We start from the raw sequence: 113,296 nt of genomic DNA on the forward strand, positions 1-113,296 counted from the left end.
GCGATGATATCCATGGTCACCCTTCCTTGCCTAATCGGGCTTCGCACTTTGCGGCCCAGGCGACTGTTCGGGTTCAATGGACTAACGGACGGGGCACCTCTCTCACCCACGGCCTGCAACGACCTGGGGGTTTGCGGGCTCCCGTCCGTCACCGCAACGTCTACAATAGCTGACCTGCGGCGCTTCGACTTACAAGGGGTATCTCTCCGCGCGTCATTCTCTTTCGCGTACGTGGAGAAAGACCCCTCATCCGGCGCTTCGCGCCACCTACTCCCACAAGGGGAGAAGGAAGAAAGCGCGGCCTACTCCGACATCGGCTTGTCGGAGATGTCCCAGTCCTTGCCGCTGAAGGTGGAGATGAAGAGCGTCTTCATCGGCGTGTAGTCCTCCGGCGTGTAGCTGTAGGTGACGCCGTCGAGGAAATAGGGCGAGTGGAAGCCTGCGAGCGTGGACGCCTGCTTCAGCACGTTGGCGCGGGTGAGATCGTCGCCGCAGCGGCGCAGGATCTCGCCCATGGTCACGGCCTGGCCGTAACCGGCATAGGCGATGGTGTTGTCTTGATCGATCGCCGGCGTGTATTTCTTGCGCAGCTCCTCGAACGCCATCACGTCGGGGTCCTTCTCCCATTTGGGCAGGCCGACTTCCTTGTTGTAGCGGATGGCGACGATGCCGGTGGCGTTCTCCAGCCCCGCGGCATTGAGGATCGAGCGTCCGGTCGAGCCGGCCGACAACAATTGCAGCGGCTTCCAGCCGAGCTCGGCCACTTTGCGGATCGACTGCGACGACGCCTTGCCGGTGGAAATGTTGTAGAAGACGTCGGCACCCGACTTCGAGAGGTTGATGAGCTGGGAATCGACGGTCGGATCGGTGAGATCATAGGTCTGCTCCATGATCACCTGCGCGGTGCCGCCGGCATCGGCCAGCACCTTCTTGAACGGACCGAGGAAGTCGCGGCCGAAATCGTCGTTCTGGTAGAGAATACCGACCTTGGCATTCGGCTTCACGCTGACGACGTGCCGCGCCAGGATGCGCGCTTCGGTCGGATAGAGCGGCAGGCCCGCCATCGTCCATTTGAACTCTTTCGGATTGTTCCACTTGGACGCGCCGGTGTTGAGCAGGAGCTGCGGCACGCCCTTGGAATTAAGATACTTGTGTACGGCAGTCTGCGGCGCGGTGCCGAGCGAGCCGTAGAGCGCCAGCACTTCCTCCTGCTCGACCAGCCGCCGTGTCGCCTCGACGCATTTCGGCGCGCTGTAGGCGTCGTCCATGGTGAGGAACTTGACCTTGCGGCCGTTGATGCCGCCCTTCTCGTTCAGCATCTGGAAATAGGCCTCGCCGATGCGCCCCAACACGCCGTACAGCGAGCCGGGGCCGGAATGCGGCACGGTCTGGCCGATCTTGATCTCGGTGTCGCTGGCGCCCGCATCGTATTTCTTCTCCGCGGCCCAGACATACGGCGCAGGCAAGGTCGATGCAGCGATGGTGGCGAGCGCGCCGGCGTTGAAATCGCGCCGCGTTGGATTCTTGGTCATTATTTGTTTCTCCCTAGTGCGCGCATTGTGCTGGCAACGCAGCACGGCTCGCAAGTAGGAAGACGCCGCTTTGCGACGCAATGACGCTTAAATCGCGAGGTGTTTAGCGCCTAAACTCAAGTTTTCTCGGCAACGACGACGAGGCCGCGCACCGGCTCGTTGTTCTCGATGCGCGGCGAGGCCGGCTCTAGCGTCAGCAGCTTGAGACCGGCCTTCGCCATCGCGCCACGCACATATTCCGCCGAATGGGCATAACGCAGGCCTTCGCCGAGCACGATGCCGCTGCCGTCATGCGTCTCCAGCGTGAAAGCGAGCACGCCGCCGGATACAAGCACGCGCTGCGCTTCCGTGAGTACCGGCGCGAGATCGGAGAGATAGACGAACGCATCCGCGGCGACGACGAGGTTCGCGCTCGCATCGCCCTTGGTGCGCAGGCCTTCTATCATGTCGGCGACCTCGAGCTCCGCATAGAGCTCGGTGGCGCGCGCCTCCTTGATCATGCCGAGCGACAGATCGATGCCGATGAAATGATCGACCTGCTTGGCGAACGCAGCGGCCGCAAGCCCGGTGCCGCAGCCGAGATCGATGGTACGCTTGAAGAAGGCCGGCTTCTTCGCGGCGACGCGCGCGGCCAGCACCGCCTTGAAGATCAGCGACGGCGCGCGGTAGCCGAGGTCGTTGATCAGCGCATGCTCGAAGCGCGGCGCGTACTGGTCGAACAGCGCCTGCACATAGGCCTTTGGCATCTCCGCCATCTGCGCGTCGCCAAGCCGCATCAGATGCAGGCCGGCGCCGTGCTGGTCCTCGGGGTCGCAGTCGCATGCCTTCCGGAACGCCGCAATCGCCTTGTCGCGCTCGCCGAGCTGCTGGCGGATCTCGCCAAGCGTGAACCAGGCCGAGGTGAAGTCAGGCGCGAGCTCGATCGCCTGCTCGATGAGGTAGGCGGCGGCGGACAGATCGCCCTTGAGCTGGAGGTCGCACGCGAACTCGAAACGGCGGTCGGCCATGAGATCGCCGGAGGAATGGAACAGGCGCAGGGGCATAGGAACTCGGCTCGTCATCGCCGGGCTCGACCCGGCAATCCATCAAAAAGGGAACTGTTTAAAAGGATGGAGGCGCGGGTCCCGCCTCCGCCAATTGGCTTCGGCGGGCTTTTACACCGCCGGGCCGGCGAAGCCTAGCGGAGACGGCAAGCCCGCGAAGACGGGTTCATTTGGGGTGGCCGCTCCCTATATGACGCACATGCGTCCGCAAGACATCCTGCTGCCAACTGCTGACGGCCTGTGCTGCAAGCCCGGCAACTTCCACATCGACCCTGTCCGCCCGGTCGAGCGGGCCGTGATCACCCACGGCCATTCCGACCATGCCCGCGCCGGCCATGGCGCGGTGCTGGCGACGCAGGAAACGCTGGACATGATGCGGCTGCGCTATGGCGAGAACTTCGCCGGCTCGACGCAGGTTATCAGCTATGGCGAGGAAATCCGGCTCGGCGACGTCAAGGTCAAGTTTCACCCGGCTGGCCATGTGCTGGGCTCGGCGCAGATCGCCGTCACCTGCAAGGATACCTGCATCGTCGCCTCCGGCGACTACAAGGATGCGCCTGACCCGACCTGCACGCCGTTCGAGCTCGTCCCCTGCGACGTCTTCATCACTGAAGCCACCTTTGGCCTGCCGGTGTTTCGCCATGGCGATGCCGCCGACGAGGTGAGGAAACTGCTGGCCTCCGTTGCGTTGTTTCCCGAACGGGCGCATCTGGTCGGCGCCTATTCGCTCGGCAAGGCGCAGCGCGTGATCGCGCTGCTGCGGCAGGCCGGCTATGACGCGCCGATCTACCTGCACGGCGCGATGGAGAAGATCGCCGAGTATTATCAGAGCCGCGGGATCAATCTCGGCGAGCTCAAGCCGGTGATGGGCGTGAAGAAGGCGGCGCTCGCCGGCACCATCACGCTGGCGCCGCCGTCGGCCACCTCGGACCTCTGGACGCGGCGCTTTCCCGACCCCGTCACCGCCTTTGCCTCGGGGTGGATGCGGGTGCGTGCCCGCGCACGGCAGCGTGGCATCGAGCTGCCGCTGGTGATCTCCGACCATGCCGATTGGGACGGCCTCACCGCGACCATCGCGGCGACCGGCGCCGGCGAGATCTGGGTGACGCACGGCCAGGAAGACGCGCTGGTGCATTGGTGCAAGTCGCAAGGTCTTCGCGCGCAGCCGCTCGATCTCGTCGGCTACGGCGACGAGGAGGAGAGCGAGACGCCGCTTCAAGATGAGGCCGAAGCATGAACCGCTTCGCCGAACTGCTGGACCGCCTCGCCTACGAGCCCGGCCGCAACAACAAGCTGCGGCTGATCACCGGCTATTTCCGCGAAGTCGGCGATCCCGACCGCGGCTACGCCCTGGCCGCGCTGACCGGCGCGCTGAGCTTCAAGCATGCCAAGCCCGCGCTGATCCGCGATTTGATCGCGGCGCGCACGGATGAGGTGCTGTTCGGGTTGTCCTACGATTACGTTGGCGATCTCTCGGAGACGGTGGCACTGATGTGGCCGAAAGCGGCCATGGCAGCCCACAACAACCCACCTCCCCCAACCCTCACGGACGTCGTCACCACGCTGCGCACGCTCGGCAAGACCGAGCTGCCAAAGCAGCTCGAGCGCTGGCTCGACGAGCTCGATGAGACCGGCCGCTGGGCGCTCTTGAAGCTCGTCACCGGTGCGCTGCGCATCGGCATTTCCGCGCGCCTCGCCAAGACTGCAGCCGCTGCCCTCGGCGACAAGGACCCGCATGAGGTCGAGCTGATCTGGCCGGGGCTCAGCCCTCCCTATCTCGACCTGTTCGCCTGGCTCGAAGGCCGCGGCGAAAAGCCGGTCAATCGCGATCCCGCGCCGTTCCGCCCGGTGATGCTCGCGCACGCGATCGAGGACACGGATTTCGCCACACTCGATCCCGCCGACTACATCGCCGAATGGAAATGGGACGGCATCCGCGTGCAGGCGGTGGCTGGCCGCGATGAGCGCGGGCAGATCACGGCGCGGCTCTATTCGCGCACCGGCGAGGACATCACGGGGAGCTTTCCGGATCTCGTGCCGTCGCTGCGGCTCGCAGGCGCAATCGACGGCGAGCTTCTGATTCTGCGCGAAGGCCGCGTGCAGAGTTTCAATGTTCTGCAACAGCGCCTCAACCGCAAGGTCGTTTCGCCGAAGCTGATCAAGGAGTTTCCGATCCATTTGCGCGCCTACGATTTGCTCGGCGACGACAGGAACGATCTGCGCGAGCTGCCCTTCGCTGAGCGGCGCGAACGGTTGGAGACGTTCGTCGGCAAGCTCGACGATCCCCGCATCGACCTGTCGCCCACCGTGCCCTTCGCAAGCTGGCAGGCGCTGACCGCGGCGCGCGCCGATCCCGCGAGTGCCGGCGCGGGCGAAGATGCCGACGCCGTCGAGGGCGTCATGCTGAAGCGGCGCGATGCGCCTTACCTGCCGGGGCGCCCAAAAGGGCAGTGGTGGAAGTGGAAGCGCGATCCGCACATCATCGATGCCGTGCTGATGTATGCGCAGCGCGGCCACGGCAAGCGCTCGTCCTACTACTCCGACTACACCTTTGGCGTCTGGACCGAGGGCGAAGCCGGCGACGAGCTGGTGCCGGTCGGAAAAGCCTATTTCGGCTTCACCGACGAGGAGCTCTTGCAGATCGACCGCTTCGTCCGCCGGAACACCACCGAGAAATTCGGCCCCGTGCGCCACGTCGTGCACGAGCGCGACAAGGGGTTGGTGCTGGAGGTGGCGTTCGAGGGGCTGCAGCGTTCCCCGCGGCACAAATCCGGCGTCGCCATGCGCTTTCCCCGCATCAGCCGGCTGCGCTGGGACAAGCCGCCGCGCGAGGCCGACCGGCTGGAAACGCTGGAAAAGATGCTGAAGGCTGACGAATCCCTACCAACAATTAAGGTTGCGGCGTCCGCCGACAGCCATTGACGAGGGAATGCGGGTTCCCCATGTGCCCCGCCGTGACCTATAATGGGGTCGAATCCCCGCGAGGAGTTTGAGATGGTCCAAGACGTCAGAGATTTGCCGGCCGGCCGCAGCGATGGGCTGAACCGCTTTCTCGGCGGCTCGCCACTGGCGGTCGCGTTTCGCCTGGTCCTGCTCTCGATCCTGGTCGGCGTCGTGCTCGCCGCGATCGGCTTCGATCCCTGGAACATCATCTACAGCATCCGCCTGCTATTCCAGCGTCTGTGGGATCTCGGCTTCGACGCGGTGAACTGGCTGTGGCGCTACTTCCTGCTCGGCGCCGTCATCGTGATCCCGATTTGGCTGCTGTCGCGCGTGTTCGGCGCGCCGCGCAACAGGTAAGGATTTGGGAGCCCGCAGCCGATGCAATTGCGCTTTATCGGCTGCGGCGACGCGTTCGGCTCGGGCGGCAGGCTCAACACCTGCTTCCACGTCTCGGGGCGCGCGGCCAACTTCCTGATCGATTGCGGCGCGTCGGCTCTGCCGGCGTTGAAGCGACTCGAGATCGACCGTGATGAGATCGACCTGATCCTGATCACGCATTTCCACGGCGACCATTTTGCCGGGCTGCCGTTTGTCCTGCTCGATGCGCAATTCTCGCGGCGGGCCCGGCCGCTGACGATCGCGGGCCCGCAAGGCCTCGAGACGCGGCTCGGCCAGGTGATGGAGGCGCTGTTCGAGCACTCCTCGAAGACCAGGCAGCGCTTCGAGCTGAACCTCATCGAACTCGCGCCCGGGCGAAGCCAAAGCTTCGGCGCGGTGAATGTGACGCCCTACCCGGTGGTGCACGGCGAATCCGGCGGGCCGTTCTTGGCCTACCGCGTCGAGGTTGAAGGCCGCACGCTCGCCTACAGCGCCGACACCGAATGGACGGAGGCGCTCATTCCGCTGGCGCATGGCGCGGACCTTTTCATTGCGGAAGCCTATATGTACGAGAAGGTGGTCAAGAACCATCTCAGCCTGAAGACCTTGGAACAGCACCTCCCCGCCATCGGCGCCAAGCGGCTTGTCCTCACCCATATGAGCGACGACGTGCTGTCGCGCCTGGACGACGTCCCGCATCTCGCCGCCGAAGACGGCATGGTGCTCGTGTTCTGACATGCACGCGCCCGTTCACTTAGGGATAGGCTCCCGCCAGGTGTTCGCCATCGCCGGTCCCGCGATGGTCGCGAACCTCACCACGCCGCTGATCGGCGTGGTCTCGACCACCGCGATCGGGCGACTCGACGATGCCGCGCTGCTTGGCGGCGTCGCGATGGCCTCCGTCATCTTCGACTGCCTGTTCTGGCTGTTCGGCTTCCTGCGCATGAGCACACTCGCCTTCACGGCGCAGGCGATGGGCGCGGGCGAAACGCGCGAGCAGACCGTGATCCTGGTGCGCGGCTTCATTGTCGCGGGCCTGATCGGCGCCGCACTGATCGTGCTGCAATTGCCGCTGGCCGCCGCACTGTTCGACCTGATGGGCGGCAGCGAAGGCGTCACGCGCGCGGCAAAGACCTATTTCATGATCCGGATCTGGTCGTCGCCGTTCGCCTTCGCCAACTACGTCATTCTCGGCTGGCTGGTGGGACAGGCGCGCGCCAATCCGGCGCTGCTGCTGCAGGTCGTCATCAACCTCATCAACATGGCGGCGACGATCTTGCTGGTGCTGGTCTACGACACCGGCATCGCGGGCGCGGCGATCGCCGCACTGCTCTCGGAGACGATTGGCTTCGTGCTCGGCGTGATCGTCTGCCGGCGCTATGCCAATGGCGGCTTTGCGGTGCCCGTTGCTACGCTGTTGGACCGGGCAAAGCTGATGCGGCTACTGGCGGTGAACTCCGACATCATGATCCGCACCGCGGCGCTGATCGCCGTGTTCCTGTTCTTCACCGCCAAGGGCGCGCGCGCCGGCGACGTCACGCTGGCGGCGAATTCCGTGCTGAACAATTTCCTGCTGGTCAGCGCCTCGATGGTCTTGCGAACGCGGCCCAGCAGCTCTGCGGGCGCACTTTTGGCGCACGCGATGCAAAAGGCTTTGCGGACTCGACCCGGCTGGTGCTGCTGTGGGGCCTCGGCTTCGCGCTGGTCGTCGCGGTGCTGTTCGCGCTGTTCGGGCCGAACCTGATCAAAGTCATGACAGCGAGCGAGGATGTCCGCCGCGCCGCGCGCGAATTCCTGCCGTTCATCGTGCTTGCGCCGATCCCCGGCGTGTTCGCGTTCGGCTTCGACGGCATCTATGTCGGCGCGACCTGGGCGCGCGAGATGCGCAATCTGATGCTGTTATCGTTCACGATCTCTATCGGCGCCTGGTGGGCGCTGCAATCGTTCGGCAATGCCGGGCTGTGGAGCGCGCTGATCGCGTTCTACGTCGCCCGCGGCGGATTGCAGGGCGCAAGGTATCCTGCGTTGTATCGGGCGACGTTTCCGAAATCGTAGATTCGTAGCCCGGATGGAGCGCAGCGAAATCCGGGGTCTTCGTGCTCGCGGAAAGATTCCCGGATTGCGCTGCGCTCCATCCGGGCTACTGGACGGTGGTTACATCCCCGGCCAGTCTTCCGCCGTCAGCGTCGCCGCATCGGCACCGACGATCTCCGACAGCGAATCCCGCCCTGTCCGCAGCAGCGTCGAGGTGAGATCACGCTTGATCTCGTCGACCAGGCCGAGGCCCTTGTAGACCAGCGACGAATAGAGCTGGATCAGGCTCGCGCCGGCGCGGATCTTGGTCAGCGCGGCGCCGCCGGAGTCGACACCGCCGACGCCGATCAAGGGGAACGCGCCCTCGACGCGCACATAGGTCTCCGCGACCATGCGCGTCGACAGGCGGAACAGCGGCCGGCCGGACAGGCCACCCTGCTCCTTGGCGCGCATCTCCTCGCGCAGCGTGCTCGGCCGCGCGATCGTCGTGTTCGACACGATCATGCCGTCGACCCGGCGCGAGCGCGCGACCTGGACGACATCGTCGAGCTGGGCGAGGCTGAGGTCCGGCGCGATCTTGAGCAGCACCGGCGTGTCGCCGGCCTTCTGCCGTACCCGCTCCCGCGCGTCGATCACGCGTCCGAGGAGATCGTCGAGCAACGCGCCTTCCTGCAAATTGCGCAGGCCCGGCGTGTTCGGCGAGGAGACGTTGACCGTGAAATAGCTCGCGACCGGCGCAAAGGTCTCGATCAGCTTGACGTAATCGCCGACGCGATCCGGCGAATCCTTGTTGGCGCCGACATTGACCCCGACGATGCCGCCATTCTGTGCGCGCGCGGCGAGCCGGCGCAGCGCGACTTCAGCGCCGTCATTGTTGAAGCCCATGCGGTTGATCACGGCCTCGTCGCGCTCGAGGCGAAACAGCCGCGGCCGCGGATTGCCGCTTTGCGGCTTCGGCGTCACCGAACCGATCTCGACGAAGCCGAAGCCGAGCCGCAACAGCGCATCCGGGACCTCGGCGCTCTTGTCGAAGCCCGCGGCCATGCCGATCGGATTGGGGAAGTTGAGCCCGAAGGCACGCACCGCGAGCTTGGGATCGTCAGGCCGCGGCTTGACCGGCGGCAGGAAGCGCAGGCCCTGGATCGCGAGGCGATGCGCATCCTCCGGATCGAGCCAACGCAGCACCGGCAGCGAAAAGGCGTCGAAGGCGCGGATCACGGGTTAAGCTCCGGAACGTCGTGGCCGCCATCGGAGCGCATGTTGAGATTCATCACCGACAGCACAGCGCCGAGATCGAGCTCGCCATAGAGGTGCGGAAACAGCTCCTCATTGCGCGAGCGCTCCCAGCGCAATGCGCTGCCGAGCGCGTCGCCGTCGACCTCGACCAGGAACAGCGCGCGCTGTCCGAAATAGTGCTTGCGCAAGGTCTCGGGAACCTGGGGCGCGGTCGAGAAATGGATGAAACCGTCGCGCGAATCGTCCGCGCTGCCCTGGTAGACACCCTGCCGTTCCGCCTCGCGCCAGGCCGAGGCCGGACAGATTTTGTAGATCTTGACCACCGCTCACGCAGCCCTGTTTGCTCTTTGAGTCTTTTGGGTTTTTTCGTCTCGTGCGGGTTCTCAAAACCCGGGCGCGACCGTAATGGCCGCCCCCTCCGAACTCAAGGCTTAGAGCCATTCCCGCTCCGATGAAATCGGAACGGGGCTTCAAATTCATGTTTTGACGCGTTTTCTTGACACGAACCGGTATCCGCTTCGCTTGAAAATGCTTCCCCCGCCACCCCTTGCGCGAAAAACGGAAAACCGGTTGATTTGAGGATAGTTTTCCTGAGTTGCGACGGGCTGGACCTTCCATGGTCAGACAGGCCAAAGCGCAGAGGATACTGACTCACGACCAGATCTGGGGAGCGCTGGATCGGCTGGCGGAGCGTGCCGGCCTGTCGCCGTCCGGCCTCGCCAAGCGGGCCGGGCTCGATCCCACCACCTTCAACAAGTCCAAGCGCGTCACCCCCGACGGGCGTGAGCGCTGGCCATCCACCGAATCGATCGCGAAAGCGCTGGCGGCGGCCGGCTCCTCGATGGACACCTTTGCCGGGTTGATCGGTGACAACGCCAGCGACGGCTGCTCGGTGCCGCTGCTCGGCCTCGCGCTGGCCGGCGCGAGCGGCGCTTTCGACGAGTCCGGCTTTCCATCCGGCAAGGGCTGGACCGAGCTTGCGCTTCCCACCGCCGAGGACAGTCGCGCTTTTGCGCTGGAGATTTCCGGCGATGCGCTTGCCCCGGCCTATCGCGACGGCGACGTCATCCTGATCTCTCCCCGCGCGCCGATCCGCAGAGGCGATCGCGTGGTGGTGAAGACCAAGACGGGCGAGGTGACGGTCGCGACGCTGAAGCGCCGCACGGCAAAGGCACTGGAATTGCAGCCCCTCGATGCATCGCAGGCCGAGCACACGTTGGCGCCGAGCGACGTCGGCTGGATCGCGCGAATCGTGTGGGCGAGCCAGTGATTGCGTCGTCGGCCACCGACGTCGCCGCGTTCGCAAAGCTCTATCCGATGAACGCGCGCCCGGTGCAGAAGGACAACCGGCGCTTCGTGCTGCGCTCGATCTGAGGCGCGAGACCCGTCGAGACCCGTAGCCTGGATGGAGCGCAGCGCAATCCGGGACTACTGGGGCTGCTCGTAAAGACCCCGGATTTCGCTTCGCTCCATCCGGGCTACGCGCCCCTCACGCGCTTCGCGCCAGCGCGCCGTCGATCATGTTCACCGCGTTCTTCACGCCGTAGACCGCAACGAAGGAGCCGAAGCGCGGGCCCTTCTCCTGGCCGAGCAGCACCTGGTAGAGCATGTTGAACCAGTCGAGCGTCACGCCTGGACGGCCGTCCTTGCCCTTCTTGACCTGGTCGAGGAACGGCTCGCGGCGGCCGATCTCGTAGACAACGTTCTGGATGTCCTCGGCCGAGGATTCCTGCGGAAGCTGCGACAGGGCATCGCGCAGATCCTGCAACGCGGCGCGCTCAACCTCGGTCGGCTCGCGGAACTGCTTCGTCGGCGCCACGAAGTCACGATAGTAGTTGATGGCATAGCCGACCATCGCATCGAGCTTCGGATGCGTCTGCGGGCTCACGCCGGGACGATAGCGACCGATGAAGCCCCAAAGCGTCTCGGCATTCTCCGCATTCGACGACGACACCAGCGTCAAGAGGAGCTGGAACGTGACGGGCATGTCGCCCTTCGGCGGATGGCCGTTGTGGATGTGCCAGACCGGATTGCCGAGCTGCTGCTTGCCATCCTGCTTCGCAAAGCCGTCGATGAACTGCTGGTAGTCGTCGACATTGCGCGGGATGACATCGAAATACAGCCGCTTGGCCGCCTTCGGCTCGCGATACATGAACAGCGACAGCGATTCCGGCGAAGCGTAGCGCAGCCATTCGTCGATGGTGAGGCCGTTGCCCTTCGACTTCGAGATCTTCTGGCCCTTCTCGTCGAGGAAAAGCTCGTAGTTGAAACCTTCGGGCGGCGTGGCGCCGAGCGCCTTGGCGATCGCGCCTGACAGCTTCACAGAGTCGATCAGATCCTTGCCGGCCATCTCGTAGTCGACACCGAGCGCGACCCAGCGCATCGCCCAGTCGGCCTTCCACTGGCACTTGACGTTGCCACCGGTGACGGGCGTCTCGACTTCCTGGTTCGTGTCCGGATCGACATAGGTCACGGTGCCCGCCGCGACGTCGCGCCGGATCATCGGAACCTGGAGCACGCCCCCCGTCGTCTTGCTGATCGGCAGGAACGGCGAATAGGTCGCGCGGCGATCGGGGCCGAGCGTCGGCAGGATGATCGCCATCACCTTGTCGTAGGCGGCGAGCATCTTCAGCAGCGTCGCGTCGAAGCGGCCGGACGTATAGTAGTCGGTCGAGCTCGCGAACTCGTAGTCGAAGCCGAAATGATCGAGGAAGGCGCGCAGACGCGCGTTGTTGTGGTGCCCGAACGACGGGTACTCGTTGGAGAACGGATCCGGCACCCGCGTCAGCGGCTTGCCGAGATGCGCGGCCAGCATCTCCTTGTTGGGGACGTTGTCGGGCACTTTCCGAAACCCGTCCATGTCGTCGGAGAAGGCGAGCAGGCGCGTCTTGATCTTGTCCTCGGTCAGCACGCGGAAGGCATGGCGCACCATCGAGGTGCGCGCGACCTCACCGAACGTGCCGATATGCGGCAGGCCGGACGGGCCGTAACCGGTCTCGAACAGCACCTCGTCCTTCGGGCTTTTCTTCAGCCGCGCGACAATGGCCTTCGCCTGCTCGAACGGCCAGGCGTTGGATTGTTCGGCGAGCGCACGCAGGTCGCTCGGGTTCGCGGCAAGATCGATGACAGACATTCAGGGGCCTCCGGGCCGCGGAAAATAGCGATTTCCGGGCAGAATGCAATTTTGTGGGGTGATCGCCGCGCTTGCTCCCTCTCCCCGTTCCTACGGGGCTGCTTCCGCGATCACGGTGAGAGTTGGACTCGCGGAGAGTCCCCCTCACCCGGAATCCAAGCTGCGCTTGAATTCCGACCTCTCCCCGCAAGCGGGGCGAGGTGAAGAGCTCAGAACGGGCTCACCGAAAAATACCGCAGCCACAGATCGGTGTAGCGGCCCTTCTCCCAGACGCGGAACAGGGCCCAGTTCAGGGCCTGGCGCAGCACGTCGTTGCCCTTGCGGACGGCGATGCCGATGCCCTCGCCGAAGAAGCGGCTCTCGACGAAGGGGCCGCCGGAGAAGGCGCAGCAATCGCCGGAATCCGTGCCGTTGATCCAGAACGCGAGCGAGATGGCGTCGCCGAAGATGAAGTCGACCTCGCCCTTGCGCAAGGCGGCGCGCATCGCGTCGTCGTTGGGATAGGGATGCAGCTCGGCGTCGGTGAACATCGCCTTGAGATACGCTTCGTGCGCGGAGCCGGTGATGACGCCGACTTTCTTGCCCTCGAGATATTCGGGCCGGATCTCCGGCATCACCGCATCCTTGCGCGAGGCGAAGCGCGCCGGCACGCGGTAATAGGGATCGGTGAAATCGACGCGGACGCGGAGCTGCGGACTCACCGCCATCGAGGCAATGATGGCATCGCCCCGGTTGGAGGAGAGCGCGTCGACCAGGGTCTCGAAACGGCGCATCTGCACCGTGCAGGTGACCTTGATCTCCTCGCACAGCGCGCGGGCGAGATCGACGTTGAAACCGGCCGGATTGCCGTCGGCGCCGGTGTAGTTGAACGGCGGATAGTCGGTCTCGGTCAGGAAGCGGATCACGGTCAGGCGCGACAGGTCGGGCCGCTCCGGCCGCCGCCGCGGGTCCCAGAAGCCGGGCACGGCCTGGGGGGCCGCTTGAGGGGCGACCTGCGGCGTGGCCTGGGGTGCCGCCGGGGGCTGCTTGGCGGGCGCCTGCGCCTTTGCGGCGGGCAGGCCTGCGAGGAGGCAAGCACCGACGACCAGCCCGGTCAGGACGCGCCGCACGGTTTTGGACGATTTTGCCTGTCGCGACGGGGCCATCGGCGGGAAATGAACGAATTTCGTTGGGATCGGAGGGCATTATAGACCATCCCGCCGGGAACGCGAGTGCCGATTGCGGGCTGGGCAAGGTCTCTCAGCCGTCATGCCCGGGCTCGTCCCGGGCATCCACGGACTTTCTCGCCCGCCCAAGAACGTGGATGGCCGGGACAAGCCCGGCCATGACGATGTGGAAGGGACTGCACCCAAACAGGGTCCTCAGAGATACCGCTTCAGATCCGCCGCGGCCTCTTCCGGCGTCCGCTTCATGTTGAACGGCGATACGAACCGCCCGTCGCGGTCCATCAGGTAGATCAGCGCGGTGTGGTCCATGGTGTAGTCGCCGTCCTTGGTCGGGACCTTCTTGGCATAGACCCGGTAGGAGGTGATCACCTTGGCGGTCTCGGCGGGGTCGCCACTGAGCCCTTCGAGGTGCGGGTCGAAGCTCGACAGATAGTCCTTCATCGTCGCCGGCGTATCGCGCTCTGGATCGACCGAGATGAAGACGGCATTGACCTTGTCGGCATCCTTGCCCATCGCGCGCAGCACCTCCGAAATCTCGAACAGCGAGGTCGGGCAAACGTCGGGGCAATGGGTGTAGCCGAAGAAGATCAATGTCGGCTTGCCCTTCAGGTTCTTGTCGGTGACGGCCTTGCCATGCTGGTCGGTGAGCTGGAACGGGCCGCCGATCGCGGCGGGCTGCGCCACCTTGCTGACCCCGCCCATCGCCCAGAACACGATCAGCAGTCCGACGACGAGGCTTGCAGCGAAGGCGGTCGCGATCACCAGCGGACGGGCGGTGGAGCTCATGAGCGGAAAACTTCCTGTCGCAGATCAGAAGCAGGCGGCAAAGCCGGTCCTGATCATTTCGAAGAACACCTGGCTGCCGTAGTGGAACCAGAGCGCCAGCGCGCCGAGCACGACCAGACCGCCGATCCCCGCGCCAGCCAACAGCAGCACGAACGGCAGCCGGTCGGCAGTGGGCGAATTGTCCTGTAGCGGTTGGGCCGGGTGCAGCGGTTGAGCCATCACAACGATCGGGGCGAAGGCCCCGGTTCCCTTGCCATTCAAAATAGGCGTTGGCCCGGGCTCGGGCAAGCGCCGCGGGTGTTCCAAGGAATACTTCCCGGAATCAGATCGCGCCGATGACGTCAGCGAAGCAGCTGGCCCCGAGCGGACTCCAGCTCTTCCGCTTGCGGGAGAGCCCGGCGCAGGGGTCGGTTGGTCGAGGCCTGCGCGTCGAGGTAGCAGGGCTTGTACATGGCCTGGAGCTGCTTGCCCCTCAGGAACAGCATGTGCGGGGTGAGGCCGCCGCGCTGGTTGATCCAGCGCTTCACCTGCGAGGGATACATCGCATAGAGCATCTGGGTCGCTTCGGGATTGGTGACGGCGCGGCCGTTGGTGCCGAAATCCCAGGCGGCGTGGAAGCCGAGGGTCGCGTGCGAGGTCACACAGATGCGGTCGCGCGGAATGGCGCCGAGGACGATGGTGCAGGCCGAGGCACAGAGGCCGTCGATGATGACGGTGTCGCCTGACTGGCGCAGGTCCTGGTATCTGTCGACGTAGGTTCCGATCCGGCCACCGCGGTCATCCGCAATCCGAACCACTGCGTGAGAAGCCCCCATGCCCGCGATCAGGAGAACCGCCGCGAGCAACCCCGTCAGAAACTTCATTGTCCCCCGCCCCAGTCGAATTCGAATCTGCGTGTCAGGTGGTGATGTGTTGCTAGCGTCCGTCGTAACCGTGGTTTTGTCTAGGCACGCCGGCTGGCTCAAAACAAATTCAAATCCAGTGTTGCGCCCGCGCTGCACCAGGCCCGACTCGGTCCCAAACCGGAACAAGTTAACGATGCCTTATGCGCCACACCCTTGATCTCAGCTGCGACCGCTGGCTTCAATCCCGGGTAACTACAGGGGGGAACCTATGGCTGAAGAGACAGACGTCATCGTCGTCGGTGCGGGACTATCGGGACTGGTGGCCGCAACCGAGATTGCCGACGCCGGCAAGCGCGTGATCGTGGTCGACCAGGAGGGTGAGCAGTCGCTCGGCGGCCAGGCATTCTGGTCGTTCGGCGGCCTGTTCCTGGTCAACTCTCCCGAGCAGCGCCGGCTCGGCATCAAGGACTCCTTCGACCTCGCCATGCAGGACTGGCTCGGCACCGCCGGCTTTGACCGCGACGAGGATTTCTGGCCGCGCCAGTGGGCCGAGGCCTATGTGGCGTTTGCGGCGGGCGAGAAACGCGACTGGCTGCGCGCGATGGGGCATCGCATCTTCCCGGTGGTCGGCTGGGCCGAGCGCGGCGGCTATGACGCGATGGGCCACGGCAATTCGGTGCCGCGCTTCCACGTCACCTGGGGAACCGGCCCCGGCATCGTCGAGCCGTTCGAGCGCCGCGCGCGCGAGGCCATGAAGAGCGGCCGGCTGACCTTCAGGTTCCGCCATCGCGTCGACGCGCTCTCCATCACCAACGGCACGGTGGACGGCATCAGCGGCGCCGTGCTCGCCCCTGACAATGTCGAGCGTGGCAAGAGCTCGTCGCGCAACGTGGTCGGCGAGTTCGCGCTGGAGGCGCCGGCCGTGATCGTGGCGTCCGGCGGCATCGGCGGCAATCACGAGCTGGTGCGGCAGAACTGGCCGAAGCGGCTTGGCGAGCCGCCGAAGTTCATGATCTCCGGCGTGCCCGAGCATGTCGACGGCCGCATGATCGGCATCACCGAGAAATCGGGCGCGCGGCTGATCAACCGCGACCGCATGTGGCATTATGTCGAAGGCATCCAGAACTGGAATCCGATCTGGCCGCGCCACGGCATCCGCATCCTGCCCGGCCCGTCCTCGATGTGGTTCGACGCAACAGGCACGCGGCTGCCGGCGCCGCTGTTTCCCGGCTCCGACACGCTCGGCCAGCTCCAGTACATCATGTCCACCGGCTATGATTATTCCTGGTTCATCCTGACCCAGAGCATCATCAAGAAGGAATTTGCGCTGTCGGGCTCGGAGCAGAATCCTGATCTGACCGGCAAGAGCTGGCGGATGACCCTGCGCCGCGCCACCAACAAAGGCGCGCCGGCGCCGGTGGAGGCATTCAAAAGCCATGGTGTCGACTTCATCGTACGCGACAAGATCGAGGATCTCGTCGCGGCCATGAACAAGCTCGCCGGCAGCGACCTCCTCAAGCTCGAGCACGTCAGGATGCAGATCGAGGCGCGCGACCGCGAGATCGCCAATCCCTACGTCAAGGATGCGCAGGTGATGAACATCCACAATGCGCGGCGCTATATCGGCGACAAGCTGATCCGCACCGCCTCTCCGCACCGCATCCTCGATCCCGCGCAGGGACCGCTGATCGCGGTCAAGCTCAACATCCTCACCCGCAAGACGCTCGGCGGCTTCGAGACCGATCTCGACTCGCGCGTGTTCGGCAGCGAGGGCAGCGTCATTCCCGGCCTCTATGCGGTCGGCGAAGCCGCCGGCTTCGGCGGCGGCGGCGTGCACGGCTATCGCTCGCTGGAAGGCACCTTCCTCGGCGGCTGCCTGTTCTCGGGCCGCAATGCCGGCCGCGCCGCGGCGAAGGCCGTGGGCTAGATCATGCGGAAGTGGACGCAGATCGGGGTGCTTCTTGCGGCATCGGCCGCAGCTTCTGCTGCATCCGCCGAGACAATCGACGTCAACGGCGGGAAGCGATCCTACACCGCGCAACTGCCGGCAAAGCGGCTGGTGCCGCTCGTGGTCGTGTTGCACGGCAAGACCCAGCGCGGCGCCGACATGGTCGCGCGAACGGCGTGGCCGCAGGTCGCGAAGCGCGAAGGTTTTGCCGTGGTCTTTCCCGATGGCCTCAACCATGCCTGGGCCGATGCGCGGACGAAGGCGGGACCGGCGCTGCGTGGCCCGCCCGAGGGCACCGACGACGTCGCCTTCATCGCAAAGCTGGTCGAGACGCTGGTGACGAACGGCACGGCAGACCCGAAGCGTGTCTATGTCGCCGGCATCTCCAATGGCGGCGCCATGGCGATGACGCTGGTTTGCGCGCGCGCCGATCTGTTTGCGGCGGGCGCGAGCGTGATCATGAATCTCACGGATGAGGCCGCAGTCACCTGCCATCCATCGCGGCCGTTGCCGATGCTGCTCATCAACGGCACGGCCGATCCGCTGGTCCCCTACGAGGGCGGACGCGGATCGAGCTATTATGCCGCAGACGGGTTCTGGTCCACCGAAGAGACGCTGGCCTTCTGGCGCAAGCTCAATGGCTGCGAGACCGACGACGCCGAGGTGACCGATTTGCCCGAGAAGGCACCCGCGGATCAGTCTACGGTCACACGGATCTCCTCACGCTGTCCCAAAGGGCACGACGTCGTGCTCTATCGCATCAACCATGGCGGCCACCGCATGCCCGGCTTCGCTCCGGATGCCCGCTTCCCGAAGGTTGCAACCAGCCTGCTCGGGCCGCAGAACCGCGACATCGACGGCGCCGAGACGATCTGGTCGTTTTTCAGTCAGTTTCCGTGAACGACGCTTGCGTCAGCGGGCAACGCAAGCGTGCCTGGCAACGCATGCGTGCCCGGCAACGCATGCGTGCCCGGGGTGGCATACAGTAGAGCGCTGGGTTAGACAGGGCCGCCATTCCCACCAGGAGATCCCCCAATGAGCATCCAGCGTTTCGAAACCGGCCCTCGCATGAGCCAGGTCGTCGTGCACGGCAACACCGTCTATCTCGCCGGCGTCGTCGCCAACAAGGCCGCCGGTGAAAGCGTCACGAAGCAGACCCAGGACATCCTGGCGACCATCGACAGCCATCTCGCCAAGGCCGGCACCGACAAGTCGAAGCTGCTCTCGGCCACGATCTACATCACCGACATGAAGACCTTTGCCGAGATGAACGCGGTGTGGGACGCCTGGGTCTCGCCCGGCAACACCCCGGCTCGCGCCACCGTCGAAGCCAAGCTCGCGGCGGCTCAGTACACCGTCGAGATCATGGTCACCGCGGCGAAGTAAATTCGCGCTGACATTGTTGCGAACGTCCGAAGCGCGATGAGAGCATCATCGCGCTTCTTTTCTGCGCACGCATGACCTCCGAGGTAATCGATCTGCGCGTGCGAACCTTCGATAGTCGAGACAGCCGAACACGGCGCAATCGAAGGAGAGCACCATGACCGACCCCGTCACCATCGCCCGCCGCTACATCGAGCTCTGGAACGAACGCGCCGCAGGCCGCCGTCGCGAACTGCTCAGCGAAAACTGGACGGCGGATGCGAGCTATGTCGATCCCCTGATGAAGGGCGACGGCCGGGACGGCATCGACGCGCTGATCGCGGGCGTGCAGCAGCGTTTCCCCGACTTCAAGTTCACGCTGATCGGCGAGCCCAACGGCTACGGCGAGCATGTCCGCTTTTCGTGGGGCCTCGGTCCCGACGGTGTCGACAGCCCGATCAAGGGGACGGATTTCGCCGTACTGAAGGACGGGCGCATCAGGAGCATCACGGGATTTCTGGACCAGGTGCCCGCGGGCGCGTGACGTCTCTTACCCGTTGCTGTGCCCTCTCCCCTTGCGGGAGAGGGCATCTCCGCTCGTAGACGCAGGCTCACTGGGGTGAGGGGTATCTCTCCACGCGAGAATCTTGAGAGTTGAGTTCGCTGAGGCATACCTCTCATCCGGCGCCATAGCCGAAGCTTCGCTTCGGCGTTCCTAAGAACGGCGGCCGAAGGCCGTCTATGCCACCTTCTCCCACAAGGGGAGAAGGAAGAAAGCAGCGCGCATCGACTGCAATCAAGCCAACCGATACGCAGCCTTCGCGTTCACCCCGAACGCTTTTTCCCGCACCTGCGGCCCAAGCTTCGTCAGGCACGCGTCCAGCGCCCCCTTGATCTCGCCGTAACTCCCAGCAAGCAGACACACCGGCCAGTCCGAGCCGAAGATCAGGCGATCCTCGCCAAAACATGTTGCGGCATGTTCGACGAACGGAAACAGCCGCTCGGCGTGCCAGTCACTCCACACCGCTTCCGTCGCGAGGCCCGAAATCTTGCACCAGACATTACTACAGGCCGCGAGAGCCGCGATGCGATCGGCCCATTCGGCGCTTCCGCCATCGGCGATCGGCGGTTTTGCGGCGTGGTCGAGCACGAAACGCCCTTGCGGAAAGGCCTGCGCGGTTGCAATCGCGGCGGGCAATTCGCGGGTGCGGACGAGGAAATCGTAGGCGAGATTGCGGGCGAATGTTGCGGTGAGGCCGCGTTGAACGTCCTCGCGCAGCAACCAGTCCGGATCGGCCTCGTCATGCACCTGGTGACGAATGCCGACCAGCCTGTCGCCGCCGGGCGAAGCCCGCAGGCGGTCGAGCGTATCGCCAAGCGCACCGTCCGTCAGATCGGCCCAGCCGACAACGCCAATCACCGAGGGCGCCGCATGCGCGACCCGCAAGAATTCCTCGGTCTCCTCCAGCGCGGAGCGGCACTGAACCAATATGCTCGCGTCGATGCCATTTGCTTTCAACAGCGGCGCGAGATCGGCGGGGCCGAAGGCACGGCGGATCGAGGCCAATTCCGGCGCGTCCATCCAGGGATAGTCGGCGCGCGACGGATCCCAGAAATGCTGATGACCGTCGATGATCATGCCCTCACGCTCCGCCCGGCAACGGCGCGCGTGCGTCGACGAGCTTGCGCGCACGCAGCTCCTGCCAGAAGGCTTGTGGCACCGCCTTCTCCGACATCGCGATGTTGTCGGACACTTCCGCGGCGTTGCGCGCGCCCAGCACGGCAATTGTGACCGCCGGATGGGCCATGCAGAACTGGAGCGCGGCGGCCTTCAGCTCGGTCCCGTGCTTGCGGCAGAGCTCGTCGAGCTCGAGCGCACGCGCGATCAGCGCCGCGTCGGCGTCCTGATAGTTGAACTTCGCGCCAGGATGCGGATTGGCCAGAATGCCGCTGTTGTAGATGCCGCCGAGCAGGATGCCGATGTTCTTCTCGCGGCAGACCGGAAGCAGCGCATCCAGCGCGCCCTGGTCGAGCAGCGTGTAGCGGCCCGCGAGCAGGAAGCAGTCAACCGGAACGGCCTGGGCAAAACGGACCAACATTTCCGACTGGTTCATGCCGGCACCGATCGCCTTGACCGTGCCGTCGGCGCGCAGGCGCTGGAGCGCGCGGAAGGCGCCGGCCACGGCGTCGTCATAGTGATCGTCGGGATCATGCACGAGCAGGACATCGATACGGTCGAGCCCAAGGCGCGTCAGGCTCTCCTCCACCGAACGCATCACGCCGTCATGGGAGAAGTCGAACACCGGCCGCTCGCGCGACGTGCCCTTGTAGTGCGCGTCCTCGGCGGCCGCGCCATCCGGCGCGCGCAGCAGACGACCGACCTTGGTCGAGATGACGTAGGAGTCGCGCGGCTGCTGCCGCAGGAAAGCGCCGATCCGCCGTTCGGCGAGGCCAAAGCCGTAGAGCGGCGCGGTATCGTAGAAGCGGATGCCGGCCGACCAGGCGCGCTCGATCGTGGCGAGCGCATCGGTATCGCTGACGGCGGTGAACAATCCGCCGAGCGGGGCCGAACCTAGACCGATTGAGGTGACGTCGAGGGAGCCGAGCCGCGATCGTTTCATTCCCATTGCCTTCCAAAAGTCTGCCTCTTAACCGTCCAAATCATCTCTCCCGCTTACGGAAACCGCAAGCGGGAGAGGATCGCAGGAGCACGGGGCTGGCGGCGCTCCTACTTCAACATCTGCGCAACGTTGTCTTTGGTCACGAGATCGAGGCCGGTATAGACGATCTCGGGCACCTTCTCGCCCTTCTTGATGGCGAGCAGCGTATCCATCGCCTTCTCGCCCATCTCGAACGGACGCTGGCCGACCAGCGCATTGGCGTAACCGTCGCGCAGCAGTTCGAGCTGCATCTTCAGCGTATCGGCGACAACCAGCGTGAACTTGCCGGAGTCGATGTCCTTCTTGTTCCTGGAGGCGAAGGCCTTGAAGCCTTCGGGGGCGAACATCGGCCAGCCGCCGATGGGAACGATCGAGGCGAGGTCGGGCGTGGCGGTGCGCATGTCCGTCATCTGCTGGACCGCCAGCGCCGGATCGTCGTTGCAGAAGGTCGGCGAGCCCGCGACCTCGGTCCATTTCGAGCCCTTCAGCGCCTCGCGGACGCCGTCGACGCGTTCGGCGAGATTCTTGGCGCCCGGACCGCCCGAGACCATCGCGTATTTGCCGCCATCGGGCCGCAGCTTCAAGAGCTCCTTGCCGAGCGCGACGCCGAACTCCTTGTTGTTGGTGCCGATATAGGCGATCCGCTTGGAACCAGGCGCATCGGCATCGAAGGTGATGACGGGGATGCCGGCCGCGGTCGCCGCCTCGATCGACTTGGTCATGGCCGCAACGTCGGCGACCGAGATGGCGAGGCCGTCGACCTTCTGGGTGACGAAGTCCTGGATGATCTGCGCCTGCGTCGCCGGCTCATGCTCCACCGGCCCCTTGTAGATGCACTCGATGTTACCGAGCTCCTTGGCACGCTTCAGGCAGCCGTCGCGCGCGAAGTCGAAGAACGGATTGTTCATCGCCTTGGGCACGATCACGAAACGGTAGTTCGCGGCAAGCGCCGGCGTCGCCATCATCGCGACGGCGATGCCGGCAAGAAGAAGTTTCCTCATTGTTTCCTCCACCCTTCTCTGGCGCCCATCCTCTTAGGATCGTCCGGGGAGCGGACAGGCGACATTTTCGTTGCCCTCCCGGAACGACGTCATTTCAGATTATCCGCGAGCGGATGCGGTCGACCAGCACGGCCAGGATGATGATCACGCCGACCAGCGTCTGCTGCCAGTAGGAGCTGACCTGTGCCAGCACGAGGCCGTTGCGGATCACTTCCAGCAGCACGCAGCCGACGATGGCCCCCAACGGACCGCCGATGCCGCCGGCGAGGTTGGCACCGCCGATGACGGCCGCCGCGATCACGTTGAGCTCGTAGGACGTCGCCATGTTGGCGGGCGCGGATCCGAGCCAGCCGGAGATGATGACGCCCTGGAGCCCTGCAGCAAGCGCGCAGATTACATAGACCTCGATCTTCACCCGCACGACCGGTATGCCCGTGAGTTCGGCGGCCTTCTCGTTGCCTCCGAGCGCGAACACGTGGCGGCCGAACGAGCTGTGGTGCAGGACCACGGCCATCGCCAGCGCGAGGATCACGAGGTAGATGAAGGGCACCGGCACGCCGAGCACGTCGCCCGAGGTGAGCGCGTAGAAGTAATCAGCGTCCGGCCCGCCAGGAAAACTGCCGCGGCCGTTGGAGACGACATAGCCGAGCCCACGCACGATCGAGAGCATGCCGAGCGTCGTGACGAAGGGCGACAGGCCGAGCACGGCGATACAGAAACCGTTGACGAGGCCCGCGATCAGCGCGACGCCGAGCCCCGCGAGGATCGAGATCAGCAGGATCAGACCCGGCACGTTGGCCAGCACGGTCTTGCCGTCAGCGGCCATATGCACGAACAGCGAGCCTGCGGGCGAGCCGGGCGCCGACAGCTCGGTCATGACCATCGAGGTGATCATGGCGGAGAAGCACATCATCGAGCCGACCGACAGATCGATACCGCCGGTGATGATCACGAAGGTGACGCCGAGGGTGGCGATGGCGATGAAGGAGAAATTCTTCGCCACGTTCTGCATGTTGCCTTCGGTGAAGAAATAGGGGCTGGCGAAATGCATCACCACCAGCAGCATCGCCAGCGCGAGCAGGACATAGCCGGTCTGGGAGGCGAAGATGCCGCGCTGCCACCATCTGATCCGGCCGACATTGGTGAAGCTGATCGGAGATTCCAAGGGCATGGCCATCACGCCGCCTCCTTCGCGCCGGTGATCAGGGCGGTGACTTCCTCGGGCGACGTCTGGTGGATCGGCTTGTCGGCCCGCTTTTCGCCGCGGCGCATGACGATCACGCGGTCGCACACCGAGAACACGTCGGGCATGCGGTGCGAGATCAGCATGACGGCGACGCCCTGCTCCTTCAGCCGGTGGATCAGGCCGAGCACCTGCTCGACCTGGCGCACCGAGATCGCGGCGGTCGGCTCGTCCATCATGACCAGCCGCGCGTTGGAGAGGCGCGTCCGCGCGATCGCAACCGCCTGGCGCTGGCCGCCAGACATCTGCTTGACGAGATCGTCGGGGCGCGTCTCCGAGCGCAATTCGCCGAACAGCTCCAGCGCACGCGCCGCCATCGCCTTGTGGTCGAGCAATGCGAGCGGACCGAACCTGCGCTTCAGCTCGCGGCCGAGGAAGACGTTGGCAGCAGCCGTCAGATTGTCGGCAAGCGCGAGGTCCTGGTAGACGACCTCGATGCCGACGCCGCGGGCATCGACGGGCCGGTTGAAATGGACCGCGTTGCCGGCAAAACGGATCTCGCCATGGCTGGGACGGAAATTGCCGGCGATGATCTTGACCAGCGTGGATTTGCCCGCGCCGTTGTCGCCCATCAGGCCTACGACCTCGCCAGGCTGGACCTGCAGGTCGACGCCGTGTAGCGCGCGGATTGCGCCGAACTCCTTGCCGATGCCGGTCAGCTCGAGGACCGGTGTCGCTTCAGCCTTTGTCATCAGCGGCCTTCCTCAGACGTAACGGTTGACCAGGGATTCCAGATATTCCTGCCGTCCCGAGCGCGGCCGCGGGTCGAAGCCGGGGCTGAGCGCACGGTCGGCAAGTTCGGCGAGCGAGCGCTGGCCGCCGAGAATGGCCCGGCCTTCGGGTGCCGCCCATCCCTCGTAGCGCTGCGCGAGCGGTGCGGTGAGTGCGCCGGCATCGAGCATGTCGGCGGCGGCGAGGAATGCGCGCGCGCAGGCATCCATCGAGCCGACATGGGCATGGATCAGATCGTCGGGGTCGATCGACTGCCGCCTGATCTTGGCGTCGAAATTGAGCCCGCCCGAGGTGAAGCCGCCGCGATTCAGGATCTCGTGGAACACCATTGCCAGCTCCGGCACGTTCATCGCGAACTGGTCGGTGTCCCAGCCGAGCAGATCGTCGCCGCGATTGACGTCGAGCGAGCCGAAGATTCCGAGCGCCTCGGCGAGCGCGACCTCGTGATGAAAGGAGTGGCCGGCGAGGATGGCGTGGTTCTGCTCGATGTTGAGCTTGACGTCGTTCAGGAGATCGTAGCGTTCCAGGAAGCCGTAGCAGGTGGCGACGTCGAAATCATATTGATGCTTGGTCGGTTCCTTCGGCTTCGGCTCGATCAGGATCGGGCCCTTGAAGCCGATCTTGTGCTTGTGCTCGACGACCAGCGAGATGAAGCGGCCGAGCTGGTCGAGCTCGCGCTTGAGATCGGTGTTGAGCAGCGTCTCGTAGCCCTCGCGGCCGCCCCACAGCACGTAGTTCTGGCCGCCGAGCCGGTGCGTCACCTCCAGCGCGGCGCGAACCTGGCCGGCGGCATAGGTGAAAATCTCGGGGTCCGGATTGGTCGCGGCACCCGCCATGTAGCGGCGATGCGTGAACAAATTGGCGGTGCCCCAGAGCAAGCGGACTTTTGCGGAGGCCATCTTCGCTTCGAACAGATCGGCGATCGCGTTGAGATTGGCGACGGACTCGCTGAGCGAAGTGCCTTCCGGCGCCGCATCGACGTCGTGAAAGGTGAAGAAGGGCACGTCCAGCAGGCGGAACAGCTCGAAGGCGACGTCGGCCTTGGCGCGTGCCTGCGCCATCGCATCAGCACCTTGATGCCAGGGGCGCAGAAAGGTCTCGCCGCCGAAGGGATCGCCGCCCGGCCAGCAGAACGAATGCCAGTAGCAGACCGCAAAGCGCAAATGATCCTCGAGCCTGCGGCCATGCACGAGGCGGTCCTTGTCGTACCAGCGGAAGGCGGGCGTGTTTCCCGCATCCTTGCCGCCGAAGGCGACAGGGGCGCTTGCATCGAAGAATTTGGCTGATGCGTTCACTTAAGGCTCTCCTTCAACGCAGGATAAAGTTCGCGCCACCGCCGATAGGCCTCGTCATAGGCCGCAGCGACGGATGCGCGGGGCGCAAAGCTCGCGAGCCGCCGCGGGCGCTTGCACACTTCCGCGGGATCTTCGCCGGTGGCGGCGAGCCGGCCGAGCCGTGCGGCGCCGAGCGCCGCCCCGACCTCGCCCTCCTCGACGCGGTGGACGGGAATGCCGAGCACATCGGCGCAGATCTGCGCCCACAGGGGCGAGCGCGAACCGCCGCCGACGAGATCGACCTGCACGATCGGCCCGCTGGCCACGCTCAGCGCCGCGAGGTTGTCGCGCGCGGCGAAGGCGACGCCTTCCAGCACGGCCTGCACGATCTGGCTGCGCCCGGTCGCACCGCGCAAGCCGACGAAGGCGCCGCTGGCGGCGGCATCGTTGTGCGGCGTGCGCTCGCCGTCGAGATAGGGCAGGAATTTTATGGAGCTCGGTCCGTCGACACGCTCGCCGAGCGGCGCCAGGAGCGCGGCGGCCGGCGTCTCCATCACGCCCGCGAGCCAGGCCAGCGAAGCCGCGGCCGACAGCATCACGCCCATCTGATGCCAGAGGCCGGGCAGCGCATGGCAGAACGCATGCACGGCCGACGCCGGCGCCGGTGCAAACCGGTCGGTGACGCGGAACAACACGCCGGATGTGCCGAGCGACAGGAATGCATCGCCCGGCGCGATCGCGCCGAGCCCGATGGCGCTCGCGGCATTGTCGCCGGCACCGCCGGCGATCACGACATCATTGGCCATGCCCCAGCGCCGCGCGAATGCCGGCGCGAGCACTGCACTGACCTTGCTGCCCTCGACGAGGCGCGGCATGTGGTGGAGATCGAGCCCGACGGCATGCAGCAGCAGCGCCGACCAGCGGCGCAGACCGACGTCGAGCCACAGCGTGCCCGCGGCGTCGGACATGTCCTCGACCATCTCGCCGGTGAGGCGATAACGCACATAGGCCTTCGGCAGCAACACCTTCGCCACGCGCTCGAAGATCTGCGGCTCGTGCCGCGCGACCCAGAGCAGCTTTGGCGCGGTGAAGCCGGGCATCGCCAGATTGCCGGCGATCGTGTGCAGCGACGGGCAGCGCCGCTCGAGCGCGACGCATTCGGCGTGCGAACGGCCGTCGTTCCACAGAATAGCGGGGCGCAGCGGCCGTCCATCCTCGTCCAGCAGCGTCGCACCATGCATTTGGCCGGACAGCCCGATGCCGCGCACCTGCGCGACCTCGCGCGGATGGCGGGCGGCGAGATCGTCGACGGCGCCAACCGCCGCGTCGACCCAGGCGTCGGGATCCTGCTCGGACCACAGCGGCGCGGGATGCGACAGCGCAAGCTCGCGCGCGGCCGTCGCGACAATCGCGCCGGTTTCGCTCACGAGCACCGCTTTCACACCGGATGTGCCGATGTCGATACCGAGATACACGCTGTCCTCCCTTTCGCCTGTTGCGGTGCGCGATCTCAGAGTCGCCCTTCCCGCAACGGACCGTTTCGAAATCCACCCGCCCCTAGGGCAAATTGTCCCGCATCACGATGTCGATCCTGATCTTCTCCTGTTCGCGCAAGATCGGCTCGCCGCGCGCAAGCGCGAGCAACACGCGCACGGCGGCGCGCGCTTCATGCCCGGGGTTCTGCGAGATCGCGGCATCCATCATGCCCTGCAACAGCAGCCGGCGCGTCAGTGCGGTGACGTCGTGTCCGACGAACACCACCTGCTTGCCGCGGCCGGCATCGCTCAACGCTTTGGCGACGCCTTGCGTGCCGGCGCCGACGTTATAAAGGCCGACAATGTCAGCATGCCTGCCGAGCAGCTGCGCCAGAACCTGTTCCGAACGGCCGTCTTCGTCGCGCCCTTCCAGCACCGGCAGCACGCTGAGATCGGGGAATTCCGACGCCATCACCTGGCTGAAGCCGAAGATGCGTTCGGAATGGTCGCGCAGGCCCTGCGAGCCCGCGACGATCGCGACCCTGCCGGACTGTTGGCCGACCAGCCGACCGACCAGCGCGCCGGCGGTGCGTCCCGCCGCGATGTTGTCGATGCCGACATAATGGTGGCGACGCGAGGACGGCACGTCCGAGACCAGCGTCACGACCCTGGTCCCGGCGTCGACGAGATCGTTGATCGCGGCGCGGACCCCGGGATGGTCCAGCGCCACCACGGCGACGCCGTCGTAATCGCCGGACAGCGTCTCCAGCGAGGCCGCGAGCACGGACGGGTCGAACACATCCGTGGCGACCACCTCGACGCCGAGACGGCGGGCTGAGAGCCAGGCCGACATCTCGCCGAGATAGGCCTCGATCTGCTGCATGAAGGGGTTCGGCCCCGCCGGCATGACGAAGGCAAAGCGGCGGGCACGGCTGCGGGCGAGCTCGGCGGCGGCGACGTGCGGCTGGAAGGCGTTGCGCTCGATCGCCGCCTTGACGCGCCGGACCGTATCCGGCCGCACGCCCGGGCGGTTGTGCAGGACGCGGTCGACGGTCGCGAGGCTGACGCCCGCCTCGCGGGCGATGTCCTTCAGCGTCAGCGCGGTCGCGGTGAGAGTATCGGCCATGGCTGAAGGTTATCGAGGTGTTTTGAGGTGCGCAACTCATTTTGAGGCGCACGACGATGTTTTCGGGTCCGGGTCACACCGCGCGGCCTCAGCCGCCCAAAAGGTCGCGCGTCAGGAACAGGCTGTTGGGATCCTCGACATAGCCCTCGAACGGGCCGCAGAGCACAAAACCGTGCGCCTGGTAGAGCGCATGCGCGGGCTTAAATAATCCCAGGAGCCGGTCTCGAGGCTGAGCCGCTTCAAGCCACGCGCGCGGGCCTCAGCGATGATGTGGCGGAGCATCCGGCCGCCGAAGCCGCGCCTCCGCGTGGTTTGCAGCGTGTGCATCGACCTCACCTCGCCATGGTCGGCCGAGAGCATCTTCAGCGCGCCGGTGGCGACCAGCGTCTCGCCGTCCCAGCCGGTCCAGAACGCGACGTCGCTCGCGCGTAGCCCAGCGAGATCCAGCGCATGGGCGCTGCCCGGCGCGGTCTGCGCCCGCGCAGCCGCGACGTGATGGTCGAGCATCGCAATGACGCGGGGATCAAAGGTGTCGCCAGTGCGGACCTGCATCGTCACGGCCTCACCCCACTTGAAAGCCGCTTCTGCATGAGAACCATATCGAGCCAGCGGCCAAACTTGCAGCCGACCTCTGGCATGCGGCCAACCTCGGCAAAGCCGAACGACGCGTGCAGCCCGGTCGAGGCGGAATTCGAGGCCTCGATCGCGGCGACCATCGTGTGCTTGTTGAGCGCGATAGCGCGCTCGATCAGCGCGGCCATCAGGCTGCGGCCGACGCCGAGCCGATGATGTTGCTCGCCGACATAGACCGAATTCTCGACCGTGTGGCGATAGCCGGGCCAGGGGCGGAAATCGCCGAATGATGCGAAGCCTACGACGTCCCTGCCCTTCATTGCGACCAGCACGGGATAGCCGGCCGCTTGCCGTGCGCGCATCCACTCGCGCCGCGAATCCAGATCGGCCGGTCCGTCGGTCCACACCGCCGTGGTGTTGATCGCGGCGAAATTGTAGATGGCCAGAATATCTTCGGCATCCTCCAGCGTGGCGTCCCGCACGATCAGCGACATCACATTTTCCCGTACGATGTGCCGCGCCGCGTGATGATGACGTAGCGCGCATCCTGTTTGGTTTCGTTCTCGAAGGCCACCGCCCGCATCACGTCGAAGTCGAGACAATCGCCGTCGCGCAGCCGCACGGTCTTGGCGTCGATATGCACGCAGACCGCCCCCTCCAGCATCAGCAGCTGCTGGGTGAACGCGTTGCGGCCCCAGGGGCTGTAGGAGACACGCGCGCCGGCCGGCAGATCGACGACGATGATCTCGATGCCGCTCGCCGCATCCGGCGGCGAGGAGTGCCGCCGACGGTAACCGCTGTCGGGATCGCGCCAAAGCGGCTGGTCGGCAAGCCGCATCAGCCGCTCCGGCGGCTTCTCCGCGAGCGCGACGACATCGCTGAGGGTGACATCGAGCGCCGCGCAGAGCTTGTTGAGCAGCGCAGCGGTGGCGCTGCTCTGCGCCCGCTCCACCCGCCCGATCATGGCCCGGCTGACACCGGAGCGCGTCGCGAGTTCGTTCAACGTCATGCCCGCCTGCGTCCTCAACGTCTTCAAGCGACGACCGATCGCACGGTCGAGTTTCTGCTGGTCCATCTCTTTGCAGGTCCTGGTCTTCATCCGAACATTGCCCGACACGAGGACCGCACCCATCAGGGCGAGCGGAGCTTAGGCCGGGCGGGGCGCGCGTGCCGGGAGCGAGGAGCTAATATATTAGAATCTTTGCGCGGCAAATTCTCCGGCGCCTTGCCACAGGCGCCGGGAAATGGCGGGTTCGACCGGGCTTCCCGTGGAAATTCGCTAGACAAGAAAATCCGGCGCCGCGCCATGGGCTTGCGGGATCAAGGATCCAGGCGCGAGGTGAAGCGTCATCGCATGATGATCCGCATCGGTCAGTGTCAAAATACCGGTCTGAGCGTCAAATGCCGCGTTCACCTTGGTGTCGAAGCCATCCAGCACCAACGTTGTGCCTGGCGTATAGTTTGAGATGACGCCGGATGTTTGTTTGGCATCGGGTCCGAAGACAAATGAGTCCGCACCCGTCAGAACGACATTGCTGCTTAGATTGCCAGTGACCACCAATGTCCCGTTGTTGACGTTGACAGCGCCAGTCCCGCTTAAATTATCGACCTTGAGCATGCCACTATCCAGGACAGTGCCGTTGTTGACGAGGTTGCCCGAAACATCCACCTCACTGCCGGTGTGCACATTGACGATGCCGCCATTGGTCAATCCATTCTTGAAGGCGATCGTGCCGGCCTGATCGGCGGTGATCGTTCCAACGGCGTTGAAAACGGCGTCGTCGAAATCGAGCGAGCCGTGCACGGCTTCGATCAGGCCACTGCTGGTGACGGAATTGCCGGTGTTCACCGCAAGCGGCTGGGACCCGTTCGCCTCGAGCGTGCCGGAGAAGCCGATATCCAAAGTGAGGCTGTGATCTCCGTTTCCGATGGTGCCGGCGCCGTCGATCGTGCCGCCTTCAAGGTCGAGCGTGTGATGCCCACCGCTGTTCAGGATCGAGGAGCCCGGATCGAGCTTGATCTCGCCATTGCCGATGACCGTGGTGTCGCCGGTCAGGATGGCTTTCGCGAAATTGAAGAACTCGATCTTGCCGCCATTGTTCAGCGTGCCGCTGACATTCAGAGCGCTGGCGGCACTGTCGTCAAACACGGCGCCAGCCTTGAGTGTCACGTTGTTGAAGCTGTTGGCGCTGCCCGCAACGGATTCGATGAGTCCGCCTGATATCGCATCCAGCGACGTCCCGTCCAGATGCACGTTGTCGAAGGTGATGGTGCCGCCATTGGCGACGATCGCACCGAGGGAACCGCCGGCGATCGTATCGTTCACGAACGCGAGCATCGCCTGGGCTTCGCTCAGTGAACCGAGATTGTTGATCGTGCTGTTGCTGATCACACCAGCGCTGCCGGTCTCGTGCAAATTGCCGGTCACGCTGATATTGATCGTGGCCCGGTCAATCGACGTGAAGCCGGTCGAGCCGGTGACCGTCAGAACGCCACCGCCGCCGCTGGTGTCATTCACGTCAGTGACCGTGATCGCGACGTTCTTTGTCGCGATCTCTGTCCCGTCGCTGACCGCGACGGTGACGTCATAGACGTTGTCGTGGTTCGCGTCTTTCGGCGCCTCGAAGTCGGGCGCGGACTTGAACGTCACATCGCCCGTCGCCGACACGTCGAACAGAGCCGCGTCAGTGCCGGACAGCGAATAGGTCAGCGCGGGACTGTCCACATCGGTCGCCGCGACGTGGTAGGCGACGCCAGAGCCATTCTCCGCGAAGCTTGCCGTCGTGCCCGAGCTGATCACGGGCGCATCATCGATTCCCGTCAGCGTCACGGTGATGCCCTGTGTCCCGTAGAAGCCGTCGAGGACCAAGATGAAGATGTCGGTATGGGTCTGTCCGGCCGCGAGCGGAGCGATGTTGGCATGAGAGACATCATAGCTCCACGTCACCTTGCCATCGGCAACGTCGATGGTGGCCGTGAGTGTGCCGAGATTGCCGTCTTGCGGTGCCACCGCGACCGTGTGGGCACCGGCAAAGAAACCCGCCTGCGATGTCGAAACATGGGCAGCGCCATTGTCCGTCAGCTTCGCTGCGGTGAAGGAAGGCGTAGTAAGATCTCTTACAAAGATGTCGTAGGTATGGTTGGTATCGCCCGGCACCAGAATGCTGGATAAAGACTCGAATGCCACCTTGGTGCCATCAGGCGAGAACACGGGAAGCCGGCTGCCGCCTCCGAATTCCCACGGCCTGCCCCCATTGGTCGAGACGGCCGTGATGGCACCTGTGGCCAGGTCCTTCACATAGACGACCTGATCGGCATTGACACCCGGCACGAGATTGGTGGCACTGGAATAGAACGCAATCTTGGTGCCATCAGGCGAGAACACGGGTTTCTGGGCTTCGCCGTTGTTCTGCGGGACTCCGTCGGCATCGGTCGATACCAGCGTGACCGCGCCTGTCGTCAGATCCTTAATGACGATGTTGCCGATTAGGTTGTTGGAACTACCCGGCACAAGATTGTCGGCAAAGGTATAGAACGCCACCTTGGTGCCATCTGGCGAGAACACCGGGTCGAAGCTGCCGCGATCCCCACGAGCGCCGCTGGCGCTCTCCGACACCAGTGTGGTGGCCCCGGTGGAAAGGTCCTTGATGTAGATCTCTGGTGTCGCCGCGCACTGTGGCCGACCCGAACACGATTTTGGTGCCATCGGGCGAGAACGAGGGGGGAAGGTAAAGCCATTCTCAAGCCCGCCGCCGCCGGGTCCTCCGTTGTATGGACTGGGCGCTATGAGCGTTATCGCGCCAGTGGTCAGGTCCTTCACGAAGATGTCGCGCACGTGGTCGGTATCATCAGGCACGAGATTGTCGGCATCGGAATAGAACGCAACCTTGGTGCCATCAGGCGAGAATATCGGGTTGGTGGTCGATAAGCCGTCCGCCTGCTCCCCACTGGCACTCGTCGATACGCGCGTGAGGGCACCGGTGGCCAGGTCCTTCACGAAGATGTCGGCGCCCGTTGCGAACGCCAGCTTGGTGCCATCGGGCGAAAAAATCGGCTGGTAGCCACCCAGCTGAACCCCGCTGGCATCGGTCGACACGAGCGTGATCGCCCCGGTCGAAAGGTCCTTCACGAAGACGTCGGGTGCACCGTTGGTATCGCCGGGCACCAGATTGTCGGCATAGGATGCGAACGCCACTTTCGTGCCGTCGGGCGAGAACGCTGCCTGGACACTCGCGCCATCCGCCTGCGCCCCGGTTGCGCTGGTCGACACGCGCGTGAACGCATCGTCGCTGCCACCGCCAGCGGTGAAAACAGGTGCTGAATTCGTCATCAATGCCTCCGTTTGCCCGGCAACAGGCCGGGTCCGAATGTTTTGCACGACAATCAGAAACAGAAACGCGGCACCAATGAGTCCCTGCTGTCCAAGGCAAGTTTAGTGCCCTAGATGACGAACGCTTGATGCAGCCGCGAAGGATCAGATGAAGGATCAGATTGAGCGTCGTTGGCTGCGCCGCTGCACGACAGGCAATCAAAACTGCGCCAGCAGTCTTTCACGATACGCAGCCGCGCCGAACTGCGAGAGCGCATAGCATCCCTCAGGGTGATCTCGTGTCGTCGGGATGAATAAGCCGCTCCATTCTGAAATGCAGCGCGAGCGGTGATCCGTTACATCACCAAGAATTGCCATCGCCAAAAATTGGCCACTTTAACCGACGCTGGGGAGACCGACGCCATTTGGCGGATCTTTGGCCCCTTCATGCTTCCGGATACGCTAAAATGAACTTGGCCATGGGTCGGAGAAACATCCAACACGCTAAATCAGCGGCCATCAATTTTTGAATGGAGCGGGCGAAGGGAATCGAACCCTCGTATGCAGCTTGGGAAGCTGCCGTTCTACCATTGAACTACGCCCGCGAATGCGCGTCTCACGCCAACCCTGATTAGCCGAGACGGCGCCCGTCGCCAAGCGCTTTGGCGCGGCCGGCCGGAGGGTTGTTAACGTCCTGGCAAGATTTTGGGTGCGCCGGATTGTGGCGGTGTTATGATCGCGCGTCTGGGGAGAGACGTGCACTGAGTGGGGCGTGTGCATGGTGGGGCGTGGCTACGCGATATTCAACACGGCCATAGGACGCTGCGGCATCGTCTGGAGCAGCACCGGCGTGGTCGCCGTGCAATTGCCGGAGGCTCGGGAGATCGATACCCGGCGCCGGATTTTTGCGGTCCATCCCGAGGCGCGCGAGCAGCAGCCCCCGCTGAATGCCGAGCTTGCGATCGAAGGCATCGCAGGCTTGCTGCAGGGCGGCGACCCTGATTTTTCCGAGGTCAGCCTGGACGCCGGCGGCGTCCCCGGCTTCCACCGGCGCGTTTATGAAGCCGCCTGCGCCATTCCGCGCGGGGAGACGCGCACCTATCACGAGATCGCCAAGGCGCTGGGCGCCTCCGGCGCTGCGCATTCGGTGGCGCAGGCGATCGCCAAGAATCCCTACATGCTGATCGTGCCCTGCCACCGGGTGCTGGAGGCCGGCAATTACGCCGACCGGCTCTCGCCTTACGGCGGGGTGATCTCCAAGCGGCGGCTGCTGGCGCTCGAGGGCGCCCATCCGGTCGCGAGCAAGACGCTGTTCGAGGTGTTGCTGCCCGTTGCTCCCCCGAGACCCAGCTAAGGCGCGATCGCAATCGCACCTTAGCTTTGTTTTTTGGGCATGATCTTGTCGGACAACCGCTACACACTTGTCCGGATCATGCCTAGATAGGTGGCATGGATGCGACCACGCTGCTGACGACACGCTCGATCACGGTCTCCGAGTTTCGCTGCGATGCGGGACCGGACGACAAGCCGTTCGCTGAGTGCCGCACCGGGCATTCCATTGCCTATGTCCGCTCGGGCAGCTTCGGCTGCCAGTGCCGCGCCGGCTTCTTCGAACTGGTGGCGGGCTCGATGCTGGTCGGCGCTCCCCGCGAGGAATACACCTGCACGCATGAGCATGTCAGCGGCGACGTCTGCCTGGGCTTCTTCTTCAGCGAAGACCTGGTCGATGCCCTCGGGGGACGGCGCGAGATCTGGCAGGTTGGCGCGACACCGCCGCTACCTGAGCTGATGGTGCTGGGCGAGCTCGCCCAGACGGCGGCAGATGGCAACAGCGACCTCGGTCTCGACGAGGTCGGTCAAATTCTGGCCGGCCGCTTCATCGATGTCGTCTCGGGCAAGGCGCGCAAGCCGGCCACGCCCACCGCACGCGACCGCCGCCGCGCAGTCGAAGCCGCACTGTGGATCGACGCCAACTCGCATGCCGAGGTCGATCTCGAACAGGCGGCGCGGCAGGCGGGCCTCAGCCCGTTCCATTTCCTGCGGCTGTTCTCAGCCGTGCTCGGCGTCACCCCGCATCAATATCTGGTGCGCTCGCGGCTACGCCATGCGGCGCGTCTGCTGACGGATGATGACATCGCGGTCACCGACATCGCCTATGACGTCGGCTTCGGCGATCTCTCCAATTTCGTCCGCACCTTCCATCGCGCCGCCGGCGTGTCGCCGACGAAGTTCCGGCAGGCGTCGAAGGGCGAGCGCAAGATTCTCCAAGAGCGCGCGACCCTCAACTGAATAGGGTCGTCTCCGGCGCGCGCCAGTTGCGGCGCGCTTTGCAATGGAGACGATCATGTACGACCACATCGGACTGCGTGTTGCCGACCTCGACGCCGCCACGCGCTTCTACACCGCGGCGCTGGCCCCGCTCGGCTACGCCCTGTGCTCCAGCGGCGACGGCTATGCGGGCTTCGGGCCGAAGGGTGAGCCGGCGCTCTGGCTGCACCTGAACAAGGGACGCAAGGCCGACGGCGCGCATATCGCGTTTCGCGCCAAGGACCATGACGCGGTCAAGGCATTCCACAGCGAGGGCCTGAAGAGCGGCGGCCGCGACAATGGCGGCGCCGGCCCGCGCAAGGACTATAGCCCGACCTACTATGCGGCGTTCCTGATTGATCCCGATGGCAACAACATCGAGGCGGTTTGCGTGTGAGCGCGGTCGCCATCGCCTCACACGCTGTCATGCCCCGGCCTTGACCGGGGCATCCAGTACGCCGCGGCTTCTCGATTCAATCACAGCGGCCTCTGGAATACTGGATCGCCCGATCCCGTCTCCGCCAAGGCTTCGCCGGGCCAAGAACTCACTTGGCCGCCGAAGCCTTAGCGAAGGCGGCAAGTCGGGCGATGACACCTGAGATAATGGCTCGCTCGTTTCTCCAAATGATAGGAATCAACTATGGCCTCCATCCACAACGACATCCCCCTCCCCGTCCCGGCCCGCGACGTCTGGGACGCCGTACGCGATTTCGGCGCGTTGCCGCAGCGGCTGGCACCGGGCTTCGTCACCGCCTGCACGCTCGACGGCGATGCACGCATCGTCACCTTCGCCAATGGATCAGTAGCACGCGAGGTGCTGGTCGATTGCGACGATGCGCGGCAGCGGCTGGTCTACGCCATCAACAACGAGCGGCTCAGGCATTACAGCGCCTCGGTGCAGGTGATCGCCGAGGGCGAGGCGAGCTGCCGCCTTGTCTGGATCATCGACATGCTGCCGAACGAGCTTGCGGCTTACGTCCAGGGGCAGACCAGGGACGCCGTCGCCGCGATACACCGGGCGTTCCCGGCCGTGGCTGCGTGATCTTTCTCACAGAGCCCTGCCCTCGCCCGCCCTAACCATGGCCGCGTGCGTCCGGTTGGCTCCGCTCTCCCGGCGGAGCCACGCACGCGAGGAGCAGGCCATGAGAGGTGCGGACAAGGTGATCTGTCAGGCAGCCGCCGTGCTGCTGCTGTTTTCGATCTCGAGCGCGCCGGCAAAGGCGCAGTTCCTCGGCGGCGGAGGCGCCGGCGGCGAGGACATGATGACCCAGATGGCGCCGATGCTGGAGATGATGAAGGCGAAGATGGGCAAGCGCCGCTTCGCCATGCTGATGCAGACGATGGGTCCGATGATGAGCCGCATGATGGAGAACGGCGGCGGCGGCCTGGGTAGCCTCGGCGGCGGCTTTGGCGCGCCGAACTACGGCGGCTACACGCCGATGGGCGCAGGCGGCACCATGCCGATGGGGCTCGGCGGCATGGGCGGCGGCGATATCATGGGCATGCTCGGCGGCACCAGTGGCGGCGACATGATGGCGATGATCCCGCAATTGATGCGGCTCGCCAATGTCGGCGGTGGCGGCCATCGCCGCCACAGGCATCGCTAGTCGGCAGCCGACAGAGCCGGCCTGATCGCAGGCTTGCTCTCGCGCGGCCCCCAGCGTGTCAGCACCACGCTGGAGCACGAGAGCAGGCCGAGCACGACCATCGAGCTGGCGGCCAGCCAGAAGAAGCTCTGTGCGGTGGCGTCATGCGTCGACAGCCACCAGCCGATCGCCGCGATGTAGATCAGGCGCGCGGTCTGCGCCAGCACCGGCCCGATCACCTTGGCCGCGCCGTGGGACGAGAAATACATCGTCGAAGCAAGCCCGATGAAGGCGTAGAACGGCGCCACCGTCGACAGATATTCATGGCTGGTCGCGCGCACCGTTGCGCTGTCGGTGAAGATGTTGACCCAGAGATCCGGGAAGGTCGCGACCAGGCACGCCGGCGCGCCGACGGCAATGAATGCGCTCGCGCCGGCGATCCAGGCGATGCGCCGCGCGCGGGCGATGCGGCCGGCGCCGACCGCCATGCCGATCATCGGCACCGAGGCGATGCCGAACGAGAACGCGATCGAGGTCAGCAGGAATTCGAGCCGCGCGCCGATGCCGTAACCGGCGAGAATCGCGGTGCCGAACTTCGCCAGCATGTGGGTGAAGATCGAGATCGTCAGCACCGATTGCAGCGGCGAGAAGCAGGCAATGGCGCCGACCTTCAGGATATCGAAGAACATCGCCCATTGGACACGCAGGCCGCGCAGTCTTGGCACGACACGGGCGCGGCCGGAGAACAGGTACCAGCCCATCACGCAGATGTTCATCGAATAGGCGATCAGCGCGCCGGCGGCGACGCCGCGCATGCCGAGCTGCGGCACCGGGCCGAGCCCGAGGCCCAGCGTGCCGCCGAGCACGACCTGCCAGACCGCGGAGTTGAGGATCAGCAGCGACGGCAGCTTCATGTTGCCGGTGCCGCGCAACACGCCGGCCATGGTGTTGAGCAGCCACGGCAGCACGGCGCCGCCGAAAAACACCTGCGTGTAGGCGATCGCATGCGTCAGCACATCCCCGCGTCCGCCGAGCATTTCCAGAACGCGCGGCCCGAAGATCAGCATGCCCAGCATGAAGACGAGGCCGAAGGTGATGCCGATCAAGAGCGCATGCGCGGCGAGCGTGCCGGCGCGCTCGCGATCGCCCGCGCCGAGCGCCCGCGCGATGGCCGACGCCACCGCGCCGCCCATGGCCCCGCCGGACATCGTCATGGTCAGGATCACTGTCGGAAACACCAGCGCCATTGCCGCCAGCGCCTCGACGCCGAGCCGGCCGATATAGGAGGTCTCCGCGATCACCACACAGGTGCCGGCCGACAGCGCAGCCACGTTCGGCCAGGCGAGGCCGAGCAGCGTGCGCAGAATCGGCCCGTCCATTAGCGCGCTTCGCACCGGCCGCGGAGGCAGCGACAGCGGCCGCTCTTGTTCATCGACCGGAATTTCGGCGATGTCGGACATGTCCTCTCCCGGGCACAGGCCATTTGCGGCGCGGCAATGCGTAGGTGTGCCAATAAATTTCTTCGCGCGGAAGGCGCGGCGACAGGCTTAGCACGGCAATTGCCGATTCCTCCTGCGCCGGATGCAGGCGTGCCCTGCGGCAGCGCATTTCAGCAGGTGGAATTGGTTCTTCTCCCTCTCCCCGCTTGCGGGGAGAGGGGCGGGGTGAGGGGGAGTCTCCGCGAGGACGGTGAGATCTGGACTCGCGGAGAGCCCCCCTCACCCGCCGCGCTTCGCGCGTCGGCCTCTCCCGCACGCGGGGGAAACGCGAAGTGTGCGGCGCTGCCGCGATCTACTCTATCGTCCACACCAGCGGCGGCCGACCGCCCGCTGTCGGGCGCAGGTGCACGCCGATGTGCCGCCCGCATCCGGCAGCGAGCCCCTCGAACAACCCTTCCAGCACCTTGGTGCAGCCGCGATGATAGTCGGCGACGTCATCCATCAGCTTCCAGCTCTGCTGGCGAAATTCAAACGTGCCGTCTGATGCCGTTGTCTCTGCAGAGTCATCCTGCGCGGCAAACAGAGCGTTCAGGAACGCTGCGAACTCGCTGGCTCCACCACGGCTCATAGACAGCGCCGCCGCGACCTCGTCAAAATACTGCATCCCGATCAGTTTGCCGGTGAGGTGCAGGAGATAGCCGGCGTCTTCCGGGCCGAACAATTGCACCATCACGGGCAAGGCGGTGCGCACATATTCCATCGCGTAGTTGCGGTAGGCTTTTTCCAGCCGCGGCCTCGGCCAGCTCGCGACGGGCAAGGCAGGCGCGGTCTTGGCGTCGAACAACGGCGCTTCCAGATGGCGCGCGAACACCAGGCGCTGGTCCAGCTCGAGCGAGTGGTCGTATTGATAATAATAGCCTTCGAGCCCGTCCTGACCGTCGACGCTCTGCTTGGTGCAGACGAAGCCCAGCCTGAGATCGCCGAGCGCGACGCCATTGTTGGCGTGCCAGCCGCGCAGCATCGCGCGCGAGACCTCACCCGGCACGCCGCAGATCGCGGTGCCCTTCCAGATCCAGCGCGGCGGCGGATAGCGGATCCAGGCTTTGCGGTCGCTCTCATACATGTACTCGACATGCACGCCGCCGATCCAGTTGGAGAGATAATGATATTGCGCGGCGGCCACCGCTGGCGGCAGATGACTGAGACCGAGCTTTTCGAGCCCCGGCAGGAAGCGCTCCTGCTGCTGGCGACGGAACACACGGAAGACGAATTCGGCGGCATCCGTCGTGCCGCGCCGTGTGACGACGGTGAGGATGAGGCCGGTGAAGTAGGCGTGATAGAGGTCGGCGACCGCACGCCAGCGTTTCCATTGCGCTTCCTGTGCTGCGTCTGATGTGGCGGTCATGTTCGCTCCCGATCGTTGTTTTGATCGAGTGTGTCACTGCGCTCGGTACGAGGCAACCTGACGCTCAGGCAGAGCGCCCTGCACGCCAGCCCGTCAATTCCGCATCACGAATTTTGCGCAAGTCTGGCCGCGCGCTCGCGCTCGACGCGTTCGGTGACGTCGCGCGCCATCGCGACCGATCCGACCACGGCACCACCGGCATCGCGCACAAGCGCGAAGGTCATCTCGATGTAGAGCTTGCGTCCGCTCTGGTGCAGCGCGCGGGTCAGCGTCGGCCTGCCCGCAAGCTTCATCGACCCGCTGGCAAGCGCAGCTTCGAAGCCCTTCCAGTGCGCGGCGCGCAGATGTTCGGGAATGATCAGATCGAGGTTATGGCCGAGCGCCTCGCCGGCGGAGAAGCCGAACAAGGCGGTCGATGCACGATTCCAGCGCGTGATGGTGCCGGCGCGATCCGAATAGATCAGCGCGTCCGCGACGTCGTCGAGGATCCTTGCGTCGAGTTCGGATTGAACACTCATCTCGCCACCTCGCATGCCGCCCGGATTTCAGCTTGCATCCCGACACACATTCGGTGTCCTTGCCCGAGGCGATCCAGTATTCCGAGACGGCAAGTAGTCAATCGAGAGGCTGCGGCGTACTGGATGCCCCGGTCAAGCCGGGGCATGACAGTAGGGTGTGTAGCTACACCCGAAAATGCTTCGATAGTTTGAGCCCCTGCGCCTGGTAGTTCGAGCCGATGCGCTGGCCGTACATCGCGTCGGGCCGCGCCAGCATCTTCTCGTAGACGAGGCGGCCGACGATCTGGCCGTGCTCGAGGATGAACGGCACCTCGCGCGAGCGCACTTCGAGCACGGCGCGCGATCCCTGCCCGCCGGCGCCGGCATAGCCGAAGCCGGGATCGAAGAAGCCGGCATAGTGCACGCGGAACTCGCCGACCAGGGGATCGAACGGCACCATCTCCGCGGCGTAATCGGGCGGCACCTGCACGGCTTCCTTGGAGGCGAGGATGTAGAACTCGCCGGGATCGAGGATCAGGCTGCCGTCGGGACGTGCCGAGATCGGCTCCCAGAAATCCTCCACCGCATAGCCGGAGCGGCGGTCGACGTCGACGACGCCGGTGTGGCGCTTGGCGCGATAGCCGACGAAGCCGTTGGCCTTCTCGCCGGAGAGATCGACGGAGACGGCGACGCCGCCGGTGAGATCGGCATCGTCGAGATCGACGAGACGCTCGGTCGCATGCAGCGCCTCGAGCTCGTCGATGTTGAGGATGGCATCTCCGGTGCGGAAGCGCACCTGGCTCAGGCGCGAGCCCTCGCTGACCAGCACCGGAAACGTCTTCGGGCTGATCTCGGCGTAGAGCGGGCCGTGATAGCCGGCGCCGATCATGTCGAAGCGGCGGGTGCCGTCGGCGATGACGCGGGTGAAGACATCGAGCCGGCCGGTCGAGCTTTTCGGGTTGGCGGCCGCGACGATCTCCGGCGGCAGCGCCAGGCTTTCCAGAAGCGGCACGATATAGACGCAGTTGGTCTCCAGCACCGCGCCATCGGCGAGGCTGAACTCGTGCAGCTTCAACTCGTCGATGCGCTCGGCGACGGTCGCGCCGGGACCCGGCAGAAAGCTGGCGCGAACGCGATACGCGATGTCGCCGAGGCGGAGGTCGAGGCTCGCCGGCTGGATCTGGCTCTCGACGAAATCGTAGGCAGGCAGGATCAGCCCCGCTTCCGCCATCGCCGCGATCATGCGGTCGGGCAGGATACCATTGGCGTCGGCGGCAACTGTGAAGCTCAACCGGGGGTCCTCGTCAGGGGTCAAACGCATCCGGACATGCGGGAAATACTAGCCTTTTACGGCTATCCGATGGACGCCTTGACGGAAAGGCCATTGCGGAATATGAGCATCACTTATCCCGTGGTGATTTGAGCCGGCCGGCTTGCAGCCACGTTAAATAAGTCGCTAAACAGGCCGGGGACCTCTGTGATCCCGGCCCGTGGATATATCCAGGCCGGTTTTTTTGTGACCGTTTTCGACGAGACGGTCATGTCGGAGGTACCTATGTCGAAGTCGACCGCCAACTACCGTCCCGAAACCCGCCTGGTCCATTCCGGCACCCTGCGCTCGCAATATGGCGAGACGTCGGAGGCGCTGTTCCTGACCCAGGGCTACGTCTACAACAGCGCCGAGGAGTGCGAGGCGCGGTTCAAGGGCGAGGACCCCGGCTTCATCTATTCGCGCTATTCCAACCCGACCATCTCGATGTTCGAGCGCCGCATGATCGAGCTCGAAGGCGCCGAAGCCGCCCGTTCGGCCGCTACCGGCATGGCCGCGGTGACGACCGCGATCCTGGCGCCGCTCAAGGCCGGCGATCACGTGGTGGCCTCGCGCGCCCTGTTCGGTTCCTGTCTCTACGTCATTCAGGATCTCTTGCCGCGCTACGGCATCGAGACCACGCTGGTCGACGGCCTCGATCTCGACCAGTGGCAGCGCGCCTTGCGGCCGAACACCAAGACGTTCTTCCTGGAGAGCCCGACCAACCCGACGCTCGACGTGCTCGACATTCCAGGGATCGCCGAGATCGCGCACAGCGGCGGCGCGCGGCTCGTCGTCGACAACGTGTTCGCGACGCCGATCTGGCAGAGCCCGCTCGCGCTAGGAGCCGACGTCGTGGTCTATTCCGCGACCAAGCACATCGACGGCCAGGGCCGTTGTCTCGGCGGCATCATCCTGTCGTCGGAAGCGTTCATCGCCGAGCACATCCACAATTTCATGCGCCAGACCGGCCCGTCGATCTCGCCGTTCAACGCGTGGGTCCTGCTCAAGGGCCTGGAAACGCTCGGTGTGCGCGTGCGCGCGCAGACCGAGACGGCGGGACGCATCGCCGACGTGCTGGCGAGCCATCCGAAGATTTCGCGCCTGGTCTATCCCGGCCGCGCCGATCATCCGCAGGCAGCTCTCGTGAAGAAGCAGATGCGCGGCGGCTCGACGCTGGTCGGCTTCGAGGTCAAGGGCGGCAAGCAGGGTGCGTTCCGCGTGCTCAACGAGCTCAAGCTTGCAAAAATCTCGAACAATCTCGGCGATGCCAAGAGCCTCGTCACGCATCCGGCGACCACGACGCATCAGCGCCTGAAGCCGGAGGACCGCGCCGCGCTCGGCATCAGCGAGGGCTTCATCCGCTTCTCGGCGGGGCTCGAGCATGCGGATGATCTGATCGAGGATCTGACCGCGGCGCTGGAGAAGGCGTGAGGCGATTGGACTTCTTGTAGGGTGGGCAAAGCGAAGCGTGCCCACCATTCACGATCATATCGCCGATAGATGGTGGGCACGGCGCGCGAAGAGCGCGCCTTTGCCCACCCTACGGCACCGAGCTCACATCGGCCGATACGTCCGCACGTCGGCGGGCACGTTGACGCCGAGCTTAATCTGGCCGACGGAGCGGATGATGTCGTCGCCGAGGAGCTGCGCGAAGCAGGCATAGCCCCAATCGTTCATGTGCAGGCCGTCGGCGATCACGAAACTCTCGACCGGAATCGATTGATTCTCGTGCCAGTCGCGCATCACCTCGAAGCGGGGGAAGATGCCGACGTGTCGGAGCTCGGCGACCTTGCCGAGCAGGTGCACCATCTTGCCGGCGCTCTCCTTGCGCTGGTTGACGGCCGGTGAATATTGCGGATCGACCAGCACGATGTCGGCGCCGCCGGCGGCCTGGATGCGGGAGATGCCGTCCTCGACCATCTTGGCGGTGTCACCGGGATCGAGATTGCGCAGCACCGCATTGGTGCCGACCTGCCAGATCACGAGATCCGGATGCACGTCGATCACCTCCTTCTGGAGGCGCTTCATCATCTCGGGCGCGTCCTCGCCGCCGACGCCGGCGTTGATGACGGTGATGTCGGCGGTCGGATGTTGCCGGCGGAGCTGCGCGGCAAGACGGTTCGGATAGTTGAAATCGGGCGAGCTCGCGCCATAGCCTGCCGTCGACGACGAGCCGAACGCGACGATCACGACGGGTTTGCCGGCGACGAGCTTGCCCGCGACATGCGGCAGCGAGCCCATCGTCTTCGAGCTACCCTTCGGCGTGAGGCAGGGCACGCGGCTGAAAATGTCCCCGGCGGATTTCGCCACCTGCTTCACCTTGTCGATCGCGCGGGCGGTCACGCCGCGCTGCTCGTGGGACGTCGCGGCGACGGTGGTCTGGGAGGGTGAAGCGGAAGCCGGACTAGCGGCCTGCTGCGGCGCGGGCGTTGCCTGCGTGGCCTGCGCCTGCACTGGTGCCAGCGACACCGGCGTCAGCAACAGCAGAGCCGCCGCGGGCGCAGCCAGCCATGGCGTCAACCAAAAAGGGCGGAGAGAACTCATTAACGCTAGACCTCAATTTTGCTGCTGGGCCGGCCCTAGATGGGCTGCGTCGATCACGAACTGTGCCAACGCCCGGCCAAGGCAATCGTGGACCTGCTTCGCCAGCTCTGGCCCGCGGGACGGGCTGAACAGGTCGAACTGACCCTGATCATTCCACTGCCGCATGATCGCGAAACGGTCGAACAGCGGGATGTCATGCTCCTGCGCCACCACCCGCATATTGTCGAGATAGGGCGGCACCGAGATCATGGTTTCGGTACGCGGGCTGTACTGCAAGTTCATCAACACGACGTCAGCCCCCGCTTTTTGCAGTGCGGAAACCCCTTCGGTCACCGCCCCGCGAAAATCATCGGGATCAATCGCTCGGATAGCATCCACAGTCCCGGTCTGCCAGATGACCAAAGTAGGCCTTTTTGCTTCCATCAGCTTAACGAAAGTGGCGGCCGCCTCCTCGGCCGTCTTCTTGCTCTGTATTTCTACGGAGACGTGCACGATCTCCGACGGCAGCAGCCTGTCCTGCAGGATGGCCTGCATGCGCGCCGGATAGGAGCTGTCCTCCGAGGCCGGAATCGTGGTCGAGCGGCTGCCGATGACCAGGATTTCGAGCGGTTTGCCGGCCTTGATGGCATCGGCGACCCGGGGAAGCTGGCTTTCAGTGGTGAGCAGATAGGATGGCAATTCGCAGGCCGGGGGCGCGGCCGGAACAGCCGGCACGGCATCGCCCGCGCGCGCCAGGGGCGCGGCGAGGTTACCGCACAGCAGGACCAGGCTCAGGAGAACCTTCGCCTTCATCAGCCCCCTCCCGCCAGATCGGCGTTGCCGACGGCGTTTTTGGTTTTCGCACCGCTCTTGTCAGCCACGCGCTTGTACCACGAAATCACCCATGCAACGCCCCACATGATCAGGATTCCGGAGAGACTAATCAGCGCATGCATGGCTGCGCCGCCGGAGACTTCGGCCAGGATGAAATGGCCGGCGAAGGCGAGGAAGACGCCGAGACAAAAGATCTCCAGGGAATGCTGGCCGCAGAGGATCAGCGGCCGCAGCCAGGGCGATTTCAGGCCCGGCCATTCCCGGGGCAGGAAGCGAACGGTGAGTGCGGCGAACGCCAGGAAATGCGTGAAGCGCAGCACGTCGAGATCGGCCTTGTCGATCGGATACATCCACTGCTCGAGCCGCTTCGGCATGAAGTGGGAGAGCTGCGGCACATACCAGGTCAGCGTCACGTAGAACGCCGCGACCAGATAGACGATCGATATCCACATCGTGACGCGGGACGCCAGGATGCGCGACATGCGTCGCGCACCTCCGAGCGCACACCATGCACCGAATACGAAAAGCAATTGCCAGGCGAAGGGATTGAACGCCCAGAAGCCGTTCGGATAGGCCGACAGATAGAGGTCGTATTCCCAGGTCACCGCGTAGAGCACGACCGAGAGGCCGAGCGTCACGTCGGGCCGCCATTTCATCAGCCACAAGATCAAGGGCAGCGCCAGCATCAGCACGATATAGAGCGGCAGCACGTCCATGTTGACCGGACGAAAGCGCAGCAGCAGCGCCTGCACGATCGTGACGTCGGGCTGCTTGAGGAAATCCATGATGCCCATCTCTTCGGTGTAGAGCGGGTTCTCGAACCTGGTCGCAACATAGGAGATTTCGGCGAGGAAGATCGTGAACAGAAAGACGTGGGCGACATAGATCTGCCAGACGCGCCGCAGGATGCGCGCGGTGGCGACGACGAAGCCGCTTTCGAGCATGGCACGACCGTAGACGAACGCCGCGGTATAGCCGGAGATGAAGATGAAGATCTCGGTGGCGTCGCTGAAGCCGTAATTGCGGATCGTGAACCAGGTCAAAAGGCTCGGCGGCAGATGGTCGACGAAGATCAGCCACAGCGCGAGCCCGCGGAACAGGTCGAGCCGGAGCTCGCGCTCGCCGATGGCGGGCAGCGTGATGGCCGGCGCGGCGGAGCGCGGCTTCGCCTCCGCAGGTCTGGCCTCCGCAGGCTTGCCGGTTCCCGCGATCGTCGATCCCGTCACTTGGTCGGCAATGGTCATCGGGGGTTCGAAACCCTTCCGCAAATCGCGACGTATCAAGGAGTGTACAGGCCCGGCCGTCGTCTCGCAAAGCGGCCGGATCACATTGGGTCTACTTCCTCGGCAATTCTGGCGGCACGATGTCGCCAAAACCGCCTGCGGGCGTTGGTTCCCGGCCGGGTTTTCGTTATGATGGCAGCCATGTATCGCGCCGTGACCCGCCAGATCGAAGTGACCGTCGAGCCGAACTTTGTTCCGGAGCAGTCGTCGGCTGACCGCTCCCGCTATTTCTGGTCCTACACCATCGTCATCACCAATTCCGGCGACGAAACCGTGCAGCTGAAGACGCGGCACTGGATCATCACCGACGCCACCGGCCGCCAGCAGGAGGTCAGGGGCGAGGGCGTCGTCGGCGAGCAGCCGACCCTGGCTCCCGGCGAGCGCTTCGAATACACCTCCGGCGTGCCGCTCGCGACCGCCTCGGGCTTCATGACCGGCCGCTACCAGATGGTCAGCGAAAGCGGCGAACGCTTCGAGATCGACGTGCCGACGTTCTCGCTGGACAGCCCGGACAACAAGCGGGTGTTGAATTAGGGGCGCGCCGAGATCGTCGCAACACTTGCAGCTGTCATGCCCCGCGACCCGGCTACGCCAAGGCTTCGCCGGGGCTGAGGTCTAGAGGCGCCGAAGCTTTAGCGTAGGCGGCAGGCGGGGCATCCAGTACGCCGCAGCCTCTCGGCTCAATCACAGCCGTCTCGGAGTACTGGATCGCCCGGTCAAGCCGGGCGATGACACCAAGTGTGTGGCTTGCAACGACGGAGGATGCGATGCCTACGCGTCTTCCACGCCCGCCTCGTGCGGCGTGAACTGGTACACCGACGAGCAGAATTCGCAGGTCACGACGACCTTGTCGTCCTTGACCATGGCGGCGCGGTCGTCGGGCGAGAAGCTCTTCAGCATCGCACCAACCGCGTCGCGCGAGCAGGAGCATTGCGCCTTCAGGACCAGCGGATTGAACACGCGCACGCCGCGCTCGTGGAACAAGCGGAACAGCAGCCGCTCGCCGGAGAGCTCGGGGTCGATCAGCTCGACGTCCTCGACGGTCTCGACCAGCGAACGCGCCTCGACCCAGGCGTCGTCTTCGGCGACAGCATGCACCTCCGCGCCTTCGGGCGCATCGCCGGGATGCAAATCGGCCTGACGCGCGCGCTCGGGCGCCTTCGGCAGGAACTGCATCAGCATGCCGCCGGCGCGCCAGCGATGCTTGCCGCCGTCGTTCGAGCGCCACTCCTCGCCGACCGCGAGGCGCACGCGCGTCGGGATCTGCTCGGAGCGCAGGAAATATTCGTGGGCGGCATCTTCCAGGCTGCCACCGTCGAGCGCGACCAGACCCTGGTAGCGGCTCATGTCGGGACCCTGGTCGATGGTCATGGCGAGATGACCGTTACCGAGGAGCGCGCCGGAATCTTTGGTCTCGCCGAGGCGCTCGGCATCGTAGCGCGCATAGGCGCGCAGGCGATCCGGCGCCATGTAGTCGACGACCAGGAACGACACCGGACCGTCGGTCTGGGCCTGGAGGATGAAGCGGCCCTCGAACTTCAGCGCCGAGCCGAGCAGCGTCGTCAGCACGATGGCCTCACCGAGCAGCTTGCCCACGGCAGCGGGATAATCATGCTTGGTCAGGATCTCGTCGAGCGCGGGACCGAGCCGCACCAGGCGGCCGCGCACGTCGAGTGCGTCGACCTCGTAAGGCAGCACGGCGTCATCGATGGGAACCGCTGATGGTGCGCGAACCGGGCCTTCGGGCCCGGTATTCATGTCAGGGGATTGGGAAACCATGGCGCTTTATCTGGGGTCGGAGGGCGGAAATGGAAGGGGCGCAAGGGTGGTGTGTTCCGGATGCACTTATGATCGCACAGGATCCTGCAAATTCGATGTCGTCCCGGCGCGCAAAGCGCTGATACGGCAGCCATAGCCACAGGATTACGCGATAGCCCGCCTAGCCCGGATGGAGCGTAGCGCAATCCGGGACCACTCCAACTGCGGACACAAGCCCGGATTTCGCTGCGCTCCATCCGGGCTACAAGTGAGATTACTTCACCGCGTCAAAGCACCAGGCCAGAATGCCCTTCTGCGCATGCAGGCGGTTTTCGGCCTCGTCGAACACGACCGATTGCGGGCCGTCGATCACCTCGTCGGTGACTTCCTCGCCGCGATGGGCGGGCAGGCAATGCATGAACAGCGCATCGGGCTTGGCCAGCGACATCAGCTTCGAATTGACCTGATAGGGCTTGAGCACGTTGTGACGGTGCTCGCCTTCCTTGTCGCCCATCGACACCCAGGTGTCGGTGACGACGCAGTCGGCGCCCTTCACGGCGGCCTCGGGATCGGTGCCGAGCACGATCGGCGCGCCGGTGGACTTGATGAAGTCCCGCATCACCTTTTTCGGCGCAAGCTCCGGCGGCGTCGCGACATTGAGCTTGAACTTGAAACGCTCGGCGGCATGCGCCCAGGACGCCAGCACGTTGTTGTCGTCGCCGGTCCAGGCCACCGTCCTGCCCTCGATCGGGCCGCGATGCTCTTCGTAGGTCATGAGGTCGGCCATCACCTGGCAAGGGTGCGAGCGCCGTGTCAGGCCGTTGATGACAGGCACCGTCGCATATTCCGCCAGCTCCAGCAGGGCCTCGTGATTGAGGATGCGGATCATGATGGCGTCGACATAGCGCGACAGCACGCGCGCCGTGTCGGCGATGGTCTCGCCGCGGCCGAGCTGCATCTCGGCGCCGGTCAGCATGATGGGCTCGCCACCGAGCTGGCGCATGGCGACATCGAACGAGACGCGGGTGCGGGTGGAGGGACGCTCGAAGATCATCGCCAGCGTCTTGCCTTCCAGCGGCTTCACCGGCTGGTGCGCTTTCTGCTTCGCCTTCATGGCGGAGGAGGCCGCGAGCATGCTCTTGAGCTCCGACAACGGGAGCTCGTTGATATCCAGAAAGTGCTTCGGGGACTTGCTCATCAGCTTGCCGCCCGCTTGGTCTGACTGGACGAGATCGCGGCGCAGGCACGCTCGAGCCGTCCGACGCTGTCCTCGATCTCGGCTTCGGTGACGATCAAGGGCGGCAGGAAGCGCACGACATTGTCGCCGGCGCCGACCGTGAGCAATTTTTCGTTGCGCAATGCCGCGCCGAGATCACCTGACGGCACCACGGCCTTGATGCCGATCAGAAGGCCTTCGCCGCGCACTTCGCTGACGATGTCGGGATAACGATCGATCACGGAGGCAAGCTTCTGCTTGAGCAGCAGCGACATCTTCTGCACGTGGTCGAAGAAGCCGGGCTTGAGCATGACGTCGAGCACGGCGTTGGCAGCCGAGATCGCGAGCGGATTGCCGCCGAAGGTCGAGCCGTGCGAGCCGGGCCCCATGCCGGCAGCCGCGTCCGCGGTCGCCAGCACCGCGCCGATCGGGAAGCCGCCACCGAGCGCTTTGGCCAGCGACATCACGTCAGGCGTGACGCCGGTGCGGCGATGCGCGAACAGATCGCCGGTGCGGCCCATGCCGGTCTGCACCTCGTCGAACGCGAGCAGCAGGCCCTTCTCGTCGCAGAGCTGGCGCAACGCCCGCAGGAAGGCGGGCGTTGCCGAACGCACGCCGCCCTCGCCCTGGATCGGCTCGATCAGGATGCCGGCGGTCTGCGGACCGATCGCCTTCTTGATGGCTTCGATATCGCCATGCGGGACCTGGTCGAAGCCGTCCATCGGCGGGCCAAACCCTTCGAGATATTTTGCCGAACCGGTCGCGGCGAGCGTTGCCAGCGTGCGGCCGTGGAAGGCGCCTTCGAAGGTGATGATGCGATAACGTTCCGGATGACCCTTGGAGAAGTGATGATGGCGGACCAGCTTGATCACACCTTCCAGCGCTTCGGCGCCGGAATTGCAGAAGAACACGAAGTCCGCGAAGCTTTCGTTGCACAGACGCGCGGCAAGCTTCTCGCCGTCCGGGCTCTGGAACAGGTTCGACATGTGCCAGAGCTTGGTGGCCTGCTCCTGCAACGCCTTGACCAACGCAGGATGAGCATGGCCGAGCGCATTCACCGCCACGCCCGAGGTGAAATCGAGATAGCGATCGCCATTTGTCGCAATCAGCCAGCAGCCTTCGCCGCGCTCGAAACCGAGGTCGGCCCTGGCGAAAACGGGGAGCAAATGCGGCGCTGCGCTGTTAGTCATGACGATCACTTGAATGTTGCGGACGGTGTGAGCGTGCATTGCGCAACGCACCATTGACCGGCCCGGAAAACGAAACGTGCCGCCTTTTAAGGGCGGCACGTATCACTATCTTATGCTTGGTGAAACCGGTGTCAATGCCGCCCGGAAAGCCTCACGAAACGCAGAATCCGTAGTCTTGCGGTGGCGATTTTGCGTGTTTCCGCCACGGAACATGTGGAAGCGAGTCGGCGGACTCTTGCGCGTGAGTCACGCCATATTGTAGCGTTTGGCTTGTCAGATACGACATCTCGTGCAGCAGTTCTGATCCTCTAAGTCCTCATGTACCGGCGTAAGCGTTCGGGCGCATCTGGTGCGCCCGGCGAGCCTTAAGGGATTCTGGCGGCACGGGTTTTTCGAAGCTTAGGCATTCGCCGTGCGGCCGCCAGGATGGCAGGCGCCGGCGAAGGAAAGGGTGCAATGACCGTTTTGACCTGGTCGGATGATCGCGTCGAGCAGCTGAAAAAGCTCTGGGAGGCCGGACTTTCGGCCAGCCAGATCGCCGCTGAACTCGGCAATGTGACCCGCAATGCCGTGATCGGCAAAGTGCACCGGCTCGGCCTGTCGGGCCGCGCCAAGAGCCCTTCATCGGCAGCGCCGCGGCCGCGCAAGGCGCGCCCCGCCCAGCACATGATGCGGGTGACCCGCCCGATCGCACGCGGCAACACCGCGCTGGCGCAAGCCTTCGAAGTCGAGGTCGAGGCCGAACCGGTCACCTACGACAACGTCGTGCCTATGAGCCAGCGGCTGTCGCTGCTGGAGCTGAACGAGGCCACCTGCCACTGGCCGGTCGGCGATCCCTCGAGCCCGGATTTCTTCTTCTGCGGCGGCAAGGCGCTCTCCGGCCTGCCCTACTGCGCCCAGCACTCGCGCGTGGCGTATCAGCCCGCGGCGGATCGCCGGCGCGCGCCGGCGAAGCCTGGTCCGCGCTGAGGTATCGGATTAGCTGACTACGAAGACGGCGCCGTCACGCGATGACGGCTCAACTCACTCGGTGTCGTCCCTGCGAACGCAGGGACCCATAATCCCGGCGCGTAGTTATTGCGCGGGATGATCACTCCGAGTCGTCGCCAAACCACTCCCTGTGGTTATGGGTCCCTGCGAACGCAGGGACGACATCGAGGATGCTGTGGCAGCCCGCTAAATCACGTCTGCCACAGCAACCCCTTACGCCTGCTCCGCCTTCGCAAAGCGATCGTCCAGTGCGTAGCCCGCGCCGCGGACGGTGCGGATCGGGTCCTGCTCGCGGCCGAGATTGAGCAGCTTGCGTAGGCGGCCGATATGGACGTCGACGGTGCGCTCGTCGATGTAGATGTCACGGCCCCAGACGCTGTCGAGCAGCTGCTCGCGCGAGAACACGCGGCCGGGATGCTCGAGAAAGAACTCCAGCAGGCGATATTCGGTCGGGCCGAGATCGATCGGCCGGCCCGAGCGCGCCACGCGGCGCTTGTCGCGGTCGAGCTCGATGTCGCCATAGGCGAGCACCGTGGCGAGCCGCTCCGGGCTGGCGCGCCTGAGCAGGCCCTTCACGCGTGCCAGCAGCTCCGGCACCGAGAACGGCTTGACGATGTAGTCGTCGGCGCCGGTCGCAAGACCCCGCACCCGCTCGCTCTCCTCGCCGCGCGCGGTGAGCATGATGATCGGGAGCTGCTTGGTCTCGGGCCGGGTGCGCAGCCGCCGGCACAGCTCGATGCCGGAGAGGCCCGGCAGCATCCAGTCGAGCACGATCAAATCGGGGATATGCTCCTTGAGGCGGGTGTCGGCATCGTCGCCGCGCATCACCGTCTCGACGTCATAGCCGTCGCCTTCGAGGTTGTAGCGGAGAAGCTCGGTGAGAGCTTCCTCGTCCTCAACCACCATAATGCGTGCGCCCATGGTGTCGTAGCTCCTTAAGTGTTCGGGACCGTCGTGGCGAAGGTCGTCATGTCGCCCTTCGGCCGCTTGTCGGTGATCGCCTGGCCCTCGATCATGTAGAACACGGTCTCGGCGATGTTGGTGGCGTGGTCACCGATGCGCTCGATGTTCTTGGCGCAGAACATCAGATGGATGCAGAACGAGATGTTGCGCGGATCCTCCATCATGTAGGTGAGCAGCTCGCGGAACAGCGAGGTGCAGATGGCGTCGACTTCCTCGTCGCCCTTCCACACCGCCATCGCCGCCGGCAGATCGTGCGCGGCATAGGCGTCCAGCACCGACTTGACCTGCTGCTGCACGAGGTCGGTCATGTGCTCCAGGCCGCGGAACAGCTTGAGCGGATGAAAATCCGTCTCCAGCGCCGCGACGCGCTTGCCCATGTTCTTGGCGAGGTCGCCGATCCGCTCGAGATCGGTCGCGACGCGCATGGCGCCGACGATCTCGCGCAGATCCACCGCCATCGGCTGGCGGCGCGCGATGGTGAGCACGGCGCGCTCCTCGATCTTCTTCTGGAGCGCGTCGAGCTCGGTGTCGATGGTGACGACGCGCTGGCCGAGCGCGACGTCGCGGCGGATCAGCGCGTCGACGGAATCGACGATCATGCGCTCGGCGATGCCGCCCATCTCGGCGACTAGGCGCGTGAGCTCCTGGAGGTCGGTGTCGAAGGCCTTTGCGGTATGTTCAGAACCCATGTTCCGTCTCCTCAGCCGAACCGGCCGGTGATGTAATCCTGCGTGCGCCGGTCGGTCGGCGACGTGAAGATCTTGCTGGTGTCGTCGAACTCGATCAGCTCGCCGAGATACATGAAGGCGGTCTTGTCGGAGACGCGCGCCGCCTGCTGCATGTTGTGGGTGACGATCGCGATCGTGTAGTTCTCGGACAGCTCCTGGATCAGCTCCTCGACCTTGGCGGTCGAGATCGGGTCGAGCGCCGAGCAGGGCTCGTCGAACAAGATCACCTCAGGCCGCACTGCGACCGTGCGGGCGATGCAGAGGCGCTGCTGCTGGCCGCCGGAGAGCGACAGGCCGGAGGCGTTAAGCTTGTCCTTGACCTCGTTCCACAGCGCGCCGCCGCGCAGCGCCTTCTCGACGCGGTCGTCCATCTCGGACTTCGAGATCTTCTCGTAGAGACGGATGCCGAAGGCGATGTTCTCGTAGATCGTCATCGGGAACGGCGTCGGCTTCTGGAACACCATGCCGACGCGGGCGCGCAGCAGATTGAGGTCCAGCTTGGGGTCGAGGATGTTGGTCTGGTCGAGCATGAGCTGACCGGTGACGCGCTGGCCCGGATAGAGATCGTACATCCGGTTGAAGATGCGCAGCAGGGTGGACTTGCCGCAGCCCGACGGGCCGATGAACGCCGTGACGCGGTTGGTGCCGAGCGCCAGATTGATGTTCTTCAGCGCGTGGTGCTCGCCATAATAGAAGTTCAGGTTGCGCACCGTCACCTTGGCCGGGGCCTCGGGCAACACCGGCGCCTGCGGCAAACCACCGGCCGCGCTCATCGATACGGAAAGCTCACTCATTTTGCGGTCCTCTCGGCGCCAAGGATGCGCGCGCCAATGTTCAGGGCAAGCACGGTAATCGTGATCAGCAGCGCGCCGCTCCAGGCGAGCTGCTTCCAATAGGCGTAGGGGCTCTGGACGAAGTTGTTGATGGTGACCGGCAGGTTCGCCATCGTCTTGTTCAGGCCGAGGCTGAAGAACTGGTTCGACAGCGCAGTGAAGAGCAGCGGCGCGGTCTCGCCGGCGACGCGGGCGGTCGCGAGCAGCACGCCGGTGATGAGGCCGGAACGCGCGGCACGATAAGCGATGCGCTTGATCACCAGCGAGCGCGGCAGGCCGAGCGCGGACGCCGCCTCACGCAGCGCGTTCGGCACCAGCAGCAACATGTCCTCGGTGGTGCGCAGCACCACCGGGATGACGATGACCGCGAGTGCGAGTGCGCCTGCGATCGCCGAGAAGCCGCGCATCGGCACCACCACCGCACCGTAGATGAACAGGCCGATGATGATCGAGGGCGCCGACAAGAGGATGTCGTTGATGAAGCGGATCACCGAGGTCAAGCGATCGTTGCGGCCGTACTCGGCAAGATAGGTGCCGGCAAACAGGCCGAGCGGCGCACCGATACCGACGCCGAGCACGGTCATGATGATCGAACCGACGATGGCGTTGCGCAGGCCGCCTTCGGTCGAGCCCGGAGGCGGAGTGTCCGCGACGAAGATCTCCAGGTTCAGACCGGCGATGCCGTTGTAGAGCAGCGTCATCAGGATCAGCGCAAGCCAGGTGACGCCGAAGGCGGCGGCGGCCATGCAGAGTCCGCGAACGACGATGTCCTTGCGGCGGCGGCGTGAATAGATCGGGTTCATGGCGCTAGTTCCCCGCCTTCTTTTCCAGCCGCATCAGCATCAACCGCGCCGCCGCGAGCACGAAGAACGTCAGCACGAACAGCAGCAGGCCTAGCAGGATCAGGCCGGACTGGTGCAGGCCGTCGCTCTCGGCGAACTCGGATGCGATCGCCGCCGAGATCGTGGTGCCCGGGGCAAAGATCGAGGAGGAGATGCGGAACGAATTGCCGATGATGAAAGTCACCGCCATGGTCTCGCCGAGCGCGCGGCCCAGCGCCAGCATGACGCCGCCGATGACGCCGACGCGGGTGTAGGGGATCACCACGCTACGGACGACTTCCCAGGTGGTGCAGCCGACGCCGTAGGCGGCTTCCTTCAGCACCGGCGGCACCGTCTTGAACACGTCGACCGAGATCGAGGTAATGAAGGGCAGCACCATGATCGCGAGGATCAGCGCGGCGTTGAACAGGCTGAGATAGGACGGGGGACCCGCGAAGATCGCGCCCAGCACCGGGACGCCGTCGAAGATCTTGATCATGAAGGGCTGGAAGGTGTTGGCCAGGAACGGGCCTAGCACGAAGAAGCCCCACATGCCGTAGATGATCGAGGGGATGCCGGCGAGCAGCTCGATCGCCATGCCGATCGGGCGGCGCAGCCATTGCGGGCAGAGCTCGGTGAGGAAGATCGCAATGCCGAGACCCACGGGAATGGCGATCAGCATCGCGATGAAGGAGGTCACGAGCGTGCCGTACATCGGCCCGAGCGCGCCGAGCACCGGCGGATCGGCGGACGGCGCCCAGCGCTGCGTCCACAGGAAGGAGAGGCCGTATTCCTTCATCGCCGGGAAGGCGCCGACGATCAGCGAAATGATGATGCCGCCGAGGATGAGCAGCACCGAGATCGCGGAGAGCCGCGTGATCCAGTAGAAGGTGACGTCGCCGAGCTTGAAGGCGCTCAAGGCCTTGGCGCGGTCATACGGTCCGGCGTCGTCGATTACATCGCTCTGAACGGCCATCTCTGCCACGCCGATCCCCTGTGCCCGTTTGATATACGCTTGTTGTCGGTCTTGTTGTTGGTCTTGCGCTCCGGACGCGGCGCGAAGCCGATCCGGAGCGGAGGTCTTGTGAGATCCCGGCGCCCAGTCCGGGACAAGAGCGCTCAGCTCTTGATCTCGGCAGCCCAGGTCTTCTCGATCAGCTGGACGACCGGGTCCGGCATCGGGATGTAGTCGAGCTCTTCAGCCGCCTTGCCGCCGCTCTTGAAGGCCCAGCGGAAGAACTTGATGGCTTCCTGCGAGGCTGCCTTGTCGGTGGCATCCTTGTGCATGAGGATGAAGGTCGCCGCCGTGATCGGCCAGGACTTGTCGCCGGGCTGGTCGGTCAGGATGACGTAGTAGCCGGGAGCCTTGGCCCAGTCGGCGTTGGAAGCCGCGGCCTGGAAGGCCTCGACCGTCGGCTGCACCGGCTTGCCGGCCTTGTTGACGAGACCGGTGTAGGTCAGCTTGTTCTGCTTGGCATAGGCGTACTCGACGTAGCCGATCGAGTTCTTGGTCTGGCTGATGTTGCCCGACACGCCTTCGTTGCCCTTGGCGCCGACGCCGACCGGCCACTCGACCGCGGTGCCCTCACCGATCTTGCTCTTCCAGTCCGCGCTGGCCTTGGAGAGATAGTTCGTGAAGTTGAAGGTGGTGCCCGAACCATCCGAGCGGCGGACCACGGTGATCGCGTCCGACGGCAGCTTCACGTTCGGATTGAGCTTCTTGATCGCGGCGTCGTCCCACTTGGTGATCTTGCCGAGATAGATGCTGGCCAGGGTCTCGCCGTCAAACACCAACTCGCCGGGCTTCACGCCCTCGATGTTGACGACTGGAACGATAGCGCCCATCACCATCGGCCACTGGACGAGGCCGTCCTTCTCGAGCTGCTCGGCCTTGAGAGGCGCGTCGCTGGCGCCGAAGGTCACGGTCTTGGCCTGGATCTGCTTGATGCCGCCGCCGGAGCCGATCGACTGGTAGTTCAGACCGTTGCCGGTCTCTTTCTTGTAGGCGTCAGCCCACTTGGAATAGATCGGGAACGGGAACGTCGCGCCGGCACCCGTGATGTCGGCAGCAAAGGCCGCCGTCGCCGATGCGGCGATCAAGCCGGCAGCGACGATAGTTTTGATGAAATTCATGGTGGTCTCCATACAGGGGAGCGAAGCGCCGTCCGCGCCCGATCGCGCTCCCCGTGCCGCCCCTTTAGGAGCGGTCGGCTGTGCTTTACGAAGGTTTCGTGACAGCTGGATGACACATCCAAGCGATTGAAATCGCTCGACTATCAGGTTTGAGCCGCGGCCTTCGCCTGGGGAAAACAGGCCGTGAAAACGGCGCCCTGCTTGGGTACGCTCTCGATCAAAAGCCGGCCGCGATGGCGGTTAAGAATATGTTTCACCAGCGATAATCCGAGCCCCGTCCCGCCCTGCGAGCGGCTGTCACCGACGTCGACCCGGTAGAACCGCTCGGTCAGTCGCGGCAGGTGCTCGGGCGCGATGCCGGGGCCGAAATCGCGGACCATGACCCGGATTTCCTGAGTTCCATCAGTGGCTGCCGCCGCGGCCAGCGACACGATGACACGTCCGCCCGACGCCCCGTATTTGAGCGCGTTCTCGATCAGGTTCTCGAACAGGCGGAGCAATTCCTCGCGGTCGCCCGCGATCATCACAGGGGTCTCGGGCAGATGGGTTTCGACCTCGACCTGGCGCTCCCGTGCCAGCGGCTCGAGCCCGTCGGCGACCTGGAAGATGATCGGCAGCAGGTCGACCAGGGTGTCGGGCCGCACATGGGCCGACAGCTCGACCCGCGACAGCGAGAGCAGATCGTCGATCAGGCGCGCCATCCGGGTCGCCTGGTTGTGCATGATGCCGAGGAACCGCTCGCGTGCCTTGGGATCGTCCTTGGCCTGGCCCTGGAGCGTGTCGATGAAGCCCGACAGCGCGGCAAGCGGCGTGCGCAGCTCGTGGCTGGCATTGGCGACGAAGTCTGCGCGCATCTCCTCGACCCGGCGCAGCGGCGTCTGGTCGTGGAAGGTCATCAGCATGCATTTGTCAGCGCCGCCGAAGGAGGTCGGCACCGGCACCGGCGTGATGATCAGCTCCATCCAGCGATCGACCGGGACGTGGTCGAGATAGGTCGCACGCCGCGGTTCGGTGGTGGCGATCGATTCACGCAGCGCCGTGATGATCTCCGGCGAGCGCAGCGCGAACTGGGCGAGCTCGTTCTTGCGCAGCGCCGGCGCCAGCTGGGCGGCTGCGGCATTGAGATGGATGACACGCCCGGCGCGGTCGAGCAGCACGGCCGGATCCGGCATACCGGCGACGACCGCGGCCACCGCCGCGCTCTCGACCGGGTTGACGCGGCGGGTGTCGTCGCGCGAGGCGGCGTTGTCGTGCAACCGCCAGGGGATCAGCGCCGCGGCCGCGATGCAGAGGAACACCGCGGCCGCACGTATCACCGACAATTCGCCGAGCGAGACCACCACCGACAGCGCCAGCGCCGCGGCGATCAGGATGACGGTCGAGTGCCGCAGCCGGTCGGACCAGGGCTGCGCGGAGGGAGAAGATGGGGCGTCGATCGCCATCGGGGCGGGCTTCTCCTAAGGGGATGCGCCGGTCAGGCGCCGGTGTCGCTGCGCTCTCTCACATAGGCGGCTTCACGCGCCGGGCCGGGGTCGAGCTTGAGCGCCGCCTGCTGCAAGCGCTTCGATCGAGCGCCGATTATAACCTCGCGAAACGTCAGCAAGATTACAGATATGACGAAGGGGGAGAGATAATAGAGGACGCGGAACAGGAGCATGCCACCCAGCAGTTCCTCGCGGTCCATCTGCCAGAGGCCGACCAGCATGGCGGCATCGAACACGCCGAGCCCTCCCGGCGAGTGGCTGGCGAATCCGAGCAAGGTCGCCGAGACGAAGATCACCGCCACCACGACGAAGCCGAGATTGGGCTCGTCCGGGACCAGCACGTACATCGCGAGCGCACAGAAGCCGAGATCGATGATGCCGATGGCGATCTGGAGCAGCGTCAGCGGGCCGCCCGGCAGCACCACGGTCCAGGGCCCGCGGCCGACCACCCGCGGCTGGGTCCAGACCCAGACCACATAGGCGACCAGCCCCACGATGATCAGCATCGCCAGCATCCGGTTCAGCCAGGGCGGAAGCTGGTCGATCGAGGCCGCAGCTTCCGGATGGTAGGAGATACCAAGGCCGAGCACCGCGGCATTGCCGAGCCAGAAGGTCAGGCCGGCGAGAAAGCAGATCTTTGCGACGTCGATCGCGTTCAGGCCATAGGCCGAATAGATGCGGTAGCGCACCGCGCCGCCGGTGAAGACGCTGGCGCCGACATTGTGGCCGATCGAATAGCTGGTGAAGGCGGCGAGTGCATTGATGCGGTAGGGCACATGGGCGTGGCCGATCGCGCGCACCGCGAACAGATCGTAGAAGGTCAGGGTGAAATAGCCAGCGGCCACGAACAGCGCCGCCATCGCAATCTGGCTCGGCTCGGTGCTCTTGATCGCTTCGAGGACCTCGTTGACGTCGATGCCCCGCAGCATGTGGTAGAGCACATAGCAAGCGATGCCGATGACGGCGACGCTGATCACAACTCCAAGCTTATGCAGGACTTGCTTCTGGCGCAGAAACGTCATCGCCCTGCGTATGGCTTCCAGCATCTAGACCTCGAACAACGCTTCAACGGCCGGGGTGGCCGGTGGGCAGGCGGACGACGCACAGGCATTCAACGAACCCTTGCCGCCGGCTCCGGCATCGCGCATGCCCCATGCCCCTCCACTAGCGCGTTTTGGGGCGGAGTGGAATTCAGCAATTCGAACAAATACTCGTGCCTTCAATATTTTAGGCAGGGTTGCGGGCTCCTGATGCACGGATTGGCGCTTTCGGCGGCAAGACTGACGCGAATCTCCATGGCAATCCTGCGCAGTCGCCATGAAGTTTTGATGATTTCGGCCGCACAATGTTCCGCCACGACTTAAGTCGACGTCAATCTATGGGCCGCCCCCGCCTGGCGAAAGAGGGGTGACTGGCGCTGTTGTTCAGGGATTTGAGGTGGCCCGAAAGGCCGCGGCCTCAGGAAGCGATCGGATTCCGCCTTGGAATTCCGCCTTGGATCAGTGCCACGCGGAAGTGACGGCGGCTACGATTTCGTCGGTACCGGGAAAGTGGCCCTTGCTGCGGCTGGCGACGATGCTGTCGCCGACCTTGACCTGGAAGATCCCACCCTTGGCGGGCACGAGAGCCGGCTCCAGCGCCAGATGCTGCCGCAGCGCAGCAGCGGCGTCCCTAGCGCGCTTCTCGTAGCCGCAGGGACGGCAATAGATGATGGTCACATCAGCCATTTCGCCCGCCTTCAGGCAGCGCGCGCTGCTGGCGCACGGCTTCGATGCCGGCGATCCAGCCGGCGACGGAGCGGCCGATCGCCTCGGGGTGATCCTCCTGGAGAAAGTGCAGCCCGGGTCCGAGGCGGACCAATGCGCAGTGCTTCAGCGAGGCTGCGAACCGCTCGGCGAATTCGGGCGCGACGAGCGCACCGGGCGTGCCCGAGAACAACAGCTTCGGATAGGACGATGCAGCGAGCGCCGCATGCGCGGATTGGAGCGTCTCGTAGACGTCGGCGGGCTCGCCCGCGATCGGCAGCTCGCGGGGAAAGGCGAGAACGGGACGGCGGCTCTCCGACGTCGGGAACGGCGCACGGTAGGGCGCCATCTCGTCCTCGCCGAGCTTGCGGACGATGCCACCGGGCAGCACGCGCTCGACGAACGCATTCGCCTCGAGGATCATCGCTTCGCCCTCGCCCGGCGTCCTGAATTTGCGGAACGCCGCCCTCGCCGCCTCGGCGTGGTCCTGCTCCTCCGCGACCTCGGTGTGGTGAAAGTCCTGCCAGGTCGGCATCGGGCGGATGAACTCCATGAAGGCAAGGCCGCGCACGAAATCCGGCCGGCGCGCGGCGAGATGGAACGCGAGCGCGGTGCCCCAGTCCTGCGCGACAAGATAGGCCGATTTGATGCCGCGCTGTTCGATGAATGCATCGAGATAGCGAACATGATCGACGAAGCGATAGCCGATGTCGGGCTTGCCGGATTGGCCGAAACCGACGAGATCGGGCGCGATGCAATGTGCGACCGGCGATACAAGCGGCAGGATGTTGCGCCAGATATGCGACGACGTCGGGTTGCCGTGCAGGAACAGGGCAGCGGGCGCATCGCGATCTCCCGCCTCGCGATAGGCCATCGTGGTTCCCAGCACAGACGCTTTGAGAATCTCGATTTCAGTTGGCTTGCTCATGTCAGCTCCCTGAAGACGGTTTGAAAGGCGATGGTCTTGAAACGTTCGAGGGCGTTGGGATTGCGGTCGACCTTCATGCGCAGGATTGCGCCCTGCCAGGACGCGAGCAGGAAATCGGCAAGCTCTTCGGGCTCGAAATCGGATGCGATCTCGCGGTACGTCTGAGCGTCCCTGATGCAGGCGGCGAACGGCGCGCGCCACTCGGCAAAGATTTCGGCGAGACGCGCGCGCAGCATTTCGCTGCTGGCTGATGCCTCCAGGCTGAGATCACCGATCAGGCAGCCGCGGCCATAGCCGTCGGCCTCGAGCCGGCCGGTGATGATGTCGAGATAGCGGCGCAGCCGCGCGCGCGGCGTCAGCGAGGTGTCGTCGAGCGCCTCCGCGACCAGTCCCCTCGTGGTGTCGAAGTAGCGGTCGAGCACCTCGGAGGCGAACACCTCTTTGGAGCGAAAATGGTTGGTGAAGGACCCCTGCGGCGCGCCTGCCGCAGCGGTGACGTCACGCACGCTGGTGCCGTGATAGCCGGTCCGGAACATGACCTTCAGGCCGGCATCGAGGATGGCGTCTTTGAGTGAGGGCTTTGGCATGAGAAAAACAATACGTACGTACGTATTAATGTCAAGCGCGTTCTGATCCTTCGGCAATTTGCTTGCCGATCAGGCCGTTATCGCGATGTTGGATAGAGGCCCGCCCCCGAGCGAGCCCAAGGGCTCAGGCCGCAGGCTGGCTCCGCGAGACCACCCTGTCGCGCAGCCAGGCGCCGATGGTGCAGCCGACGAGGTAACAGGCGAACATGACCAGCCCGAGATCGAGCCAATAGCCGAACCGGCCGGGCACCACGTGCGCGAGGGAAGCTGCGACCAGGGCGGCGGCAAGCACGGCGAGCCAGCGCGCGGTCACCTTCGAGGTACCGTTGCCGCGCTGGACCACCGAGATCCAGCCCATGCAAAAACCCAGCAGCAGCGAGCCGATCAGCCAGCCCAGATGGAATGAGACGAGATAGGGCATCGTCACCTCACCAGAAATTCGATGCGGCGGTTCTGCGCCTTGCCTTCGTCGGTGTCATTGCCGGCGAGGGGCTGCGTGGCGCCATAGCCGACCGGGGTGAAGCGGGTGGCCGGCAGCCCGGCCTTGACCAGATAGTCGATCACGGCCTGCGCGCGCTTCTCCGAGAGAGCCTGGTTGAAGGAGTCCTCACCATCGGCATCGGTGTGGCCGGCCACCTCGATATTGGTGGTGGGGCAGCGCAGCGCCGTCTCGATCAGGTGGTCGAGAATGCCGGCGGAATCCGGATCGATGTCGGCGCGTTTCGTTGCGAAGCGGATCTTGCCCTTGTTCAGGAGCTCCGAGAACAATTGCTGGCAGACCGTCCCGTCGACCGGACCCGCGGCAGGCTTCACCGTAATCTCCGGCTTGTACTGCCAGTTCTTCGGAAAGTCCTTGCCGAGGCCTGCGCGGATGTCGTTGGCGGCGCCTTCGTAGAGCGCATCGCCCGACAGCTTCACCTCGCGATCGGACACCACGAGTGTACCGGTCGACAGCCGCGACAGCGCGCCGAGCGCTGCGACCACGGCAGTATTGAAGGAGCCGGGTGCGCCGACGCTAGCCTTGAGATTGTCGACGACCTTTTCGGTGAAGAACTTTCGCGAGGCACTCGTTGCAATGGCCGCGTGCACGTTGTTGTCAGGCACGTAGCCCGTCAGCGTCACCGTCGCGGCGACCGGGTCCTTGTAGGCCTGGAAGATGTAGGGCGGCGCCTTGACATCGTTGGCGGCGATCGAAAAGCCCTCGGGCAGGTTCTTGAGCGCGGCCGCGATCGCCTCACGGCCGCCGAGGTCGCGCGCCATGCCCGACAGATTGACCTTGGTGTCGGTGATCGTGATCTTGCCGTCCTTGAGCTTGCCGATCTGGTCGAGCAGCAGCATCGCGGCCGCCTCGAACCGCGGCGGCGCGCCGCGCGCCAGGCCCATCTGATCGGCGACCTCGGTCCCGCTGACCTCCTTGCGCGCGGCCTCGGTCAGGCGCGCCTTCATCGACGGCAGGGGCGCGGAGCCGGACAGCGTCACCCGCACCACGTCACGCTCGGCATTCCAGACGAAGGGCGTTGCTTCGGGAACAAGGCGGGTCCGGTCGTCGACCAGGCGCACGCCCGGGACGAGCTCGACCGCCATCACGGCATCGCGGCGTCCCTCCTCGGAAAAGGCGTCCGCGGCGAGACTGACGTCCCGGCCGTCGACCGCGATCCGGGTCTTGTCCAGAACGGTCTCCTTGAGCGCCGCCGAGCTGCGGGCGGACAGGTCCGCCTCGACCGGCAAGGTATTATTCCAAGCCGCAAATCCCCACATGACGGCCAGGGGGATCAGCCCTGGCCACCATTTGCTGGCCCACCTGAAAAGCTTCTGCATTCAACGACCCGAACTCTGGAACCGGAGACAAAACAAACCCTTGGCGGGCTGTCAAACCGGAAATGATGCCCTTCCGAAGGCCATGCGTCGACAATTGGAATAACTTTTTCTTCAAGGGTTCTTCCGTAAGTTGAAAGTGGAATGCCAGAGTTCGCCAGCCGGTCATGAAACAACTCCGAAACAACGTCATCCGCGCCGGGCTTGGGGCACTCTATTTCAGTGGGGCGCACCACCTGTTGCGCCCTCTTTTGTCGGGCGTCGGCGCCATTTTCATGCTGCACCACGTGCGGCCGGCCCGCGAGGCCGCGTTCCAGCCGAACCGGCACCTCGAAGTCACCCCCCATTTTCTGCGCGCCACCCTGAGCCATTTGCGCTCGCGCGGGATCGACATCATCAGCATGGACGAGCTGCATGAACGGCTGGTGCAAGGCCGGTTCACCCGCCCCTTCGCTGCCTTCACCCTCGACGACGGTTACCGCGACAATCTCGAATTCGCGCTGCCGGTTCTGCGCGAATTTGACGCGCCCCTGGCCGTCTATGTCGCGAGCGAATTTGCCGAGGGCACCGGACGTCTGTGGTGGACCGCGCTGGAAACCGTGATCGCCAAGGCCGACCAGATCGACATCCAGATCGGCAATTCCGCGCTGCGGCTGGATGCAACGACCCCTGCCGCAAAACAAATGGCGTTCGACCGCCTGCACGATTGGCTGCGCGCGCTGCCGGGCGAACATGATCTCAAGCGCGAGATCGAGGCGCTCTGCGCCAGATACGACGTCGACATGGCCGCGCTGTGCCGCAGCCTGTGCCTGTCCTGGGACGAGGTGAAGGCATTTGCCGCCGATCCGCTGGTCACGATCGGCGCGCACACCATCAGCCATTGCAATCTTGCCAGGCAGAGCGAGGGGATCGCCGCACAGGAGATGGCGGTAAGCCGCGCGCGGATCGAGCAGGCGCTCGGCCGTACCGTACTGCACTTCGCCTACCCCTATGGCGACCGCGAAGCGGCGGGCGAGCGTGAATTCACTCTCGCTGCATCGGCCGGCTTCAAGACCGCGGTGACGACCCGGCCCGGCATGCTGTTCGCAGAAAATGCCGCCCACATGACCGCGCTGCCGCGCGTCTCGCTCAACGGCAATTACCAGGACGCGCGAATTTTGCCGGTGCTGACCTCGGGCGCCGCGACCGCGATGTGGAACGGCTTTCGCCGGATCGCGGCGGCCTAAGCCTCATTCTCCGCTGTCGTCCCTGCGAACGCAGGGACCCATACCGCGGAAGCTATCAATCACACTCGAAAGAAGTACCGGACGACGAATCCTCGCCAAACTCCTCCCTGGGGGTATGGGTCCCTGCTTTCGCAGGGACGACATTGAGTTGGTTGGACCGCTGGCGCGTCTCACTCCCGTCTCACCCAAGCGCCTTCCTTGACTCCCCTCTCCGCCGCGCTCAAAACGGCGTCAACCAAGGGAGGCACCATGTTCAACGATCTGTTCTCGCTCAAGGGCCGCGTCGCGCTCGTGACCGGCGGCTCGCGTGGCATCGGCAAGATGATCGCGGCGGGCTTCCTCGCGCAAGGCGCGGCGAAGGTCTACATCACCGCACGCAAGGCCGGGCCATGCGAGGCCACGGCGAAAGAACTCTCCGCCCAATATGACGGCGAATGCATCGCGCTGCCGATCGACATCTCGACCATCGAAGGCTGCGACAAGCTCGCCTCCGAGATCATCAAGCTGGAGCCGAAGCTCGACATCCTCGTCAACAATGCGGGCGCGGCCTGGGGCGCGGAGTTCGACGAATTCCCGGAGAGCGGCTGGGACAAGGTGATGGACCTCAACGTCAAGTCGCTGTTCTTCCTGACCAAGGCGCTGGCAAAGCCGCTGCGCGCGGCGGCGTCGCACGAGCGGCCGGCCAAGGTGATCAACATCGCCTCGGTCGACGGCATCTTCGTCAATCCCAGCGAGACCTACTCCTACGCCGCCAGCAAGGCCGCCGTGATCCATCTGACGCGGCGCATGGCGACGAAACTGATCAAGGACAACATCAACGTCACCGCGATCGCGCCGGGCGCGTTCAAATCCGACATGAACCGCGCCGCGCGCGACCATGCGGACGAGGTCGCAAAGCGCATTCCGGCGCGGCGTATCGGTACCGATGAGGACATGGCCGGCGTGGCAATCTATCTCGCCTCGCGCGCGGGTGATTACGTGGTCGGCAACACCATCGCGGTGGATGGTGGCGTGGTGTACGCCAATGCCGGGCTAGAGATCGCGGGGTAGGCGGGCTTATTGCAGTGCGGACGGTGCGCTCCCTCGCCCCGCTCTTGCGGGGAGAGGGTTGGGGTGAGGGGCCTCTCTCCACGCGTGAGATTGTCGCCGCACCTGTACCCCCTCACCCGGATCGCATCTGCGATGCGATCCGACCTCTCCCCGCAAGCGGGGAGAGGTAAAAAGGTTACGACTCGATCTTCACGTACTCGAAATCGCCGGGCTTGTTGTCGATGCCGACCTTCGGCGGCGAGATCCAGGAGGCGAACTTGCCGGTCTCGGTGACGGGCTGCATCAGCGAGGTGATGAAGTCGCCGTCGGCGGTCGAGGGCAGCCACTCGTCCTTGCGCTTCGCCCAGGTGGCATCGTCGATCAGAATGCCGTCGGGCGTCGCATGCACGTCCTTGAACTCGCCGATGTGACGGTGGAAGGCGACGTTCGGCAGCGTCAGCTTGAAATCATAGCCCGCGGTCGAGATCACCTTATTCCAGCGCAGCATGCCCTTGACGCAGTCCTGGCTGTAATCGTCGCGCAGACGCATGTTGAGCGCGGTCAACGCCGGCTCGTCGACCAGCTTGATCTCGCCGTTGATGAACTTGAGCACCGGATAGGTGGCGTTCTTGAGCTGGTGATCGTCGTCGATCTGGGTCTCGTGATAACGGCCCTTGATGCCGGTGTTGAAGGCGTTGGCCGCGTTGGTCGAGACCTCCGAGCCGAACAGGTCGAGCGACAGCGTATAGTGCAGGTTCAGCTTCTTCTGGATCGTCGGCAGGTCGATCACGCCGAGCGCGCGAACCTTTGCGATGTCGGCGGGATCGGTGATGCCGGCTTCGCGCATCGCGTCACACGTGCGCTGCACGACGCGGGTAATGCCGGTCTCGCCGACGAACATGTGGTGCGCTTCTTCCGTCAGCATGAAACGGCAGGTGCGCGACAAGGGATCGAAGCCCGACTGCGCGAGCGAGTGCAGCTGCATCTTGCCGTCGCGGTCGGTGAAATAGGTGAACATGAAGAAGGACAGCCAGTCCGGCGTCGCCTCGTTGAAGGCACCGAGCATGCGCGGCGCATCGGCATCGCCGGAGCGACGGCGCAGCAAGTCATCCGCTTCCTCGCGGCCGTCGCGGCCAAAGTACTTCTGGAGCAGGTAGACCATTGCCCAGAGGTGACGGCCTTCCTCGACATTGACCTGGAACAGATTGCGCATGTCGTAGAGCGAGGGCGCGGTCTTGCCGAGGTGGCGCTGCTGCTCGACGGAAGCCGGCTCGGTGTCGCCCTGGATCACGATCAGGCGGCGCAGCATGGCGCGGTACTCGCCCGGGACTTCCTGCCACGCCGGCTCGCCAAAATGCTCGCCGAACGGCACGACGCGGTTTTCCTCCTGCGGCGCAAGCAGAATGCCCCAGCGGTAGTCGGGCATGCGGACATAGTCGAACTTGGCCCAGCCGCGCGGATCGACGGAGTAGGCGGTGCGCAGATACACCAGCGATTCCTGGAAGCCTTCCGGCCCCATGTCGCTCCACCAGTCCATATAGCCGGGATGCCATCCTTCCAGCGCCTTCAGCACCTGGCGATCTTCGGCGAGATTGACGTTGTTGGGAATCTTGGTCGAGTAGTCGACGTTCATGATGTTCATGTTCATGGCCGTGCTCCTTGCGATCTCTTTCCGTCATGCCCGGCCTTGTGCCGGGCATCCACGTTCTTGCTTCCTCAAGCGAAGGACGTGGATGGCCGGGACAAGCCCGGCCATGACGCAGTGAATGTCGTTAGACTCTCGTCATATCGAATTTCGGCTTCTGGCCGCTGCCGTAGCGGCGCAGTGCGCCTTCCTCGCCGACCGCGTTCGGGCGCTGGAAGATCCAGTTCTGCCACGCGGTGAGGCGCGCGAAGATTTTCGATTCCATCGTCTCCGGGCCGACGAAGCGCAGGCTGGCTTCCATGCCGGTGAGGCTGTCGGGCGAGAAGCTGGCGCGCTCCTCCAGGAACACACGGACCTCATCGTCCCAATCGATGTCGTCGAGCGCGAAGGTGACGAGGCCGAGCTCTTCCGCCTGCTCGGCGTCGAGCGCGGTGCCCATGGTGGCTTCCGCACGCTCGACGTCGGACGGATCGGCCTGGAAGCGCGATTCAAGCCGAGTCAGGCCGTGGCTCATCGGATACGGACCGAAGTTCATGGCCGACAATTCGATCGACGGCGGCGGACGGTTGTCGCCCTGGCGCGTGCCGATCAGCATGTAGGAGCGGTCTGCGGCGAAGACGAGCTCAGCGAGCGTGCCGGCAAAGCAGGAGCCGGGCTCGACCAGCGTCACCAGCGTGCGCGAGGTGACGTCGATGCGCTTCAGCACGCGCTTCCAATAGTGCCTGATTTCGTTGACCAGCCAGTGCGCCTTGTTGGCTTCGAGGAAGGCATCGGATGCCAGCACATGGGCGCGGTCGCCATGGCTCTTGAACACCAGCATCGCAATCTCGAGCTCGTTGATGCGCAGATGCAGGATGGCGTCGTCGAGCTCGCGCGCGACCTGGAGCGGCCAGAACGAAGGCCCCTGCGCCATCATGCCGTCGATGTCGGCCGGCGGCGCGGTCTCCGGCGCCTTGATCGAGATGGTGGCGATGCGCGCCGTGCGATCGATGTCGACGCTGACAAAACCGTAGCGGATGCTGGTCTCGTCGATGACGCGCCTGAGCGGCGTCAACGCGATGCCCTTGCCGCTGCCCTTGCGCTTCGACTGGCCTGCGAACTCCCTGGCGCGCTCGGCGATCTTGGCCTCGAGCTTCGAGTTCGGCGCGATCTCGTCGACGAGACGCCACTGCACGGCGCGCTTGCCCTTCACGCCTTCCTCGATGGTGCAGAAGAAATCGGCGTGGTCGCGGCGCACCTTGCGCTTGTCGACGACGCGGGTGAGGCCGCCGGTGCCCGGCAGCACCGCGAGCAGCGGCACTTCGGGCAGCGCAACGGCCGACGAGCCGTCATCGGCGAGGATGATGTGGTCGGTCGCGAGCGCCAGCTCATAACCGCCGCCGGCGGCCGAGCCGTTCACCACCGTGATGAAGCGCTGGCCGGAATTCTCCGACGAATCTTCCATGCCGTTGCGGGTCTCGTTGGTGAATTTGCAGAAGTTCACCTTGTGGGCATGCGTCGAGCCCGCGAGCATGCGGATGTTGGCTCCGGCGCAGAACACGCGGTTCTTGGCCGAGCGCATCACCACGACCTTCACCTCGGGGTGTTCGAAGCGCAGGCGCTGGACGACGTCCGCCAGCTCGATGTCGACGCCGAGATCGTAGGAATTGAGCTTGAGCAGATAGCCCTCGAACAGGCCGCCATTCTCGTCGACGTCCATGGTCAGGGTGGCGACGTCGCCATCGACCGCGAGCTTCCAGTGCTTGTAGCGGGACGGTTCGGTCTGGAAATCGATGAATGTCGCGCCGCCTGCGAGGCGCCGATCTTCCCCGGCCATGGGCCACCCTTGAGCTTGTTTATGCGTTTTGGCTGTAGCGTTAGATGCACAATAATGCATCTTTTCGAAAGCGTCTAGCCCTTAACGGCCATCGCATGCACTTTGTTTCATGAGCCTATTGAGACCGCACAATGGCGCCGAGGGTGATCCAGTCCGCCTTGGAGAGTTGGGGACGGCCCAGCTTGGCCTGGAGCAGAGCCGTCAGCGCCGGAATGGGGAAGCTCTCGACAAAGCCGTCGCCGCCCGCGGCCGCCTTGCGAGAGTTCAGCGCCTGCAACTCTGCCTGCGCGTCGCCGAACAGGCGCGCGGCCGAATGCAGCCGCTGCATGCGCAGTCGCAAATTGGCATTGGCGATGTGAATGCAGGCGCGCAGCAGAATGCGCTCACGACCGCCTTGCGGGGCTGCGGCCCACACCGCTTCCAGCACCTCATGCGATTCCCAGAAATAGCCGCGGTCGTTGAGCGCGAGCCCGTAGCGCAGCGCCGGATGGCGCGCCGGCACGTAGCCGCGGAACGCCGGGGGCACCAGCGCCTTGGCCAAATCAAGCGTCTCGTAATCCGCGTCGACCCCGTCGGTCTCGCCCGGCACATAGGCCCATCGCGGCCACGGCAACGGGCCGCTCGCATCCGAAGGCACATTCATGGATGTGCCTCCGCAGGATCATGCGGCGCGTCCTTCAAGTCCCTGATCGTCGCGCAGGGCCGCTCTTGCAAATTGCTCAATCGCGTCAAGCGTCGCCCCCGGCGCTTCACGATGCGGGGAATGTCCCGCGTCTGAAATAATTTTCAAATCTACCGGACAATAACACTCTTCCTGCGCAATATCGACCTGTCGCAGTGTCCCATACTGGTCGTCCTTACCCTGCACGACCAGGATGGGAACGCGGATGTAGGCGAGATATTCCGAAATGTCCCAGTCGCGGAATTTTGGATCGAGCCAGGCGCCGTTCCAGCCGTAGAAGGCGTTGTCGACATCCTTGTGCCAGCGCGCCAGCTTCGCCTTGAGGTCGGTGGTCTCGAAGGTCGTCTTGATCGCTGCGATGGATTTCACCGAGATGTCCTCGACGATGAAATGCGGCGCCATCAGCACGAGGCCTTGCAGACGGTGATCCTGATGCGCGCCGGCATAGATCGTCGCGATCGAGGCGCCATCGGAATGGCCGAGCAAGAGGCCGCGCTTGAAGGAAATCGCGTCGAGGATTTTCGGCAGCACATCCAGCGCCTCGCGCTGCATGTAATCGAGCGGCCGCGGCAGCGTGACCGGGCTCGACTGGCCGTAGCCCGCGCGCGAATAGACGAAGATGCCGGCGCCGGTGGCTTGCTGGAGATTCTCGGGCAAGTCGCCCCACAGGCCGACGGAGCCGAGGCCTTCGTGCAGCATCACGATGGTCGGCGCGTCGGCGGATTGCGGCGCGAGCCATTTGTATTCGAGGCTGGCGCTGCCGATGGTCAGGAAGCCGGTGGGGGTGAGGTTGGTCATTTCTTCGCTCTTCTTTCTCCGTCGTCATGCCCGGGCTTGACCCGGGCATCCACGCCTTTCCTCAATCGCGGATGCACGTGGATGGCCGGGTCAAGCCCAGCCATGACGACCGATTGCTAGTTTGCGCCCTCGCGCAATTTGAATCGCTGGATCTTCCCCGTCGCCGTCTTCGGCAGCGACTCCACCACGTCGATCCAGCGCGGGTATTTCCACGGGCCGATCTTCTGCTTGACGTGCTCCTTCAGCATCTCCTGCAAGTCCGCCGTCGCCGCGCCGGGGCGCAGCACGACGAAGGCCTTCGGCTTCAGCAGGCCTTCCGGATCGGCTTCCGGCACGACGGCGGCTTCCAGCACGGCGGGATGCGTGATCAGCGCGCTCTCGACCTCGAACGGCGAGACCCAGATGCCGGACACCTTGAACATGTCGTCGGCGCGGCCGCAGAAGGTGTAGCGGCCTTCGCCATCGCGGACATATTTGTCGCCGGTGCGGGTCCACGGACCTTCAAAGGTGCGGCGGCTCTTGTGGCGCTGGTTCCAGTAGCCCTCGCCGGCGGAGGGCGCATCGACCAGCAGCTCGCCGACCTCGCCGTCGGCGACATCCTGGCCGGCCTCGTTGACGAGCCGCACCGCATAGCCCGGCACCGGCTTGCCGGAGGAGCCGTATTTGATGTCGCCGGGCGCGTTCGACAGGAAGATGTGCAAGAGCTCGGTCGAGCCGACGCCGTCGAGGATGTCGACGCCGAAGCGCGCCTTCCAGCTGTTGCCGACGGATTCCGGCAGCGCCTCGCCGGCCGAGGTGCAGATGCGGAGCGACTTGCCGCCGCGCTCGCTCTTCATCGTCTCGTCGTTGAGCATCGACGCGAACAATGTCGGCACGCCATAGAAGATCGAGGGATTGTACCTGTTCATCAGGTCGAACATGCGCGCCGGCGTCGGGCGCTCGCTGTTCAGCACCACGGTGGCGCCGACCGACATCGGGAAAGTCAGCGCATTGCCGAGGCCATAGGCAAAGAACAGTTTTGCCGCAGACAGGCAGACGTCGCTCTCGCGGATGCCGAGCACCTGCTTTGCGTAGGTGTCGGCGGTCGCCTGCATGTTCGAATGCAGATGGCGTACGCCCTTGGGCATGCCGGTCGAGCCGGAGGAATAGAGCCAGAACGCCGGCTCGTCGGGATGCGTCGCGGCGGTGGTGAACTGGTCGCTCTCATCAGCGAGCTCTTCCGCGAGCTGCTTATGGCCGTTCTGCTTGGCGCCGGAGACCACGACATGCTCGAGATCCGGCATGCGGCCGACGACGTCCTTGATAACGGGATAGAGCGCTTCGGAGACGAACAGCACGCGCGCGCGGCAGTCGGCGAGGATGTAGGCGTATTGGTCCGCGGTCAGCAGCGTGTTCAGCGGCACCGGCACGATGCCGGCGCGGATCGCGCCCAGGAACACGATCGGGAAATCGACCGTGTCAAGCATGATCATCGCCACGCGCTCCTCGCGGCGGACCCCGAGCCGGCGCAGCATGTTGGCGGCGCGCCGGGTCTCGCGCTGAAGCTCGCCATAGGTGAGCCGCGAGACGGTGTCGTCGAAGACGAGCTTGCCGCCCCTGCCGTCCTCGACGTTGCGGTCGAGCAGCCAGGTCACCGCGTTATAGGATCCCTCGCTCACGGACTTCTCCCCCGAATTTGGAATTATAATTCATAGAAAGACACCGCGGCAGCTTGCTGTCAATGCTGGCAGGCACTATGTTTCATTAAAATGCGCCGCAGGACACCCCCTAAAGAAGGCCCATGATCTGCAGTCCATGACCGACAGTCCCGACGCCGAATCCCGATTTCTCGAACAGCTCGGCCAGCGCGTGCGCACCATGCGCGCGCTGCGCGGCATGTCGCGCAAGGTGCTCGCCAAGGTATCAGGGATTTCGGAGCGCTACATCGCGCAGCTCGAGAGCGGCAAGGGCAACGTCTCCATCGTGCTGCTCCGCCGCGTCTCCGACGCGATGGGCGCGCATCTGGAAGATTTGCTTCCCTCGGCCGACCCGACGCCGGACTGGCAGATGTTTCGCGATCTCCTGCGCAAGGCGACGCCGGCGCAGATCGCTCAGGCCAAGGACGTTCTCGCCGGCGGCAGCGCCTCGGCGCCGCGGCGCGCGCCGTTCTGCGGCATCGCACTGATCGGCCTGCGCGGCGCCGGCAAATCGACACTTGGGCGGATGCTGGCAAAGAAGGTCGGCTGGAGTTTTGTGGAGCTCAACAAGGAGGTCGAGCAGCAGAACGGGCTCTCGGTCGCCGAGATCATCGCGCTCTACGGCCAGGAAGGCTTTCGCCGCATGGAGCAGGCAGCGCTGCAACAGCTGCTCGCACGCAACGAGCTGATGGTGCTGGCGACCGGCGGCGGCATCGTGTCGGAGCCGTTGACCTTCGACCAGATCCTGTCGTCGTTCTACACGATCTGGCTGAAGGCCGAGCCCGAAGAACACATGGCCCGCGTTCGCCGCCAGGGCGATCTGCGGCCGATGGCGGACGACCGCTCCGCAATGGCCGAGCTGCGCAACATCCTGCTGAGCCGCGAACCGCTGTATTCGCGCGCGACGGCGGTGGTGGATACGGCAGGGCTGTCGGTCGATGCCGCGGCTGCAAGGCTGATCGATGCGGTGCGGCCGGTGCTGCAGAACGAAGCGCGCAGCTTCGGGCTGCGGAGTGTGGCGCTTTAGCTCTCTGCGGCTTCCAAACTCTCCGTCGTCGTCCCTGCGAACGCAGGGACCCATAGCGCGTGATCCATCGATTGTTCGCGCGGCCAATCCCGAACAACCAATCTTCGCACAACACCTCCCTGTGGTTATGGATCCCGGATCTGCGCTTCGCTTGTCCGGGACGACAGCGGAGGTTTGTGCGCGACCTCCGATGACCATATATCCGATCGCAGCAGTAAACATCAGGACCAACGATGACCTCCAGCGACGTCACCACCTCCATGTTCGAGCGGATCGGCGGCAGCGGCACGATCGACCTTCTGGTCGATCGCTTCTACGACCGCATGGACACGCTGCCGGAGGCGCAGATGATCCGCGTTATGCATGCGGATGATCTCGGCCTGATCAGGGACGTGCTGAAGCGCTATCTCAACGAATGGACCGGCGGCCCAAAGCTCTATACTCCCGAGAAGGGCCATCCGCGGCTGCGGCAGCGGCATATTGGTTTTGCCATTGGCGATGCCGAGCGCGATGCGTGGCTGCTCTGCATGCGTGGCGCGCTGGAGGAGACGATCACGGACGCTGCCGCGCGGCAGGACCTTGACAAGGCGATATCGGGCCTTGCCGACTGGATGCGCAATCGCAGCTAGCCGCGTTCAGTCGAGGCCGAGTGCGCTGATGTCGGCGGCAAGCTTCACACCGGGGATCCGCGGCGCCAGGTGGGTTTTGACGGCGTAGCCGCCGAGGAAAATGTTTGGACGGCTGGTCGCCGGCAATGCCTGCACGCGCTCGATGAGCGACGCCACGGCATCGCACTGCTCGCGTAGGGCGATCGAAACGAGCAGCGTCTTGGGCTCACCCGCGGTCGCCGGCTCGGACAGGACATCGAGAACGGTGAGATCGTCGACATGGCGCGTCCGCCATCCCTGGTTTTGCAGCCAGAGGCCGAGGATGCGAATGCCCACCACGTGGATATTGCCCGGCGCGTTCATCAGGAGATAGCAGCCGTCGCCTGCATGCCGCGCCGGCTGCGACCAGGCCTGCCTCATCTTGGCCTCGACAAGATCGACGACCCGCTCGGCAAAGGCAGTGAATTCGTGCTCGCCCGCGACGGTGAGCGTGCCGCGCTCCCAGGCGTTGCCGACCTCGTAGAGCATCGGCGCGATCATGCCGATGAGAATGTCGACCGGCCGGCAATTGGCGACGATGGCCTGGTCGACCAGCGGCCCAGCCGCGTCGAAATCGCTCCTGCGACCCGCGGCAAACAGCGCCTGAAAGATATCCCGCAGCACGACCGCATGGGCATATTCATCGCCGCTGAGCAAATCCGGCTGTTCACCCGAGCATTTCCGGCACAGCCCGTGCGTGATGCTGAAGTCGGCGTACGGCCGCATCTCGCCGATGAATTGCTGGCAATGGGCACACCATTTCAGCACGCTCTGACTCCCCAAGGGCCACATTAAGGGCGTCGGCTCCGGTAAGCGTAACGCAGCATTGCCGCTTTCGAAAGCGGCAACGTCGCAACGCAAGTGGTGACGGGGTAGTGTCGCGTGCGGCATAGGCGGCTTGCAACGAACGAATTTGAGTCCCGCGGAGACTGCCTGCTAAGCTTGACGCATGACAGCACCCCTGCCCGACACGATCCGTCGCCTCTATACCGATCCCGGCGAGTACATCGACAGCGATCATCCCGCCGTGCGGCAATTCGCCGAGACCGCCGTGCGCGCGGATGCCAGCGAACGCGAGAAGGCGAGCGTGCTCTACAAGGCGGTGCGCGACGGCATCCGCTACAACCCTTACGTCAGCATGCGCGTCGCCGACACGTTTCGCGCATCGAGCGTGCTTGCCGCGGGGCAAGGCTATTGCGTCGGCAAGGCCTCGCTCTATGCCGCCGCCTGCCGCGTCCACGGCATTCCCGCCCGGGTCGGCTTTGCGGATGTGAAGAACCATCTCACCACTGAGAAGCTGCGCGCGAGCATGGGCACCGACATCTTCACCTGGCACGGCTTCACGGAAGTGCATGTCGACGGCGCCTGGCGCAAGGCGACGCCGACCTTCAACGACACGCTCTGCGCCAAGGTCGGCGTGGCCCCGCTCGATTTCGACGGACACACCGACGCGCTGCTGCATCCCTTCGACGGCGAGGGGCGCGCCTACATGCAATATGTCAACGACCGCGGCACCTATCACGACGTGCCGGCCAAGTTCCTGATGCGCGAGATGGCGAGGGACTATGCCAACATGCAGGGCGAGGATCTGTCGGGCCGTGACATGGAGCGCGAGGCGGAGGGGCGGTAGCGCGCGGTGCGTAGGGTGGGTTACGCTTCGCTAACCCACCCTACGCATCCCGGCCCTGTCATTGCACGCGTCGAACACCGAGCGGTCCAGCGCCTCGGCGGCAAAGCCCGCCACATAGATCAACGCCAGGATCGCCGCCGAAATCGCCACCGTCTCCGCATGCGCGAGCCCCCACCGCAACGGCCGCTGCAACAAAGTCGGCGGCGGAAAGCGGTAGGTCCGGCCCTGCGGCGTGATCAGGTCAAACGACCGAACCGACCGCGAGCGCACGGGGATCTTGCTGGGCAGCATCCGGAACTCTCCTCTCCAGCTCCTCGATCATGCCGCGCGCGATCTCCCGCTCGCCCATGATGACGACATCCGCCCCCAGCCCCTTCAAATGATCGACCTCGGCATCCGCATGCGCTCGCGCGATGATGCGGATGTCCGGATTGGCCGCGCGCGCCTGCTGCACGATCTGCCCCGCCTCGAACGCCTCGGGGATCGCGATGACGAGATGTCGCGCCCGTGACGGATTGGTGGCGCCGAGAATTTCGGGTTGCGCGGCATTGCCCATGATGGTCTCGATGCCGCCCTGCTTCAGCTTCGCCAGCGCACTCTCGCCGACCTCCGCGACAAGGAACGGCAATTGCCGCTGCTGCAGGGCATCGCCGACGAGCGCGCCGACGCGGCCATAGCCGATCACGATCGTATGGTCGGTCAGATCCGTGGTGCGGATCGGTTCGGGCACGACGGCCGCGGCCTGCGGTGAATCCCGGCGCGGGTCGAGACGCGGCGCGAGCCAGGTGGCGGCCGCGAACATCAGCGGGTTGAGCATGATGGAGAGGATCGCGCCGGCCATGATCAAGTCGCGGCCGTCACTGGGCAGGATCTGCGAGGCGACGCCGAGCTCGGCCAGGATGAAGGAGAACTCGCCGATCTGCGACAGGCTCGCCGAGATCGTCAGCGCGGTCGCGACCGGATGCCGGAACAGCACCACGATCAGGAACGCCGCGAGTGATTTGCCGAGCATGATGATCGCCAGCGTCGCCAGCAGCGGCCAGGGCTCGCGGACCACGCTCATCGGATCGAACATCATGCCGACCGAAACGAAGAACAGCACCGCGAAGGCATCGCGCAGCGGCAGCGATTCCTGCGCGGCGCGCGCGCTGAGCGGCGATTCCCGCAGCATCATGCCGGCGAAGAACGCGCCCAGCGCCAGCGACACGTCGAACAGCTTCGTCGCCCCGAATGCGATGCACAGCGCGATCGCAAGCACGCCGAGACGGAACAATTCGCGCGAGCCGGTATGCGCGATGTAGTGCAGGATCCAGGGAATCACGCGGCGCCCCACCACCAGCATCAGCCCGATGAACACGATGATCTTGGCCAGGGTCAGCATCACGATGCCGGCAAGCCCGAAGCCGGCCTGCGCGGCCAGCGGCTCGAAGGCTGGCTTGTCGCCGCTGGCGCCCTGAAGGCTTGCGATCGCCGGGAACAGCACCAGCACGAGCACCATCGCGAGGTCCTCGACGATGAGCCAGCCGACCGCGATGCGGCCGCGATCGGTCTCCATCAGGCGCCGCTCCTGCAGCGCGCGAAGCAGGACCACAGTGCTCGCGACCGACAACGCCAGTCCGAACACGAGTCCCGCACCGACGCTCCAGCCCATCAGCCATGAAATGCCGAGCCCCATCAGTGTGGCGACCGCAATCTGCACGACGGCGCCCGGAACGGCGATGTGCCGGACGCTCAGCAGATCCTGGAGCGAAAAATGCAGGCCGACGCCGAACATCAGCAAGATAATGCCGAGCTCGGCGAGTTCGGTCGCAAGCGCCTGATCGGCGACGAAGCCCGGCGTGAACGGGCCGACGGCAACGCCGGCGAGCAGGTAGCCGACAAGCGGCGGAATGCGGAACCGCTGCGCTATAGTTCCAAGTACGAAAGCTAGTCCAAGTCCGACGACGATGGTGGCGATGAGAGGTGTGTCATGCGGCATTTTTGCCTTTTGACACAGCGAGCGCGCCGGCGCACCGCGACCAAGTGAGGCGGCTCAGCGCGCGACGCCTGCCGCAATCGCGCCGTCAGATCGACCAATAATTCGGGTGCGCGTAGGGCCGCGAACGATCGCCCCAGTCGAATTCGTCGCCGTCGAACTCGCACGGTCCGCTGGCGAGTTCGTCCTGCGTCACCTCGACACGGAAAGCCTGCCGCGCGGGATCGTATTTCAGCGCGCCCCACTGCACAGGATAATGGTGGTGCGTGCCGAGCAGCCCGCCAGTCCTGATCACGGCGTAGGCGACCGTGCCGGTCACCTTGTCGAGCATCAGCCGCTCGATCGAGCCAAGCTTCGCGCCGTCGCGTCCGTAGACGCAGACGTGCTCCACGCGATCACTGGGAACCATGGTGTGTTTCATGGCGTCCTCCCTGTTGTCTTGCGTGACGAGATTATAAGCCCGCGGACGCGCGGCGCCAACGATCGTTGCTAGAGCAGCTGCGACCGTACGGACTCCGCGCCTTCGCGGAGCAGCGGAAGCAACCGGTCGATCAGCTCCCCTGCCGGCACGCGGTCGACATGGGCCCCCATGTTGATGGCGGCGACGATCACGCCGTCGTAGCGGCGCACCGGAACCGAGATCGAGCGGAAATGCGGCTCTGCCTCGCGATCGACCAGCGAATAGCCCTGGTCGCGATCGGCTGTGATGCTGGCCAGCAGGGCCTTCGGATCGGTCACCGTCTGCGGCGTCAACATCTCGCGCTTCATTGTCTTCAGGCGTGCGGCAAGCGCTGCGTCATCGAACTGCCCGAGCATGGCGCGGCCGACCGAGGTGCAGAACGCCGGCAGCCGGTAGCCGATCTCGAGCCCACCCGAAAACATCCGCGCCGGGCTGCTGCGTGCGACAAACACGACGTCGTCGCCGTCGAGCACCGCGAGCGAGGAGATTTCCTGCGCTGCCGTGGCGACGCGATCGAGCACCGGCTGAAGCACGGCGACGAGCTGGCTGGAGCGCAGGTAGGACGCAGCGAGCGTCAGCACGTGCGGCGTCAGCGAGAACAGCTTGCCGTCGCCGGCGACGAAGCCGCCGCGTTGAAGCGTGAACAGCATGCGCCGTGCGGTGGCGCGCGGCAGCTCTGCGGCCCGGGCGAGATCGCTCAGCGTCATCGGGCCTTTGGTCGCGCCGAAACATTGCAGCAGGCGCAGGCCGCGATCGAGACTCTCGACGAAATCCGTCGCACGCTCGTCGTTTTCGCTGCGCTTCAGCTTGGGCATAGGTCCGGGAACATCCTGCAAAATATTGCTTGCTGCCGGACCAAGGCATGGCATAATTCGCCCATTCGTTCAATAGGCGAACAAACGCCTCTCCGACAAAGGACGCCCGCCATGATGAGCCAGGAGCAGAACGACCTGATCACCCGTACCGGTCCGAAGGACCCCTGCGGCAAGCTGATGCGGAGCTACTGGCAGCCGGCGGCGCTGGTCGATGAGCTGGACGGCACGCGCCCGATCCGCCCCATCAAACTGCTCGGCGAAAACCTGGTGCTGTTCCGCGACGAGAGCGGACGCTACGGCCTGATCGACCGTCACTGCGCCCATCGCGGCGCCGACCTCGCCTTCGGACGTCTCGAACATGGCGGCCTGCGCTGCGCCTTCCATGGCTGGCTGTTCGACGCCACCGGCCAGTGCATCGAGACGCCGGCCGAGCCGAAGGACTCAAAACTCTGCCAGAACATTCGCCAGCGTTCCTATCCCGTGGTCGAGAAGAGCGGCATCCTGTGGGCTTATCTCGGCGAGGGTGAGCCGCCGGCATTTCCGGAGCTCGACTGCTTTGTCGCGCCCGGCACGCACACTTTCGCGTTCAAGGGCCACATGGCCTGCAACTGGCTTCAGACCCTCGAGGTCGGCATCGATCCCGCGCATGCCTCCTATCTGCACCGCTTCTTCGAGGACGAGGATACGTCGACGGCTTACGGCAAGCAGTTCCGCGGAGCGTCCGCCGGCAGCGATCTGCCGATGACAAAGATCCTGCGCGAGTACGACCGGCCGATCATCAATGTCGAGCACACCGAATATGGCTTGCGGCTGATCGCGCTGCGCGAGATCGACGAGGAGCGCACCCATGTGCGCGTCACCAACCAGCTCTTCCCGCACGGCTTCGTCATCCCCATGAGCACGGAAATGACGATCACGCAGTGGCACGTGCCGGTCGACGACGAGAACTGCTACTGGTACGCGATCTTCACCAGCTACACCAACCCGGTCGACAAGCAGAAGATGCGCGATCAGCGGCTCGAGCTCTATGAGCTGCCAGACTACAAATCGCGCAAGAACCGCAGCAACGATTACGGCTTCGATCCGCATGAGCAGGCGACCGCGACCTATACCGGCATGGGTACCGACATCAACGTGCACGACCAGTGGGCGGTGGAATCCATGGGCGCCATCCAGGACCGCACCAAGGAGCATCTCGGCTCGAGCGACAAGGCGATCGTGCAGTACCGCCGCCTGCTGCGGCAGGAGATCGAGAAGGTCGGCGGCGGCGAGAAGCCGATGCTGTTCCTGGACGAGAGCAAGGCGCGCAGCATCCAGGGACCGGCCACCATGGACGGCATCGGGCCGACCCAGGGTTGGGAGCTCTACTGGATGGAGGTCGACGTCAAGCGCCGCCGCGGCGCACCTTGGGCCGCGCCGGTGCCGAAGGAGATCGCGGACAACGTGCACCGGCTGACGGCGGCGGAGTGACGATGCCGTTCGCTGCCGGCGAGTCGCGACGGCGGCTCCACAGTCTCCGCTGTCATGCCCCGCGAAGGCGGGGCATCCAGTACGCCGCGGCCTCTCGTGGATACGTTACCGCCTCTGGAATACTGGATCGTCCGCCTTCGCGGACGATGACAGCGTGGGCTATGCTCGCACCGAGTATCAAGGAGAGATAGCTGTGACTTTCGTCGCGCGTCATGCGCTGTGGTCGGATGAGCAGAGGGACGCTGCAGCGCGCCTGCGCCGCATCGTCGAGGAAAAGAATCTCGAGGTCATCCGCCTCGCCTTCCCGGACCAGCACGGCATTTTGCGCGGCAAGACCATCATCGCCGCCGAGGCGATCGCCTCGCTGGAGAGTGGCTGCTCCATCACCACGACCATGCTCGCCAAGGATACCTCGCACCGCACCGTGTTTCCGGTGTTCACGTCAGGCGGCGGATTCGGCATGAAGGAGATGGAGGGCGCGGCCGACGTGTTGATGGTCGCCGACCCAACCACGTTCCGCGTGCTGCCATGGGCGCCCGCGACGGGCTGGGTGCTCTGCGATCTCTATTTTGGCGACGGCCGTCCCGTGCCGTTCGCGACCCGCGGCCTCTATCGCAAGGTGGTCGATGATCTCAGCGGCCGCGGCCACGATTTCGTCGCCGGCCTCGAGGTTGAATTCCACATCTTCAAGCTCGACGACACGCATATGCGGCCCGAGGATGCCGGCCAGCCCGGCACGCCGCCGTCGGTGAGCCTGCTCAGCCACGGCTATCAATACCTCACCGAGCAGCGCTTCGATCAGATGGAGCCGGTGCTGGAGATCCTGCGCCGCGATATCGTCGCGCTCGGACTGCCCTTGCGCTCGGTCGAGGTCGAGTTCGGGCCGAGCCAGTGCGAATTCACCTTCGCGCCGAGGAAGGGGCTGGAGCCCGCCGACAACATGGTGCTGTTCCGCTCCGCCGTGAAGCAGATCGCGCGCCGCCACGGCTATCACGCCACCTTCATGTGCAGGCCGAAACTGCCGAATGTGTTCGCGAGCGGCTGGCACCTCCACCAGTCGATCGTCTCGCGCGCGGCCGGCGAAAATCAGTTCATGGCGAAAGACGGCAGCGAGCCGCTCAGCGTGTTCGGCCGGGGATACCTTGCCGGCCTGCTCGACCACGCCCGCGCCTCGACCGTGTTCACCACCCCGACCATCAACGGCTACAAGCGCTACCGCTCCTATTCGCTGGCGCCGGACCGGGCGATCTGGGGCCGCGACAATCGCGGCGTGATGATCCGCGTGCTCGGCGGCGCCAATGATGCCGCAACGCGCCTGGAGAACCGCATCGGCGAGCCCGCCGCCAATCCCTATCTCTACATGGCCTCCCAGATTCTCTCGGGCCTCGACGGCGTCGACCGCAAGCTCGACCCCGGCCCGTCCGCCGACACGCCCTACGAGACCAAGGCGCCGCCGTTGCCGAAGAGCTTGCGCGATGCGGTCGCCGCGCTGAAGGACGATCCGTTCTTCCGCGAGAAGTTCGGGCCTGAGTTCGTCGACTACTACACCCACATCAAGAATGCCGAGATCGACCGCTTCCTGTCAGAGGTGACCGACTGGGAGCATCGCGAATATTTCGAGGTGTTTTGACGGAGATACGTCTCACGCCCGCGTGAGGCGACTTCGTCCGGTCTGTTCCGACGACATCACGGCGCTCGCCGACGAAGCCATTTTCCCTGTCCCGCGAAAACAGCCGGAAAGACTGGGGGCCTAATATGCCTGCATGTGATCAACAGTGGAGTTCGATCATGTGGGCTCAATTGTTCAGTCTGATCTACCGCCTGTCCTGCCGGACCACCCTGGTTGAAATCGGCACCCACCATCTGGCGCGTTAGTCGCCGGCGCCAGCGGTTTGGGTAAGACATATTGACCGGATCACCGGGGTTCTCATGCGTAAGCTGGTTCACCAGCGATAGCCGAGCGTTGCGATGACGGTCAGGGGCGCGCCGCGGTAGCAGTAACCGACTTGGCATGTGGTGTAGTGCAGATTGAACAGGTTCTTGGCATTGACCTGGAACTGAAGCCCCCTCAGCTCCTTCATTGCCTGGCCAAAATCATATTTCAGCGCCGCGTCGATCAGGGTTACCGAGCTGTTCTTGAACGTGTTCGCATCATCGCCGTAGTTCCAGGACATGTAACGCGCGCCGCCACCGACGCTCAATCCTGCAAACGGTCCGGCCAGCGGCAGGGCATAGTTCGCCCACAGCGTCGCGGTATGCGGAGGATTGCCCGAAGGAAACTTGCCGATCAGCGAGTCGTCGGCGGCCTGCTTGGTCACCATGTCGAGATAGGTGTAGGACGAGGTGATGTCGAAACCACCGCCCAGGCTTGCAAGCGCCTGCACTTCGAAGCCGCGGCTTTGAATCTCGCCACGCTGGACCGTCACGCCCGTCCCCGTCGTGACCAGGCCGCCGTCCTGGGTCAAATCGAACACCGCCGCGGTAATGAAGCTCCTCGTGCCCTGCGGCTGGTACTTCACACCGACTTCAGTCTGCTTGCCGGTGGTCGGCTTGAAGAAGGCGCCCGACGGATCGACGCCGAGATTGGGAAAGAACGAGGTCGAATAGGCAACGTAAGGCGCAACGCCGGAATCGAACACATAGGTCAGCCCGGCTCGCCCACTATAGGCCTGATCGGACTGCGTCTGCCGGGTCAGCGCGAACAGATCCTCACCCGTGGTGCTGACCCAGTCGCTGCGGCCGCTCAATGTCAGGATCCAGTGATCGAGCCTGGCCTGGTCCTGGATGTACACGCCGGACTGGGTTTGCCGCTGGGCCGTCGAGGACGAGATCGCGGGATCGGGAATGGATTCCGGCGCGTAGACCGGCGCGGCCAGGTTGAGATCGGAGACGCCGAAGCCGAATCCCTGCTTGTCGTTGAACTTCGACGCGGTGTAGTCGGTGCCGACCAGGAGTGTGTGCTGCACAGGCCCGGTCGATAGCTTGGCCTCGACCTGGTTATCCATGATGGCCGATTGCAGCGTGTCGTGGACGTAGCCGGTATAGCGCGAGACGACATTGCCCACCGGCGCGCCGAGAAAGCCGACATAGCGGGTGACCGCGTCGACATCGACGTAACGGAATTTCTGGCGGACGGTCACGTCGTTGTTGAACGCGTGCTCGAACAGGTAGCCCACGCGTCCCTGCTCTTGGTCGAGCGAATTGTAGGACGGACTGCCCGTGAAGATGTCCGTGGTGGTGCCGGTGCCCGTGGAATAGGTGAACATGGACCCGGGCGTCTTGGATTTCTGATAGGAACCGAGAATCGTGAGGGTCGTCGACTGATCCGGCTTCCAGGTGACGGCGGGAGCGATGTAGGTCCGATTGTCCTTGCCGCCGGGCACGAACACGTTCGCGTCACGCACCACGCCGGTCAACCGATACGAAAATTGACCGTTGGCATCGACCGGACCCGACAGGTCGAAATTGCCCTGGATGCGATCGCGGTCGCCAAACACCGTTTGCACCTCGTGAAACGGCTGGCTGGTCGGCAGCTTGCTCGACAGATCGATCAGTCCGCCGGGCGAGCCGAGCCCGTAGAGTGCCGAGCTCGGCCCGCGGACCACGGTGATGCTGTCGACCCCATAAGGCTCGGTCTTGAACACGCTGAGACCGGCTCCGACGAGGCGCAGCCCGTCGAGATAAACGCCGTTATAGGTGATGTCGAAGCCGCGGATCGCGATGGCGTCGAAACGTGGATCGTAGCCGGAGGCATCGATACGGACGCCAGGTTCATAGCCAACCGCCTCCGTCAGCGTCTGGACCGCGCGGTCGTTGAGTTCCTTGCGCGTCACGACCGAGATCGACTGCGGCGTCTCGAGCAACGGCGTGTTGGTCTTGGTACCCGCCGAGCTGCTGCTTGCGACATAGCTGCTCTCGCTCGACGCATTGGCGCGACCGGCACCGGCCTCGCGCACGCCCGAATTTCCGGCTGGCGCGGGCCGGGCATTGCGTTGCGTCGCGACGCGGCCGCGCGACGACTGCGAAGCTCGCTGAGCGGGCTGGGTGCGCGGACGCGCCTGGATTGGTGCCTCTACCGTGACGGGAGGCAATGTCGCCGCCGTCGATGTCGAATTGGTCCCGGAGGTCTGTGCGACCGACGGCGTTGCGTGCAGGACTATTCCCAGGCCGGCCGCTCCCAGTCCAGTTCTCGCCATCCGTTCCCAGCCGAGCGTCCGCCCGTCGTTGCGCGTCATTGTCTTCCCCGAGTTCCGTGTTCGAACAACCCGGGAGTAACCAGATCGAGGCGCACACCGCCTTTGCGCGCGCGCAAATCACCTTTGATCGCGCGTGGAGGCGTTCAAGTTCGCTGACAGCGGCTCGGCGAATAACCGAAGTGCCTGCGGAACGCCGTCGCGAAATTGGCCGGATGGGCATAGCCGACCCGAAACGCCGCCTCGGTGACCGACAAGCGTTGATGAATCAGAAGGTCACGTGCGGCATCGAGCCGGCGGGCCCGCAAATAGTCGATCGCGCTCTCGCCATACGCCATCTGGAATTTCTGGTTGAAGGAGCGGCGGCTCAGCCCCGCATTCCGCGCCAGTTCGTCGATGCTCCAGGGATAAGCGAGATCGGCATCCATTCGCGCCTTGACCGATTGCAACCGCACCCGCTGGAGGTCGGCTGCAGGATCGAGCACGATCCCGCGCTCGCCGAACAAGGCGTGGACCACGATCTCGGCGGCATGCGCCGACAGCAGCAATTGCGTCGCGTTTCCGGCCACCGGCGGCGAGAACATTTCTGCCGCGAGGGCCTGCACACGCGGAGACGCCGTGAGAGAGACGATGGCCGTGCCCAACGCGTCGGTCCTGAACAGCGCCCGAACCTCGTCGCCGAGTCCAAGCCCGTCGATGGAGGCTTGGGGAAGCGCCAGGCCGATCGCAGGACGTTCGCCGCAGCGAACCGAGCCACCCACGGCGACGGATTCGCGCACGGCAATCGCCGTCATCTGCCCTGCACCGGTTGTGCGCGTCAGAATGCCGCGGCCTGCGCCTTCATCGAGTGCGACGGAGATGAACAAGCCCGGCGCTACGATCGCCGGCTGATCGGGATCGGCGCGAAACTCACCTCTGATGAACACACAGCCCGGGAAATCCAGCCATTGAGGCGCTGTCGAAGCGCCTCGCTGTGCGGAGCCGATGATGTCGTCGTCAGGCCGTCCGGCAATTTGATTGTAAAAGTCCTGCATCGAATCCGCTACGCCGCGACATTGGCGGCTGGCGGCGGCGCACTCAAGACCTCTGCGCGCAGTTTGGAGAGCTTCGAAACTGACGTACTCGACGAGGTTCTGCGCGCGCGGCGATCTGCACGGCAGTCAGATCCAGGAGCGCGTCAGATGCCCAGATATTTGTGCTGCAGATCCGGCTCCGCCATCAGCTCGGCGGACGTGCCGCTCCACACCGTCTTGCCGCGCTCGATGATGTAGTGGCGGTCGCAGATGCGGGCGAGGTGATCGACGTTCTTGTCGACGACCAGGATCGACTGTCCCCGGCTCTTCAGCAGCGACAGGCAGTTCCAGATTTCTTCGCGGATCAGCGGGGCGAGGCCTTCGGTCGCTTCGTCCAGGATCAGCAGCTTTGGGTTGGTCATCAGCGCGCGGCCGATCGCGAGCATCTGCTGCTCGCCGCCGGAGAGCTGGTTGCCCATGTTGGAGGCACGCTCGGCGAGGCGCGGAAACATCACGTAGATGGCGGCGAGCGTCCACGGATTGCTGCTGCCGAAGCGATCGGCCGCGGCCGCGACGAGATTTTCGCGCACCGTGAGGTTCGGGAAGATCTGGCGTCCCTCGGGGACGAGGCCGACGCCGAGTTTTGCAATTCTGTAGGACGGCAGCTGCCGCACTTCTGCGCCGGCGAAGCGGATCGTTCCGGCGCGCGCCGGTGTCAGGCCCATGATGGAGCGGATGGTGGTGGTCTTGCCCATGCCGTTGCGGCCCATCAGCGAGACCATCTCGCCCGGCTTGATCGACAGCGACAGGCCGAACAGCACCTGGGATAGGCCGTAGCAGGTCTCGATGCCGTCGACGTCGAGCAGCGTGTCAGCCGTCACCTTTTCAGACATGGTGCGTCACCACGTGCTGGTCGCCGAGATAGGCGCGCTTGACGTCCTCGTTGGCGCGGATCGCGGCCGGATCACCCGAGGCGATGACGCGGCCATAGACCAGCACCGAGATGCGGTCGGCGAGCGCGAATACCGCCGGCATATCGTGCTCGACCAGCACGATCGAGACCTCCTTGCGCAGCTCCTGGAGCAGTTGCACCATGCGCTGGGATTCGGTGACGCCAAGACCCGCCATCGGCTCGTCCAGCAGCAGCAGCTTCGGCTTGCTCGCGAGCGCGACCGCGAGCTCGATCTGGCGGCGCTCGCCATGGCTGAGCCTGGACACCAGGACATCGGCGCGATGGCCGAGCCCGACGCGGTCGAGCGCGGCATGGGCGGCATCGCGCAGGCCCTTCTCCTTGCGCGCATTGGCGAAGAAGCGGAACGAGTGGCCTGCATGCGCCTGCGCCGCGAGCGCGACATTGTCGGCGGCGGTGAAGTCGAGCAGCAGCGAAGTGATCTGGAACGAACGGGCGAGCCCCAGCGCGCAGCGGCGATAGGCCGGCAGATAGGTGATATCGCGGCCGCCGAGCGAGACGCTGCCGGAATGCGGTTCGAGGTGCCCGGTGAGCTGGCTGATCAGCGTGGTCTTGCCGGCGCCGTTCGGGCCGATGATGGCGTGCAGCTCGCCGGCCGCGACGTCGAGCGAGACGTTGTCCGTCGCAACGATGCCGCCGAAGCGGCGCACCAGCTTTTCGACGCGGAGCAGCGGTTCAGCCACGATTGAGCCTCCCGAGCAGGCCCATGATGCCGCCGCGGCCGAACAGCACGATCAGCAGCAAGAGCGGCCCCATGATCAGCGCCCAGTATTCGGTGATCTGCGACAGGAATTCTTCCAGCAGCAAAAACACCACCGCGCCCATCACGGGGCCGAACAGCGTGCCCATGCCCCCAAGGATCACCATCACCATGAGGTCGCCGGAGCGGGTCCAGTACATCACGGCCGGGCTGACGAAATCGGTGTTGTTGGCGAGCAGTGCGCCGGCAAGGCCGCACATCATGCCTGAGATGACGAAGCAGACGAGCTTGTAGCGTTTTGCCGGAAAGCCGATCGCCTGCATCCGCTGCTCGTTGGAGCGCAGGCCCTGCAAGACGAGGCCGAAGCGCGAATTGGTGATGCGCCAGATCAGGACGATCACGGCGAACAGGCAGGCGAGGCAAAGATAATAGAACTGCGTGCGGTTCGACAGGTTGATCAGCCCGGAGAAGTCGCTGCGCTTGTAGACGGTGAGACCGTCATCGCCGCCGTAACGCGCGAGGCCCGAGGCGACGTAATAGGCCATCTGCGCAAACGCCAGCGTGATCATGATGAAGTAGACGCCACGCGTGCGCAGCGAGAGCGCGCCGATCACCAGCGCGTAGATCGCGGAAGCTGCGAGCGCGACCGGGAACTGAATGAAGCCGGAGCCGACGCCTTCCTGCGCAAGCATGCCGACCGCGTAGCCGCCGATGCCGAGATAGGCGGCGTGGCCGAAGCTCATCATGCCGCCAAAACCCATGATGAGGTTGAGGCTCGCGGCCGCCAGCGCCAGGATGACGATGCGGGTGAACAGCGTCAGGATGAAGATGTTGCCGGACAGCTGCGAATAGAGCGGCAGCAGCACGAGGCCCGCCAGCATCAGGGCCGTGACGGCCTTGCTCACCGTGAAAGCCTTCATCGACGGTTGGCCGGAAACAGCCCCTCCGGCCGCACCACCAGCACGATCGCCATCAGCAGATAGATCAGCATGGACGACAGCGCGGGCGCGGCGGTGGAGGCGGCGGCGCCGCTCAGCACCTGCCGCAAAAGGTTGGGCAGGAAGGCGCGGCCGAGCGTGTCGATCATGCCGACGAAGATCGCGGCGAGGAACGCGCCGCGGATCGAGCCGATGCCGCCGATCACGATGATGACGAAGGCGAGGATCAGGATGTTCTCGCCCATGCCGATCTGCACGGTGAGGATCGGCGCTTGCATCAGGCCGGCGAGGCCGGCGAGCGCGGCGCCCAGGCCGAACACCAGCGTATAGAGCAGCTTGATGTTGATGCCGAGCGCGCCGATCATCTCGCGGTTGGAGGCGCCGGCGCGGATCAGCATGCCGATGCGGGTGCGCATCACGCCGAGATAGAGCAGCAGCGCGACCAGCAGCGCCACCACGATGATGGCGAGACGATAGGCGGGATAGTGGATGCCGGGCAGGATCGGCACCGGCACCGTGAGCCAGGCCGGCAGCGGCAGCGCAAGCCCTGCCGGACCCCAGATCAGCCGCACGGCTTCATTGAAGAACAGGATCAGGCCGAAGGTCGCGAGCACGTGGTCGAGATGGTCGCGCCCGTAGAGATGCCGCAGCGCCGTCATCTCCAGCACGATGCCGAGCACCAAAGTCGCACCTAACGCCATCAGCGCGCCGAGCAGGAAGCTGCCGGTCCAGGCCGCAAAGGTCGCTGCGAAATAGGCGCCCATCATGTAGAGCGAGCCGTGCGCGAGGTTGACGAGATCCATGATCCCGAACACCAGCGTCAGGCCGGCGGCGAGCAGGAACAGGAGCAGGCCGAACTGCAATCCGTTCAGGAACTGTTCGACGACGAGCAGCATCAAAACTCTTTCAGGCGCACGCGGTGTCGCGCCGATGTTCGAACACGGTCGCCATCAGTGAAAGAGCTCCCCCTGCCTCTTCAAGGCGGAAAAATGGGTAATGGCAGTATCGTTCCGAGGCAAGAGCGATTCAACACCAGACATGCACTTTGTTGCATGCCGGTGCATGCGATCGAAATTGGCCTAGCAAGAAGGCTGCCGCACAGCATGGGTCAACCTGCCGCACCCAAACGATCGCCCTCCCCCAGGCATGCCTGGGAGAGGGCGCGAAGGTCGACGGAAGTAGGAGAAGGCGTCTAGTGCGACGTCATCTGCCGGGGAAGATCATCCGGCTCGGCCAGCACGCTGTTGGCCGTCGAGGCTTCCAGCGCCGCCATCCGGAACAGATAGGCGAGCGTTGCCAATCCGGTGTCTTCCGCCATCTGCGCCAGCTCGAGCGCCATGTCGGACATGTAGCCGAGATTCTCGTCCTTGGTCTGCGCCATGATCTGGCTGTCCCGCATCATGTTCGACATTTCAGGCGCTCTTTCGTTGCGCGGCAGCAAGGCCGCAGAGGTTAGCACGGGCGACGGCGTCCAGACGCGGGCCGTCTTGTTGTACGATCGAATCCATGCCGATGCGATCATGCAGGGCATCGAGGGTCTCGCGGCGAATGTCGATGGTCGCCGCCATGGTCCAGGCGTTCTCCACCAGCTCGGGCAGACCAAGCGGCGTCACGACGAAGCCGGCCTCATGGAAGCGCGGCAGCCACCAGGTCTCCATGATCGCGCTGACCTGCGCGATTCCCTGATTGAGGCAGAACTCCTGCACTGCCGCCATCAGTTGCAGGTTGAGAGCGCCGTCGCGGCGATCGCGCACGACGAAGTAGCGCGACCATTCCCAGACCAGCGGATTCGCGGGGCAACCGCGAACCGATGCCAGATGCGGGAAGACCTCGCTCATCATCGAGGGCTTGGTGGTGGGGTAGAGCCGATGACCGCCGACGACGCGCCGGCCTTCCAGCGCGAGCAGATAGACAGTGTCCTCGTCGTCGTAGGAATCGACCTCGCGGCAATCAGGCCGGCGCAGCGTCTCCCAGTGCCGCTCCTCGACGAAGATATCGTGGCGTAGTCGGAAGTGCTGTTCGAGTACGTCTTCGTAAAGGTGGCGATTGACCGAAGAAATTGCGTGAATCATGAAAACCCCCATTCAGCCTGAATGAGGGGCAGCCTCCGCGAAAAGAGGCAGGTTCGATATTGGGAAATTTCCCAGTACGTCGCTTAGGGATTGATGATCTTGTTGCGAATCGCCAGTGCAACCGCATGCGTACGGTTGACGGCACCGAGCTTGCGCGCGGCGGTTGCAAGATGCTCTTCTGCGGTGCGCTGCGTGATGTGCAGGATCTCGCCGATCTTCCAGGCCGACTTGCCCTGCGAGGCCCAGGCGATCACCTCGCGCTCGCGCGGGGTGAGACGCGCCGACAGATGCGGCGCCGGATCCAGCAGGCGGCGAATATGGTCGAAGCCATACATTGCCATCAGGTGCAGTGCCGGCTTGCTGCGGGGATTGAGGTCGAGATGGACGCCGCCGAGCGACACCGCCGCCTCGTAGCCGGTGAGCCCGTGGATCGGCACGATGAAGCCGCGCGACATGCGAAAATCGCCGGCGCGGTTCATCACCTCGGCCGCGTCCGGCTCGAGCTCGGCATCATAAGGCGCTTCCGACCACTCGAACGGATTGACCGATTGCCGACACAGCCGCACCACGGGGTCGACGCGGTCGTAGTTGTTCTGGGTGTAGAGATTGAACCATCCTGCCGGCCAGCGCTTGGCGAGCACCATCTGCGCGAACCGCTGATCGGGATTCGGCAACCCCGTCACGATGATGGTTTCGAAGCCGAAGCGACCGAACGCCGCCTCGAGCGCATTCATGGCGTCCGGTACCTTGCGATAGGCCCCCAGGCCTTCGATGAAGTCGAGCGCTTCCCGGCCATAATCTACGGCGTCTACGGCGGACATCGGTGCGTTTCCTGAGCCTCGCCGTCGGTATAGCACGTATTTGGGAGCTGCCTCAATTCGCTGCTTCCGTAGTTTACCGGCCCTCGTCTGCACCCGAGATTTAATCTACTTGTGGAGGAAGTGACGTCAAGTTACACCTATGGCGTCTGAAGCGGGAAAATCACGATGGAAGACGAGGACATCGCCCTCAACAGCGTGCTCGGCCTGGAACTCAACCGCGTGTTTTTCGCCGTCCGCGAAACGGCAAACAAGCAGAAGATCATCGAGTACGCGCGCGAAGTGCTGCAGCGCGAACGCGCGGAGCGGCCCGGCAGCGCGTCGCCCGAGAGCCCGGCGAGCTAGAACGCAGTCACAGGTGAGGCGTACGTTCTGCGCGAGCGGCGCCCTTCCATTCGAACGTGCCGATTTTGGCCGAAACATTCTGACTGCGAAGTTAATCAGTAATTGTTGCCGGTGAGCGAGCTGCGCTCTTACCCTCCCCTGGAGGGGGAGGGCGAAGCGCCGCCCGCTCCGTCGCACACTTGCCGCTGGCTGACATCACGGCTCTCGTGAGATGATCGCCACCACGATCCTCCTTGGGATGCCCACGAGATGATGACGCTGCGCCAGGTTGAAGTGATCCGTGCCGTGATGGTGACGGGTACCATCGGCGGCGCGGCGAAGCTGCTCAACGTGTCGGCGCCGGGGATCAGCCGGCTGGTCAAATACACCGAGCGCACGCTCGGCATCCGCTTCTTCCAGCGCCAGAACGGACGCTATTTCCCGACGCCGGAAGCCGAGAACATCTTTGAGCAGATCAACGGCGTCTACAAGAAGGTCGACGACCTCTCCGAGCTCATCTCCAAGATCGGCCGCGGCGGTTTGTCGGAATTGCGCATCGGCTCGGTGCCGAGCATCTCCCAGGTGATGGTGCCGCGCGCGATCGAGCGCGTCCGGCGCCGCTACCCCGATCTCGGCATCGACATCAACATCCTCAAGCTCGAGGAGGCCATCGACTACCTCCTGCTCGGCCGCGGCGAATGCGTGGCGATGAGCTATCGGCTCGAGCATTCCGGGCTCGACTTCATGCCGCTCGCCTCGGGTGAGCTCTATTGCATCGTGCCCCCGGGTCACGAGCTTGCCGGCCGCAAGCAGGTCTCGGCGGCCGAGATCACCCGCTATCCGCTGATCGGCATCGATCCCAACGATCCCTACGGCCGGATCATGGCCGGGATCTTTGCGCGCCACCGGCTCGACTACAACATCACGATCCGCGCGCGCTTCGGCACCACGGTATGCGCGCTGGTGAAGGCAGGGCTCGGCATCGCCATCATCGACCAGTTCACGGTGGCCCATGGCGGCTATCCGGGAATCGAGCTGTTGAAGATCACCGAGCCGACGCGGTTCGAGACCTATATCGCGGTGAAGCGCGGCGCGCCGTTGTCGCTCCATGTCGAGTATTTCATCGAGTCCCTGCGCGCCGAGATGCGCACGGTGGAGCCGTCCCGCAGCGAGGGCAACGCCGCCCCGGCACGCGGGCGGAAGAAATAACATTATGTTAGGTTTGCCCAATAAATGGGTAATTGTGTTAGGCACGGGAAAGGCTATCGTCGCAACTGGAAGCCCCCTTGGAATTGTGCGGATTTCCCCGCTAATGGCCAGGACCCAACGCTCCCAACGAGACGATAGCCAACCATGTCCAAGCGCGGATACGCCGCCAGCAAGAAGCTTCTCACCGGCCTGATCGGGGCGCCGATCGCGCATTCCGCCTCCCCTGCCATGCACGAGCGGGCCGCCGAGGCGCTTGGCCTGCGCGGTCACTACCAGCTCATCGAGGTCGCCGGCGCCGATGCGGCCGGGCTCCGCATGATGCTCGAGGGCGTGCGGCGGCTCGGCTTTGCCGGCGTCAACGTGACTTACCCTTACAAGGAAGCGGTGGTCCCGCTGCTCGACGAGCTGGCGCCGGGCGCGGCCGCCATGGGCGCGGTCAACACCGTCGTCGCCAAGGACGGCCGGCTGATCGGCCACAACACCGACACGACCGGGTTTGCGCGCGCGGTCGCGCCGCTGCTGGCACCGTCCGGAAATGCAGTCGCCGTGATCGGAACGGGCGGCGTCGGCAAGGCGATCGCCTTTGCGCTGGCGAGCCTGAAGGTCTCCGGCCTCCGAATCTTCGACAGCGAGACGGCGCGCGCCGAAAAGCTTGCTTCATTGCTTGCCAGGCACGGCGGCGCCACGGTGGCGAAAAGCGTCGAGGACGCGCTCGACGGCGCAACCGGCCTCGTCAACGGCACGCCGGTCGGCATGCTGCCGAACCGGGGCATGCCGGTGCCGGCGACCTTACTGCACGAGAAAATGTGGGTCGCGGACGCCGTCTATTCACCGCTGATCACGCCGCTGCTGGCAGCGGCACAGGCCAAGGGCGCGCGGATCATGACCGGGCGGGAGCTCGCGATCTACCAGGCCGCTGACGCCTTCGAATTGTTCACCGGCCTTGCCCCATCGACCGAGGTCATGGGAGAGGCATTTGACGAGGTGATGGCGGCACGAAGCGCAGCCTACCACGCAGCGTAACCGAAGCGGCCGGACACAAGGCCGCGGACAACATCAACGAAAAATGGGAGGAGTGACCATGAAATCGACCCTAGTGGCAGGCGCCTTGCTTGCCTTCGCGACTGCAACCAGCGTCCACGCGCAGGCGATCAAGCTCGCCGACGTCGCCGAGCTCTCGGGCGGCGGCGCCACCGTCGGCACCAACTGGAAGAACGGCATCGACCTCGCGATCGAGGAGATCAACGCCAAGGGCGGCGTGCTCGGCCGCAAGTTGGAGGTCACCCACGCCGATTCGCAGTCCAACCCCGGCGTTGCCCGCGCCCAGGTGCAGAAGGCGCTCGACGCCGAGCCCTATGTGCTGCTCGGGCCCGGCTATTCCGGCTCGGTCAAGGTGACGGCGCCGCTCGCGGCCGAAGCCGGCATCGCGCAGATCATGGGCGGCGAAGCCGCCGAGCTGACGCAAGCCGGCAACAAGTTCCTGTTCCGCACCTCGTTCGGCCAGCAATCGTCGATGCCGAAGGTCGCAAAATACATCCACGACGACATGAAGGCGAAGACGGTCGCGGTGGTCTGGGTCAACAACGACTTCGGCCGCGGCGGTCGCGACGTCGTCGTGAAGGAACTCGACCGGCTTGGCTCCAAGGTGGTCGCCGACCTCTCGACCGAGGCGGGCCAGGCCGACTTCGCCGCCGACGTCGGCAAGATCAAGGCCGCCAATCCCGATGCGGTGTTCGTCTACCTGAATGAAGAAGAGAGCGCGCGCATCCTGAAAGAGCTGAAGCGCCAGGGCGTCACCGCGCCGCTGATGGGCGAGACCACGCTGATCGGCCAGAAGGTGATCGAGCTCGCCGGCGATGCCGCCAACGGCGCGCGCGGCCATGTCGGCCTCACCACGGACGCACCGGTCGACCTGATCAAGGCGTTCCGCGACAAGTTTTCCAAGAAGTACAATTACGTGCCCGACCATAACGGCCTGAAGGGCTATCTCGCCGTCTACATGGTCAAGGCCACCACCGAGAAGATGGGCAAGGTCGACAGCAAGGCGTTCGCCGACACGCTGCACGGCCTGACCATCAAGGCCGCGGACGAGCCGGGCATCCTGATGGACGTCACCTTCAGCGAGACCGGCGACATCGACCGCCAGAGCTTTCTGGTCGAGGTGGTCGAAGGCAAGCAGGTGGTGAAGCAGGTGCTGCCCAAGGTGAAGTGACGATCTTCGCCTCTCCCCGCGCCCGTCCCGCCGAAGCTTCAGCGAAGGCGGATGCGGCGGGAGATCTCTCCTCTCCCTCTCCCGCTCTTCGCGGGGAGAGGGGTGGGGTGAGGGGTGCTTGTGCAAGGACGGTGAGAGATGGGCTCGCGGATAGAGCCCCTCACCCCGCCCTCTCCCCGTAAGAACGGGGCGAGGGAGACGACAGAGCTGGGCGAGGGACACGAGAGGGGAAAATGTCCAATCTGTTCGATCTTCTGGTCGCGGGACTGGCCACCGGCGCGATCTATGCGCTGGTCGCGGTTGGCTTCACGCTGCTGTGGCAGACCTCGCAGACCATCAACTTCGCGCAAGGCGAGTTCGTGATGCTGCCGGCGTTCCTGATGCTGGCGGCGATGCATGCCGGCGCGCCGTTCTGGCTCGCGATCATCCTCGGCATCCTGCTCTCGATGATCCTGCTGGGCCTCGCTTTCAAGATGTTGCTGGTCGATCCGATGATGCGCCATGGCGTGCTGCCGCTGGCGATCGCGACGATGGCGCTCGCGATCGGCATCAAGGAGGCCGTGAAGCAGTTCTTCAGCGCGGAGGCCTCGCCCTTCCCCTCGATCGTGCCGACCGGTGATATCTCCATTCTCGGACATGCCGTATCGCTGCAAAGCATCGGCGTCCTCGTCCTCGCCATTCTTGCCGTCTTCGGCCTGACGAGCCTTCTCAACCGCACGTCGCTCGGTCACCAGATGCAGGCGGCGGCGCAGAACCCGACAGTGGCGCGCATCATCGGCGTCCCGGTCGAGCGCATGATCCTGCTGACGTTCCTGATCAACGCCTTCCTGGTCGCGCTGGCGTCGCTTTTGATCACGCCGATCTATCTCGCAAAATTCTCCTCCGGCGAGGTGCTCGGCCAGGCCGCCTTCATCGCCGCGATCGTCGGCGGCTTCAACCAGGTGCGCGGTGCCATCGCCGGCGGCCTCCTGATCGGCGTGCTCGACAATCTCGCGGCCGCCTATGTCTCGACGCAGTACCGCGCCGCCGTTCCGATGATCTTCCTGATCGCCGTCATCCTGTTCCGGCCGCAGGGCTTGCTCGGCCGCGCCGAGGAGCGCACCGTATGAGCGGCTTCGCCAAACCGTTGAAGATCGCGCTCGGCCTCATCGTCATTGCCGGCCTGATCATCGTCCCCATGAACTTCAACCGCTACGGCCTGTTCATCCTGAGCCAGTGGGCGGTGATGAGCATCGCCGCCATGGGGCTCAATTTGACGCTCGGCTATGCCGGCCAGGTCTCGCTGGCGCAAGGCGCCTTCGTCGGCATCGGCGCCTATGCGGCCGCGATCATGACAACCCATGGCTGGCCGCTGCCGGCGGCGATCGTGGTCGCGATCGTCTTGAGCTTCGCGGTCGGCTGGGTGCTCGGCTATCCCGCGCTGCGCGTGCAGCACCATTACCTTGCCTTCGTCACGCTCGCCTTCTCCACCCTCGCCTTCCTGGTGTTCCGCAACGAAAGCTGGCTCACCGGCGGCATCTACGGCATCTCCAACATTCCGCGGCCGCACATATTCGGCATCGCGACCAACAAGCCGCTGCCCTTCTACTATGTCTGCCTCGGCTCGCTTGCGATCGTGTCGCTCGCGGTGTGGTGGCTGATCCGCTCGCCCTGGGGCCGCGCCTTTATGGCATTGCGCGAAAATCCGCTGCGCGCGCAGTCGCTCGGCGTCGACACAAGGCGCTATACGCTGATGGCCTTTGCGATCGGCTCGGCGCTCGGCGGCGTCGCCGGCGCGCTCTATGCGCCGCTGACGCAATATATCGATCCTGTTCCCTTCAACCTGTCGCTCTCGCTCGACCTCCTGATGATGGTGATCGTCGGCGGTGCCGGCTTCTATTTCGGCCCCTTCCTCGGCGCGATGATCGCGGTGCTGTTGCCGGAATGGCTGCGCTTCACGGAAGGGTATTATCTGATGCTCTACGCGGTCGCCGTGATGCTGCTGTTGATCTGGTCGCCGACCGGCATTCTGGGAATTCTCGATCGCTACCTCGCCGAGCGCCGCACCAAGGCGGCCTCTGCGCTGCGCGCCGTCGCAAAGTCCCGGCTGGAGACGGTGCAATGAGCGCGGTCCTGGAAGTCACCGGCATCAAGAAGAATTTCGGCGGCATCAGCGCCGTCGACGGCGTCTCATTCGACGTCCGCGAAGGCGAGATCCTCGGCCTGATCGGACCGAACGGCTGCGGCAAGTCGACCCTGTTCAACTGCATCCTCGGCCAGCTCACACCATCAGGCGGCGAGGTCAAGCTCGACGGCAAGGTGGTCACGGGCCTGCGTCCCGCCGAGCTCAACAAGCTCGGGGTCAGCCGCACCTTTCAGCTCCTGCAGGTCTTCCCAAAGCTCTCGGTGCGCGAGAACCTGATCCTCGCGGGGCAGGAGCACCAGGGCAATATGGCCTCGCGCCTGGTCGGCCGCTCCGATGCCGGGCTGACCCAGACCGCGAACCAGATGATCGGCTTCTTCAAGCTCGACCATCTCGCCGACGAGCCGGCCGGCGGGCTCTCCTATGGCCAGCAAAAACTGCTCGATGCCGCGATGGCCTTCATGGGCGGGCCACGCCTCGTCCTGCTCGACGAGCCCGCCGGAGGCGTCAACCCGTCGATGCTGTCGGACCTGAAGGACCGACTGGTCGCCATCAACCGCGAGAAGAACGCGACCTTCGTCGTGATCGAGCACAACATGGAATTCGTGATGTCGCTGTGCTCGCGCGTGATGGTGATGGCCGAAGGCAAGGTGCTGGCGATGGGGCGGCCGGACGAAGTGCGGAAAAATCCCGCCGTGATCGAAGCCTATCTCGGACATTAGGAAGCCATCATGAGCGACCCGATCCTCTCGGTTCACAATCTCGTCGGCGGCTACGGCAAGATGACGATCCTGAACGGCACGACATTCGCCGTGCCGCAGGCGACCATCACCACGATCATCGGCCCCAACGGTGCCGGCAAGTCGACCGTGTTCAAGGCGATCTTCGGCCTGTTGAAGCTGCGCGAAGGCAAGATCAGCTTTGCGGGCCGCGACGTCACCAATTTGAGCCAGCGCGCGCTGCTCAATGCCGGCATCTGCTACGTGCCACAGGGCCGCAACATCTTTCCGGAGCTCTCGGTCCGCAGCAATATCGAGCTTGGTGGGGTCTCGGCCGGCAAGGGCATCGACCTGCCCGCACGGATCGAGGCCGCGCTCGACCTGTTTCCCGCGCTGCGCCGCAAGTCGGCGCAGCAGGCCTCCACACTCTCCGGCGGCGAGCAGAAGCAGCTCGAGATCGCGCGCTCGCTGCTGCTCGAGCCCAAGCTCGTGCTGATCGACGAGCCCTCGATCGGCCTGTCGCCGCTGATGGTGCAGCAGACCTTCGACATCCTGAAAGGCTTGCGCGACCGCGGCGTCACCATCCTGATGATCGAGCAGAACGCGCGCTCGGCGCTGGAGATTTCCGACATCGGCATCGTGCTCGAGCTCGGCCAGACCCGCATGGTCGACGGCGCGAAGCGAATTCTGAACGATCCGCGCATCGGCCAGCTCTTTCTCGGCGGCGCCATGGAGGACAACGCAGCATGAACAAGCGTTCGATCGCGACCGTCTCGCTCTCGGGCAGCCTGGACGAGAAGCTCCGCGCCATCGCATCAACCGGGTTCGACTCGGTCGAGATCTTCGAGAACGATCTGCTGTCGTTCGGCTCGGGTCCGCGCGAGGTGGCGCAGCTGTGCAAGGACCTCAATCTCGAGATTTGCGCATTCCAGCCGTTCCGCGATTTCGAGGGCATGCCGGAGCCGCAACGGGCACGCAACTTTGCCCGCGCCGAGCGCAAGTTCGACCTGATGCAGGAGCTCGGCACCGATCTGCTGCTGATCTGCTCCAACGTCTCGCCCGCCTCGCTCGGCGGCATCGATCGCGCCGCGGACGATTTTCGCGAGCTCGGCGAGCGCGCGGCCAAGCGCGGCTTGCGCGTCGGCTATGAAGCGCTAGCCTGGGGCCGCCATGTCAACGACTACCGCGATGCCTGGGAGATCGTGCGTCGCGCCGATCATCCCGCGATCGGCGTCATCCTCGACAGCTTTCACGCGCTCGCGCCCGGCTTTCCGGTTCGCGCCATGGCCTCGATCCCCGGCGACAAGATCTTTCTGGTGCAACTGGCCGACGCGCCGAAGCTCGAGCTCGACATACTCTCATGGAGCCGGCACTTCCGCTCCTTCCCCGGCCAGGGCGACCTCCCGGTCGGTGAATTCATGCAGGCCATCGCGGCGACCGGCTATTCCGGGCCGCTGTCGCTCGAAATCTTCAACGACCAGTTCCGCGCCGGCTCATCCGCGCAGACCGCGGTCGACGGCCTGCGTTCGCTAATCCTGCTGGAGGACCAGCTTGCACCGGATTGGCCGAAGCTTGCCGGCGAGCCACTGGCGCCGAAGGCCAAGAGCCATGGCACCGGCTTCATCGAGTTTGCCGTCAACGAGACCAAGGCGGTCGACCTCGCCGGCTTGTTCGCGCAGCTCGGCTTCCGCAAGACCGGCAAGCATCGCAGCAAGGCCGTGGAGCGCTGGTCGCAGGGCAAGGTCGAGCTCGTGATCAATTGTGAGACCGACGGCTTTGCGCATTCGCATTACGTTACACACGGCCCCGGCGTCTGCGCGATTGCGCTCGACGTCGACAATGCCGGTCTCGCCATGCAGCGCGCCGAAACGCTGAAGGCGCGAACCTTCTACCAACCGGTCGGGCCGGGCGAGCTGGAGATTCCCGCGATCCATGGCGTCGGCGGCAGCCTGCTCTACTTCCTCGATCAGGCCGGCAAGAACTGGGATACCGATTTCGAGCCGGTCGCAAGTGACGCGAACGCCGACGCCCTGCTCGCCGTCGATCACATCGCGCAGTCGATGCCCTACGACGAGATGCTGTCCTGGCTGCTGTTCTACACCGGCATCCTCGACCTGAAGCGGCTGCCGCAGATGGAAATCGCTGACCCCCGTGGCCTCGTGCAGAGCCAGGCCGTCATCAACGCCGACCAGAGCCTGCGCTTCGTGCTCAACGGCTCATCCGCCAACCGCACCCTGCCGGCGCGCTTCATCTCGGAGTTCTTCGGCTCAGGCGTGCAGCACGTCGCGTTCTCCTGCCGGGACATTTTTGCGACGGTCGCCGCGATGCGCAAGCGTGGCGCGGATTTCCTGGATATCCCCGATAACTACTACGACGACATCGAAGCCAAATATGACCTCGCGCCCGACCTGATGGCGCAACTGCGCGCCAACCACATCCTCTACGACCGCGAAGGCGACGGCGAGTTCTTCCAGGTCTACACCCACATCTTCGATGAGCGCTTCTTCTTCGAGATCGTGGAGCGAAGGGACTATCAGGGATTTGGCGCAGCCAATGCCGGGATCAGGCTCGCGGCGCAGGCCCGCGAGGTAAGGCCTGCGAGCATGCCGCGGGTGTAGGTCTGTTTCCCCTCTCCCCATGTGGGAGAGGGTGGCTCGCCGCAAAGCGGCGAGACGGGTGAGGGGTCTCTCTCCGCGAGCACATCTCTCACAGTTGAATACGCGGAGAAAGACCCCTCATCCGGCGCCATAGCCGAAGCTTTGCTTCGGCGTTCTTAAGAACGGCGGCCGAAGGCCGCCTATGCCACCTTCTCCCACAAGGGGAGAAGGGGCAGCGCGCTCGTGGTTAGTTCAGCTCACTTCATCGCGCACTTGTCGTGGAAGCGATCCTGGTCGTTCTCCACGATCGTCGCGACCGTCTTCAGCGAGAGCTGACCTTCGCCGTCCTTGACCACGTCCTGGAGATAGAAGCTCTGCACCGGGATGTGGTTCTTGCCGTATTTGAACGGGCCGCGCAGCGACTTGAAGTTGGCCTTCTCCATCTCGGCCTTCATCGCGTCCTTCTTGCTGGTGTCGCCCTTCACCGCAACCACCGCGCTGTTGATGAGCTGGGCCGCATCATAGGCCTGCGCGCCGTAATAGGTCGGGCGCAGATTGGGATACTTCTTGCGGTAGTCGGCGACGAAGCGCTTGTTCTGCTCGTTCGGGAGGTCGTTGACCCATTCCTGCGCGCCGGGAACGCCGAGCGCGTTCTCCTTCTGGAGCGGCAGCGACAGCTCGTCGACCGTGAAGGCGGTGTAGAGCGGCATCGTGCTCTTCAGGCCGGCCTGCGCATATTGATTGAGGAACTGCACGCCGGCCGCACCGGGATAGAACACGAAGATCGACTCGGCGCCCGAGGCCCGCGCCTTGGAGAGCTCGGCGGAGAAGTCGAGCTGGCTCGGCCAGACCGTGTATTCCTCGCCCTTGACCTCACCCTTGAACGTGCTCTTCAGGCCTGCGAGCATGTCCTTGCCGGCCGCGTAGTTCGGCCCGATCAGGAACACGCTCTTGACGCCCTTCTGGTTCATGTAGAGGCCCATGGCGGCGGGCGTCTGGTCGTTCTGCCAGGAGGTCGAGAACACGTAAGGCGAGCACAGTTCGCCGGCGAGCTGCGACGGCCCGGCATTGGCCGAGATCAGGAAGGTCTGCGAGTCCACCGCGGTCTTGAGCGAGGCCAGAAGCACGTTCGACCAGATGTAGCCGACGATGAAGTCGACCTTGTCGGACTGCACCAGCTTCTCGGTCTTCTGCTTGCCGACATCGGGCTTCTGCCCGTCATCCTCGTAGATCACCTCGACCGGCTTGCCGTCCATCTTGCGGCCGATGTGATCCAGCGCGAGCTCGAAGGAATTGCGCATGTCGTTGCCGATCACGGCAGTCGGGCCGCTGAAGGTCGAAACGAAGCCGATCTTGATGGTGTCGCCGGCGAAAGCCTGATTTGCCAGCACCAGCGCCGCTGCGCCCGCCAGCCAGAATGCCGTCCTCATAACCACTCCCCTCCTTATTATTGATCCCGGAAACGGGGTGATCGCCGCCCCCGGGTCTGTCTCTAATTGAACGTAAAATCTGTCGCGCCGCCAATGGCTCAGCGCCCGCCCCTGCACCATATTTCGCCCCAATCGAGGATGGCAAGAAATATAATTCTACTCACTTCGGCCAAGACCGGTCCAAGCCTGCGGCGCTTTTTCGCGGGATGACGATATGCCCCGCCTATGCCGCGATTGATGACGGCTATTGGACTAAAGCGCCCAATGCGCACTTAGATGAAGGAGAGCAGCAGCGAGATTCGAGGGTGTATCATGGCCGCAAATCCCCACCGCGTTGTCATCGTCGGAGCCGGCTTCGGCGGGCTGGAGGCGACCCACCGGCTTGCGGGCGCGCCGGTCGAGATCACGCTGATCGACCGCCGCAACCATCATCTGTTCCAGCCGCTGCTCTACCAGGTCGCGACCGCCTCGCTCGCGACCAGCGAAATCGCCTGGCCGGTCCGGCACCTGATGCGCGACCGGCGCGAGGTCACGACCCTGTTTGCGACGGTGAGCGGCGTCGATGCCGACCGGCGCTGCGTGCTGATCGACGACGGCAGCGAGGTGCCCTACGACACGCTGGTGCTCGCCACCGGCGCCCGCCATGCCTATTTCGGCCATGACGAGTGGGAGCAGTTCGCCCCCGGCCTGAAGACGCTGGAAGACGCGACCACGCTACGCCGTCACATCCTGGTGGCATTCGAGCGCGCCGAGCGCGAGACCGATCCGGCCAAACGCGCGGCGCGGCTGACCTTCGTCATCGTCGGCGCCGGCCCCACCGGCGTCGAGCTCGCCGGCACCATCGCCGAGATGGCGCACCACACGCTCCCCGCCGACTTCCGCAACATCGACACCCACAAGGCACGCGTGGTGCTGATCGAGGCCGGACCGCGCGTGCTCGCAGGCTTCCCCGATGATCTCTCGGCCTATGCGCAGGCCTCGCTGGAAAAGATCGGCGTCGAGGTCGTGCTGGGCCAGGCCGTCACCGAGATCAACCGTGAGGGCGTCGTGTTCGGCGGCAAGCTGCTCGAAGCAAAGACGCGGATCTGGGCCGCCGGCGTGCGCGCCTCGCCCGCCGCCGAATGGCTGGGCGCACCAAGCGATCGCGCCGGGCGCGTAGAGGTCGACGACGACCTGACGATACCTGGTCATCCCGAAATCTTTGCGATCGGCGACACCGTTGTGATCAACGCCTGGGAAGGGAAGCCAGTGCCCGGCATCGCGCCGGCCGCCAAGCAGCAGGGCCGGCACGTCGCCGAGACCATCAAGGCGCGCCTGCGTGGCGAGAACAAAGGTGCATTCCGTTACAAGCACTCCGGTAGCCTCGCACAGATCGGCAAGCGGCTCGCCGTGATCGATTTCGGCAAGGTCAAACTGCGCGGCGCCATCGCATGGTGGATCTGGGGCATCGCCCACATCTACTTCCTGATCGGCCTGCGCCACCGCCTCAGCGTCGCCCTGAGCTGGCTCTGGATCTACGCCCGCGACCAGCGCGCGGCGCGGTTGATCACGCAGGGGAGTAGCAAGGTGGCGTAGGGACGCTGCCTCTTCTCCCTCTCCCCGTTCTTACGGGGAGAGGGTTGGGGTGAGGGGCTTCTCTCCACACGCGAGATCGTTGATAGACCTGTACCCCCTCACCCGGATCGCAAGAGCGATCCGACCTCTCCCCGCAAGCGGGGAGAGGTGAAGCAAGGCCGCGCGCGCGGCACTACTTCACCAGCTCGCATCCGCCCTCCGCGAGCGGCCGGAACGCCTGGTCCGCGGGAATCGTCGAGACCAGCTTGTAATAGTCGTACGGATATTTCGACTCCTCCGGCTTCTTCACCTCGAACAGATACATGGGATGCACCACGCGGCCGTCCTGGCGGATCGTGGTGTCGCCGAACAGCTTGTCCTTACCCCTGAACTTCTTCATCTCGGGTACAGCGTCCTTCGCATTGTCGCTGCCGGTCGCGGCGACCGCGTTCAGATAAGCGAGCGTCGAGGCATAGACGCCGGCCTGGTTGCCGCTCGGCATCTTGCCGTTCATGCCGGGCCGCGCCGCAAATCGCTTGGCAAAGGCGCGGGTATCGTCGTTCATGTCCCAGTAAAACGCTTCCATGAGCTGGAGGCCCTGGGCGACCTTGATGCCCATGCCATGGACGTCGTTGATGAAGAGCAGGAAGGCGACGAGCTTTTGCCCGCCTTGCTGGATGCCGAACTCGGCAGCCTGCTTCACCGCGTTGATGGTGTCGCCGCCGGCATTGGCGAGGCCGATCACCTGCGCTTTCGAGCCCTGCGCCTGCAACAGGAAGGAAGCGAAGTCGGAGGTGCCGAGCGGATGCTTCGAGGAGCCGAGCACCTTGCCGCCATGCCCCTCGATGTATTTCTGCGCCTCCGCCTCGATGCCCTTGCCGAGCGCATAGTCAACCGTGAGGAAATACCAGTCCTTGCCGCCGCGCGACATCATCGCGGCCGCGGTGGTGTTGCCGGTCGCCCAGGCATCGTTGACCCATTGGATCGTATTGGGCGAGCAGGCCTTGCCGGTGAGATCCGAGCTTGCGGTCGACGACGCCAGGAAGGTCATGCGGCTGTCGCGCAGCAGCGTGTTGATGGAGAGGCCGACGGCCGAATTCGGCACGTCGACGATGGCATCGACGCCTTCGACATCGAGCCATTTGCGCGCGATCGCATTGCCGACATCGGCCTTGTTCTGGTGGTCGGCATAGACGATCTCGACCTTGACGTTCTTGCCGCCGCCGTTGAAATCCTCGGCCGCCATCCGCGCAGCCTCGACCGAGCCCATGCCGTTGGTGTCCTGGAAGATGCCCGAGATGTCGTTGAGCACGCCGACGCGCACGACGTTGTCGGAGATCTCGGCGCTCGCCGCACCGCTCACGAGGCTTGCGGCCAGCGCGAGTGTCCATTTCAGGTGTTTCATCATTTCCTCCCCTTTGTGTGTCACGCCGGTCGCCGCCGGCACGTTCTGGAATCAGACCTGCCGTTCCGGCAATCTCAGCACCAGCCCGTCGAGCGCGGGCGTGATCATGATCTGGCACGCCAGCCGGCTGTTCGGCAGCCGCTCGGCGGCGGTGCCGTCGAGCAGCGCGTCTTCGTCATCGGCCATCGCAGGCAGGCGCGCGAGCCAGGCTGCGTCGATACAGACGTGGCAGGTCGCACACATGGCATTGCCACCGCACTCGGCCAGGATGCCGTCGAGACCATGGCGGGTCGCGGCCTGCATGGCGCTTTCGTCGCCTGAAGTTTCGACACGATTGGACTTGCCGTCGGCATGGATGAAAGTGATGGCTGGCATCAAGGCTCCTCGTCAGGCCGGGGTGATGGTGACCGGCAGGCTGTCGAGCCCGCGCAGCGTGTTGTTGAAGCGGCGTTTCGGCTCGCCCGTGATCTCGATCTTCGCGATACGCCGCGCCAGCGCCGTCAGCATCACTTCGCCTTCGAGGCGCGCGACGAGCTGACCGACGCACATGTGGATGCCGGAGCCGAAACCGACATGGCCGGACGAGCGGCGCGTGATGTCGTAGCTGTCGGGCTTGTCCCAGCGGCGCGGATCGCGATTGGCGGCGGCAAGGAACATCAGCACCTTCTCACCTTCGCCGATCGTCGCGCCTGACAGCTCGACCTCACGTGTGGTGGTGCGGAAGAAGGTCTGCACCGGGCTTTCGAAACGAACCGCTTCCTCGAAGGCGCTCCGCGCGAGCGTGAGATCGCCGCGCAGGCGCTGCCATTGCTCGGGGAAGCGCGCGAGGCAATAGACGGCCGCGCCGATGCCGTTGACAGTGGTGTCGAGGCCAGCCGACAGCAGCGAGCGCACCAGCAGTGGCGCTTCGGTGGCCGTGATCGCGCCCTCGTCGACCTGGGCATGAATGCAGGCGCCAAAGCCGCGGGGCGCAAGGTTCTCGCGCTGGCACTGCTCGGCAACATAGGCTTGATGGGGCGTCGACCGCGCAATCGCCTCCCGGCGCAGCTCATTGGGCGGCCCAAATGCGTTGAACACGACGCTCGCGTAGGGAATCAGATGCTCGCGCCCCTCGGATTTCAGCCCGAGCGCGTCCGGGAAGATCGAGAGCGGATAGGCCTCGGCGAGGTCGGCGATCGCGTCGAAGCTGCGCCTTTCGATCAGCGCGTCCACCCGCTCCTCGGCCGCCGCGGCAAAGCGGTCGCGTACCTGCTTCATCACGGTCGGCGACAGCACCTTCGAGAGCACGGCGCGGGTTCGCGTATGCGCGGGCGGATCGGCCTCGAGGATCAGGCTCGGCGGCCGCCACGGCGTCTCCTTCTTGAAATCGGAGAGGCCGACGCCGCGGCTGGAGCAGAACGTCGCGGGATCGTTCAGCACGGCGTGGACCTCGGCATAGCGTGCGACGCCATAGACGTTCCATTTGTCGAGATAGACGACCGGACCCGCCTCCCGCAGCAGCTCGTGCGTGGGATAGGGGTCGGCGAAAAAATTCATATCGAAGGGATCGACGTCGAGATGCGGGACGCGCGATGCGGCGGAGCCAGGTGCGCTCATTGGAGTCCTCCCTCATTTTGATCTTGTGAAAGGGCCGCGCTTGCCCTTAGGTCTTCGGACACGCCGCGAGACAAAAGACCGATATGCCGCCGTCTTCGACCAGAGCCCGCCAAAGGCCCGCACCCGCCGAAACCGGGCCGACGCTCGATCTCGACCGTTATGTCCCGGCTTTCATCACCTTCATCGCCAACAAGCTCTCGAACAGCGCCACCGCGTTCTACCAGCGCGAGTTTGGCGTCAACGTCACGGAATGGCGGATCATGTCGCTGCTGGCGATTGAGCCCGGCATTCCCGCCTCGCGGATCTGCCACGTCATCGGCTTCGACAAGGGCCCGGTGAGCCGGACGCTCGCGGGGCTGGAGAAGCGCGGACTGGTCTCGATTCGAACCGACCCGAACGACGGCCGCACCCATTCGATCTCGCTGACGGCGAAGGGCCGCACCACCCATGACAAGGTGATCATCGCGGCGTTCGAGCGCGAGCGGCGGCTGCTGTCCTGCCTGAGCAAGGACGAGCGCGAGGTGCTGATCGATCTGCTGCGCCGGCTGCACGAAAATCTCGGCGCAGTGACCGGCAGCACCACTACCTGACGCGCGCGTGAAGCGCGCGGCATCGCCGCCTTCAGGCATACGCCGGCGCTTGCCCGCGGCCACCTCTCTGCCGAGCATCGTTTCCTCCAGGATCAGGCGCAGCGGTTCCCCCGCCGTCATCCTTGTCGGGAACGGTTCGCACAAATTAGTTGCTTAAGCAACAAAAGAATCATGCATGATATTGCGGCAGAATGGTTGCCCTGGTTTACGAGACAGTTCCATCCCCGTCATTGCGAGCGCAGCGAAGCAATCCAGGGGCTTTCCGCGGAGGGATTCTGGATTGCTTCGCTGCGCTCGCAATGACGATGTGGAGAGAGCGTGGCCTCACTCCGACTTGATCTGCCCGTGGCTACAGACCGATCCACTCACCCGAGGCATCATCATTCACCCGCGCCACTGCATCGGCGCGCCGCGTCAACACGGCGCGCTGGTTGATGTACCCCTTGTCGGTGATCTCGCCGCCGTCCACCGACGGCGGCTCGGCGAGCAGCAGCGCGCGCGTGGCGTGGCCGGAGGAGTTGGTGCCCTGCTGGTTCAGCTTCGCCAGGCCCAGCGCGATCGCGGTCCTGACCTTGCCATGCGCGAGCACATCGTTCACGCCCGCCGTCTCGGGTAAGCCGGCATGGGCGCGGCAAGCAGCCAAGTTCGGAAAGACCAGAAACCGCACCTCGTCGCCGCCATGGCCGGTGACGACGATGTCCTGCGCGAGCGGCGCCAGCGCGGCGATGCCGGCGACGCGCAGCGTGCCGACGCTGACCCAAGTGCCGGAGTTGAGCTTGAAGTCCTCCGCTACGCGGCCATCGAAAAACAGACCTCGCTCCGGTCTGTTCGCATCGGCGAGCTTCACGGCATCGCCAATGAGATAAAAGCCCTCGTCGTCGAAAGCCTGCTTCGTCAGCTCCGGCGCCTTCCAGTAACCCGGCGTGACATTGGGGCCGCGCACGCGCACCTCCAGCTTGTCGCCCGACGTGACGAGCTTCAGCTCGGTGCCGGGAATGGGCACGCCGATATTGCCCGAGCGCTCCGCGAGGAAATGACAGTCGGTCGCCAGCGGTGACGTCTCGGTCGAGCCCCAGGCCGACACCATCGGCAGCGGACGACCAACAGTCCCTACCGAAAGCTGCTCGAGCGCATCCCAGAGGTTCTGCGGCAGCGCGGCGCCGGCATAGAAGGCGAATTTCACCTCGCTGAAGAAGCGGCGGCGCAGCTCCTCGTCGCCGCGCAGCGCTGCGATCAGCATGTCGAAGCCGCGCGGCACGTTGAAATAGACCGTCGGCATCACGCTTTTCAGATTGGCGAGTGACGTTGCGAAGAGACCGGGCGCGGGCTTGCCGCCGTCGATATAGAGCGCCCCGCCGTTGCGCAGCACGAGATTGAAATTGTGGTTGGCGCCGAACGTGTGGCTCCAGGGGAGCCAATCGAGAATGACGAGATCGCTGTCAGCCTGCTCAAGGAACGTCCAAGTTTGCGCCTTGGCCTGCTGGCTCGAGGTCAGCATGCGCTGCGTGTTGATGACGGCTTTCGGCGTGCCGGTCGAGCCCGAGGTGAACAGGAATTTTGCGATCGTATCCGGAGTCACCGCGGCGAAGGCTTTTGCGACGTCGGGGATTTCAGGCGTCGCCGCGATGGTGCGGAAGGCCAGCGCATCGGCATCGCCGGCATTGCCACTGATGATCTGCGCCTTGTGCAGCGGCTCGATCGCGGCCAGCGCCGCGGCAAACGGCTTTGTCGCCGAGACATAGATCGCGCCCGGCTGAAGCAGCGCGATCATGCTCTTGAGCTTGTCGAAACCTTTCGACATCAGCGAATAGGCCGGCGAGATCGCGGCCGAGGGCACGCCGACATGCTGGGCGGCCAGCGCGAGCAGCGCGTGGTCGATGCTGTTGTCGGAGAGGATGACGACGGGACGCTCGGCGCTGAGCTCTTGCGCCAAAATCCAGCTCGCCGCTGCGCGTACCCGCCGCAGGGCGCCCGCGTAGGTCATGGTGGCCCAGGGCGTGTCGGCGCTGTCACGCTCGGCGAGGAAGATCGTGTCAGGCGTCTGCCGCGCAAAATGCTCCAGCCAGTCGCCGATGCAGCGGGCGCTGTCGCGCAAGGGTTCTGGCGAGCGCAGCACGATGCTGCCGTCGGGGCGATGCTCGGCGACGGTCTTGGGTGTTGCGAACAGGCTCGAAGCGTCACCGCGTGCGGCGGTTGTCATGGTTTCCTCCTCGCCCTTATCAGGGATCGGCTACAGCCTCGTTCCGGGCCGCTTTGGCCATATTGTTGGGCACGACAATTGTTGTCGTCAACAACAATCTTCCGTAGGGGCCTTCGAGGCGCTAAGGTTGCACGGCAGGAGAGATCACGTGACAGCCAGCGCAGCCCGAACTGAGCCCGGCCCCTCCCCACGCAAACGTGCCGGCAACGGCGCGGCGCGGCCGAACGACGCGGACGAGATCGGCCTCGACGCGCTGGTCGGGCACGCCGGTTATGCGGTACGTCGCTTCCAGATCTGGATCTTTCAGGACTTCATCAAGACGCTCGGCGCGGTCGACATCAAGCCGACGCAGTATTCCGTGCTGACGGTCATCGGCGCCAATCCGGGCCTGTCGCAGATGGCGGTGGCGAAGCGTCTCGGCATCGAGCGCGCCCGGCTGGTGCATCTGCTCGACAGCCTCGAACAGCGCAAGCTGGTGAAGCGGGTCAAGTCGAAGGCGGACCGCCGCTCCCACGCGCTGCACCTCACCGCACCGGGGGAGACGGCGCTGGCCAAGTTCAAGCGCCTCGCTGCGGAGCACGAGCGGCATGTCGTGGAGAAGATCGGCAAGGAGAACCGGGAGCGGCTGCTCCAGATCCTTGCCGGCTTCACCTGATCAACGCTGCCCAATATTTGCGCAAATGCCCTATCAGGGCGCTGGCACGACGGCCCAACAATCCTCGAAATATCTTACAAGCCACTGATCCCACGATAATATCCGAGGCATGGCGCTTGCCCGGATTGTGTACACAATGGCACATCGCTTGCTTCAATCCGGGTAAGACCTGTTGCCGGAGTTTTGTCACCATGGGGGCTGAGCAGCCTGAAACGATCGCCGCGATTGTGGCCGCGCATCGCGCGGGCACGATCACGCCTGCGCAGACCGTCGCACGAACCTATCAGCGCATCCGCGATCACAACGATCCCGCAATCTTCATCAGCCTGCGCGACGAGAAGGACGCGATCGCGGAAGCCGAGAAGCTTGCCGCAAGGGATGCCGCCAGCCTGCCGCTCTTCGGCGTGCCGGTCGCGGTGAAGGACAATATCGACGCGCTCGGGTTTCCGACCACCGCGGCCTGCCCGGCCTTCTCGTATACGCCGACGCATGATTCGACCGCGGTGGAACGCCTGCGCGCGGCCGGCGCGATCATCATCGGCAAGACCAATCTCGACCAGTTCGCAACCGGCCTCGTCGGCGTGCGCTCGCCTTTTGGCATCCCCAAGAATTCGATGCGCGAGGATCTCATTCCCGGCGGATCGAGCTCGGGATCGGCGGTCGCCGTTGGTGCCGGACTCGTTCCGCTGTCGCTGGGCACGGACACCGCGGGCAGCGGACGCGTGCCGGCGATGCTCAACAACATTGTCGGGCTGAAGCCGAGCCTCGGCATGATCTCGACCGCGGGCCTGGTGCCGGCCTGCCGCACGCTCGACTGCATCTCGGTATTCGCTCTGGCCGTCGACGACGCTGCGCTTGCACTCTCCGTGATGGCGGGTCCAGACCAGGCCGACCCGTTCTCGCGCGACCGGCCGCTCGGCGCGATCACGCCGTTCCCCGCGAATTTGCGCCTCGGCGTACCGCGCAACGGACAACTGATCTTCTTCGGCGACAGGAAGGCGGAAGCCGCTTACGGCGATGCGCTGAAGCGCTGGATCGCGCTCGGCGCTGAGCTGGTCGAGTTCGACCTCGAGCCGTTCTACGAGACGGCGCGGCTGCTCTATGAGGGGCCGTGGGTCGCCGAGCGTTATCTCGTGATCAAGGATCTGCTGGCATCCGCGCCTAATTCGATTCATCCGGTGACGCGCGAGATCACCGTCGCCGGGGCGCGGCTGAGCGCTGCGGAGACCTTCTCCGCGCTCTACCGCTTGCAGGGCCTGCGCAAGATCGCCGAGCGCACCTTCGCCAATATCGACGCGCTGGTGCTGCCGACCGCGCCGACCGCGTATACGACGGCCCAGGTGCTGGCCAATCCGATCGAGCTCAACAGCCGGCTCGGCACCTACACCAATTTCGTCAACCTGCTCGATCTCTGTGGTCTTGCGGTGCCCGCGTCGATGCGCGCGGATGGCATTCCGTTCGGCATCACGCTGCTCGCGCCCGCAGGGCGTGATGCACTGCTCGCGAGCATCGGCCGCGTTTTCCATGCGGATACGAAACTGACCGTTGGAGCGAAGGGCGTTGCGCAGGCCCCGCTGGCGCCGCTCGCAGCAAACGGCAGCGACGAGATTCCGATCGCGGTCGTCGGTGCGCATCTCTCCGGCATGGCGCTGAACGGCGAATTGCAGGCATTGAACGGTCAATTGATCGAAGCGACCAAGACCGCGCCCGACTACAAGCTCTACGCACTCAAGACCACGCCCCCGAAGCCGGGCATGCTGCGCGTCGAGGCTGGCAAGGGCGCGGCGATCGAGCTGGAGATCTGGTCGCTGTCGTCGTCCGCGTTCGGCAAGTTCGTCAATGCGATTCCGGCGCCGATGGCAATCGGTACGGTGCGGCTTGCCGATGGACGCAGCGTGAAGGGCTTTCTCGTCGAGCCGGAGGTGCTGGGCGAGGCGCGCGACATCACGGCGTATGGGGGATGGCGCGCGTATATGAAGGAAGTCGCGGCGATATAGGTCTCGTAGGGTGGGCAAAGCGTAGCGTGCCCACCATCACTATTGGCCAGGAGAGACGGTGGGCACGGCGCCTTGCGCCTTTGCCCACCCTACGGCACCGCGTGCGCGGCCCTAAACCGATACCGCGTAAATCTCATACTCCCCGCGCACCAGCTCGATATGCGCGCGCATCGCTGCTGCCGCGCCCTGCTTGTCGCCGCGCATGATGGCGACGACGACGCGGTCGTGCTCGGCTTGCGACTTTGCCAATCGGCCGAGGTTGCGGAACTGGGCGCGGCGGAACGGTTGCACGCGGACGCGGGTCGCCAGCGTGATCTCGGCGATGTAGCCGTTCTGTGATCCCGCATAGATCGCGTTGTGGAAGCGCTCGTTGACCTCGTGGAAGCGATCGGGATTGCCGGCGTAGCTGAGCACGCGCAGCTCTTCGTGGATGGCTTCGAGACCATGGCGCTCGGCCGCCGACATGCGCTCGGCGGCAAGGCCCGCGCAGAGCGCCTCGAGCTCCGCCATTGCCTCGAACATGCTCTTGAGACGCTCGACCGAGGGCTGCGCCACCACCGCACCGCGATGGGCGCGCGATTCGACGAGGCCGCTCGCCACCAGCTGGCGCAACGCCTCGCGGACCGGCGTGCGCGAGACGCTAAAGCGGCGCGCGATGTCGGTTTCATCAAGCGGCGCGCCCGGGGCCAAGGTTCCGCGTACGATCTCGTCGGCGAGTTGAAGCCGCAGTTCCTCGGCGCGCGTGATCTTGTGCACGCTGGGCTGCGCCCGGTCGACGCGCGGCACCACCGGCTCGGCCGGCAGTGTTCCGGGCGGAAGATCGTCAAGCGTCATACGGTCAGGTCTCTTTCGACTCGTCGATGATGCTGACATGGGCGGCGACGACGCGCCAGCCCTCCGGGAAGCGAATCCAGGTCTGCATCTGCCGGCCGACCTTGCCGGGAGCCGTGTCGCGATAGAACAGGGTGGAAGCCACGGCCGTGTCGCGGCCGTAGCTGGTGATCACGGTTTTCGCGGTGCGGCGGTTGAGGCCGACCGGCGAACGTCCGGCGCGGAAGCCGGAGATCGCCTCATAGCCGTAGAGGTTCTCGCCGATGCCATAGCGCAGCGTGCGGGGATCGTTGCGGAACAGCTCGCCGAGCACGGCGACGTCGTTGCTGACGAGAGCCTGCTCATAGCGCTCGAACGCGGCCTTCACTTCCGCGATCACCTCGGGGAGATCGATCTCCATTCTAAATCCCTCTCAAAGTCCCCTTGGCGACGGCGCGGATACCACGCCCATCTTCTCCAATGCGTACGCGACGCGCAACGCGATGTCCTCGCGCCAGGGCGCGGCGATGATCTGCACGCCGATCGGCAGCGGCTCGAGCGGCACCGGCACGGCGACCACCGGCAATCCGATGAACGAGATCGGCTGGGTGTGGATGCCGATATTGGCGCGAACCGGCAACTCGACGCCGTCGAGCGTGAAATTCACCTGGCCAAGCTTCGGCGCCGTGCAGGGCGTTGCCGGCGCGATCAGCACGTCGACGGATTTGAAGATCTCGGCGAGCTGCGCGCGATACCAGCGGCGGAATTTCTGCGCGCGGTCGACCAGCGGCGCCGGCACCATCGCGCCGGCAATCAGCCGGTCGCGCACGGCGGGATCGAAATCGTTCGGGCGCTTGCGCAGGCGGTCGAGATGCAGCGAGGCGCCTTCGGTGGTGGTGATGACATAGGCCGCCGCGCGGGCGCGCGAGGCTTCGGGCACGTCAACGATCTTCGTCGCGCCGAGCGCCTTGGCGACGCGGCTCACCGCTTCGACGGCCTCGGGAAACACGTTCTTCTGAAAGTGCCCGCCGGCAATCGCGATGCGCAGGTCCGACACCGGATTGGCGAGCAGCGGCAGCGTCGGCTCCAGACCGCGCGTG

At 64.9% G+C, this 113,296-nt stretch carries 108 protein-coding genes, 1 tRNA gene, 3 pseudogenes and 1 riboswitch (1 of these 113 cut by a window edge); of the genes and pseudogenes, 39 read left to right on the forward strand and 73 right to left on the reverse strand.

All coding sequences use genetic code 11. From position 1 onward, the window contains the following. Positions 1–302: 302 nt before the first annotated feature. Together QJT78_RS02945 and QJT78_RS02950 are read right to left on the reverse strand one after the other, a co-directional pair. Positions 303–1,532 carry an ABC transporter substrate-binding protein gene (locus tag QJT78_RS02945; protein ID WP_028154127.1) on the reverse strand — a complete coding sequence of 410 codons (1,230 nt, stop codon included), beginning with the start codon at positions 1,530–1,532 and terminating at the stop codon, positions 303–305. A gap of 116 nt (positions 1,533–1,648) precedes the next feature. Beyond that, positions 1,649–2,575, reverse strand: a complete 927-nt coding sequence (locus tag QJT78_RS02950; protein WP_038942159.1) for a methyltransferase domain-containing protein — start codon at positions 2,573–2,575, stop codon at positions 1,649–1,651. A 199-nt stretch (positions 2,576–2,774) separates the two neighbouring features. Between QJT78_RS02950 and QJT78_RS02955 the strand changes: the two genes are divergently transcribed. The 5 genes and pseudogenes from QJT78_RS02955 to QJT78_RS02975 all read left to right on the forward strand — a co-directional run bounded on the left by QJT78_RS02955 (position 2,775) and on the right by QJT78_RS02975 (position 7,951). Next, positions 2,775–3,812: a ligase-associated DNA damage response exonuclease gene (locus QJT78_RS02955; RefSeq protein WP_049807430.1), complete on the forward strand. Its 1,038-nt coding sequence runs from the start codon at positions 2,775–2,777 to the stop codon at positions 3,810–3,812. Then, complete coding sequence (locus QJT78_RS02960) at positions 3,809–5,497, forward strand: cisplatin damage response ATP-dependent DNA ligase (protein ID WP_038942157.1); 1,689 nt, start codon at positions 3,809–3,811, stop codon at positions 5,495–5,497. Before QJT78_RS02955 ends, QJT78_RS02960 begins: the two co-directional genes overlap by 4 nt. A gap of 72 nt (positions 5,498–5,569) precedes the next feature. Then, positions 5,570–5,875, forward strand: a complete 306-nt coding sequence (locus tag QJT78_RS02965; protein ID WP_014491345.1) for a DUF6460 domain-containing protein — start codon at positions 5,570–5,572, stop codon at positions 5,873–5,875. 21 nt (positions 5,876–5,896) lie between these two features. Next, the gene (locus tag QJT78_RS02970) at positions 5,897–6,631 is read left to right on the forward strand and encodes an MBL fold metallo-hydrolase (RefSeq protein WP_028154131.1); all 735 of its coding nucleotides are present in this window, start codon (positions 5,897–5,899) and stop codon (positions 6,629–6,631) included. 1 nt (position 6,632) lies between these two features. Continuing rightward, positions 6,633–7,951, forward strand: a pseudogene (locus tag QJT78_RS02975) (MATE family efflux transporter). 99 nt (positions 7,952–8,050) lie between these two features. Here QJT78_RS02975 and QJT78_RS02980 read toward each other — a convergent pair. Both QJT78_RS02980 and QJT78_RS02985 read right to left on the reverse strand, forming a co-directional pair. Next, the gene (locus QJT78_RS02980) at positions 8,051–9,148 is read right to left on the reverse strand and encodes a quinone-dependent dihydroorotate dehydrogenase (protein WP_028147990.1); all 1,098 of its coding nucleotides are present in this window, start codon (positions 9,146–9,148) and stop codon (positions 8,051–8,053) included. Then, positions 9,145–9,489, reverse strand: a complete 345-nt coding sequence (locus tag QJT78_RS02985; protein ID WP_038952352.1) for a DUF952 domain-containing protein — start codon at positions 9,487–9,489, stop codon at positions 9,145–9,147. Before QJT78_RS02985 ends, QJT78_RS02980 begins: the two co-directional genes overlap by 4 nt. Positions 9,490–9,782: 293 nt before the next feature. On the opposite strand from QJT78_RS02985, the gene QJT78_RS02990 reads away from it, so the two are divergent. Beyond that, positions 9,783–10,436: a helix-turn-helix transcriptional regulator gene (locus tag QJT78_RS02990; RefSeq protein WP_028147992.1), complete on the forward strand. Its 654-nt coding sequence runs from the start codon at positions 9,783–9,785 to the stop codon at positions 10,434–10,436. Positions 10,437–10,444: 8 nt separating this feature from the next. After that, positions 10,445–10,540: pseudogene (locus QJT78_RS02995) on the forward strand (carbonate dehydratase); the annotation flags it as partial. Positions 10,541–10,655: 115 nt separating this feature from the next. Here the strand turns inward: QJT78_RS02995 and QJT78_RS03000 are convergent. From QJT78_RS03000 to QJT78_RS03020, 5 genes are all read right to left on the reverse strand, one after another. Further along, positions 10,656–12,299: a lysine--tRNA ligase gene (locus QJT78_RS03000; RefSeq protein ID WP_028147993.1), complete on the reverse strand. Its 1,644-nt coding sequence runs from the start codon at positions 12,297–12,299 to the stop codon at positions 10,656–10,658. A gap of 209 nt (positions 12,300–12,508) precedes the next feature. Then, entirely contained in the window at positions 12,509–13,444 is a 936-nt protein-coding gene (locus QJT78_RS03005) for a transporter substrate-binding domain-containing protein (RefSeq protein ID WP_028147994.1), read from the reverse strand. A 216-nt stretch (positions 13,445–13,660) separates the two neighbouring features. After that, positions 13,661–14,251, reverse strand: a complete 591-nt coding sequence (locus QJT78_RS03010) for an SCO family protein (RefSeq protein WP_014491337.1) — start codon at positions 14,249–14,251, stop codon at positions 13,661–13,663. A gap of 24 nt (positions 14,252–14,275) precedes the next feature. Then, the gene (locus tag QJT78_RS03015; protein WP_028147995.1) at positions 14,276–14,470 is read right to left on the reverse strand and encodes a hypothetical protein; all 195 of its coding nucleotides are present in this window, start codon (positions 14,468–14,470) and stop codon (positions 14,276–14,278) included. 122 nt (positions 14,471–14,592) lie between these two features. Then, a complete protein-coding gene (locus QJT78_RS03020; RefSeq protein ID WP_014491335.1) occupies positions 14,593–15,114 on the reverse strand; it encodes a hypothetical protein in 522 nt (173 codons plus the stop codon). Positions 15,115–15,364: 250 nt separating this feature from the next. On the opposite strand from QJT78_RS03020, the gene QJT78_RS03025 reads away from it, so the two are divergent. The 4 genes from QJT78_RS03025 (at position 15,365) to QJT78_RS03040 (ending at position 18,950) form a co-directional block, all read left to right on the forward strand. After that, positions 15,365–17,023, forward strand: coding sequence for an FAD-binding dehydrogenase (locus tag QJT78_RS03025; RefSeq protein ID WP_038952350.1), 1,659 nt, complete (start codon positions 15,365–15,367; stop codon positions 17,021–17,023). Positions 17,024–17,026: 3 nt separating this feature from the next. Next, positions 17,027–17,944 carry a PHB depolymerase family esterase gene (locus tag QJT78_RS03030; RefSeq protein ID WP_028147996.1) on the forward strand — a complete coding sequence of 306 codons (918 nt, stop codon included), beginning with the start codon at positions 17,027–17,029 and terminating at the stop codon, positions 17,942–17,944. Positions 17,945–18,079: 135 nt separating this feature from the next. Continuing rightward, positions 18,080–18,430, forward strand: coding sequence for a RidA family protein (locus QJT78_RS03035; protein ID WP_014491332.1), 351 nt, complete (start codon positions 18,080–18,082; stop codon positions 18,428–18,430). A 154-nt stretch (positions 18,431–18,584) separates the two neighbouring features. Then, the gene (locus tag QJT78_RS03040; protein ID WP_028147997.1) at positions 18,585–18,950 is read left to right on the forward strand and encodes a nuclear transport factor 2 family protein; all 366 of its coding nucleotides are present in this window, start codon (positions 18,585–18,587) and stop codon (positions 18,948–18,950) included. A 252-nt stretch (positions 18,951–19,202) separates the two neighbouring features. Here the strand turns inward: QJT78_RS03040 and QJT78_RS03045 are convergent, their stop codons facing one another. The 13 genes and pseudogenes from QJT78_RS03045 to QJT78_RS03105 all read right to left on the reverse strand — a co-directional run bounded on the left by QJT78_RS03045 (position 19,203) and on the right by QJT78_RS03105 (position 33,404). Further along, positions 19,203–20,045 carry an amidohydrolase family protein gene (locus QJT78_RS03045; protein WP_028147998.1) on the reverse strand — a complete coding sequence of 281 codons (843 nt, stop codon included), beginning with the start codon at positions 20,043–20,045 and terminating at the stop codon, positions 19,203–19,205. Between the two features lie 4 nt (positions 20,046–20,049). After that, on the reverse strand, positions 20,050–21,027 hold the full coding sequence (locus tag QJT78_RS03050) for an aldo/keto reductase (RefSeq protein WP_028147999.1): 978 nt from the start codon (positions 21,025–21,027) through the stop codon (positions 20,050–20,052). A 107-nt stretch (positions 21,028–21,134) separates the two neighbouring features. Beyond that, positions 21,135–22,067: a sugar-binding protein gene (locus tag QJT78_RS03055; RefSeq protein ID WP_028148000.1), complete on the reverse strand. Its 933-nt coding sequence runs from the start codon at positions 22,065–22,067 to the stop codon at positions 21,135–21,137. 94 nt (positions 22,068–22,161) lie between these two features. After that, on the reverse strand, positions 22,162–23,244 hold the full coding sequence (locus tag QJT78_RS03060; protein WP_028148001.1) for an ABC transporter permease: 1,083 nt from the start codon (positions 23,242–23,244) through the stop codon (positions 22,162–22,164). Then, positions 23,244–24,002, reverse strand: a complete 759-nt coding sequence (locus QJT78_RS03065) for an ATP-binding cassette domain-containing protein (RefSeq protein WP_028148002.1) — start codon at positions 24,000–24,002, stop codon at positions 23,244–23,246. The genes QJT78_RS03060 and QJT78_RS03065 overlap by 1 nt, the downstream gene beginning before the upstream one ends. Before the next feature lie 12 nt (positions 24,003–24,014). Next, a complete protein-coding gene (xylA, locus tag QJT78_RS03070; protein WP_028148003.1) occupies positions 24,015–25,337 on the reverse strand; it encodes a xylose isomerase in 1,323 nt (440 codons plus the stop codon). After that, entirely contained in the window at positions 25,334–26,791 is a 1,458-nt protein-coding gene (gene xylB / locus QJT78_RS03075; RefSeq protein ID WP_038942150.1) for a xylulokinase, read from the reverse strand. The genes xylA and xylB overlap by 4 nt, the downstream gene beginning before the upstream one ends. Positions 26,792–26,873: 82 nt before the next feature. Then, on the reverse strand, positions 26,874–27,917 hold the full coding sequence (locus tag QJT78_RS03080) for a LacI family DNA-binding transcriptional regulator (protein WP_028148005.1): 1,044 nt from the start codon (positions 27,915–27,917) through the stop codon (positions 26,874–26,876). A gap of 88 nt (positions 27,918–28,005) precedes the next feature. Continuing rightward, positions 28,006–28,469: pseudogene (locus QJT78_RS03085) on the reverse strand (GNAT family N-acetyltransferase). 2 nt (positions 28,470–28,471) lie between these two features. Further along, on the reverse strand, positions 28,472–28,984 hold the full coding sequence (locus QJT78_RS03090) for a GNAT family N-acetyltransferase (protein ID WP_038952349.1): 513 nt from the start codon (positions 28,982–28,984) through the stop codon (positions 28,472–28,474). Further along, positions 28,984–29,565, reverse strand: coding sequence for an XRE family transcriptional regulator (locus tag QJT78_RS03095; RefSeq protein WP_028148008.1), 582 nt, complete (start codon positions 29,563–29,565; stop codon positions 28,984–28,986). The genes QJT78_RS03090 and QJT78_RS03095 overlap by 1 nt, the downstream gene beginning before the upstream one ends. Positions 29,566–29,769: 204 nt before the next feature. Next, on the reverse strand, positions 29,770–32,820 hold the full coding sequence (locus QJT78_RS03100) for a DPP IV N-terminal domain-containing protein (RefSeq protein ID WP_038942146.1): 3,051 nt from the start codon (positions 32,818–32,820) through the stop codon (positions 29,770–29,772). Between the two features lie 510 nt (positions 32,821–33,330). Next, a tRNA-Gly gene (locus tag QJT78_RS03105) sits at positions 33,331–33,404 on the reverse strand. Positions 33,405–33,577: 173 nt separating this feature from the next. Between QJT78_RS03105 and QJT78_RS03110 the strand changes: the two genes are divergently transcribed. The 5 genes from QJT78_RS03110 (at position 33,578) to QJT78_RS03130 (ending at position 36,713) form a co-directional block, all read left to right on the forward strand. Continuing rightward, on the forward strand, positions 33,578–34,153 hold the full coding sequence (locus QJT78_RS03110; protein ID WP_028148010.1) for a methylated-DNA--[protein]-cysteine S-methyltransferase: 576 nt from the start codon (positions 33,578–33,580) through the stop codon (positions 34,151–34,153). A 95-nt stretch (positions 34,154–34,248) separates the two neighbouring features. Further along, positions 34,249–35,088 carry an AraC family transcriptional regulator gene (locus QJT78_RS03115; protein ID WP_028148011.1) on the forward strand — a complete coding sequence of 280 codons (840 nt, stop codon included), beginning with the start codon at positions 34,249–34,251 and terminating at the stop codon, positions 35,086–35,088. A 55-nt stretch (positions 35,089–35,143) separates the two neighbouring features. Next, the gene (locus QJT78_RS03120; RefSeq protein ID WP_028148012.1) at positions 35,144–35,503 is read left to right on the forward strand and encodes a VOC family protein; all 360 of its coding nucleotides are present in this window, start codon (positions 35,144–35,146) and stop codon (positions 35,501–35,503) included. 243 nt (positions 35,504–35,746) lie between these two features. Continuing rightward, positions 35,747–36,148 carry an SRPBCC family protein gene (locus QJT78_RS03125; RefSeq protein WP_028148013.1) on the forward strand — a complete coding sequence of 134 codons (402 nt, stop codon included), beginning with the start codon at positions 35,747–35,749 and terminating at the stop codon, positions 36,146–36,148. A 100-nt stretch (positions 36,149–36,248) separates the two neighbouring features. Further along, on the forward strand, positions 36,249–36,713 hold the full coding sequence (locus tag QJT78_RS03130) for a hypothetical protein (protein WP_028148014.1): 465 nt from the start codon (positions 36,249–36,251) through the stop codon (positions 36,711–36,713). Here the strand turns inward: QJT78_RS03130 and QJT78_RS03135 are convergent. From QJT78_RS03135 to QJT78_RS03150, 4 genes are all read right to left on the reverse strand, one after another. Then, positions 36,710–38,152 (reverse strand): MATE family efflux transporter, encoded by a 1,443-nt coding sequence (locus QJT78_RS03135; RefSeq protein WP_028148015.1) that lies wholly within the window; start codon positions 38,150–38,152, stop codon positions 36,710–36,712. The two genes, QJT78_RS03130 and QJT78_RS03135, sit on opposite strands and share 4 nt — an antisense overlap. A gap of 331 nt (positions 38,153–38,483) precedes the next feature. Beyond that, positions 38,484–39,536, reverse strand: coding sequence for a hypothetical protein (locus QJT78_RS03140; RefSeq protein WP_038942144.1), 1,053 nt, complete (start codon positions 39,534–39,536; stop codon positions 38,484–38,486). A 104-nt stretch (positions 39,537–39,640) separates the two neighbouring features. Further along, a complete protein-coding gene (locus QJT78_RS03145) occupies positions 39,641–40,054 on the reverse strand; it encodes a PAS domain S-box protein (protein WP_028148017.1) in 414 nt (137 codons plus the stop codon). 163 nt (positions 40,055–40,217) lie between these two features. After that, a complete protein-coding gene (locus QJT78_RS03150) occupies positions 40,218–41,324 on the reverse strand; it encodes a 2'-deoxycytidine 5'-triphosphate deaminase (protein WP_028148018.1) in 1,107 nt (368 codons plus the stop codon). Between the two features lie 110 nt (positions 41,325–41,434). Beyond that, a riboswitch (SAM riboswitch) is annotated at positions 41,435–41,514 on the forward strand. 74 nt (positions 41,515–41,588) lie between these two features. On the opposite strand from QJT78_RS03150, the gene QJT78_RS03155 reads away from it, so the two are divergent. Next, positions 41,589–42,776: an O-succinylhomoserine sulfhydrylase gene (locus QJT78_RS03155; protein ID WP_028148019.1), complete on the forward strand. Its 1,188-nt coding sequence runs from the start codon at positions 41,589–41,591 to the stop codon at positions 42,774–42,776. A 123-nt stretch (positions 42,777–42,899) separates the two neighbouring features. Here QJT78_RS03155 and QJT78_RS03160 read toward each other — a convergent pair whose 3' ends face one another. From QJT78_RS03160 to QJT78_RS03170, 3 genes are read right to left on the reverse strand one after another with little or no spacing between them, the layout of a single operon-like run. Next, positions 42,900–43,889, reverse strand: coding sequence for an SGNH/GDSL hydrolase family protein (locus QJT78_RS03160; protein ID WP_038942143.1), 990 nt, complete (start codon positions 43,887–43,889; stop codon positions 42,900–42,902). A gap of 12 nt (positions 43,890–43,901) precedes the next feature. After that, positions 43,902–44,681: a lipolytic enzyme gene (locus QJT78_RS03165; protein ID WP_028148020.1), complete on the reverse strand. Its 780-nt coding sequence runs from the start codon at positions 44,679–44,681 to the stop codon at positions 43,902–43,904. Then, the gene (locus tag QJT78_RS03170) at positions 44,681–45,946 is read right to left on the reverse strand and encodes an OpgC domain-containing protein (protein ID WP_028148021.1); all 1,266 of its coding nucleotides are present in this window, start codon (positions 45,944–45,946) and stop codon (positions 44,681–44,683) included. The genes QJT78_RS03165 and QJT78_RS03170 overlap by 1 nt, the downstream gene beginning before the upstream one ends. Before the next feature lie 180 nt (positions 45,947–46,126). Here QJT78_RS03170 and apaG point away from each other — a divergent pair, with 180 nt between their 5' ends. Beyond that, positions 46,127–46,519, forward strand: a complete 393-nt coding sequence (gene apaG / locus QJT78_RS03175; protein WP_014491305.1) for a Co2+/Mg2+ efflux protein ApaG — start codon at positions 46,127–46,129, stop codon at positions 46,517–46,519. 237 nt (positions 46,520–46,756) lie between these two features. Here the strand turns inward: apaG and QJT78_RS03180 are convergent, their stop codons facing one another. The 3 genes from QJT78_RS03180 to QJT78_RS03190 all read right to left on the reverse strand — a co-directional run bounded on the left by QJT78_RS03180 (position 46,757) and on the right by QJT78_RS03190 (position 50,149). Continuing rightward, complete coding sequence (locus QJT78_RS03180; RefSeq protein ID WP_038942142.1) at positions 46,757–47,764, reverse strand: Hsp33 family molecular chaperone; 1,008 nt, start codon at positions 47,762–47,764, stop codon at positions 46,757–46,759. Between the two features lie 253 nt (positions 47,765–48,017). After that, the gene (gene argF, locus QJT78_RS03185; RefSeq protein WP_028148023.1) at positions 48,018–48,941 is read right to left on the reverse strand and encodes an ornithine carbamoyltransferase; all 924 of its coding nucleotides are present in this window, start codon (positions 48,939–48,941) and stop codon (positions 48,018–48,020) included. After that, complete coding sequence (locus tag QJT78_RS03190) at positions 48,941–50,149, reverse strand: aspartate aminotransferase family protein (RefSeq protein WP_028148024.1); 1,209 nt, start codon at positions 50,147–50,149, stop codon at positions 48,941–48,943. Before QJT78_RS03190 ends, argF begins: the two co-directional genes overlap by 1 nt. A gap of 456 nt (positions 50,150–50,605) precedes the next feature. Between QJT78_RS03190 and QJT78_RS03195 the strand changes: the two genes are divergently transcribed. Beyond that, complete coding sequence (locus tag QJT78_RS03195) at positions 50,606–51,118, forward strand: GcrA family cell cycle regulator (protein WP_014491301.1); 513 nt, start codon at positions 50,606–50,608, stop codon at positions 51,116–51,118. 234 nt (positions 51,119–51,352) lie between these two features. On the opposite strand, the gene phoB is transcribed toward QJT78_RS03195, so the two are convergent. From phoB to QJT78_RS03265, 14 genes are all read right to left on the reverse strand, one after another. Then, entirely contained in the window at positions 51,353–52,060 is a 708-nt protein-coding gene (gene phoB, locus QJT78_RS03200) for a phosphate regulon transcriptional regulator PhoB (RefSeq protein WP_014491300.1), read from the reverse strand. A gap of 14 nt (positions 52,061–52,074) precedes the next feature. After that, positions 52,075–52,791, reverse strand: coding sequence for a phosphate signaling complex protein PhoU (phoU, locus tag QJT78_RS03205; protein WP_028148025.1), 717 nt, complete (start codon positions 52,789–52,791; stop codon positions 52,075–52,077). An 11-nt stretch (positions 52,792–52,802) separates the two neighbouring features. Further along, on the reverse strand, positions 52,803–53,624 hold the full coding sequence (pstB, locus tag QJT78_RS03210) for a phosphate ABC transporter ATP-binding protein PstB (protein ID WP_014491298.1): 822 nt from the start codon (positions 53,622–53,624) through the stop codon (positions 52,803–52,805). Continuing rightward, entirely contained in the window at positions 53,621–54,466 is an 846-nt protein-coding gene (gene pstA, locus QJT78_RS03215) for a phosphate ABC transporter permease PstA (protein ID WP_028148026.1), read from the reverse strand. The genes pstB and pstA overlap by 4 nt, the downstream gene beginning before the upstream one ends. Positions 54,467–54,470: 4 nt before the next feature. Continuing rightward, positions 54,471–55,460, reverse strand: a complete 990-nt coding sequence (pstC, locus tag QJT78_RS03220; protein WP_028148027.1) for a phosphate ABC transporter permease subunit PstC — start codon at positions 55,458–55,460, stop codon at positions 54,471–54,473. Between the two features lie 143 nt (positions 55,461–55,603). Continuing rightward, the gene (gene pstS, locus QJT78_RS03225) at positions 55,604–56,617 is read right to left on the reverse strand and encodes a phosphate ABC transporter substrate-binding protein PstS (RefSeq protein ID WP_028148028.1); all 1,014 of its coding nucleotides are present in this window, start codon (positions 56,615–56,617) and stop codon (positions 55,604–55,606) included. A gap of 143 nt (positions 56,618–56,760) precedes the next feature. Then, complete coding sequence (locus tag QJT78_RS03230; protein WP_028148029.1) at positions 56,761–58,059, reverse strand: ATP-binding protein; 1,299 nt, start codon at positions 58,057–58,059, stop codon at positions 56,761–56,763. Positions 58,060–58,091: 32 nt separating this feature from the next. After that, a complete protein-coding gene (locus tag QJT78_RS03235) occupies positions 58,092–59,147 on the reverse strand; it encodes a lysylphosphatidylglycerol synthase domain-containing protein (RefSeq protein WP_028148030.1) in 1,056 nt (351 codons plus the stop codon). A 453-nt stretch (positions 59,148–59,600) separates the two neighbouring features. Continuing rightward, on the reverse strand, positions 59,601–59,828 hold the full coding sequence (locus tag QJT78_RS03240; RefSeq protein WP_028148031.1) for an Rdx family protein: 228 nt from the start codon (positions 59,826–59,828) through the stop codon (positions 59,601–59,603). After that, a complete protein-coding gene (locus QJT78_RS03245; RefSeq protein WP_038942140.1) occupies positions 59,821–60,774 on the reverse strand; it encodes a haloalkane dehalogenase in 954 nt (317 codons plus the stop codon). Before QJT78_RS03245 ends, QJT78_RS03240 begins: the two co-directional genes overlap by 8 nt. Beyond that, positions 60,771–61,361 (reverse strand): TetR/AcrR family transcriptional regulator, encoded by a 591-nt coding sequence (locus tag QJT78_RS03250; protein ID WP_028148033.1) that lies wholly within the window; start codon positions 61,359–61,361, stop codon positions 60,771–60,773. The genes QJT78_RS03245 and QJT78_RS03250 overlap by 4 nt, the downstream gene beginning before the upstream one ends. Before the next feature lie 124 nt (positions 61,362–61,485). Beyond that, a complete protein-coding gene (locus tag QJT78_RS03255) occupies positions 61,486–61,782 on the reverse strand; it encodes a hypothetical protein (RefSeq protein WP_038942139.1) in 297 nt (98 codons plus the stop codon). Positions 61,783–61,784: 2 nt separating this feature from the next. After that, a complete protein-coding gene (locus QJT78_RS03260) occupies positions 61,785–63,179 on the reverse strand; it encodes an OmpA family protein (protein ID WP_028148035.1) in 1,395 nt (464 codons plus the stop codon). Further along, complete coding sequence (locus QJT78_RS03265; RefSeq protein ID WP_162136992.1) at positions 63,094–63,345, reverse strand: hypothetical protein; 252 nt, start codon at positions 63,343–63,345, stop codon at positions 63,094–63,096. The genes QJT78_RS03260 and QJT78_RS03265 overlap by 86 nt, the downstream gene beginning before the upstream one ends. Between QJT78_RS03265 and QJT78_RS03270 the strand changes: the two genes are divergently transcribed. Continuing rightward, positions 63,344–64,402, forward strand: coding sequence for a polysaccharide deacetylase family protein (locus QJT78_RS03270; protein WP_028148036.1), 1,059 nt, complete (start codon positions 63,344–63,346; stop codon positions 64,400–64,402). The two genes, QJT78_RS03265 and QJT78_RS03270, sit on opposite strands and share 2 nt — an antisense overlap. A 249-nt stretch (positions 64,403–64,651) precedes the next feature. Then, positions 64,652–65,452, forward strand: coding sequence for an SDR family oxidoreductase (locus QJT78_RS03275; protein ID WP_028148037.1), 801 nt, complete (start codon positions 64,652–64,654; stop codon positions 65,450–65,452). A 175-nt stretch (positions 65,453–65,627) separates the two neighbouring features. On the opposite strand, the gene boxB is transcribed toward QJT78_RS03275, so the two are convergent. From boxB to QJT78_RS03300, 5 genes are all read right to left on the reverse strand, one after another. Further along, positions 65,628–67,079, reverse strand: coding sequence for a benzoyl-CoA 2,3-epoxidase subunit BoxB (gene boxB, locus QJT78_RS03280; RefSeq protein ID WP_028148038.1), 1,452 nt, complete (start codon positions 67,077–67,079; stop codon positions 65,628–65,630). Between the two features lie 124 nt (positions 67,080–67,203). Further along, positions 67,204–68,892, reverse strand: a complete 1,689-nt coding sequence (boxC, locus tag QJT78_RS03285; protein ID WP_028148039.1) for a 2,3-epoxybenzoyl-CoA dihydrolase — start codon at positions 68,890–68,892, stop codon at positions 67,204–67,206. A 115-nt stretch (positions 68,893–69,007) separates the two neighbouring features. After that, positions 69,008–69,535, reverse strand: a complete 528-nt coding sequence (locus QJT78_RS03290; protein WP_028148040.1) for a DUF309 domain-containing protein — start codon at positions 69,533–69,535, stop codon at positions 69,008–69,010. A gap of 18 nt (positions 69,536–69,553) precedes the next feature. Further along, entirely contained in the window at positions 69,554–70,372 is an 819-nt protein-coding gene (locus QJT78_RS03295; RefSeq protein ID WP_028148041.1) for an alpha/beta hydrolase, read from the reverse strand. A 116-nt stretch (positions 70,373–70,488) separates the two neighbouring features. Next, a complete protein-coding gene (locus QJT78_RS03300) occupies positions 70,489–72,030 on the reverse strand; it encodes a benzoate-CoA ligase family protein (RefSeq protein ID WP_028148042.1) in 1,542 nt (513 codons plus the stop codon). A 127-nt stretch (positions 72,031–72,157) separates the two neighbouring features. Between QJT78_RS03300 and QJT78_RS03305 the strand changes: the two genes are divergently transcribed. Together QJT78_RS03305 and QJT78_RS03310 are read left to right on the forward strand one after the other, a co-directional pair. Beyond that, the gene (locus tag QJT78_RS03305; protein ID WP_223154139.1) at positions 72,158–73,075 is read left to right on the forward strand and encodes a helix-turn-helix transcriptional regulator; all 918 of its coding nucleotides are present in this window, start codon (positions 72,158–72,160) and stop codon (positions 73,073–73,075) included. A 233-nt stretch (positions 73,076–73,308) separates the two neighbouring features. After that, complete coding sequence (locus QJT78_RS03310) at positions 73,309–73,704, forward strand: group II truncated hemoglobin (RefSeq protein WP_028148044.1); 396 nt, start codon at positions 73,309–73,311, stop codon at positions 73,702–73,704. A gap of 6 nt (positions 73,705–73,710) precedes the next feature. Here the strand turns inward: QJT78_RS03310 and QJT78_RS03315 are convergent, their stop codons facing one another. Further along, a complete protein-coding gene (locus QJT78_RS03315; RefSeq protein ID WP_157790069.1) occupies positions 73,711–74,490 on the reverse strand; it encodes a B12-binding domain-containing protein in 780 nt (259 codons plus the stop codon). Positions 74,491–74,671: 181 nt separating this feature from the next. Between QJT78_RS03315 and QJT78_RS03320 the strand changes: the two genes are divergently transcribed. Further along, positions 74,672–75,352, forward strand: a complete 681-nt coding sequence (locus QJT78_RS03320; protein WP_028148046.1) for a transglutaminase family protein — start codon at positions 74,672–74,674, stop codon at positions 75,350–75,352. A 30-nt stretch (positions 75,353–75,382) separates the two neighbouring features. Here the strand turns inward: QJT78_RS03320 and QJT78_RS03325 are convergent, their stop codons facing one another. From QJT78_RS03325 to QJT78_RS03340, 4 genes are all read right to left on the reverse strand, one after another. Further along, positions 75,383–75,643 carry a hypothetical protein gene (locus QJT78_RS03325; protein ID WP_281460178.1) on the reverse strand — a complete coding sequence of 87 codons (261 nt, stop codon included), beginning with the start codon at positions 75,641–75,643 and terminating at the stop codon, positions 75,383–75,385. Next, positions 75,594–77,330: a YbaL family putative K(+) efflux transporter gene (gene ybaL / locus QJT78_RS03330; protein ID WP_028148048.1), complete on the reverse strand. Its 1,737-nt coding sequence runs from the start codon at positions 77,328–77,330 to the stop codon at positions 75,594–75,596. Before ybaL ends, QJT78_RS03325 begins: the two co-directional genes overlap by 50 nt. Positions 77,331–77,415: 85 nt before the next feature. After that, a complete protein-coding gene (locus QJT78_RS03335; RefSeq protein ID WP_014491274.1) occupies positions 77,416–77,748 on the reverse strand; it encodes a PRC-barrel domain-containing protein in 333 nt (110 codons plus the stop codon). Positions 77,749–77,816: 68 nt separating this feature from the next. Further along, positions 77,817–78,602, reverse strand: a complete 786-nt coding sequence (locus QJT78_RS03340; RefSeq protein ID WP_028148049.1) for an IclR family transcriptional regulator C-terminal domain-containing protein — start codon at positions 78,600–78,602, stop codon at positions 77,817–77,819. Between the two features lie 111 nt (positions 78,603–78,713). Between QJT78_RS03340 and QJT78_RS03345 the strand changes: the two genes are divergently transcribed. Both QJT78_RS03345 and QJT78_RS03350 read left to right on the forward strand, forming a co-directional pair. Next, positions 78,714–80,072 carry an aromatic ring-hydroxylating dioxygenase subunit alpha gene (locus QJT78_RS03345; protein ID WP_028148050.1) on the forward strand — a complete coding sequence of 453 codons (1,359 nt, stop codon included), beginning with the start codon at positions 78,714–78,716 and terminating at the stop codon, positions 80,070–80,072. A gap of 193 nt (positions 80,073–80,265) precedes the next feature. Further along, entirely contained in the window at positions 80,266–81,702 is a 1,437-nt protein-coding gene (locus QJT78_RS03350) for a glutamine synthetase family protein (RefSeq protein WP_028148051.1), read from the forward strand. Between the two features lie 313 nt (positions 81,703–82,015). Here QJT78_RS03350 and QJT78_RS03355 read toward each other — a convergent pair whose 3' ends face one another. The 9 genes from QJT78_RS03355 to QJT78_RS03395 all read right to left on the reverse strand — a co-directional run bounded on the left by QJT78_RS03355 (position 82,016) and on the right by QJT78_RS03395 (position 90,779). Next, positions 82,016–84,307, reverse strand: coding sequence for a TonB-dependent siderophore receptor (locus QJT78_RS03355; RefSeq protein WP_028148052.1), 2,292 nt, complete (start codon positions 84,305–84,307; stop codon positions 82,016–82,018). Between the two features lie 104 nt (positions 84,308–84,411). Further along, on the reverse strand, positions 84,412–85,299 hold the full coding sequence (locus QJT78_RS03360) for an AraC family transcriptional regulator (protein WP_028148053.1): 888 nt from the start codon (positions 85,297–85,299) through the stop codon (positions 84,412–84,414). 143 nt (positions 85,300–85,442) lie between these two features. After that, positions 85,443–86,171: an ABC transporter ATP-binding protein gene (locus QJT78_RS03365; RefSeq protein WP_028148054.1), complete on the reverse strand. Its 729-nt coding sequence runs from the start codon at positions 86,169–86,171 to the stop codon at positions 85,443–85,445. After that, the gene (locus QJT78_RS03370) at positions 86,164–86,931 is read right to left on the reverse strand and encodes an ABC transporter ATP-binding protein (protein ID WP_028148055.1); all 768 of its coding nucleotides are present in this window, start codon (positions 86,929–86,931) and stop codon (positions 86,164–86,166) included. Before QJT78_RS03370 ends, QJT78_RS03365 begins: the two co-directional genes overlap by 8 nt. Next, positions 86,924–87,868 carry a branched-chain amino acid ABC transporter permease gene (locus QJT78_RS03375; RefSeq protein ID WP_028148056.1) on the reverse strand — a complete coding sequence of 315 codons (945 nt, stop codon included), beginning with the start codon at positions 87,866–87,868 and terminating at the stop codon, positions 86,924–86,926. Before QJT78_RS03375 ends, QJT78_RS03370 begins: the two co-directional genes overlap by 8 nt. Then, entirely contained in the window at positions 87,865–88,782 is a 918-nt protein-coding gene (locus tag QJT78_RS03380; RefSeq protein ID WP_028148057.1) for a branched-chain amino acid ABC transporter permease, read from the reverse strand. Before QJT78_RS03380 ends, QJT78_RS03375 begins: the two co-directional genes overlap by 4 nt. A gap of 296 nt (positions 88,783–89,078) precedes the next feature. Then, positions 89,079–89,297, reverse strand: a complete 219-nt coding sequence (locus tag QJT78_RS03385; protein WP_008540920.1) for a hypothetical protein — start codon at positions 89,295–89,297, stop codon at positions 89,079–89,081. A gap of 1 nt (position 89,298) precedes the next feature. Continuing rightward, positions 89,299–89,958: an acyl-homoserine-lactone synthase gene (locus tag QJT78_RS03390; protein ID WP_038942134.1), complete on the reverse strand. Its 660-nt coding sequence runs from the start codon at positions 89,956–89,958 to the stop codon at positions 89,299–89,301. Between the two features lie 83 nt (positions 89,959–90,041). Further along, on the reverse strand, positions 90,042–90,779 hold the full coding sequence (locus tag QJT78_RS03395) for a LuxR family transcriptional regulator (protein ID WP_028148059.1): 738 nt from the start codon (positions 90,777–90,779) through the stop codon (positions 90,042–90,044). A gap of 165 nt (positions 90,780–90,944) precedes the next feature. Here QJT78_RS03395 and QJT78_RS03400 point away from each other — a divergent pair, with 165 nt between their 5' ends. The 9 genes from QJT78_RS03400 (at position 90,945) to QJT78_RS03440 (ending at position 99,980) form a co-directional block, all read left to right on the forward strand. After that, a complete protein-coding gene (locus QJT78_RS03400) occupies positions 90,945–91,121 on the forward strand; it encodes a hypothetical protein (RefSeq protein ID WP_014491261.1) in 177 nt (58 codons plus the stop codon). Positions 91,122–91,370: 249 nt separating this feature from the next. Further along, entirely contained in the window at positions 91,371–92,309 is a 939-nt protein-coding gene (locus QJT78_RS03405; protein ID WP_028148060.1) for a LysR family transcriptional regulator, read from the forward strand. Between the two features lie 144 nt (positions 92,310–92,453). Further along, positions 92,454–93,332: a shikimate dehydrogenase gene (locus tag QJT78_RS03410; RefSeq protein WP_028148061.1), complete on the forward strand. Its 879-nt coding sequence runs from the start codon at positions 92,454–92,456 to the stop codon at positions 93,330–93,332. Positions 93,333–93,390: 58 nt separating this feature from the next. Next, on the forward strand, positions 93,391–94,521 hold the full coding sequence (locus QJT78_RS03415) for an ABC transporter substrate-binding protein (protein WP_028148062.1): 1,131 nt from the start codon (positions 93,391–93,393) through the stop codon (positions 94,519–94,521). Between the two features lie 233 nt (positions 94,522–94,754). Beyond that, complete coding sequence (locus QJT78_RS03420; RefSeq protein ID WP_028148063.1) at positions 94,755–95,630, forward strand: branched-chain amino acid ABC transporter permease; 876 nt, start codon at positions 94,755–94,757, stop codon at positions 95,628–95,630. Beyond that, positions 95,627–96,625, forward strand: a complete 999-nt coding sequence (locus tag QJT78_RS03425) for a branched-chain amino acid ABC transporter permease (RefSeq protein ID WP_014491256.1) — start codon at positions 95,627–95,629, stop codon at positions 96,623–96,625. Before QJT78_RS03420 ends, QJT78_RS03425 begins: the two co-directional genes overlap by 4 nt. Then, positions 96,622–97,365, forward strand: a complete 744-nt coding sequence (locus QJT78_RS03430) for an ABC transporter ATP-binding protein (RefSeq protein ID WP_028148064.1) — start codon at positions 96,622–96,624, stop codon at positions 97,363–97,365. Before QJT78_RS03425 ends, QJT78_RS03430 begins: the two co-directional genes overlap by 4 nt. Positions 97,366–97,374: 9 nt before the next feature. Beyond that, a complete protein-coding gene (locus tag QJT78_RS03435; protein ID WP_028148065.1) occupies positions 97,375–98,112 on the forward strand; it encodes an ABC transporter ATP-binding protein in 738 nt (245 codons plus the stop codon). Continuing rightward, complete coding sequence (locus tag QJT78_RS03440) at positions 98,109–99,980, forward strand: sugar phosphate isomerase/epimerase and 4-hydroxyphenylpyruvate domain-containing protein (protein WP_038942132.1); 1,872 nt, start codon at positions 98,109–98,111, stop codon at positions 99,978–99,980. The genes QJT78_RS03435 and QJT78_RS03440 overlap by 4 nt, the downstream gene beginning before the upstream one ends. 236 nt (positions 99,981–100,216) lie before the next feature. On the opposite strand, the gene QJT78_RS03445 is transcribed toward QJT78_RS03440, so the two are convergent. Next, positions 100,217–101,389 (reverse strand): ABC transporter substrate-binding protein, encoded by a 1,173-nt coding sequence (locus QJT78_RS03445; protein ID WP_028148067.1) that lies wholly within the window; start codon positions 101,387–101,389, stop codon positions 100,217–100,219. A 312-nt stretch (positions 101,390–101,701) separates the two neighbouring features. On the opposite strand from QJT78_RS03445, the gene QJT78_RS03450 reads away from it, so the two are divergent. After that, positions 101,702–102,964, forward strand: a complete 1,263-nt coding sequence (locus QJT78_RS03450) for an NAD(P)/FAD-dependent oxidoreductase (protein ID WP_038942131.1) — start codon at positions 101,702–101,704, stop codon at positions 102,962–102,964. Between the two features lie 172 nt (positions 102,965–103,136). Here the strand turns inward: QJT78_RS03450 and QJT78_RS03455 are convergent, their stop codons facing one another. Genes QJT78_RS03455 through QJT78_RS03465 form a run of 3 tightly spaced genes read right to left on the reverse strand, consistent with a single transcriptional unit; the run spans position 103,137 to position 105,944 of the window. Then, a complete protein-coding gene (locus QJT78_RS03455) occupies positions 103,137–104,348 on the reverse strand; it encodes an ABC transporter substrate-binding protein (protein WP_028148069.1) in 1,212 nt (403 codons plus the stop codon). 51 nt (positions 104,349–104,399) lie between these two features. Further along, a complete protein-coding gene (locus QJT78_RS03460) occupies positions 104,400–104,723 on the reverse strand; it encodes a 2Fe-2S iron-sulfur cluster-binding protein (protein WP_028148070.1) in 324 nt (107 codons plus the stop codon). A 12-nt stretch (positions 104,724–104,735) separates the two neighbouring features. Next, the gene (locus QJT78_RS03465) at positions 104,736–105,944 is read right to left on the reverse strand and encodes a cytochrome P450 (protein WP_038942129.1); all 1,209 of its coding nucleotides are present in this window, start codon (positions 105,942–105,944) and stop codon (positions 104,736–104,738) included. A gap of 83 nt (positions 105,945–106,027) precedes the next feature. Between QJT78_RS03465 and QJT78_RS03470 the strand changes: the two genes are divergently transcribed. Then, a complete protein-coding gene (locus QJT78_RS03470) occupies positions 106,028–106,534 on the forward strand; it encodes a MarR family winged helix-turn-helix transcriptional regulator (RefSeq protein WP_028148072.1) in 507 nt (168 codons plus the stop codon). 349 nt (positions 106,535–106,883) lie between these two features. On the opposite strand, the gene QJT78_RS03475 is transcribed toward QJT78_RS03470, so the two are convergent. Further along, positions 106,884–108,734, reverse strand: coding sequence for a feruloyl-CoA synthase (locus tag QJT78_RS03475; protein WP_038942128.1), 1,851 nt, complete (start codon positions 108,732–108,734; stop codon positions 106,884–106,886). 148 nt (positions 108,735–108,882) lie between these two features. Here QJT78_RS03475 and QJT78_RS03480 point away from each other — a divergent pair, with 148 nt between their 5' ends. Together QJT78_RS03480 and atzF are read left to right on the forward strand one after the other, a co-directional pair. Next, positions 108,883–109,389, forward strand: coding sequence for a MarR family winged helix-turn-helix transcriptional regulator (locus QJT78_RS03480; protein ID WP_028148074.1), 507 nt, complete (start codon positions 108,883–108,885; stop codon positions 109,387–109,389). 191 nt (positions 109,390–109,580) lie between these two features. Beyond that, positions 109,581–111,386: an allophanate hydrolase gene (gene atzF / locus QJT78_RS03485; RefSeq protein ID WP_281460179.1), complete on the forward strand. Its 1,806-nt coding sequence runs from the start codon at positions 109,581–109,583 to the stop codon at positions 111,384–111,386. A 111-nt stretch (positions 111,387–111,497) separates the two neighbouring features. On the opposite strand, the gene QJT78_RS03490 is transcribed toward atzF, so the two are convergent. The 3 genes in view from QJT78_RS03490 to QJT78_RS03500 are tightly spaced (at most 12 nt apart) and all read right to left on the reverse strand, a layout consistent with a single transcriptional unit that may run on beyond the window. Continuing rightward, positions 111,498–112,220: a GntR family transcriptional regulator gene (locus QJT78_RS03490; RefSeq protein WP_014491242.1), complete on the reverse strand. Its 723-nt coding sequence runs from the start codon at positions 112,218–112,220 to the stop codon at positions 111,498–111,500. A 4-nt stretch (positions 112,221–112,224) separates the two neighbouring features. Continuing rightward, positions 112,225–112,617 (reverse strand): oxalurate catabolism protein HpxZ, encoded by a 393-nt coding sequence (gene hpxZ / locus QJT78_RS03495; RefSeq protein ID WP_028148076.1) that lies wholly within the window; start codon positions 112,615–112,617, stop codon positions 112,225–112,227. 12 nt (positions 112,618–112,629) lie between these two features. Next, positions 112,630–113,296 carry the 3' end of an AtzE family amidohydrolase gene (locus tag QJT78_RS03500; protein ID WP_028148077.1) on the reverse strand. It continues 728 nt past the right edge of the window, so 667 of the gene's 1,395 nt are visible here — the last part of the coding sequence; the start codon falls outside the window, past its right edge; its stop codon occupies positions 112,630–112,632.

It is taken from the genome of Bradyrhizobium sp. Mp27 (genome assembly GCF_029953005.1).
Classification (GTDB): Bacteria; Pseudomonadota; Alphaproteobacteria; order Rhizobiales; family Xanthobacteraceae; genus Bradyrhizobium; species Bradyrhizobium barranii.

Coding starts and splice junctions, on each gene's coding strand:
- QJT78_RS02945 (WP_028154127.1), bottom strand. CDS start 1,532: ATGACCAAGAATCCAACGCGGCGCGATTTCAACGCCGGCGCGCTCGCC.
- QJT78_RS02950 (WP_038942159.1), bottom strand. CDS start 2,575: ATGCCCCTGCGCCTGTTCCATTCCTCCGGCGATCTCATGGCCGACCGC.
- QJT78_RS02955 (WP_049807430.1), top strand. CDS start 2,775: ATGCGTCCGCAAGACATCCTGCTGCCAACTGCTGACGGCCTGTGCTGC.
- QJT78_RS02960 (WP_038942157.1), top strand. CDS start 3,809: ATGAACCGCTTCGCCGAACTGCTGGACCGCCTCGCCTACGAGCCCGGC.
- QJT78_RS02965 (WP_014491345.1), top strand. CDS start 5,570: ATGGTCCAAGACGTCAGAGATTTGCCGGCCGGCCGCAGCGATGGGCTG.
- QJT78_RS02970 (WP_028154131.1), top strand. CDS start 5,897: ATGCAATTGCGCTTTATCGGCTGCGGCGACGCGTTCGGCTCGGGCGGC.
- QJT78_RS02990 (WP_028147992.1), top strand. CDS start 9,783: ATGGTCAGACAGGCCAAAGCGCAGAGGATACTGACTCACGACCAGATC.
- QJT78_RS03000 (WP_028147993.1), bottom strand. CDS start 12,299: ATGTCTGTCATCGATCTTGCCGCGAACCCGAGCGACCTGCGTGCGCTC.
- QJT78_RS03005 (WP_028147994.1), bottom strand. CDS start 13,444: ATGGCCCCGTCGCGACAGGCAAAATCGTCCAAAACCGTGCGGCGCGTC.
- QJT78_RS03010 (WP_014491337.1), bottom strand. CDS start 14,251: ATGAGCTCCACCGCCCGTCCGCTGGTGATCGCGACCGCCTTCGCTGCA.
- QJT78_RS03015 (WP_028147995.1), bottom strand. CDS start 14,470: ATGGCTCAACCGCTGCACCCGGCCCAACCGCTACAGGACAATTCGCCC.
- QJT78_RS03020 (WP_014491335.1), bottom strand. CDS start 15,114: ATGAAGTTTCTGACGGGGTTGCTCGCGGCGGTTCTCCTGATCGCGGGC.
- QJT78_RS03025 (WP_038952350.1), top strand. CDS start 15,365: ATGGCTGAAGAGACAGACGTCATCGTCGTCGGTGCGGGACTATCGGGA.
- QJT78_RS03030 (WP_028147996.1), top strand. CDS start 17,027: ATGCGGAAGTGGACGCAGATCGGGGTGCTTCTTGCGGCATCGGCCGCA.
- QJT78_RS03035 (WP_014491332.1), top strand. CDS start 18,080: ATGAGCATCCAGCGTTTCGAAACCGGCCCTCGCATGAGCCAGGTCGTC.
- QJT78_RS03040 (WP_028147997.1), top strand. CDS start 18,585: ATGACCGACCCCGTCACCATCGCCCGCCGCTACATCGAGCTCTGGAAC.
- QJT78_RS03045 (WP_028147998.1), bottom strand. CDS start 20,045: ATGATCATCGACGGTCATCAGCATTTCTGGGATCCGTCGCGCGCCGAC.
- QJT78_RS03050 (WP_028147999.1), bottom strand. CDS start 21,027: ATGAAACGATCGCGGCTCGGCTCCCTCGACGTCACCTCAATCGGTCTA.
- QJT78_RS03055 (WP_028148000.1), bottom strand. CDS start 22,067: ATGAGGAAACTTCTTCTTGCCGGCATCGCCGTCGCGATGATGGCGACG.
- QJT78_RS03060 (WP_028148001.1), bottom strand. CDS start 23,244: ATGGCCATGCCCTTGGAATCTCCGATCAGCTTCACCAATGTCGGCCGG.
- QJT78_RS03065 (WP_028148002.1), bottom strand. CDS start 24,002: ATGACAAAGGCTGAAGCGACACCGGTCCTCGAGCTGACCGGCATCGGC.
- QJT78_RS03080 (WP_028148005.1), bottom strand. CDS start 27,917: ATGGCCGATACTCTCACCGCGACCGCGCTGACGCTGAAGGACATCGCC.
- QJT78_RS03090 (WP_038952349.1), bottom strand. CDS start 28,984: ATGTCGCTGATCGTGCGGGACGCCACGCTGGAGGATGCCGAAGATATT.
- QJT78_RS03095 (WP_028148008.1), bottom strand. CDS start 29,565: ATGGACCAGCAGAAACTCGACCGTGCGATCGGTCGTCGCTTGAAGACG.
- QJT78_RS03100 (WP_038942146.1), bottom strand. CDS start 32,820: ATGACGAATTCAGCACCTGTTTTCACCGCTGGCGGTGGCAGCGACGAT.
- QJT78_RS03110 (WP_028148010.1), top strand. CDS start 33,578: ATGGTGGGGCGTGGCTACGCGATATTCAACACGGCCATAGGACGCTGC.
- QJT78_RS03115 (WP_028148011.1), top strand. CDS start 34,249: ATGGATGCGACCACGCTGCTGACGACACGCTCGATCACGGTCTCCGAG.
- QJT78_RS03120 (WP_028148012.1), top strand. CDS start 35,144: ATGTACGACCACATCGGACTGCGTGTTGCCGACCTCGACGCCGCCACG.
- QJT78_RS03125 (WP_028148013.1), top strand. CDS start 35,747: ATGGCCTCCATCCACAACGACATCCCCCTCCCCGTCCCGGCCCGCGAC.
- QJT78_RS03130 (WP_028148014.1), top strand. CDS start 36,249: ATGAGAGGTGCGGACAAGGTGATCTGTCAGGCAGCCGCCGTGCTGCTG.
- QJT78_RS03135 (WP_028148015.1), bottom strand. CDS start 38,152: ATGTCCGACATCGCCGAAATTCCGGTCGATGAACAAGAGCGGCCGCTG.
- QJT78_RS03140 (WP_038942144.1), bottom strand. CDS start 39,536: ATGACCGCCACATCAGACGCAGCACAGGAAGCGCAATGGAAACGCTGG.
- QJT78_RS03145 (WP_028148017.1), bottom strand. CDS start 40,054: ATGAGTGTTCAATCCGAACTCGACGCAAGGATCCTCGACGACGTCGCG.
- QJT78_RS03155 (WP_028148019.1), top strand. CDS start 41,589: ATGTCGAAGTCGACCGCCAACTACCGTCCCGAAACCCGCCTGGTCCAT.
- QJT78_RS03160 (WP_038942143.1), bottom strand. CDS start 43,889: ATGAGTTCTCTCCGCCCTTTTTGGTTGACGCCATGGCTGGCTGCGCCC.
- QJT78_RS03165 (WP_028148020.1), bottom strand. CDS start 44,681: ATGAAGGCGAAGGTTCTCCTGAGCCTGGTCCTGCTGTGCGGTAACCTC.
- QJT78_RS03170 (WP_028148021.1), bottom strand. CDS start 45,946: ATGACCATTGCCGACCAAGTGACGGGATCGACGATCGCGGGAACCGGC.
- apaG (WP_014491305.1), top strand. CDS start 46,127: ATGTATCGCGCCGTGACCCGCCAGATCGAAGTGACCGTCGAGCCGAAC.
- QJT78_RS03180 (WP_038942142.1), bottom strand. CDS start 47,764: ATGGTTTCCCAATCCCCTGACATGAATACCGGGCCCGAAGGCCCGGTT.
- argF (WP_028148023.1), bottom strand. CDS start 48,941: ATGAGCAAGTCCCCGAAGCACTTTCTGGATATCAACGAGCTCCCGTTG.
- QJT78_RS03190 (WP_028148024.1), bottom strand. CDS start 50,149: ATGACTAACAGCGCAGCGCCGCATTTGCTCCCCGTTTTCGCCAGGGCC.
- QJT78_RS03195 (WP_014491301.1), top strand. CDS start 50,606: ATGACCGTTTTGACCTGGTCGGATGATCGCGTCGAGCAGCTGAAAAAG.
- phoB (WP_014491300.1), bottom strand. CDS start 52,060: ATGGGCGCACGCATTATGGTGGTTGAGGACGAGGAAGCTCTCACCGAG.
- phoU (WP_028148025.1), bottom strand. CDS start 52,791: ATGGGTTCTGAACATACCGCAAAGGCCTTCGACACCGACCTCCAGGAG.
- pstB (WP_014491298.1), bottom strand. CDS start 53,624: ATGAGTGAGCTTTCCGTATCGATGAGCGCGGCCGGTGGTTTGCCGCAG.
- pstA (WP_028148026.1), bottom strand. CDS start 54,466: ATGAACCCGATCTATTCACGCCGCCGCCGCAAGGACATCGTCGTTCGC.
- pstC (WP_028148027.1), bottom strand. CDS start 55,460: ATGGCCGTTCAGAGCGATGTAATCGACGACGCCGGACCGTATGACCGC.
- pstS (WP_028148028.1), bottom strand. CDS start 56,617: ATGAATTTCATCAAAACTATCGTCGCTGCCGGCTTGATCGCCGCATCG.
- QJT78_RS03230 (WP_028148029.1), bottom strand. CDS start 58,059: ATGGCGATCGACGCCCCATCTTCTCCCTCCGCGCAGCCCTGGTCCGAC.
- QJT78_RS03235 (WP_028148030.1), bottom strand. CDS start 59,147: ATGCTGGAAGCCATACGCAGGGCGATGACGTTTCTGCGCCAGAAGCAA.
- QJT78_RS03240 (WP_028148031.1), bottom strand. CDS start 59,828: ATGGCTGATGTGACCATCATCTATTGCCGTCCCTGCGGCTACGAGAAG.
- QJT78_RS03245 (WP_038942140.1), bottom strand. CDS start 60,774: ATGAGCAAGCCAACTGAAATCGAGATTCTCAAAGCGTCTGTGCTGGGA.
- QJT78_RS03250 (WP_028148033.1), bottom strand. CDS start 61,361: ATGCCAAAGCCCTCACTCAAAGACGCCATCCTCGATGCCGGCCTGAAG.
- QJT78_RS03255 (WP_038942139.1), bottom strand. CDS start 61,782: ATGCCCTATCTCGTCTCATTCCATCTGGGCTGGCTGATCGGCTCGCTG.
- QJT78_RS03260 (WP_028148035.1), bottom strand. CDS start 63,179: ATGCAGAAGCTTTTCAGGTGGGCCAGCAAATGGTGGCCAGGGCTGATC.
- QJT78_RS03270 (WP_028148036.1), top strand. CDS start 63,344: ATGAAACAACTCCGAAACAACGTCATCCGCGCCGGGCTTGGGGCACTC.
- QJT78_RS03265 (WP_162136992.1), bottom strand. CDS start 63,345: ATGACCGGCTGGCGAACTCTGGCATTCCACTTTCAACTTACGGAAGAA.
- QJT78_RS03275 (WP_028148037.1), top strand. CDS start 64,652: ATGTTCAACGATCTGTTCTCGCTCAAGGGCCGCGTCGCGCTCGTGACC.
- boxB (WP_028148038.1), bottom strand. CDS start 67,079: ATGAACATGAACATCATGAACGTCGACTACTCGACCAAGATTCCCAAC.
- boxC (WP_028148039.1), bottom strand. CDS start 68,892: ATGGCCGGGGAAGATCGGCGCCTCGCAGGCGGCGCGACATTCATCGAT.
- QJT78_RS03290 (WP_028148040.1), bottom strand. CDS start 69,535: ATGAATGTGCCTTCGGATGCGAGCGGCCCGTTGCCGTGGCCGCGATGG.
- QJT78_RS03295 (WP_028148041.1), bottom strand. CDS start 70,372: ATGACCAACCTCACCCCCACCGGCTTCCTGACCATCGGCAGCGCCAGC.
- QJT78_RS03310 (WP_028148044.1), top strand. CDS start 73,309: ATGACCTCCAGCGACGTCACCACCTCCATGTTCGAGCGGATCGGCGGC.
- QJT78_RS03320 (WP_028148046.1), top strand. CDS start 74,672: ATGACAGCACCCCTGCCCGACACGATCCGTCGCCTCTATACCGATCCC.
- QJT78_RS03325 (WP_281460178.1), bottom strand. CDS start 75,643: ATGCTGCCCAGCAAGATCCCCGTGCGCTCGCGGTCGGTTCGGTCGTTT.
- ybaL (WP_028148048.1), bottom strand. CDS start 77,330: ATGCCGCATGACACACCTCTCATCGCCACCATCGTCGTCGGACTTGGA.
- QJT78_RS03335 (WP_014491274.1), bottom strand. CDS start 77,748: ATGAAACACACCATGGTTCCCAGTGATCGCGTGGAGCACGTCTGCGTC.
- QJT78_RS03340 (WP_028148049.1), bottom strand. CDS start 78,602: ATGCCCAAGCTGAAGCGCAGCGAAAACGACGAGCGTGCGACGGATTTC.
- QJT78_RS03345 (WP_028148050.1), top strand. CDS start 78,714: ATGATGAGCCAGGAGCAGAACGACCTGATCACCCGTACCGGTCCGAAG.
- QJT78_RS03355 (WP_028148052.1), bottom strand. CDS start 84,307: ATGACGCGCAACGACGGGCGGACGCTCGGCTGGGAACGGATGGCGAGA.
- QJT78_RS03360 (WP_028148053.1), bottom strand. CDS start 85,299: ATGCAGGACTTTTACAATCAAATTGCCGGACGGCCTGACGACGACATC.
- QJT78_RS03365 (WP_028148054.1), bottom strand. CDS start 86,171: ATGTCTGAAAAGGTGACGGCTGACACGCTGCTCGACGTCGACGGCATC.
- QJT78_RS03375 (WP_028148056.1), bottom strand. CDS start 87,868: ATGAAGGCTTTCACGGTGAGCAAGGCCGTCACGGCCCTGATGCTGGCG.
- QJT78_RS03380 (WP_028148057.1), bottom strand. CDS start 88,782: ATGCTGCTCGTCGTCGAACAGTTCCTGAACGGATTGCAGTTCGGCCTG.
- QJT78_RS03385 (WP_008540920.1), bottom strand. CDS start 89,297: ATGTCGAACATGATGCGGGACAGCCAGATCATGGCGCAGACCAAGGAC.
- QJT78_RS03390 (WP_038942134.1), bottom strand. CDS start 89,958: ATGATTCACGCAATTTCTTCGGTCAATCGCCACCTTTACGAAGACGTA.
- QJT78_RS03395 (WP_028148059.1), bottom strand. CDS start 90,779: ATGTCCGCCGTAGACGCCGTAGATTATGGCCGGGAAGCGCTCGACTTC.
- QJT78_RS03400 (WP_014491261.1), top strand. CDS start 90,945: ATGGAAGACGAGGACATCGCCCTCAACAGCGTGCTCGGCCTGGAACTC.
- QJT78_RS03405 (WP_028148060.1), top strand. CDS start 91,371: ATGATGACGCTGCGCCAGGTTGAAGTGATCCGTGCCGTGATGGTGACG.
- QJT78_RS03410 (WP_028148061.1), top strand. CDS start 92,454: ATGTCCAAGCGCGGATACGCCGCCAGCAAGAAGCTTCTCACCGGCCTG.
- QJT78_RS03415 (WP_028148062.1), top strand. CDS start 93,391: ATGAAATCGACCCTAGTGGCAGGCGCCTTGCTTGCCTTCGCGACTGCA.
- QJT78_RS03420 (WP_028148063.1), top strand. CDS start 94,755: ATGTCCAATCTGTTCGATCTTCTGGTCGCGGGACTGGCCACCGGCGCG.
- QJT78_RS03425 (WP_014491256.1), top strand. CDS start 95,627: ATGAGCGGCTTCGCCAAACCGTTGAAGATCGCGCTCGGCCTCATCGTC.
- QJT78_RS03430 (WP_028148064.1), top strand. CDS start 96,622: ATGAGCGCGGTCCTGGAAGTCACCGGCATCAAGAAGAATTTCGGCGGC.
- QJT78_RS03435 (WP_028148065.1), top strand. CDS start 97,375: ATGAGCGACCCGATCCTCTCGGTTCACAATCTCGTCGGCGGCTACGGC.
- QJT78_RS03440 (WP_038942132.1), top strand. CDS start 98,109: ATGAACAAGCGTTCGATCGCGACCGTCTCGCTCTCGGGCAGCCTGGAC.
- QJT78_RS03445 (WP_028148067.1), bottom strand. CDS start 101,389: ATGAGGACGGCATTCTGGCTGGCGGGCGCAGCGGCGCTGGTGCTGGCA.
- QJT78_RS03450 (WP_038942131.1), top strand. CDS start 101,702: ATGGCCGCAAATCCCCACCGCGTTGTCATCGTCGGAGCCGGCTTCGGC.
- QJT78_RS03455 (WP_028148069.1), bottom strand. CDS start 104,348: ATGAAACACCTGAAATGGACACTCGCGCTGGCCGCAAGCCTCGTGAGC.
- QJT78_RS03460 (WP_028148070.1), bottom strand. CDS start 104,723: ATGCCAGCCATCACTTTCATCCATGCCGACGGCAAGTCCAATCGTGTC.
- QJT78_RS03465 (WP_038942129.1), bottom strand. CDS start 105,944: ATGAGCGCACCTGGCTCCGCCGCATCGCGCGTCCCGCATCTCGACGTC.
- QJT78_RS03470 (WP_028148072.1), top strand. CDS start 106,028: ATGCCGCCGTCTTCGACCAGAGCCCGCCAAAGGCCCGCACCCGCCGAA.
- QJT78_RS03475 (WP_038942128.1), bottom strand. CDS start 108,734: ATGACAACCGCCGCACGCGGTGACGCTTCGAGCCTGTTCGCAACACCC.
- atzF (WP_281460179.1), top strand. CDS start 109,581: ATGGGGGCTGAGCAGCCTGAAACGATCGCCGCGATTGTGGCCGCGCAT.
- QJT78_RS03490 (WP_014491242.1), bottom strand. CDS start 112,220: ATGACGCTTGACGATCTTCCGCCCGGAACACTGCCGGCCGAGCCGGTG.
- hpxZ (WP_028148076.1), bottom strand. CDS start 112,617: ATGGAGATCGATCTCCCCGAGGTGATCGCGGAAGTGAAGGCCGCGTTC.